This is a genomic window from Acetobacter musti, from assembly GCF_011516835.1.
Taxonomy (GTDB): domain Bacteria; phylum Pseudomonadota; class Alphaproteobacteria; order Acetobacterales; family Acetobacteraceae; genus Acetobacter; species Acetobacter musti.
On sequence record NZ_WOTB01000007.1, the window covers coordinates 56,576 to 165,769 of the forward strand.

Below are 109,194 nucleotides of genomic sequence, written 5' to 3' on the forward strand. Positions count from 1 at the left end.
CGTTTCGTTCCACGAAAAACACGGCATCACCCCCGGCCTCGCCGTCGTGCTGGTCGGTAATGATCCCGCCAGCGAAGTCTACGTCCGCAACAAGGCGCTGGAAACACACAGAGTCGGCATGCGCTCCTTCATGCACATGCTGCCGGAAACGACGAAGGAAGCCGAACTCCTCCAGCTTGTCGCCCGTCTGAACGCCGATCCCGAAATCCACGGCATCCTCGTCCAGCTTCCCCTTCCGAAAGGCATTGATGCCCGCCGGATCACCAATGCCATCGACCCGAAAAAGGATGTCGACGGTCTCGGGGAGGTCAATGCCGGCCGCCTGAGCCTTGGTCTTCCTGGCCTGGTTCCCTGCACGCCGCTCGGTTGCCTGATGCTGCTGAAATCGGAACTCGGAGATCTGCGCAGCCTCAATGCCGTCGTTGTCGGGGCCTCCAACCTTGTCGGGAAACCCATGGCCCTGCTGCTGCTGAACGAGGGCTGCACCGTGTCTGTGGCGCATATTGACACCGTCAACCCACAGGCTCTGACCCGCACCGCCGATATTCTCGTCGTCGCCACCGGCGTCAGTGGCCTGGTTCGCCGGGACTGGGTCAAACCCGGCGCCACCGTCATCGATGTCGGCATCACCCGCGTTCCGACCAGCAACGGCAAAACGAAGCTTGTTGGTGATGTTGCTTTCGACGAAGTGGCTCCCATTGCCGGGCGTATCACGCCTGTCCCTGGTGGCGTTGGTCCCATGACCATTGCCTGTCTGTTGCAGAATACGCTGACGGCGGCGCGTCTCAGCCTGGAGGGCAATGCGGGCTGACGCGGCCGTTGTCTGACGCTCCTGTTTAACTGGCGCGGTTATGTGTTTTGCCGCACGGGCGACGGGCAGGGCTCTGGCCCGTAATTAACAGACCGGGGTCAGAGTGATCGTGTCCCTTTGCAGGTCACGGGGCAGCACCCTGGTACTCTGCCTTCTGGAATCCGCGTCTCCTGTTCCTATATGCAAAAGATCGAAATCAGGATGGGAGGCACGTCATGAAGATCGGAATCGTAGGCGCCGGACAGATCGGCAGCACACTGACGCGGCGTTTCACCGCAACCGGACATCAGGTCAGGGTCGCCAATTCACGCGGTCCGCAGACCCTCACAGAGCTGGCAAAAGAAACCGGTGCTCAGGCCGTTACTGCACAGGATGCGGTCAGGGATGTTGATCTGATCGTGATCACCATTCCGGAAAGCAAAATTCCTGCTCTCGGCAAAACCCTGCTCCAGTCTGTGCCGAAAAACGTCGTGGTCGTCGATACCGGCAATTATTACCCGCGTGAGCGCGATGGCCGGATCGCTGCTATTGAAAGCGGCACGCCGGAGAGCGTCTGGGTTTCCGAACATCTTGGCCGCCCTGTCATCAAGGCGTTCAACAACATCTATGCAAAGCATCTGCTCGAAAACGGCAAGCCGGCCGGCACGCCCGGCCGTATTGCGCTGCCTGTTTCAGGCGATGATGCCGCGGCGAAACAGACGGTCATGACGCTTATTAATGAGATCGGTTTTGACACCGTGGACGACGGGCCACTTGCTGAATCCTGGCGTCAGCAGCCTGGCACCCCGGTCTATTGCGCCGATCTCGATGTGGCCGGTGTTCGCAAGGCGCTGAGCGAGGCCAGCCCGAAACGCACCCCGCAATGGACCGCGACTGATAACAGTCCCGGCGATTTTAACGCACCGCGCTGATTCTGGCGGGAGAGGAAATCCGGGCGCTGCCCGGACCTGGCAGGGGCCGCAGGCCCCTGTATCCTGAGTTTATCAGAGGCTGCTTTAAAAGCCTGCCCACGAAACCTCATGTAAATTATAAAGAAGTTTTTGGTGAAGCTTTTTTCAAAAAGCTTCAGAAGATGCCGCCTTTTTGGAAAAAGATGGCATCCAGAAACTTTTATTGTTTTTTTAAATCTTTTTGCGGGGTGCTTTTTGAGGCTGGCTGAAGCGAACAGATGAACGGGATGAAAAAACATAACATCATCCGGTTGGTATGAAAGTTTTTATCCCTGCGAACTTCTGAAACAGCCTTTTAAATAAAATGGTTTCCAGAGGCCGGTGGCCTTTGGCAGGTGCAGGGGAGAGCCCTGTTATCTTTCACCCGATAAATGCCGCAACGGCCTTGTTCACCTCAGACGACTTCTCAAGCTGAGGCATGTGTCCGGTCGCCGGATAACGCGTGACCGTCACGGAAGCAGGCAGGCCGTCAGCGCCGGAGACGGAGAGAATCTCGTCATCCTCACCCCACAGAACCTGAACCGGTCCCTTATACGCCTCCAGAACCGGCCGCAGCGGGAATACCTGCTTTCCGTCGTGGAAACAGGTTTCCGCTATGGTTTTCAGCCCTTTTACAACGCCGTCCAGACGTTTGAAGCGGATGATGTTCTCCACCATGGCCCGTGTAACCAGCGATTTGTCATGGACGAGATACTGAACCACGGGCTCCAGCGTCTTCCTGCGATCCGCCTCGATATATCCATCAATAAACGCCATATTGATGTCTGTCCCGAGCCCCGCCGGTGCAATAAGCGTCAGAGACGCCACCGCGTCGCCCTTTGCTTTTGCCAGTTCCAGCGCAATTGCTCCGCCGAGCGAATGGCCGATGACATGCGCCCGGTCGACTTCCAGCCCGCTCATCAGTTTCCCGATTGTCTCTGCAAATGTTACAGGACTCCCGTCTCCGACTTCCTTGGTTGACTCGCCGTGTCCAGGCAGATCGAAGGCGATCACCCGATGCTTTTCCGCCAGAGCCGGCTGGTTCAGCATCCAGTTCGTCAGATCGCCACCAAATCCGTGAATCAGCAGCACAGGGATGCCGCCATGATCCGAGCCTGATTCCTGCACGGAAATCTTCAGATTGCCGACTTCGACGACCTTACGCTGCGGCTCGGCCTCTCCGGCCGCGCTGTCCTCGCCGCTGGAAAACTCCTCGTTAAACTTCGCGATAAAAGCGTCGATCTCCGCATCCGGCACCGATTCATCCGCCAGAATACCGATCAGGGCGCCAACCGGCAGCATGTCACCTTCGGCTGCGACCTGTCGCCGCAGAATCCCTTCCGCCGGACTCTCATAGCCGTTCGTGATCTTGCTTGTTTCAATATCGGCAATTTCCTGACCGGCTTTCACCGTTCCGCCAGGTCTGACGCTCCAGCCTGCCAGCTTGCCTTCCGTCATCGCCAGACCAAATTTCGGCATCGTGACCGGTGTAATCGTGCCGCTCATTGTTCAGGCCTCCGCTTTTGCTTTGTAAGATGCGACAGACCGGACTGCCGCCTCGATCTTTTCCGTGCTCGGCACATAAAGACTCTCAAGGGCCGTTGCGAACGGCACCGGCGTGTGCGGCGGACAGACCCGCCGGATCGGCGCTTTCAGTGCGTCGAACGCTTCTTCGGCGACAAGAGCCGCGACATCGGTCGCCAGATTGCAGCGCGGGCTGGATTCATCCACGATCACCAGACGGCCCGTGTCAGTGACGCAATCGAGAATTGTTCCGGTATCCAGAGGCGATGTCGTGCGCGGATCGATCACCGTGCAGGAAATCCCGTCCTTCTCCAGCCGGTCTGCCGCCTCATTCGCGAATTTCACCATCCGGCCGAAGGCGACAATCGTTACATCGTCCCCCTCTCGTGTCAGGTTCGCTTCTCCGAACGGGATGGTGTACGGATCGTCAGGAACCTCTTCCTCGTCGTCATACATGACCTTGTTTTCAAGGAAGATTACCGGATCATCGTCCCGGATCGCCTCGATCAGCAGCCCTTTCGCCTCATAAGGCGAGGATGGCACGACCACTTTCAGACCGGGAATATGCGTGAACAGCGGATAAAGCGCCTGGCTGTGCTGTGCCGCCGCATTGAATCCCGCGCCGTACATCGCCCGGATCACCAGCGGCGTGCGCGCCTTGCCACCGAACATATAACGGAATTTCGCCGCCTGATTCATGATCTGATCGAGACAGCAGCCGACGAAATCGACGAACATCAGCTCGGCCACGGGGCGCAGTCCTGTTGCCGCTGCCCCTGCCGCCGCGCCGATATAGGAGGCCTCGGTGATCGGCGTGTCGAGAACACGGTCCTCGCCAAACTCCGTGAGCAGTCCTTTTGTTACACCGAGAACGCCGCCCCAGGCATCCTTTACTCCGGAGGTGCCGCCCCGGCCGCCGGCCACGTCCTCACCCATAAGGATGACGCGCGGGTCACGCCGCATTTCCTGGCGCAGGGCCTCGTTGATTGCCTGACGGAAGCTTTTCTTACTCATTCTCTTTGTCCCGTTACGGAATGGATGGTGTCAGTAGGAAACGTAAACATCTTTCAGAAGGTCATCTTCCACGGGCAGCGGCGCCACTTTCGCGGCCGCGACCGCCGCATCGACCTCATCCTTCACCGCGGCATCAAGATCATCGAGCGCGGAGGCTTCAAGAAGCCCGGCTTCTGTTACACGTTTCCGAAAATTCACGAGGCAGTCATGATCCGCCCGAAGTTCGGCGATTTCACCGTCGGCGCGATATGTCATCGCATCGCCCTCGAAATGGCCGTACCAGCGCGCCAGATGCACATGCACCATCGCGGGCCCGTTGCCGTTGCGGGCATGGGTGATCGCTTCTCCCGCGGTCTGATACACCGAAAAGAAGTCGTTTCCGTCACATTCGAAGTAAGGCATTCCGAAACCGGCCGCGCGGTCCTTCTGATTTCCTGCGCAGGCGTAGGACGAGGCGGTCGCCTCGCCATATCCGTTATCCTCGACCACGAAGACCGCCGGAAGATTCCAGACTGTCGCCAGATTCAGGCTTTCGAGCGTGCTGCCCTCGTTGGATGCGCCATCCCCGAAAAAAGCAACGGCGACCGCGCCATCTTTCAGAAGTTTGTGGGACAGGGCCGCACCGCAGATCAGCGGCGGACCGCCGCCGACGATGCCGTTCGCCCCGAGCATTCCCAGAGACAGATCGGCGATGTGCATCGAGCCGCCTTTTCCGCGACATACGCCTGTCTGACGGCCGTAGATTTCCGCCATCATGCCGTCCACGCCGACGCCTTTCGCAATACAGTGTCCGTGTCCGCGATGTGTGCTGGCAATCGTGTCAGTGTCGGTGAGGTGCGCGCAGACGCCGACACCGGATGCTTCCTCACCACAATAAAGATGCACGAATCCCGGAATTTCGCCTGTCGCGAATTCGACGTGCAGACGTTCCTCGAATTCCCGGATCGTCCGCATGGAGCGATAGGACCGAAGTAGAATATCTCGGGCAATTTGCATGGCGTTTCCCCTGCCTGATCGGCGGATGTTCTGTTATTGTCAGCGCCAACGGCGTTTCTGAACTGCCCGAACGAAACGGTGTTTGACGGGCGCGGGTAAGAGTGCTGATCATCAGGGTCACGCTGATGTGATACATCAGGGCGGCGAGTGTCGCGGTTCTGCGACACTTCTGATGCGGCGAGCCCGGAAACAGGGATGCCGGACCGGGTCTGAAAGACAAAATAATGAGCGAAGCGATCCTCATTCCGGATGAGCGGCTTGCGGCACTGCCATCTCTCGTCGCCGCGTCCTGGACGCGCTGCGCCACGGTTTACCGGCTTGATCCGGCTGTGCGGGCGTCGCCTGAGCTGCTCTGTCGCGCTGAACTGCGGCAGGCCTGCGGCCGCATGGGGCCTCTGATGAAAATCGCTGAGCCGGAGCTCGACCGGCTGCATGGAATCGTTTCCACGCTCGACTACACCGTGCTGATGTCCGACGCGGAGGGCGTGGTTCTGGTGCATCGGGGCGATCAGCCGCAGGAGAAGGGACACCGCCGCTGGCATCTCTGGCCGGGCGCGCGGTGGGCGGAGAGGGAAGCGGGCACGAATGGTATCGGCACCAGTCTGTTCGAAGGCCGGCCCGTCACGGTCCATATGGAACAGCACTGGCGGCTTGATCTGCGCTATCTCGCCTGCTCCGCCGTACCGTTTTATGGCCCTGACGGGCGGGTGGCCGGTGCGCTTGACGCAAGTTCAACCCATCCGGACCCGGACGGGCGGATCGCCGTCATGATGGAAGCCGTGCTGATCGATGCCGCCCGGCGCATCGAGCGCCGGAGCTTTCTCGAAGCGTTCCGGCGTCAGACCGTTGTTCTGTTAGGGGAAAGCAGCGAAGTGTCGCTGCCAATGGTCGCGCTCGACGAGGCACGTGTTGTTGTCGGCGCGACTTTTGCCGCGCGAACCCTGCTCGGACTGCATGAAAACAGTTCGGCCAGTGTCTGCTTCGATCTCGGAACCCGTGGCCGGGGTATTCCCGATTTTCATGAAGCGGAACGCACCGTTATAGAAGGAGCGCTGGCGATGTCAGGCGGCAAGATTGCTCCCGCCGCCCGTCTGCTGGGGATCAGCCGGTCCACGCTGCACCGGAAAATCCGCGGGATGCAGGAGAAGACCTGAAGCCATCGCCGGCAGACGACTCTCCGGCAGCTTTATCTGGCGGACCGGATCAGCTTCTCTTTCTGGTCCGTGGCTGCAGGATCACCAGGAACCGTAAGGCGAATAAGCCGGGTAGGACGGATACGGTGTCGCAACCGGATAAGGCGCCGGAGCCGCGTAGACTGGCGGGGCATAGGCTACCGGCGGAGTCGCCGTGTTTGCAATCGCCGCGCCGGCGAGGGCGCCCAGCGCGACGCCGCCAAGAACGCCGCCGACAACGGCGCCCGGTCCCCAGCCGGGACCGCGATGCCACCGCGCGCCAGGAGGCGGGCCGCCCCAGTGTGGACCGCCCCAGCGCGGACCATGCCAGCCGGGGCCGCCTCGCCGCATGTCGTAACCATGAGCGCCCGCCGTCGCGGGCAGAACGGCAGTTCCGGCGAGGACGCCGGCAAGGGCCGGAATCATCATGAGTGAACGGAATGATTTGCGCATGTCATCTCTCCCTGACCGGACAGGCTCCTTGGAGCGTCCCGGTCCAGAAGATCATCTGGCACCCGATTCGTGGCGAATTGCGGGCACGAAACGCCACAAACCGTCACAAAGCGGTCCGGAGTCCTGCCTCCGGGCCGGCCGTCAGAGTTCCGCTGCGGCTTTCTCAACCAGGGCCACGTGCTCGGCCGGTTTCACGTTACGCCAGATCGCTTTGATGCGTCCGTCCGCGCCGATCAGGAACGAACTGCGTTCCATGCCGAAATACGTGCGTCCGTACATGGATTTCTCAACCCAGGTGCCATACTGGTCGGCAAGCTCATGCTCCGGATCGCTGGCGAGCGGAAATTCCAGCCCGTATTTGTCGGCGAATTTGTCGATCTTCGGCACCGGATCGGGGCTTACGCCGATCACCGTCAGGTGCAGCTTTCCCAGAGCGGGCAGAGCTTCCTGAATGCCACAGGCCTGCGTCGTGCAGCCAGGCGTATCCGCCTTCGGATAAAAATACAGCAGGTAAGGTTTGCCCGCGAGATCCGCACTCGACACGGTTCTGCCCCGGCTTGCCTGCAGGGTGAAATCAGGGGCCTTATCGCCCACGGTAACAGGTTCGTTGCTCATGGCGTGAAGCCTGCCCGAGAGCGGTGCCACACGCAACGGCAATGCTTCGCCATACCGGAATTATGATGATCGTTCCTCTGCCTCACCCCTCTGTCTCCCCAGGTCCGGTGACCGGTCCGATCAGACGGGTGAAAATATCCCGCACGGTCAGGGCGAGGCTTTCCACCCGCGCCGTCAGTTCAGGAGGGCCGGAAACGGCCATGTTCCGGCACAGCAGTTCAAGCGTGGCGGGTGGAAGGTCGCGCATCGGGTCGGAGGGAAGGGAGGGACCCCAGAGCAGGCGCAGGAGACTCTGGAGACTGCGCCATGTCTCGTCCGCGTCGATCAGTATCCGCGCGTCTTCCCGGGACAGAACGCCGGCGCGGGAGAGGAGACGGAACGCGCGTGGGGTACACGGGGAACGGGCTGCCGCCGATCCGGCGACCAGTTGCAGCGCCTGGGCGATGAATTCCACTTCCATCAGGCCGCCTGCCCGACGTTTTATGTCCCACGGGCCGGACGGTGGCAGATCCCGTGCGAGACGGGACCGCATCGCTGCCGCCGCGGCCCGGATTTCATTCGCTGGCTGTGCAGCGGCTGTCCCGGTCAGGGCCTCATCGAGGTCATTGCGAAGTGTTGTCTTCAGGTTCTGTTTTGTGCCTGGTTCGCCGGCAGTCGCGACGATCCGCGCCCGTGTCAGCGCCATTCGCTCCCATGTCCAGGATGACCCGGCATGATACTGACGGAAAGCGGCGCGGGAGACGGCAACGGGTCCGGCCGCTCCGGACGGACGCAGCCGCATATCGACCTCATAAAGCGGTCCCTCGGCATCCGGGGCCGTCAGCGCCGCGATAAAGCTGTTGGCAAGACGAAGATAATATTGCGAGACCGACAGTTCACGGAAAGCCTGTCTCTCCATGTCCCTGAGTGGCGAACTGTGAGAGATGTCTTCCGGGTGATCGAAGATCAGCATCAGATCAAGATCGGAGCCGGTCATCATCTCGCGTGAGCCCGCCTTGCCGAGGGCCATCACGCTGATTCCTCCGCCCTCGACCCGGCCGTGACGGAGGCGATGGGCGCGAAACACCGCATCCAGAAGCGCGGTCATGACCGTGTCGGCAACCGCCGTTCTGGCGTGGGCCGCATCGTCTTCGCCGAGCCGCCCTTCCAGCCGGGCGACGGAGAGTCTGAACTCCTCGGCGCGGACGACGGGCCGAAGACGTGTGACCAGAATTTCGAGATCCGGTTTTTCGGCTGAAAGCAGCCGGATCTGCCCGGTCGCGGTGGTCAGCGCCGTGTCCTCGCCGTGCTGCGGTTCGAGCAGACCTTCCAGCGCGGACGGGGTATCGGCGAGATGATCCGCCAGAAACGGCGACGCATCGAAAATGGCGACGATCCGTGTGATCAGTATCGGATTGCGTTCCAGCAGGGACAGCAGCTGCACCCCGGCCCGCTGCCGGGACAGCAGTGTATCGAAGTGACGCACACATCCCAGCGGATCACGTCCGGCAATGAAGCTGCTCAGCAATGCTGGCAGCAACCCCCGCAGCAGAGCATGCGCCCGCCCGGACCGGAGCGCCCGCCGGGTGTTGCCCGCCCAGTGCGACATAATGCCTGCCGCCGCGTCGCAGTCCGCTTCCGGAAAGCCTGCCGCACCGAGGCGCGCCGGGAGATCGTCGGCCGTCAGGTCGAAATCCAGCTCTTCTCCCGCGCCCTCGTGAACCGGCGTCGTGAAATGCCGCTCGAAAATCCGTCGCGCCGCCCGCATCTGAGGCAGAAGATCCAGCGCCAGGTCGCCACCGCTCGCATAGCCGAGGAACACGGCCAGCGCCCCGAAAGTGGCCTCGGTTTCCGGCAGCCGATGTGTCTGCTGATCGGCCCGCATCTGCACCCGATGCTCGATCTCACGCAGCAGCCGGTAGGCCCTGGCCAGCGTTTCGGCTTCCTCGCGTGGCATATGCCCGGATCGTGTGAGGGTTCGCAGGGCTCCCAGCGTCGTCCGGTCGCGCAGATTCGGTGTCCGTCCGCCCCAGACCAGCTGCATGGCCTGCGCGACGAATTCGATCTCGCGGATACCGCCTTCGCCGAGTTTGATGTTGTGTCCGAGCAGCCATTTTATACTGGCCCCGGCGTCGGTCAGGCAGGAGTCCGGCAGTGTTGCAAGTCCGGTGCGGCCGGGTTTGCGGTGCAGGTCGATCTTCGCCTTCATGTCATGAATGTCGTCGATCAGGGCGAAGTCGAGATTGCGTCGCCATACGAACGGATGAATGGCGCGGAGAAAGTCACGACCGAGTGTGATGTTGCCCGCGACTGGCCGGGCCTTGGTCATCGCCGCGCGTTCCCATGTCTGGCCCAGGCTTTCATAATAGGAAATGGCGGCTGGCATCGATACGGCCAGCGGCGTGGCGGACGGGTCCGGACGCAGGCGGAGATCGGTGCGGAAGACGTAGCCATTCGCATCCCGCGCTTCCATGAGCCGGACAAGATCGCTAGTCATGCGGATGAAAACCTGCCGCGCGGAATCCGGATCCGTATGCAGACCGGCGTCGAACAGCGCCATGAGATCGATGTCCGAGGAGAAGTTCAGTTCCCGCGCGCCAAGCTTCCCCATTGCCAGTATCACGTAACCACTGCCGGCTGCGGGACGTGCCGGGTCCCTCAGCGAAAGGCGCCCGGCATCATGGGCTGCACGCAGCAGATGCCTGACAGCGATATCGAGCGCCGTATCCGCCAGCCGGCTCAGCGTCTGTGTGACCGATTCGAGTGGCCAGAATTTTCCTGTATCCGCCAGTGCGCTTGCGAGCGCCACGCGGCCTTTCGCCTGCCGCAGAGCGGCCGCGACCGTTTCCCGGTCGCATGTCACCGGCAGGCCGGCAATTCCGGCCAGGGCCATGTCGGTGAAATCGTCCGGCCCTTCCGCAAGCAGCCGGGCGAAATCATGCGGCGCGCGGAGAATGAGATCCGACAGATAAGGGCTGTTTCCGCCCACGCAGCGCAGCAGGGCCGGGACGCCTTCTTCGGTCAGCAGAGTGGAGTCAGGAAATTCCTCCTGCCAGAGCGTCGTCAGATCTTCGTGAAAACGGCGGGCGGCCTCCGGATCGGCCGCTTCCGGCCAGTCCGCCTCGGGCCAGCAGGGGTGGCGCCGCATCCGCCAGCCCGTGCCGGAGCGCGGTGCGGAATGCGGATCATGACTGCCGTCAGTGTCACAGGCGGGTGGGGTGGCGCCATATTTCCGGCGCATTGCGCCGGTTTTTACGGAAGAGCCAGCGGGAACCAGAGAGGTCGGACGAGAGTTTTTGTGCCGGGACATGAGCTTTACGGAATAAGGGGCCGGAAAGGGATGCGGCGATGAGCGATCCCGGTCAAGCCGGTCCTGATGTCCCGCAGATATCCGGCTCTTCCGTTTTGCCGAAAAGGCGAAGGGTGAAACGTCTCGTCGTGGCCGGCATGGCGGCGGTCGGTGTTGTCGCCGGTCTCCCGCTGCTTGCCGGTTTCCTGCTGCTGGTCGCGATGATGTTCGGGCCGGTCGATATGACGTCCGTTCTGCGCCCGTTTCTGCCTCTGGCGGTCATTGCCGGTGCAAAAGGCGATCCGCCGCGTGGCCGGCTGGATGTCGCTCACGCCCGGTTGCGCTGGACGGGTTTGCGCGACGGCTTCGGCTCGCCGGTTCTGCTTGAGGTCGATGACGCCCGTATTCTCGATTCCACCGGGCGGACGGTGGATCAGATCGAATCGGGCGCCATTGCTCTCGATGCGTTTCCGCTGTTTCACGGGGCGCTCGCCGTCAGTGATCTGCGGGTCCGTGGTGCCCGTCTGCGTCTCCGGCGCGACGCGGCGGGGCAGGTGGATCTCGATCTGCCCGGTCGTCCGTCCCCGGCAAAAGGTGGCCTTGCGATCGATCCGTCGAAGCTTCGACGTCTGCTGCTGGGCGGGACCCATATTGTCATGGCTGATGACGCGCTGCACGCGGTCTGGACGATCGATCCGCTGGAAGCTGCCCTTACGCCGGTCTCTGTGAGGCATCGCCGGGGTCTGTCGGGAACACTGGCTGTCGGTGTAACCGCCCTGTCTGAGCAGTCCGGTGGTGCTCAGCCCTTTCACGCGAAACTCTCCGCCAGTGGCGCTCTGTCGCAGGACGGCGCCCTGATCTGGCATCTCGTGCTCGATCCTGTGACGCCTTCTACTCTGTCGCCCGTTCTGTCCGGGCCGGAAGCGGTGCGCGCGGCTGTGGGTGTGGATGCCACGGTAACGTTCCGGGCCGGACATGTCGGCAGGATCATGATGCCCGCGGATGTCGCCGCCAGGGTGACACTGGGGCAGGGGCAGATCGAGGCCGCGGGCTCGTCGCTGTTCACGGATCATGGCGCAGCCACGCTGCATCTGGTTCTCGATGAAAAGCAGGCACGCGCCTGGCCAGGCCATCTTACTGTCGATAACGTCAGTGTCCGTCTCAGCGAGCCTCCCGGAGATACCACTCCGCCGGTTCCGGATGCCGTGCCACCGTCATCTTCCGCAGGGACTATGACACCGGCTGCCTCCTCTCCCGCCCCGTTTCCCACCCCGTTGCCGCCGCCTGAACTGACCGCGCATGGCCGGTTTGACTGGCCGGATCTCGGAGCGCCGCAAAAACTGACCGGCACGGTCAGCGCGGCTCTGTCGGCTGTGCCTTTCACGAAGCTGGGCGATTACTGGCCGGCCCTGGCAGCGAAAGGCGCCCGGCTCTGGACCACACGGAACATCACCGCAGGCACCGTGGAAAATCTGCATGTGGCCCTTGGCCTCGGTCCCGACCGGACGGGAAACGGTACGGATGTCACCAGTGTCTCGGGTGGTCTGGACGGGAGCGGCATGGAGCTGCACTGGCTCCGTCCGATCATTCCGATGGAGGGTGTTGATGCCCATCTCGAATTTGTCGATCCGCGCACGATCAGCATCGCATTCCGCAACGGATATCAGCCGACAGTCCGCACAGGTCATAACGTCGGCGCGGATGGCACCGGAAGGCTGCTCCTGAAGCCGGGCAGCATGATCATCAGCGATCTGGACAAGAAGGATCAGACCGGCACCATCCATGTCGAACTCAGCGGCGATCTCAGGGATCAGCTTGCTCTGCTCGCCGAACCGAGACTGCATATTCTCTCCCGCCATCCGGTTCCGTTCACCCATCCGCGTGGTGACGCCGTGATTGCGTTTACGCTGCAGCTGCCTCTGCGCGCACGCGTCGGTACCGGCGACATGACGCTCGACGGTCATGCGCATCTGACACATGTTCATCTTGGTGACGTTGCCCTTGGCCGCGCCGTCGATGACGGCACGCTGGACACGAATGTGACGATGCATGGCATGGATCTCGCCGGGCACGTCCTGTTCAGCCATATTCCGGCGGACGTTCATGCTGAAACGACTTTCGACAGTGTGCCCGCGGGCGGCACCATCGATCATGTTGTCGCGCATCTGCATCTGACGCCCGATAACGTCGAGGCGGCAGGCATTCCTGTGGCCAGCTATTTCTATAATCGTGCGGAGCTGGCGGTAAATTACACGATGATCAGGGACCGGCCCGATACGGTCGCGCTCGATCTCGACATGGCCAGAGCCGGTATCCATCTGCCTGTCTGGAGCAAGCCGCCATCCGTCGCCGCCACGGCCCACGCGCTCCTGTATATCGACAGTGGCAGGCTGCAGTCCGCCGAGGAAATCAGGGCGTCCGGTCCGGACCTCAGGCTCAACGGCGAGGCCAGATTCCGTCCGGGGGTTCCTCCGGAGCTTCTGCTGCCGGATTTCCGCGTCGGTCGTTCGTCCGGTTCGGCAAGGCTGACGATACCGCTCAGTGCCAGAGGCCCGATCGCCGTCAGTGTGCGGGCGTCGACGCTTGACCTCACTCCGCTGGTTCAGGGTGCGCCGAAAGAAGCCGGACCGGCTCCGACGACGATTCATGTGCCTGAAGCGGCCAGCGGCCGGCTGAAGGGACCGCCCGGACGTCCATGGCTGATCGATATGACGGCTGATACGCTGTGGTACAGTAAAACCGGGGCTCTTGGCGGTGTGAAAGCCTATCTCGATCATAACGGTGTGCGTCTTGAGCGGATGCGTTTCTCGATGACCACGCCGGCGCCGGCCAGCGCCACGATCGAGCCGGTCGGGAGCATCCGGCGTCTGACGGCCGACATACCTGATTTCGGCATGCTGATGAACCGGTTCAATGTGACGGATATGGTGAGCGGAGGGCATGCCCGTGTCGAGGGTCGCTTCGATGACACCCGTGTCAATGCGCCGTTCCGGGGCCGGGTCGATGTTTCCCCCTTTGTTATCACAAAGGCTCCCGAGGCGCTTCAGGTCGCCCGGAACATGTCGATTTATGGCTGGCTGAACACGAAAAACGAAACTCAGTTCGAGGTGCGGCGCTTCGAAATGCCGGTCTGGTTTGCCGATGGTGTGCTGCATATCCGTGATGGCCGGGCAGGCAACGGCGCTCTGGGGGCGACTCTGGAAGGGCCGGTCAATCTTGATGCGGGCACGCTCGATCTGTCCGGCACCATCGTGCCGGCTTTTGCTGTCAACGCCCTGCCCGGAGGACTGCCGGCCATCGGACATCTCTTTGCACCCGAAAAAGGCGGTGGGTTTCTCGCGGTGAAGTTCGGGCTTACCGGCAAGCTGGATGATCCCACGTTTTCCGTCAGTCCCTTCTCGATCTTCCTGCCTGGTGTGCTCCGCAAGGTCTTCTGAACCAGGGTCGCCTGGCTGGTCATCTTTGCCCTGGGGCGAGCGCGTGCCTATATGTGCCGTCGATCGTCAGGAACGCGGCGCGCCCGGCGCACCGGGGACCGCAGGATACCGTCAGATAAGGAGAGAGCCATGTCCGCGACACAGGATGCTTCGAGCGTCGCAAAACCCGGTTCCGATCCCGGCAGGCTGGTGCCGGTCACGGTTCTGACAGGCTTTCTCGGCGCCGGCAAAACGACCCTGCTGAACCATATTCTGACCGCCGCACACGGCAGGAAATATGCCGTCGTGATCAATGAATACGGCGAACTCGGCGTGGATAATGACCTCGTGGTCGATGCCGATGAGGAAGTGTTCGAGATGAACAACGGCTGCATCTGCTGCACCGTGCGCGGCGATCTGATCCGCATTCTCGGCAGCCTGATGAAACGCCGCACGAAATTCGACGGGATCATCGTGGAAACCACGGGCCTCGCGGACCCGGCTCCCGTCGCCCAGACGTTCTTCGTGGATGAGGATGTGCGCGGCAAAACCCGTCTGGATGCCGTTGTCACCGTCGTTGACGCCTTCAATGTCGTGCAGACCCTCGAAGAAAGCCCGGAAGCCGTTCATCAGGTCGCCTTTGCCGATGTCATCATCCTCAACAAGACCGACCTCGTCGATGAGGCGACACTTGCCGACATTGAAACCCGGCTGCGCCAGATCAACGCTTATGTCCGCATCCACCGGGCGCAGCGCGGCGATGTTCCGCTGACCGACGTGCTCGACCAGGGCGGCTTCGATCTTCAGCGCGCCCTGGCCTACGAGCCTGATTTCCTTGAAAACACTGAACACTCGCACGAGGAAGGCGTCTCCAGCGTTTCTTTCTCCGTTTCCGAGCCGCTGGATGAAGGCCGCTTCCACGCCTGGATCAATGCGCTTCTTCAGGAGCAGGGCGCGGATATTCTGCGTTCCAAGGGGATTCTGAATTTCAAAGGCCGTGACGAACGTTTTGCGTTTCAGGCCGTCCATATGATGGCCGATGGCGGTTATATCGGTCCGTGGAAAGACGGCGAAAAGCGGGAATCCCGTCTTGTTTTCATCGGAAAAAATCTCAATCGCCCGCGTCTGCGGCGTGGCTTCGAAAGCTGTCGCGCCTGACAGGTTTTCCATCCCGATCCGTCCGGAGCAACGGAAACATGTCAGCGGCTCTGTTTTCCGCAGCCTGAGCCGGGGGGAAACAGGGCGCGGAAATGCCGATCTGAAATACTGGCCTGCGTTATCGGGTCTGAACCACTGGAAAGAATGGAGCCGGAATGAGCGGTCAGTCGTCAGAACCTGTTTTCGCCGGGATCGTGGAGCATCGCGGCGCTGAACGGACGATCGACGGGCACATTATCGCCTGCTGTGCCTCGCATGATAATACCCGCTTCGCTTTTGCGACCGGAGAAGGCGATCTCGTCATCGCGGAACGCGCCGATGTCAGAACATCCGGTTCATGGAAAACGGTCGAAGCGCATGATGGTCCCGTCCTCGCTCTTTCGCCCGATGTCACCGGCAACACTTTTCTGACAGGCGGGGAAGATTGCCGGCTGGCGCGCGTCTCGCCCGAAAGTTCCGTGACGCTTGCAAAGGGCCGCCGCTGGGTCGAACACGTCGCCTGTTACGCGGAAGGAAAGACAAGGATCATCGCCTGTGTCTCCGGGAAGGAGGTCCAGATCCGGGCCGGGGACGGCACGACCCTGCTGCGTACGCTCGAACATCCCTCAACCGTCTCTGGCATCGTCTTTGATGCGAAGGGCAAGCGGATTGCCGCCTCCCATTATAATGGCGCATCGCTCTGGTATGTACAGTCGAAGGAGAATAGGCCGCGCCTTCTGGAATGGAAGGGGAGCCATACCGGTATCGCCATGCATCCCGGCGGCGAGGCTCTTGTCACCTCCATGCAGGAAAATGATCTGCATGGGTGGCGTCTTTCGGATGGCCACAACATGCGTATGAGCGGCTACCCGACAAAGGTCGCGTCCCTGGCTTTTACCCGCAATGGAAAATGGCTGGCGACGAGTGGCGCGGACTGTGTCGTGCTGTGGCCGTTCTTCGGGGGCGGGCCGATGGGTAAACCTCCCGCCGAAATGCCGGGTATTCCGGGCGTTCTCTGCACGCGTGTCGTTACTCACCCGACGCAGGATCTTCTGATTGCCGGTTTTGCCAATGGCGCGGTTCTGATGATCGATTACAACTCCCAGCGTGTTCTGCCGGTCTGTGCTCCGGATGAAAGCGCTATCACGGCGCTCGCCATCAGCCCGGATGGCTGCATGCTCGGGTATGGCACCGAGGGTGGCCGGATTGGTCTGGTGGATCTCTCCGCGCCGTCCTGACTGACACGTCCGGTCGGATGGCTGCGACAGGATCAGCAGCCATCCGGCGACGTGACAGGTGTGCTATGACTTTCCATGCCTGCCCTTAATATCCGGTATAAACAGCATATTCTGAGTACGGAGAGCCGGGGTGTCGCCGGATTGTGACCCTGCGGGAATGGTGCGCGCGGGTCGGGTGGGCTGTAATTATCGCCGTGTGTCAGGCAGATTCGCATGGTCCGTGTGCCTGTTCCGGCGGACGGATCGAAGCTGGAAGAAGATCGAAGGCGGGTAAGACCGGCCTTCTGAAAGGTAAATTCCGTGAGCAGAAAACCCCGGCTCGTAATCGTTGGTGGCGGCATCGCCGGTCTCGCGCTCGCAACGCGACTCGGTGATTCGCTCGGGCGAAAGGGACGCGCCGAGATCACGCTCGTTGATGAGAGTTTCTCTCATGTCTGGAAACCGATGCTGCACTGCTTTGCGGCCGGCACCGCAGCGAATGAAGCCGACCGGATTCCTTTCGCGTCTCATGCCGCGGGTCATCATTTCGAATTCTGTTACGGTGCGATTTCAGGGCTGGACCGGGCGGCGCAACGTCTGACCCTTGCTCCGCTCATCGAAGACGGTGAGCGGGTTCTGGATGAACGGACCCTGGATTATGATGCGCTTGTGCTGGCGATTGGCAGCCGCGCGAACGATTTCGGCACGCCCGGTGTTGCGGAACACTGCCAGTTCATCGACAATCTCGTCGAAGCCAATGCTTTCAATGACAGGTTTCGCCGCGCCGTTCTGCAGGCTTTCACGCTGGGCAGGCCGCTGGACATTGCCATTGTCGGTGGTGGTGCGACCGGCGTGCAGCTTGCCGCCGAACTGCACAAGGCGCTTGATCTCGCCGCCCTGTACAGCTTCGTGCCTGGCAGGCCGGAACTGAATGTCAGCCTGCTGGAGGCTGGTCCGCGCATCCTCCCGGCTTTTCCGGAAAACGTTTCCCAGGCCGCAATCCGGCAACTTCGTGCGATCGGTATCGATGTGCGAACCGGCGCTATGGTCAGCGCTGCTGACGAAAAGGGATACATTCTGAAGGATGGTTCGCGCGTCGATGCCAGCTTTCGGGTCTGGGCCGCCGGTGTTTGCGCCCCGGAGGTGACATCAGGCCTGGGGGGACTCGCCTGCGGCCGCTCCGGGCAGCTGCTGGTCACGCCGACGCTGCAGACGACGGAAGATTCCCGTATTTTTGCCGTGGGTGACTGCGCGAATATTACCGAAAGCCCCCTGGCGCCCACTGCGCAGGTTGCACGCCAGCAGGCTCACCATCTTGCCGAACATATGGGCGCCTGGCTTCTTGGCGATCCGATGCCGCCTTTTGAATACCATGATAAAGGGGCGATCGTGTCCCTGGGTGACTATAATGGCTGGGGCGTGTTCGCCGACGGCAAAACCTTTGGCGGTGGCCGGCTGCGTGGTCTTTCCGCCCGCCTCGGTCACTCAGCCCTGTACCGTCAGCATCAGTTCGAACTGCACGGGATTGCACGGGGCACTGCCGCCTGTCTGGCTGACTGGTTCGCCGGCTACGTCCAGCCCTCTGTCCGTCTGGACTGACGCGCCACGGGTCTGCCGGCGAAATTCTGTTTGCAGTCCGGATTCTGTTTCGACGGCTGTGACCGCCGGATCGGATTCCGGATTTACATTTTGCCCCTTCCCTCCGGGGAGGGAAGAGTCAGGCTGCCGCGAACCGTCTTGCGGGATGGTGTCGGCCGGGATGCCGTTTTTTTCTTAGCGGCTGTTGCAGGCGCTGTCTTTCGTTTCGTTTTCATTTTCGGCACGTCGGTCTGCGACGGTGACTTTCCAGTGAGCTGTTCAATCAGGTCTTCGTAACGGGCCAGATAATCGTCCAGGCAAAGCGTTGCTTCAGCTTCTGCCCGTGCCGCCTGACCGAGGCGCTTTGCCAAGCGACGGTCATCAAGAAGCTCAAGAACATTACCAGCAATTTTTGCAGGTTCCGTAAACGGTGTCAGCAGACCGGTGCGACGGTCCTCGATAAATTCGGAGACGGGCGCTGTATCGCTGCCGACGATCGGACATCCCATCGCCATGGCTTCGCGCAGCGACCAGGACGCCACAAACGGATAGGTCAGATAAACATGCGCGTCAGACCGTTTCAGGAGAGCGCGGAAATCGTCATAACTGACTTTCCCCACGAAATGAATCTGGTCCAGATCCAGCGTTCCCTGCAGTTCGGAAAGCATACGTTCCCGCCAGGATCCGTTCACGAGGCGTGATCCGTAGCTGACCCCGTCGCCGCCTACCATGACAATGCGCGCCTGCGGACATTCCTTCTGAATGCGGGACAGGGAACGCATGAAGACGTGGAAACCGCGATAAGGCTCCAGATCACGCGAAACATACGTGACCAGCCTGTCTTTTGGTGAAATCGTAACGTCTTTGATTTTCAGAGTCCGTTTCGCGGCCCCGGAATCTGGCGCGCAGAGATTCAGATCGACGCCCTCGCGCAGGACGGTAATCCGTGACTGTGCCCAGTCCGGATAAGTATTGCGCTGGAACAGTGTCGGTGTCTGACCCCAGCCGGGATTGTTCAGGGCCTGAAGATTGATCGCGTTCTTGGCCCGGATTTTCGGGAGCATTTCCGGGACGACCGGGAATTCCGGATCGAAGCCGACATCATATTTATCTGTATGATAGAAAAACTCGAAATACCCGAGCAGAGGAACAGCCGGAAAGACATCCTGAAGATTGAGAAGCTCGCCCCATCCATGATGTCCGATGATAATATCGGGAACAAATCCAAGACTGCGCAGCGTCATCGCGGCTTTCGCCACAGCATCCGCGCGCGTCAGCCCAAGGTCGAACTCACGCGCTCCCGGATGAACTGAGTCCGTCTGTCGTCCCGGCATCCGGTAAATGACACGTCTGACACCAGAGATTGCATTTTCGTTGCCTTCGCTGATGAAGACGACGTCATGATTTCCCTGTTTTGCAAGATGCCGCACAATATGCAGAAACTGGCCTGGAAAATTCTGGTGTACAAAAAGGAATTTCAAAATCGTGATCCGACTTCAGAATGTGCTCCGCCACAGTGCTCCCTGCCTGAGGCGTTCAGAGACCTGCTGTTTCGTCACGAACAGCAGGTCAGGAAACCGAAAAATGCACAGGATGCCATCCTGGCGGAACGCCCGGTGATGTTCCGCCAGGGATGGTGATATCAGCGGCGCGTACCCTTCCGGGTTGTCGCGGTCTTGCCGGTTTTTGCAGCCGGTCTGGTGGTTCTGGCTGAGGATGCCGGCTTGGCGGATGTGCCCTTTTTCATGACTGGCAGTTCGCGGGACAGGGCCGGAGAGACCTTCTTCTCCGCCCGGGGTTTGGCGGCAGGACGGGGTGCTTTTGCCGGTTGCCGGCCTGTGCCGGAGCGCCGGACCGGCGCCGCGACGGCTTCTGTAAGCTCTTCCAGTTCAGCGGCGGCTTCGAGAAGCTCAAGATCATCTTCAATCTCTTCTTCCAGAAGTTCTTCCGGAGCGGGCTGCGATTTCTTCTTCTGCCCGACAGGTGTGATTGTGACCCGGAACGCTTCGAGGGGCGCCAGATTTTCGGACTCCACTGCTTCCGCGTCGTCCACCGGTCCGATTTCCGTGCCGTCCGTGAATGTCGCTTCGACCTCGCAGGTGTATTTTTTCGCAGCATCTCCCTTCAGACGCACTCTCAGACCAAGAATAGGGAGCGCCATGCCGCGGCTGCCACAATACTGACCTCCTTCGGCCCAGGGAGATAGCCAGCCTTTACCCAGCACTGCCTGGTATTCGATATCCTCCGGACCGATCAGCGTGTCCGGGGAAATCCCGAAACCTTCAATCCAGGCCCGGCTGCCCGGTTTGCCCATCCATTCGCCCAGACGCGCGCCAACATCTCCGCGACGCTGAATATGCGCGGCAACTTCGGCGGGTTTCCGGGCTGCGCCCGCAGCAGCGGCAGCGGGTTGCGGAGCGCCGGGCACGGCAGGCTGCGCAGGGGGCCGGGCCGCCGTCTGCTGTGTGGCCGCTGTCGCGTCACTCAGCCGCACGACCTGAAGGCGAGGCGCTTCATGCTGCGTGTCCGGTTCCTGATAGACGGTGACGAGCACCTGGGCCGGGCCGCGTACAACACGGATCAGGGCTGCATTATTCGCACCGCCGAGCCAGCCCGTCTGGTCAAACGTCGAGATTGTCACATTATCATTGGGAACAGGCGGAAGTGTAATGCGGACGCCCGGAAGGCCGGCCGGGCTCGGAGCTTCCTGAGAGGGAGCGTGAAATACGCAGAATAAACCCTGGTCTAATGTCATCAGATGACCGGACACCTTGAGATCGGCGATACGGTTCTGATTGGGAATCTGGCCACTCTGGGACATAAATCTTGTTCCGTAAGTTATATAATAAAGTCAGATTAACCTGACAGAGCCGGCCGGAGCCGGAGAATGCCAGGTGTCAATCTCCTGTTTCGGTCAGCCATACAGGGCCGACGTTCCTGCTGAACGCTGGCACAGGGATATCAATATCACGTTAAGTCGCGCTGCCGATATACCGGGCGGCAGAACAACGCCCCTTTCTGTCGCACGTATCCGATCCGCCACAGCGCCGAGATCGAAGGCCGCCACACGCAGTCCGGCCCGCCATGCAACACCGAGCGCCAGACACCATGTCTCCGGCCAGACTGACGGAATCAGCCCGTAATCGGCCTGCTGCGCCCGCACGAGAGAGACTGCTTCCTCTTCTTTATACGCTCCCGTAACGTACACATGGCCGGTTTCCATCAGCGCCTGATCATCCGGCGTATGACCGACGACAATATAGTCCAGCGGCAATGCCTTTTCACGGGCGTCGCGGGCCGCCTCAAGCAGAACGTCATATCCCTTTTCACGCCCGATCGCTCCGACCACACAGATACGGAACCGGTCTGGCCGCAGCATCGCGACGGGCGCGGGAAGCTCTGCCCTGCCATCGGTCATCAGACTGCTGAATTGCGTAAGATCAAGATCAGGCCTGTCATCTTCCGGCTGCTCCACGCGGCACGGCAGGCCCGGAAAGTGCCGGCGCATGCGTCTGGCGGCATCTTCGGAAGGCGTAATGACGGTGCGGGCCGATTTCAGTTCTTTAGCGGAACGGGCAACATAATCCGCGACCGGAATGTCGTCTCCGACGTTGCGTCCCAGAGTTGTCACGCAGATTTCACATTCTGCCGTATCGGGCTCGCCGCAATAGCGCCCTGCGGGACCCATCAGAGAAATACGCGGGCAGAACCAGATATAATCATGCACATATACGTCATAGGGAGCGCCGATTTCCGCCGCGAGTTCACGCATTGCCATGTGGTGGCCGCTGGCATGGTGCCATTCAATGTGAAGAACAGGATCGGCTGTCAGAAGCCGGAGCAGCATCGGCCATTCCGCCGGAAGCCTGAACCGGAGATTCGGATAAAGTCCCGATGCGGCATCAGCCTGTTTCGCGTCGCCTGAAGGCTCTCGTCTCTGCTCAGGAGAGCGCCAGCCTTCGACCCGGCATCCGCCTTCAACAGGTCTGACAACGATCGGACGGATGCCTTCCTCCCGGAGCCTGCGTGCCCGTTCGGAGACCACACGCTCGACGCCGCCGCCATAATCATGCGTCACCAGAATAACTGAAGATCGCGAAGAGTCCGTTTTCCTGTCACGTGATTTCCGGTTTGTGCCGCGTTTCGCCGGTATTCCGGCATCGCGGTCCAGCCGCCACCGCAGCAGATCGATCCGCCGCCGGGCTTCAAACAACGGGTCCAGAGCCACATGAGCGCTGATGAGCGCGTCATAGCCGGGATGCAGCCGGTTCAGCAGCCCCAGATTTCGTGTCAGAAGCGCATTGCGCGTTCCGCCGAAAGAGACTGACCCGACATGCGCCACATAGGCTCCGGGCGCGGCGACATTACGCCATCCGAAGCAGCGCGCGCGAAGAGAGAAATCGTTTTCCTCGCCATATCCCTGCGCGAAGAGGTCCGCCCGGAACAACCCGGTCTGCGTGAGGCAGTCATGCCGGATATACATGCAGAATCCGTGAGCCGTAGGCACGTCGACCGCCGTTCCGCCATTGACCGCCCGGGCCATTCGCATTGTCCGCAGTGTCTGCGGAGCGGTCGGGACCGCATTTCCCGCAAGATCGGGATAGGACATGATCGTTGCGTCGCCGGACAGAGGCGTGACCGTTCCGATCGCGGCATCTGACCACGCGACCGTCTGCAATTCCTCCAGCCATCCTTCTGCGACAAGTGTATCGCTGTTGAGCAGGACGACGTCGCATCCTCTGTCAGTTCCGGGGCGCCGGTTCCGCGTCTTTGCGGGCAGCGCCATCTGCAGCCCGATATTGACCGAGGCCGAAAATCCCAGATTGCGGGCGTTGCGATGCACGGTGACCCGGTTATCCCGTGCAATCTCCCCGAGCATTTCAGTCATTCCGGGTTCGGGCGATGCATCATCGATAATCAGTACATGCGTCTTTGCCGCTGGCCTGTTCTTTCCCGCCGGAAGCGATGCAAGGAGACTTTCAAGGCAGGATCGCGTCCGGATGAGGTCCCGGTAGACGGGCACAATGACGATGATGTCAGGGCGTGTTCCGGCAGCGAAGCGGCTGGAAACAGGCGGTTTCGCGCAGGGTGTCGTTGCGACCGGAACTGGCAGAAATGGCGGTGGTGGATCGGAAACCCGATCATTCCGGGCAGCCGCCAGGTTCGCCTGTCTGGCCGCCCATATCGCGGCACGACGCTCGAGCCCGGCATCGATCGGACTTCCGGCGAGATCGTTGCCTGCTTCGTTGAAAACGTGAACCGGACCGTCGGGAAGATCACTCTGCGGAATCGAAAACGCGCGGTAACGGGCGACCGGGATGTCGGAACTGACATCGTCAGAAAATGTTTCCACGGTCAGCGAAAACAGCATGTCTCCCGTCGTCGCATCCGCGATCCGGATGATCGGTGGCCGCTCCGGATTGTTCGGGTGCCAGACCCAGCCTGTCAGCCCTTCCGGTCCTGCCTGGACAAACCCTTCGGTCTGCATGGCGACGGAAGGCCTGAGTGGCGATCCGGGTAATGGCCGGCCGCTGACCTTCACGGAAACCGTATCGGTGCGTCCCCATGGGCCGGAGCAGGCCGGATCTTTCTCCGTCACAGCAGGCCACAGCAACCCGTCAGTAAAAATGGCCAGCTTGTCGGTGATGCCGTCGATTTCGATGGACAGACCTGCGGGCAGAGTTTTCTGCACCGGTCTGCTACGGCCCCGCGTTCTGCCTTTTTCCGGTGTGGCGCGGGTGGATTCTGAAGACAACGGGGCCAGACTCGAAAGGATGGCGCCGCCGAGGCGAACGGTGCCGCGATCATCAATCCCGCACCAGCCAGGCAGTTGCGCTTCAGCCGTGATGAGGTCCGCCAGGCGGGCAAGATCATCGTCACAGGCATGACGCGATAAGGCCTCCGAGAGCGCCTCCGCAGCCTCATCGGGACAGCCGGCCCTGAGAAGGGATGCCGCCAGAAGCGACCATCCCTGGCGGAAATCGTAACGGCGCGTCAGCGTTCTGAGCAGATCGATGGCTGCGGAACCAAAGCCGTTCGCCTGACGGACCACTGCCAGAAAAAAGGCCACGTTGGGGCTTTTCGGCGCCATGCGATGCGCCCGTTCCAGCCAGCGCATTGCTGCCGCCTGATCGCCTTTCTCCCAGCTTTGCTGACCCTGCCGAAAGGATTCCTGTGCCTGCTCATCCGCCCAGCGCTGCCAGACAGCCCGGTCTTCCTGGGAAACAAGTCCGGCTGGTGAGAGAGCGGTGCGTCTGCGCGCGGCTGGTTCCGAACCCAGATTTTCCGTTTCCGGCAGCAGCGCCCGGGCAGCCTCTTCTGACGAGTCAGGCTTGTCGTCTCCGGCTGTCCTGCGTCGTCCGGCCCTGCTCCCTCTGTCCGACCGGACCGTCCTAGCCAACAGCATGCTCCGGAGCGGTGTCGGCAACAACGGATGCTGCCTCGTCCGGTCTGCTCTTATCCCGCGTGTCAGATGCCGCCAGGGTCCGGTCAAGCTGCGAAAGTTCGACCGCGGCCTGCGCGACACCCTGGGCTTCCGCTTTCAGATACCACCGGCGTCCCGCTGCAATATCGGTGTGCCCTGCAAGGCCCCGTGTCAGATAGCGACCCATCATGAGCTGTGCCGCGGAATGGCCGCGAGCCGCTGCCCGGCTGAACCATTCGAAAGCCCGTTCCCGATCCGTGGGAATATCGTGACCGCCCCCCAGCATCGCCCCGAGCGAGAACATGGCCACGACATTATCCCGGACTGCCGCCCTCTCGAACAGCCGTGCCGCTTCCTTATGATCGCGTGGTCCGCCGCGTCCGGAAAGAAGGAGCTGGCCATAAAGCACTTCGGCGTCGATCATCCCTGCTTCGGCGGCCTTGCTTACCCAGTCGCGGCCTTCCTCATCCCGGCCCGGTCCAACGCGTCCCTCAAGGAGCATCCGTCCGTACCAGTACTGCGCGTTGACGACGCCTTCGGCGGCCTTGAGCATCCATTCAGCCGCCTGCTGTTCGTCCCGCTCCGCGCCGACTCCTTCGGCCAGACAGACGCCGTAGTTGAAGGCGGCGACCAGATCTCCGCTCCGCGCCGCCTTTTCATATTGCTCGCGTGTCGTGACACGGTCCTGTTCCGACCCGGCGCCCATCAGAATGAGATTGGCCAGATCGGCGGTGCCTGCTGAATCACCGCGCTCGGAGGCAACTCTGAACCAGTGGGCTGCCTGAGCGGCATCGCGGGAAACGCCGGAACCTGTGAGATAAAGCAGGCCGAGCGCGCGGGCCGACGCAGCGTGTCCGCCTTCGGCAGCGAGCCGGTACCAGTTGGCAGCCTCAAGGTAGTTCGGTGCGAAATCGCCGCCACGCGCATGAAGGTCGCCGAGCAGGGCTGCAGCTTCCGGGTCACCGGAAAGAGCGGCCTTACGCAGCCATGTCTCGCCACGGACCAGGTCCCGTTCGATGCCGCGGCCTTCGATCAGCGCCAGACCATAGCGTGCCTGACCGGAACGAATGTTATGTTCGGCGGCCTCGCCGTAATAAGCCGTTGCGCGGGCAATATCCTGCGGCACACCGGCGCCGCGCTCACAGATGACGCCCATGAGGTAAAGGGCGGAGCCGACTTTCCCTTCCGCCGCAATGCGGAGGTGGTGGACGGCTTTGTTCTGTTCTTTTTCGGTGGTCGCCGTATTGAGTCCGGCCAGACCGAGACCGAGATGGCCCTGGGCGCAGCCTGCTTCCGCGGCGCGCTCATACCATGTCAGCGCTTCTTCAGGATTTCTGAGCCCATCGGGGCCGACGGTGAGAACGTAGCCATAAAGCGCCTGCGCATCCGCCGATCCGTCCCGCGCCGCCAGCGATGCCCAGTGAGCTGCCTTGCGGTAGTCCGCCTCGCCGGTGAAATTCTGCGCCACATCGGACAGCACGAACTCATCATTTTCAACGGCGTCCGGGAGTCCGACGAGATAAAGCGTGGCCAGAACGAAGCGGGCCTCGTTCCATCCCGCCTGCGCGGCGCGGCGTGTCCATCGCGCGCCCTCAACGAGATCGCGGGGAATGCCGATGCCGTCGAGATAGAGTCGCCCGAGACGGAACTGCGCTTCGGGCAGATCACTTCGGGCGGCGGCACCGATTTCGGTGAAAGCGCCGGCGAAATCTTCTTCTTCGATCAGGCGCAGGCCGTGTTCCAGCCTCGCCTGGGGCGACCGGCGTGCGATCAGACGTGAAAACAGACCCAAGACTACCCTCCCTGGCCATGGTCATAAATCATATGACATCTCCGGAAGGTAAGCCGGACCATGCACAGCCTGCCTGCCTTACATTCAGTATATATGACCGGCCCGGACGAAAAAGATCAGCCTGTTCAGGCTTCACCGGTTCCCGTCCCGGCCATCATATTGCGCGTCGCGGCCGCTGTCAGCCGCGCCGTCCTTCTGACTGCTTTCCGGTCCGGTCATCAGACCGGCTGCGGAAAGACGATCCGTCTCCTTACGGTTCTCTCATGCCATCGGTAATGAGAGGCATGATGCTGTTCAGCAGGAACTGCATGATTGTCCGCTTGCCGACCTGAATATCCGCTGTCACGGGCATGCCCGGCTGCGGATGGAAAAAGGACGGGACGCCATGCAGCGTATAGCGGTCAACCCGGAGCCTGACGCGATAGAACGTCTCTGTCGAACTGCTCTGATCCGGTGCCTGTCCGGCCGGATTTCCGGCACCTGAGGCCGGTTTGCCCTGAGAACCAAATGAATCCGCGCTGATCTCACGGACAGTCGCCTCGGCGCCGCCATACTGCGAGAACGGGAATGTCGCGAATTTCAGCAGCGCCTTGTCGCCGAGCCGGACGAAGCCGGCATCCGTGCCGCGCAGGCTCGCCTCGACCTCGAGACCGCTGCCGACCGGGACGAGAGTCATCAGTTCGGACCCTGTCGTGATGACGGACCCCATCGACAGCTTGGCGATCGTCAGCACGATCGCGTCCTCGCCCGTTTTCAGCGTCGTCATGCTCTTGCGCAGCTTCGCCTTCTGATAGCTGCTCTGCGCTTCCGACAGTTTGCGCTGGGAATCGCTGAGATCCTTATAGATTTCAGCTTTCCAGGTCTCGATATATCCCTGACGTTCGGCCGTCAGCGCCCGCAGCTTGCTGCGTGTGGACGCCGCCTGCTGCTGGGCCGAAATCTCGGAACGCTCCACTTCCATCAGGTCGTTCTGCGCGCCCAGAGTGGAAAGACGGCTGCCAACCTGATCGGCCTGCAGCCGCAGCCGCATGTTGTGAACGTCCTTCGCGACCTTCGCACGGGCCGCATACATGGCGGCGTTCGCCTCAAAGCCCTGCAGATCACTGCTCTGCGCGGCAATCTGCTCCTGATAATTGCTCATCTTCGCGTCAAATTCGGCCTTGCGCCGAAGGAACGTCGCCGCCTGCTGCACCGAAGCGGGATCGCCCGGGTCCGGTGTGTAATCCCGCCCTTCGGCCTCTGCCGTCAGGCGGTCGACTTCGGCGCCATAGCTCTTTGACAGGACAAGCATATTGTTGAGGTCAGCGTCGTTAACCGTGGGGTCGAGATGCGCAAGAACCTGTCCTTTATGAACAAAGTCGCCCTCATGCACGTCGATGCTGCGGATAATCGAGGTCTCGAGAGGCTGCACCACCAGGGTCTGCTGGGTCGAGACGATCTTGCCCGGTGTGGACACCACACGATCCAGCGGGAAAACGGACATCACGACGACGCTGGCGACGGTCAGTCCTCCGATCAGCCAGGCGATATACTGCGCCGCGGGTGTCGGCGGCATGTTGACGAGCGCCGCGCTCGGAGAATGGAATTCAAGCAGCGCGGGGGGCAGATCGCCCGGTGAGAAAGGGTCATCCGCCTGAGGGAGAAAATCCCTGGGCTTCGTGTTTTCTTTTTCTTCGTCGCCGGTGGCCGGCACAATATCCTGAGCGGTCATTGTTCAGTCTCCATCAGCGATCAGGGACGCGGCATCATCTTTCTGCGCGCCGCGGCTCGACGTGTGCCGGTTCTGCTGCATCCACAGAGTACGATAGATCGCACAGCGTTCGAGCAGAACCTCATGCGGGCCGATATCAGCGACCTGTCCGCGTTCCATCACCAGAATCTGGTCGCAGTTCACCAGCGAGGACAGGCGGTGAGACACGATCACCATCGTCCGGCCCTTGCCGATCCGTTCCAGGTTCGCATTGACCAGCGCCTCACTCTCCGGATCGAGCGCTGACGTCGCTTCGTCAAGAATCATCAGCTTGGGATCGGAGATCACCGCACGGGCAATCGCGAGACGCTGTCTCTGACCACCGGAAATATTGGTCGATCCCTCTTCGATCCATGTTTCATATCCGGCCGGCATACGCTCGATAAATTCTTCCGCGCCCGCCAGTCGTGCGGCCCTCACGACATCGTCGATCGTCAGTCCCGGCCGTCCCGCGGTGATGTTGTCGCGGATCGTGCCACGGAACAGGAAGTTGTCCTGAAGCACCACGCCGAAGGAACGCCGCAGATGATTCAGATTGATCTCACGCAGATCGACGCCGTCGAGCTTCAGATAACCCGTATAGGACCGGCTGACGCCCTGAAGCAGGCGGGTGATCGTCGACTTGCCTGAGCCCGAACGCCCCACGAGACCCAGCATTGTGCCGGCCGGAATCTCGAAGCAGACATCGTTGAGCGCCTTGCCCGTGCTTCCCGGATACGAGAAGTTCACATCAATGAACGACAGAGCGCCCTTGATGCGCGGACGCATACCGGTCGTCAGGGCCTTGGTCTCGGTTGGCTGATTGAGGACGGAACCGGCTTCACCCAGAGACGTCGTGACCTCGTTCATATCGTCGAGCAGTTTCGCGAGGTTTGTCAGCGGCGATGCGACGCGGCCGCCAAGCATCATGAAAGCAACCAGTGCGCCGACGCCAACGCTGGACACATTGGTCAGCACGAGATAGGCCCCGACAAGAATGATGCCGCGGTTGATGAACATTTCGAGCGGCATGCTCAGCGTCATTGGCCAGTTTGCCATGCGGCCTGCGGCCAGCTTCCAGCGGACCACGTCGGCCGTTTTCACGTCCCATTCCTGCTTACGGGCCGGTTCGAGCGCCAGAGTCTTGATAGTCCGGATACCCGCGACCGACTCATACATGACCGAGGACCGCTCCATGTCAGCCTTGACCATCCGGCCGTAAATGCGCCCCATTGGCCCCATGAAGATCACGACGATCAGACCGATCAGACCGGAAGCCGCCACGGTCATCCATGCCAGGGTGGAACTGAGGTAAAAAAGGAATGGCAGAATGACCACGAGTGTGAACATGTCGAGAAATGTCGACATGAGCCGGCCGGTCATGAAGTCGCGCACCTTATAGATCGCCATCACGCGACCGATAATGTTACCGGCCTGCTGCCGCTCGAAATACTCGAGGGGCAGGGCCAGAAGGCGCGTGAAAATGTGCAGCGAAATCCGTGTGTCGATACGCGTGGTCAGAACGAGCGTCAGTTCCCGGCGTCCGTAGGACAGGAGAACTTCGTAGAATGACAGTACGAGAACGATTGCGACAATGGACACGAGTGTCGCCATCGAACGGTTGTTCACAACGCGGTCGATGACCTGCATGACGATCAGAGGCGGAAAAATCTGCAGAACGCTCAGCGTCATCGAGGAGATGGCGATGTCGCGCAGGGATCTCTTCTCGCGCAGAACCATTTTGGCGAGCCAGGCGGCATTGATCGGCGCATCGGCTTCATTCTGGTCCCGCCGGCGCTTGATCAGCAGGATGTCCCCGGTCCAGACCTGCGTCAGCCGCATCTCGTCGACGGGGACCGGTGGCTGACCTTCGTCGGAAAGCGGATCACGCAGCCAGACAACGCCGCGCTCTGCGTCCGCGTTAACCATGAGGGCCGCCGAACCGTCGCGGAACATCAGCACGATCGGCGGGGAATTGCTCATCCGGACGAGATAGCGCCACTTGATGCGCATCGCCTTGGCGACCGCCCCCTGGTCGTTGAGCCAGCGGGTCAGAGTGGCGGGCGAGGGGACGGGTTCACCCGGCTCCGCCATAAAATCGCGGATGTCGAGTTCAAGACCGTGAAAATGAGCCGCCGCAATAACCGCCCGCAACCGGATGATCACCGGAGACGGGCGCTCCGTCCGGTCTGGTAAAGAGCCGGTCCCGGTTCCTTCAGATGCGTCACGGGAGTGCCCGTCCGGGTCGGGAGCGCCATGCGCGTGATCGGCTGAATCCACAGATCGTCCTCTACAAAACATGCCCGCGTCTCACCTGCGGGTAAAACGCTGACCGGCCTCTACCACACAAACCGCGAGGTCGCTGCCTCTGAATTCGTTGCGACATCATGGTCTGTTCTCCGGCAAAGCTGCCGGTTCCGCGTCCCGGATGTCGGCTGCACTGCGCAGTTCATCCGGTGTCTTATAGGAAGAAGAATGATTTTTTGTTACCCTCCCGTCTGAATATCAAACAGGCTGCAAATGGTGGGATCCGCGGCAAGCGCCCTGCTGACAGCCGTTACCCGGTTTGCCGGAACGGCCAGGACAATATGCCGGAAAAACGCGCATTGTCCCCTTGCCCGTGCCTGAAACAATGACAGAAGCCGCAGAGTCAGAGGATTGCGTGCGGCGCAGCATGGGCATGATTGTCCGTGAAATGCTGTGCCTGGAGCAGGCCTCATACCGGTCCCGGCCCGGTCTGATTTGGCATCCTCCGCCGACAGGGCGCGAAATCCGGGTAAACCTGCGCTTTCATGCTGTGTTTCCAGCCAGCCGCCATCTTTCGGGCCGAATTCTGATCGTGCGCTGGTCATATCCAGCAGCAGGGCATCTCTTTTCGCTTCGGTCTGCCAGACCGCGAGCTGTTCCGGTGTGGCGACTGTCAGAGGGATTCCGTGAATTCTGTGTGACTCTGCCGCCATAAGTCTCCCCGCCCGTTTCACTGCTCCCGGGAGGGCCATCAAAGCATTCTGGACAGCCGACCCGCCCTCTGTGATAACCGCCGTCCTCCCATGCACCGCATGCGGAGCCCATCCCGTTTTCCCCGAATCCCGGTGCACAGGCAAATGACCTCGGCCAGATCTCCACGTCCCCCCATCCTGGAAGCCCTCCGCGAACAGGTTCTCCTCTGCGACGGCGGCATGGGATCGCGCATCCAGGTTCTCGACCTCGATACCGAACGGGATTACCGGGGTCAGGAAAACTGCACCGAAATCCTGAACCTGTCCCGGCCGGAACTCATCAGAGAAATCCATCGTGGTTATTTCGAGGCCGGGGCCGACATGGTCGAGACCAACAGCTTCGGCGGCTCACCCATCACCCTGTCCGAATTCGGCCTCCAGGATCAGGCCCGCGAAATCAACCGCATCGCCGCAACCCTGGCGCGGGAAGCCGCCGAAAGTTTCGATGACGACCGCCACCGCTATGTCATCGGCTCCGTCGGCCCCGGCACCAAACTGCCTTCTCTCGGCAATATCGATTACGACACGCTGGAAGCTGGTCTCGCCGAACAGGGCAGGGGACTGATCGAAGGCGGCGTCGACGCCATCCTCATCGAAACCTGTCAGGACACGCTTCAGATCAAAGCCGCCGTCAACGGCATGAAAATCGCCCGCGACGAATTCGGCACGAAAACGCCGATCTTCGTCCAGGTCACCGTCGAGACCACCGGCACCCTCCTCGTCGGCCCGGATATCGCCGCCGCCGCAACTGTCATTCACAGCCTTGGCGTCGATCTGATGGGCCTCAACTGCGCTACCGGCCCGCAGGAAATGGCCGAACATGTCCGCTGGCTCGCCGAAAACTGGCCCGGACTCCTCTCCGTCCAGCCCAATGCCGGCCTGCCCGAACTCGTCAACGGCGAAACCTATTACCCGCTCAGCCCGGAAGAAATGGCCAGCTGGGTCGAGCGTTTCATCGCCGAGGATGGCCTGAACATCGTCGGCGGCTGCTGCGGCACCTCCACACCCCATATCGCCGCGCTGGACGCCATGCTCCGCAGCCGCGCCCCTTCCGGAAAACACCGTCCGGCCCCGGTAAAGCGCAGCCCGAACTGGGTCCCTTCCGTCGCCAGCCTGTACAGCCAGACCCCGCTGCGTCAGGAAAACGCGTACTTTTCTATAGGAGAGCGCTGCAACGCCAACGGCTCGAAAAAATGGCGGGAACTCCAGGAAGCTCATGACTGGGACGGCTGCGTCGCCATCGGTCGCGAACAGGCCGCCGAGGGCTCCAACGCGCTCGATATCTGCACCGCTTTCGTCGGCCGCAACGAAACCGCCGAAATGGACGAGGTCATCCGCCGCTTCACCTCCTCGGTGAACGCGCCGCTGGTCATCGACTCCACCGAAACCCCGGTCATCGAATCCGCCCTGAAACTCCACGGCGGCAAACCCATCATCAACTCGATCAATTTCGAGGACGGCGAACACATCGCGCATGAGCGCATGAAGCTCGCCCGTAAATTCGGCGCCGCCGTCGTCGCCCTGACCATCGACGAAACCGGCATGGCCAAAACCCCGGAAGACAAACTCCGGATCGCCACCCGCCTCGTAGACTTCGCCTGCACGCAGTACGGCCTGCCGCAGTCGGATCTCATGATCGATCCACTGACCTTCACCATCGCCACCGGCGTCGAGGACGACCGCAAGCTCGGCGAATGGACCCTGGAAGGCATTCACCTGATCCGTGAGCGTTTCCCCGACATCCAGATCGTTCTCGGCCTCTCGAACATCTCCTTCGGCCTGAACCCCGCCGCCCGCGCCGTGCTGAACTCGGTCTTCCTCGATCACGCCGTCCGTGCCGGCATGACCGGCGCCATCGTCCACGTCTCGAAGATCCGCCCGCTGCACCTCATCCCCGAGGAAGAAGTCCGCGTTGCCGAAGACCTCATCTTCGACCGCCGCCGCGAGGACTACGATCCCCTCCAGCGTCTGCTCGAACTCTTCGCCGGCCGTAAAGCCGCCGACGTCGCCAAAAAAGCGAAAGCCGAAACCGCCCCCGAGCGCCTGAAAGACCGTATCATTGACGGCGACCGCAAAGGCCTCGAAGCCGATCTCGAAGAGGCGATGCAGACCATGCCGCCGCTCGACATCATCAACACCGTTCTGCTCGACGGCATGAAAGTCGTTGGCGAGCTCTTCGGCTCCGGCAAAATGCAGCTCCCCTTCGTGCTGCAGTCCGCCGAAACCATGAAAGCCGCCGTCGCGTATCTCGAACCGCATATGGAGCGGAAAGAAGGCCAGGCCCGCGGCACCATCGTCCTGGCCACTGTCAAGGGCGACGTGCATGACATCGGCAAGAACCTCGTCGATATCATCCTGACCAATAATGGTTACCGTGTCGTCAATCTCGGCATCAAAATCCCCGTTCAGGACATGATCGACGCCGCCCGTGCCGAAAAAGCCGACGCCATCGGCATGTCCGGCCTGCTGGTGAAGTCCACCGTCATCATGCGCGAGAATCTTCAGGAAATCGCCCGGCAGGATATGGATCTTCCCGTCATCCTCGGCGGCGCCGCCCTGACCCGCAACTATGTCGAGGAAGACTGTGTCGCCGCCTATGGTACAAATGGCCGCGTGGTCTATGCCCGTGACGCCTTCGACGGCCTCTCCCTTATGGACCATGTCGTCCAGGGCAAATTCGACGATTATCGCGCCGCCATCGCCAAACGCCGGGAAGGCAAGGTCAGCCGCAACGCCCCCCGCACGCCGGAAGTCGCCGAGGAACGCGGCTTCGGTCCCGTCGATGTCGCCGCCGTGCAGAAACGCCGTCATCGTCTGACAAAAGACGAACCCGTCATCACGCCGCCCTTCTGGGGGCCGCGCACCCTTGAGGCCGACACGAACGCCGTTCTGCCGTTCCTCAATAAACGCTCGCTCTACCAGTTTCAGTGGGGCTTCAAAAAACAGGGCCGCTCACTTGAGGATTTCCTCGCCTGGGCCGATCAGGAGCTGCGCCCGGTCCTGCGCCGGATGCTCACCCTCGCCGAGGCCGATGGCATCCTCAGACCCCGCGCCTCCTACGGCTACTGGAAAGCCGCCGGCCAGGCCAACGACCTGATCCTCTTCGCCGAAGACGGTACCACCGAAGTCGCCCGCTTCACCATGCCCCGCCAGCCCCGTGAGGACGGCGAGTGCATCGCCGATTTCGTCCGCGACGTGGATGACGAGCAGCGCGACGTCATCGGCCTCCAGGTCGTTACCGTCGGTCAGAAAGCCTCCGACATCGCCCGCGACTGGTTCGAGGAAAACCGTTATCAGGACTACCTCTATCTCCACGGCCTGTCCGTCGAGGTCGCTGAGGCCATGGCCGAATACACCCATAAGCGCATCCGCGCCGAACTAGGCTTCTCCGGCGAGGACGACCGCGACATGGATAAACTCCTTAGCCAGGGGTATCGCGGCTCACGCTACTCCTTCGGCTATCCCGCCTGCCCCCGTCTGGAAGATCAGGAACCCATCCTGAAACTCCTCGACGCCGGACGCATCGGTGTCTCTCTCTCCGACGGTTTCCAGCTTCATCCCGAGCAGTCCACCTCGGCGCTGGTGATCCTGAATCCGAAGGCGAAATACTTCACTGTTTAGGAATGTTTTTCAGAGACTGTTTTAAAAGCCTGCTCGTGAAATCTCTGATTAATTACAGAGAAGTTTTTGGTGAAGCTTTTCTCAAAAAGCTTCAGAAGACGCCGCCTTTTTGAAAAAGGCGGCACCCAAAAACTTTTGTTTTTATCAAAGATTTATCGTTCAGTGCCCTTTGATCCCGACTGAAGTAAACGGGCGGTCGGGAAAAAGAATAACATTATCAGTTTGTTGTGAGAATTTTTGTGCATTTAAGGCTTTTGAAACAGTCTCTTAAACTCTGTGCGGAGTGTTTCTGACGTCCTTTCATTATCGCGGACGAGGCTCCGGAAGCATGCTGACTATATGTAATGACCACCCGCAATCGGGACGGCAGCGTTTCGAACGCAGAGAATGTCATAGCGGGCTGGTGGTCACAGGGCAGAAACAGAGAAGGCCGGCGTTCTGCGCACGTCACTTGACCCTGCTGTATAAACGATCATCCTTACGGTCATGAACAGACAACCTCCGACGATGGCGCCCTTCGATAATGCTGTTGCCGGCGCGCTGGCGCGGGTCCGGTCAGAAATAGAGGCTGCGGCAATCACGGCGGGCCGGGACGCAAAGTCGGTTGACCTGGTCGCTGTCTCAAAGTTCCATCCAGTTGAGGCCGCAGAGGCGGCGCTTGCGGCGGGGCAGCGCATATTCGGAGAGAACCGGGTTCAGGAGGCGGCGGGGAAGTTTCCGGTGCTCAGGACACGGTATCCCGATCTGAGGCTGCATCTGATCGGCGGACTGCAGACGAACAAGGCGCGGGAGGCGGTGCGGCTGGCGGACGTCATTGAAAGTCTGGACCGTCTTTCCCTTGCGGACGCGCTGATGAAGGCGGCGGACCAGGAAGGGAGGCTGCCGGAACTGCTGATTGAGGTGAATACAGGCGACGAGCCGCAGAAATTCGGAGTGCCCCGTGAGGAGGCGGACCGGTTTATCCGGGACTGCCGGGTGCGGTTCGGGGACCGGCTGCGGGGGCTGATGTGTATTCCGCCGGCGAACGAAGATCCGGTGCCGCATTTCCGGTTTCTGCGTTCTCTGGCGGATGAGCACGGATTGCCGGTGCGGTCGATGGGGATGTCAGCGGATTTCCCTCTCGCCATTGCGGAGGGTGCAACGCTGGTGCGCGTGGGGACGGCAATCTTCGGGGCGCGGCCATCAGCCTGACTTTGATGGCTGCTGGCGGGCTGTCGTGGGAGGGTGAGCCGGAAAGGGCTTTCGGGGAGCATGGGTGATGGTCCGGCGAGCCGGGTGGTGCGGGGTTGCCGTCACAGCGGCGTTCGCCGTAAGTCGATCGTGGCGCAATTTACCGCGAGCGCGGGCCGGATGCACCGCATGGCCGCGCGAGGGAGTCTGACTGAACCATGACTGGAACCGCGACATCGTCTGGGGATCACAACGCCACGCCCGCTTCGGGTGCAGGCGCGAGTGACAAGGGTGCCGCTGGCAAGGCAGCAGGAGCGCGCGATAGCGGGCATCCTGATACCGGGCATCCGGACGCAGGGCATACAGGTGCGGCGGCGAAACGTGTTCCGCATATTACCGAGTTCGACGCGGACGCACCGCAACATGCGGCGGCTCCGGTAGGGTTCGCGGCTCTGCTGAGTGTGCTTGGTGTTGTTTATGGCGATATCGGCACGAGCCCGCTTTATGCGCTGCGGTCCACGATCGAGGTCGTGACGGGACATCATCAGATTCAGGATTCGGAAGTGATGGGCATCTGCAGCCTCATCTTCTGGACGCTGATTGTGGTGGTGACGGTCAAATACGTCATGCTGGTGATGCGGGCGGACCACAACGGCGAGGGCGGAATTCTGGCTCTGACCTCGCTGGCGCAGCGCGTGGTTTCCACCCCTAAGGCCCGTCTGGTGCTCGGACTGACGGGCATTGCGGGGGCCTGTCTGTTCTTTGGCGATGGTGTGATCACTCCGGCGATTTCCGTTCTTTCGGCCATTGAGGGGGTCGAGGTCAGCCTGCCGGGCGCGCGGGACTTCGTGATCCCGATGGCGATTGCGGTGATTATCGGTCTGTTCAGCGTGCAGTGGCTCGGGACGGGCAAGGTCGGGACGATTTTCGGTCCGGTCATGCTGCTCTGGTTCGGCTCGCTGGGGCTGATGGGGCTGGTGGAGATTCTGCACCATCCCGGAATTCTGTTTGCGTTGCTGCCCACCTACGCCCTGATGTTCATCATTCATCACGGAGCGCTGTCGTTTATGGCGCTCGGCTCCGTGGTGCTGTGTGTGACCGGTGCGGAGGCGCTTTACGCGGATATGGGGCATTTCGGCGCGCAGCCGATCCGCTATGCGTGGAATTTCTTCGTTCTGCCGATGCTGGTGCTGAACTATTTCGGGCAGGGGGCGCTGATCATTGCCGAGCCGGGTGCGCTGGCCAATCCCTTCTTTATGCTGGCGCCGCACGCGATGCAGGTCCCGCTGGTTATTCTGGCGACGTTTGCGACGGTGATTGCCAGTCAGGCAGGGATTTCCGGCGGCTTTCAGGTATGTCGCCAGCTGATTCAACTCGGCTATCTGCCGCGGATGCGGATCGTGCACACCAATGCCGAGGAGGAAGGGCAGATCTATCTGCCGGACTTCAACCGGTTTCTCGCGGTGGGTGCCATTCTGCTGGTGATTGCGTTCCGCAGTTCGGACGCGCTGGCGGCGGCTTATGGCATCGCGGTGACGGGAACGTTCATCTGCACGACCTGTCTGTGTTTCGTGGTGTTCCGGCGGCATTTCAAATGGTCGGAACGGGCGACACTGGCGACGTTCATCCCCTTTCTGATCATTGACACGACATTCTTTTCAGCCAATGCCCTGAAAATTCCCGATGGTGGCTGGGTGCCGCTGATGCTGGGCTGTGTGCTGACTCTGATGATGACGACGTGGAAACGGGGCCGGAGCCTGATCATTGCGCGGCAGGGGCAGGACAGTCTGCCGATGGGGTCGTTCATCGCCCGTCTGCCGCAGTCCCGGACTATCCGCGTCCCCGGCATGGCCGTGTTTCTGACGGCGACGCCGGAGTTTGTGCCGCCCTGCCTGCTTCACAATCTGAAGCACAACAAGGTTCTGCACGATCATGTGCTGTTTGTGACGATCGAGAACCTGGATCAGCCGGAAGCGGATCGCGGGCATCGCGTCGCGGTGGAAGAACTGGCGCACGATATGTACCGGGTCATCCTGCGTTATGGCTTTATGGAAACACCGAACATTCCGCGTGCGCTGGTGGAACTGAAGGCGAATGGCGTGGACTTCGATCCGCTGCAGGCGTCCTACTTCATTTCGCGTGAGCTGGTGACGCGCTCCTCGATTCCGAAAATGGCGCGGTGGCGGCTGTCGCTGTTCCTGTTCATGGCGCGCAATGCGACGCCGGCGACGGAATTCTTCCGGATTCCGATGGATCGCGTGGTCGAACTGGGCGTAAAAGTAGCGATCTGAGGGGAGCGCCGCATCCGGGGCTCTGTCCGAAACCGGGCGGCGTTCGCAGGCGCGTCCGGATGCCGTTTTGTAACACAGATCAGGATGCGGGAAGCCTTGCTTCCTGCCGGCTCCGGGCAGAGTCTGGAAAAGCAGGATCAAAGCGATGACAGCCACCCCGCCGCCGGAAGTGCAGGCTGATGAGCCGCTGGCACTGTATATTCACTGGCCGTTCTGTCTTTCCAGATGTCCCTATTGCGACTTCAACAGCCATGTCCGGGAGCGGATTCCGGCGGAACGGTTCATCGTCGCGTTGCGGCGCGAACTGGCATATGAGGCGGCGCTGCTCGGGCGAAGGCGGCTGACATCGATCTTCTTCGGGGGTGGTACGCCATCGCTGATGCCGCCGGACGGCGTGGCCGCGCTGATTGAGGATGCGCGAACGCTGTTCGATGCGGCTTCTGATATCGAGATCACCATGGAGGCCAATCCGACGAGTGTGGAGGCGGCGCGGCTGCGGGGGTTCCGGGAGGCTGGAGTCAACCGGGTTTCTCTGGGGATTCAGTCGCTGCGGAGCGATGTGCTGACATTTCTGGGGCGGGAACATTCGGCGGAGCAGGCGGTTGCGGCGCTGGGGATGGCACGGATGCTGTTTCCACGGGTGACGTTCGATCTGATTTACGCGCGGCCGGAGCAGTCGCTGGCTGACTGGCGGGAGGAGCTGGACCAGGCGCTGACGCTGGTGGCGGATCATGTGTCGCTTTATCAGCTGACAATCGAGCAGGGTACACGGTTTGAAGGACTGCATCGACAGGGGGAGATCGTGCTGCCGGACGAAGAACTGGCGGCGGCACTGTATGCGGAGACGGGCGACGTAGCGGCGCGGCATGGACTTGAAGCGTATGAGGTGTCGAATTACGCGGCGCCCGGAGCGGAAAGCCGGCACAATCTGACGTACTGGCATTATGGCGATTATCTGGGGATCGGGCCGGGCGCGCATGGGCGGGTGACGCGTGGTGGCGCTCTGCTGGCGACACGGCGGCATCGGGCACCGGAGTCCTGGGCGGATCTGGTGGAACGAACGGGATCGGGGCAGACCGGAGCCGATCCTCTGGAGGCGCGGGACCGGGCGCGGGAGATGCTGCTCATGGGACTGCGATTGTCGGAGGGTGTGGACGCGGGACGGTTCCGGATGCGGACGGAGATGGCTCTGGAGGATGCGATTGATGCCGCCGTTCTCGAGATGTGTGTGGACGAGGGATATCTGGAGCGGACGAGCGGCGGAATCCGGGCGACACCCGAAGGACGGCTGCGGCTGGAGGCGATTCTGCCCCGGCTGGTATTGTGAGGCCGACGTTCTCTTCCGCCGATAAAGGGCGCGCCGTTGCGGATAGCCGGCCGTGCTGGCCTCATGTGTTAATAATGAGGTAAACCCAACGCGGCACGTTGCCCGTCATTTAAAATCGTCTACGACAGAAGGCGGCCTTTGATGGCGTAAATCCGCAAGGCGCGATACCGCGCTCCGGAAGTCTCTGGAGAAAGTTCGTTCAGCTGACATGACGCGCAAGAGTCAAATGCCCGATGTCCCGGTTGTCTCTGATGCAACCGCGTCTTCCCCGCTTCAGACGATTGCGTGGCTGGTGACGCCGCCGGCAGGGAAGAGCTGGGTGACAAATGACGATCCGGAACGATATCGCACTCTGGGCTATGTGATTGAGCCGCTTGTGCTGGAAACGGCTGCCCGGGAGGCAGTTTCAGGCGCGGTGGAAAAAGAGCGTCGGACCGGAGCAGCGCGGCATGCGGACGATCTTGTGGCTCTCGCCCAGATTGTCAGACGACTAAGGCATATCGTTGAAAACGACTATGACTATGACAACCAGAAGATTCGCGAAGATCTGATGAAATGGGGATTTGTCGAGCAACGTGCCGGACCGCCGTTGCTGCCGACAAAAGAGGGACGGCGTCTGGATAATATTCTGGAGCTGGAATGGCTGCGAACGAAAGCCCGCTGGGGAGTCCGATAGAGCGGCAGTCGCCGGGGCACATGCGACCGGGAACAGTCGAACCGATTTTTCAGACGGCCAGATGCCGGATACTCCGGCGCGGGACTGAGGGCTGTTCCGCAACACATAAATTTTTTCACCCGGAAACCGGCAGATTACGTTGACTGTAAAATACAGCGATGCGTAACGGACAGATCAGCGCCGTGTCATGTCTGGCGAACAATGAAATGGAAGACTATGCGCCTGGGTGACGAGAGAGAAAGCAGCAACATCGAAGACCGTCGTGGTCAGGGTGGCGGTAGCAGAGTGCCGGTCCGGATTGGCGGGATTGGTGGGGTAATCCTTGTTCTGGGCGCGCTTTACTTCGGCGTTGATCCTCAGCTGGTGCTTAATCTGCTCAATGGCGCGCAGTCTTCCGGCGATACGGCGCCGGTCGCATCTCAGGCCCCGGCGGCGGGAGATGATGCCGGTAAGGTTTTTATTGCCAGGGTGCTGGCCTCCACTGAGGATGTCTGGACGTCTTATTTCCAAGCAATGGGGCAAACCTATCATGCTCCGCATCTCGTGCTTTTTACGGACGGCGTACAGTCCGCCTGTGGCTTCGCGCAGACTTCCTCAGGACCGTTTTACTGCCCTGCCGACCAGAAAGTGTATCTGGACCTCGGATTCTTCAGGGAGTTGCGGGACCGGCTGGGAGCGGGAGGAGATTTTGCGCAGGCTTACGTCGTGGCGCACGAGGTTGGGCATCATGTTCAGAATGAACTTGGTATCATGTCCAGGACTGACCGGCAGCGTCGCGCGGGTCTGACAGATGACGGGCCGGCGGGTCTGTCCGTCAGAACAGAACTTCAGGCTGACTGTTTCGCCGGTGTATGGGCGAAACGGGCTGACGATGCGAAGAAGATTTTGCAGTCCGGGGATATAGAGCAGGGGCTCAATGCGGCAGCGGCTGTGGGGGACGACAGGCTGCAGAAAGAAACCCAGGGCTATGTCGTGCCGGACAGTTTCACTCATGGCACGTCCGCACAGCGTGCCGGATGGTTCCGTCGTGGCCTGCAGTCAGGCGACGTAAAGCAATGCGATACGTTCGGAGCGCCTTCCCTCTGAACGGACACGACTGAAGGTTGCTGCCGCTGCTTACTGATCTTCCCGGCCCGACGTGATCACAGCGAGGCTCCTGTGCTCATGCAGGGAAATCCTGTCATCCTCCGCTTTTTCTGACCCAGGCTTTCGCAGTTTATGTCTTCTTTCCGGAACGCTTCGTTCTCTCCCGCCGGCTCCGCATTCCTGCAGATGCGTACCTTTGCGCTTGCATCTCTGGGCGGAGCGCTGGAATTTTACGATTTTGTGATCTTTGCCTTTCTGACAAAGATAATTGCGGCGCATTTTTTCCCGCTCACTCAGGCGGACTGGCTGCGGCAGACCGAGACGTTCGGTCTGTTTGGCGCCGGATATCTGGCCAGGCCACTCGGAGGGCTGGTGATGGCGCATTTTGGCGATGTGTCCGGCCGGAAAAAGGTATTCACATTCAGCGTGTTGCTGATGGCGGTCCCCACACTGATGATGGGGCTTTTACCGGGATATGACGTGCTTGGCGCCGGCGCCCCGCTGATCCTGCTGATTTTGCGGGTGATGCAGGGTGCGGCGATTGGAGGAGAGGCTCCCGGTGGATGGGTGTTTGTCTCGGAGCATGCACCACCCGGACGTGCCGGGCTTGCGGTCGGGTTGCTGACCGGCGGGCTGACTGGCGGCATTCTGCTTGGCTCCACGGTAATTCTCGCCATGCACGGTTTCATGACGGCGGACGAGATCGCTGATCATGGCTGGAGAATTCCGTTTCTTCTGGGTGGCATCTTTGGTCTGGGCGCCATGGTGTTGCGGCGCTGGCTGGACGAGACGCCGGTGTTTCGCGAGATGCATGCGCGGGCGGAAATTTCGGACACGCTTCCGGTCTGGATTTTACTGAAGCGGCATCGGCGGGCCGTATTGTGTTCGATGGCGACGACCTGGACACTGACGGCGGCAATCGTCGTTCTTGTCCTGATGATGCCGCCTCTGATGCAGACGCTGCATCATATTTCTCCCGAAGAAACGATGCGGGCCAGTCTGGCGTCAACATTATGCCTGACATTTTCCGTTATTATATCAGGAGCATTAACGGATTTTCTTCCTTTGCGGAGGCTGGCGCTGCTTTACGCAGGAATACTCGCTCTGGGTGCATCCGCACTGTACGGGCTGGCTCCGCGCTGGCCGGGTACTCTGGTGGAATGGGCTGCTGTAAGCGGGCTTTGCTGTGGCTTTGTGGCGCTGGTTCCGGTGGGAATGCTGCGGGCTTTTCCGCCCGCTGTCCGGTTTTCGGGTGTTTCTCTGTCCTACAATATTTCCTACGCTGTTTTCGGTGGTCTGACGCCGGCCATGATTTCGTCTCTCGTGCCGCAAACGCCGCTTGCGCCGGCGCTTTATGTCTCAGGGACGGCTCTTGTCGGACTGATCGGGCTCTGGTTTTCACCGGAAGAGTAGAGGTTACCCTGAATCATGGAACGGGATTTCTGGCTTTCACGCTGGAAAAATCAGCAGATCGGATTTCATGAGGGTGTGCCGAACATTTTTTTCACGGAACATTTTTCGAAGCTCTCCGTCCCGCCTGGCGGAAGAATTTTTGTGCCGTTCTGTGGGAAAAGTCAGGATATTATCTGGCTGTGTAATCATGGATTTTCTGTTGCCGGCATTGAACTCAGCCGGCTGGCGATTGAACAGTTCTTTTCAGAATCCGGACTTGTGCCAGAAATCACTGCCGCCGGTCCGCTGGAGCGGTTTGAAGCCGGTCGTATTACGCTGTTTGCCGGTGATCTCTTTGATCTGACCGCAGACATTCTGCAACATGTCGATGCCGTCTATGATCGGGCGGCGCTGGTGGCCTTGCCGGGCTCCATGCGGCAGGACTATGCCCGGCATGTGATTACGCTGACTGCCGGGGCGCCGGAATTTCTCATTACCCTCGACTATGACCAGTCGGCTGTAACGGGTCCTCCGTTTGCGGTTCCGGAAGCGGAACTTCGTTCATATTACGGGGCGAGTTTCAATCTGGATTGTATCGGGAGCCGGGATATTCCGGGAGGAATGAAGGGGCGTTGTCCCGCGCGCGAGTATGCCTGGTTGCTGTCACGGCTTCGCTGACGGCGGCCGGAAAACAGTATTCGTGAAGAATTTTACGTAATTATGAAAATTCGCTTATAACATGACACGTAGGGGCAGAGAGTTCCCACATGACACCATCCGGATTATAGGTATAGACGACGGAGCTTCCCCGGACAGCGCGTGGATTACGTTCAATGATTGTCGTGCCGAAACCACGATGAGCAGGAGGTCTGACCTCCGGACCGCCTGCTTCTTTCCATCGCAGAACGAAAAATTCCCCGTCGGTCCGATCTTTTGTGGTCCAGTCTATTGTTATTGTTCCGCAGTCGTTTGAAAGAGCGCCGTATTTAATCGCATTCGTCGTCAGTTCGTGGATGGCAAGGCCGATTTTTTCTGCTGTCTCCGGACGCAGTTTCAGCTCGGGATCACCGGTCAGATGCAGTCGCTTCTCCCGCACGTCTCCGGCGATGGCTGTCTGAGAAATCGCGACCTTATGCATCGTGGCGCCTGTCCATGCGCCATGAATAAGGAGATCCTGGCTTTTTGCGATCGACGCGATGCGCTGGCAGATGATTTTAACGAATGCGGCGTCCGGATCAGGGATGGTGCGTCTGACAAGGGCCTGAACCACGGAAAGCATGTTTTTTGAGCGATGGTTCAGTTCATGCAGAAGCAGGGCGATCCGTCGCTCACTTTCACGCTGCGCCGTGACGTCACGGGAGACGCAGAGTATCGCTTCCACGGACTTGTCCGGATTGATAAGAGGTGTCAGCATGTTATCCCAGTAACGTGCTTCCTCGCCAGGCAGATGGCTGACACCGGTGAACCGTGCGTTATGACCTGCTGCGGCTTCTTTGAGAGCGTCCTGTCCCGGTGTCCGGGCCTCCTGTGGCAGGAGGCCGAGCCATTCCATGCCAAAGCCTGAGTGCTCATCGACATTAAGGGCCGTGCATCCGGCCCTGTTCATATGGGACAGGGTGCCGTCATCATTGATGACTTTGATGCAGTCGACGCTCACATTGAGCATTTCGGTACGGATTTGCGCCTGACGAATGAGATTGTTCTCACGAAGTTTTCTTTCGTGAATATCGGTCAGGACGCAGAACCAGAAACTGACAGCGTTCCGCTCATCCATTTTCGGATGGATACGGAGCATGAACCAGCGACTGTCACCGGTATCGCTGCAAAGCCGGATATCAGTCTCTCCGGCCTGACCGGAACTCAGGGCATCGCTGAGTAAGGCGTCGGCCCTGCTGCGTTCGGGTTCGCAGACCCGTTCAAGCCACTGGTCTGAACCGAACGTATCGGGCAGGCCGTCGTTATAGTTTCGCCAGGCGGTGTTGAAATACGAATATATACCGTCCGTCGTGACGATGCAGATCATATCTGTCAGGAAATCAAGTGTCTCGACTGCAATACCGGGAGTAATATTATTCTGCTTTCCCAGGTGGTATGTCGTCATTCTGTCAGTGAGTCCTGTTGCATGATTTCTCATCGTCCGGGGAGACTTAGTGTGTGATCGGCATTCTGTAAAATGATACGATGCTGTTTATTATGACAGGCGGATGGAATGCCTGCATTGTCGTATGCTGACAGCCGCTGCTTCCATATCGGACACCGGTTCTTTCAGAACAGATATGCCATGCGATCCGGTTCGCGGGGGTGGAGCGGGCTGATACCGGGAAAGCTCAGTTCTGAAATGGATAATAACGGAACGTGACAAAAACGGTATTACCGCTTGCCGTAGGTCGGGAGACCATGCCGGCATCATCTGTTCCGCGGAATGCAAATTTACGCACATATGTGTACTGAACACCGGACATGATGCTGCCGTAACGGCCGTCAAGGAGATGCCACCAGCCGCCGAACGTGTATGAAGCGAGAGTGTGGGTCTCTGCGTTGCACGTCCCCAGCATGATCGCGCATCCGGAGAGATTGGTATCCGGAGAACCGTAACCATAATAATTACCGTCTTCGCCCATATACGTAGAGCGCCGTGCATCTTCGACACCCGCATAAGTATAGAGCAGAAGATTACTGGTCGGATGACCAATCAGGCCGACCGAGCCATTGATCTGTCTGAGGGGAGCAGGCGCTCCGGTGCCGGTAAAGGTCATATCGGGAAGCTGGCCGGGACCGTACCGGCCGATGCCCTGTCCCGCGAGAACATCTCCGACGAACTGAATTTTGTCGGAGAGAAGAGGCACTGCCATGGAACCGCCGACACCGCCGCCAAAGGCGACGTGAGGTCGGACCTGGCCGCTGTATCCGCTGCCTGCGACCGTCACCGTGCGGAACCAGCGGGCGAGACCATACACTTCGTAATGTCCGGCGGATGTGTCTACCGCGCCTTTCAGGACGATGTCGGGGGCGACGTCGAGGCTGTAGTGAGCTTCCGGATCAAGCATTCCGGAACCGGTGCTGTTATAAATGACATGAGGACCTGTGCTTTCCCCGGCTGCGGCCGGAAGGACACCTCCGGACGTGAGACTGGAATCGTCAAAGCCGATTGTTGCCTGAGGCGCTTCGACGGAAAGACCCAGCCACCACTTGCGATTGAAGTCCTTGATGAAGCGGACCTGCGGCACCCGGGTGAACGTGACGCCCGGGATGAGGTTGCTGTCGACCACAGGAGGGAGCTGCTCATGACGCCGCAAAAGGGTTTTGGTGTATCCGGTAGCCAGGCTCCAGGCCTGTCCTGCCAGGAAGTGCAGACCAAGACTGTCGTCGTCAGCGGCGAGATAGGCCTGCCTCATGCGGGGGACGTAACTGTTGGTCTGAACACCGTTCGAATTGCTGCCGGAACCGCCAAAATCGCCTTCGACATAGGCTTCGACGGTAACGTCCCGGGATGGTTTGCCTTCGACCAGCATACTGAAGCGGCTCAGCTGCGCTGAAGGCCGGTATTCCGAGACATGGGCGTTCGGATTGCCGGAATAGGGAAAGGAGCCCCAGGGCGTCGCGGGGCCTGCGGTCAGGTTTTTGTCACGGAAGATATTTGACATATCGACAAAGCCGCCGAGTTTCACGGAGACAGAGCCGATACGAAAGACAGCCGGTGCGGTATCGACGCCTGTCTGTGTCAGGAAGGCTGGACTGGAAGAGGACAGGTTGATTTCCGGCACGGCGACCGGTTCGCCGGCGACGGTCAGGGGCTGGCCTGCCACCGTGACAGGCACAGGGTTCATATCGACCGAATATGGTGGAACGGCACGGCCATCGATCCGCATTGGTCCGGTAAAATCCGGAGCGCCATGTTGCGCGAGGACGGGTGTTTCGGAAATGAAGCGGGGCCGGGCACGGGGAAGATTGTCGGTGCGGGTGGTGGCAGCATGTCGCCCGGCGGGTTTTTGCTGTTGCTGAAGTTGTTTCACCTGGCTCTGAAGTTGCAGGACCATGCGCCGGAGCTCGGCGATTTCAGCGCCGCTGTTATCCGCATAAGAGCGATCAGGAATAAGGATGAATAAGGTAGCCGTACACAGAATGCTGAATGAGAAAAAACCGGAGGTTTTCTTCCGGCGAAAGCGAGACTGGTTCACCTCTCACTGATCCCTGACAGGTGACTGTTCCGAACTATTCCGATGTCAGTCACAGACAGTCAGGTCGCTTAACGGAAAACCCGCTCGCGCAGACGTGTAAATATCGGGCATCAGATGGACGGATTGCGGGATGACCCGGGATTATGAAGGGGAAACAGAGGTAATTTTTCCCGTGTGACGGGTTTTCTGAACGGCTGCTGCCGGTGCTGACCCTTCCCGGTGAGCCGGCAGCGACGACCTCAGCAGGTGGCCTGCCGGGCGGTTTTTCAGCCTGCAGCGTGTTGCTTCTGAGGTTGTGTAAAATGAATGACCAGTTCCGCTGGCTGTCCGGGAGAAACAGGTATCAGGCGGCTCTGTAAACACGCCCGGATTTGCGGGTCTGAGACATGTCAGTCCCATGTGGGCGTAACAACCAGTGGGAAGTCGGGGATGAGTATCGCAGGCAGATTTGTGTCAGTTGATGATCTGCATACGGATTGAGCTGGAACGCTCGACGACATTAATAGCGACTTCTTCTCCGGCACGGACAACCCGGACAGTAAGGGATTCTCCTCCGACCGCGAGATTGAAGAGGGTCAGAGACTCTATGGACTCCGGCAGGCCGGGACGGGTGAATTCGACGGAGACGGTGCCCGGATCATAGCGCAGACCAAGCACTGCCTGAAGCAGGGCTGGCAGAGTTGCCGCGGCCCAGGCCTGCGGGGAACATGCAACGGGATAACGCACGGGGCCTTCGGAACGGGAACGTGTGAAGCCACAGAACAATTCGGGCAGTCTTCTCAGATCTGTATAGAGAGCGGCGTCAAACAGAGCCTGGAAAACACGGGTCGCTTCCTGACGGTATCCATGGCGCGCGAAGCCCATCGCGATCAGGGCATTATCGTGCGGCCAGACAGATCCGTTGTGATACGCCATCGGATTGTAGCGCGCTTCGCCTTCCGGAATGGTCCGGATTCCCCAGCCTGAGAAAGAACTGCGGTGCATCAGGCAATTTACAACCTTTGCGGCCCGCGCGGCGGGAACGATATCAGTAAGCAGGACATGGCCGGCATTGGACGAACGGACGGCGCATTGCCGCTTTTTTCCATCCAGTGCGATGACGTAGGTTCCGATATCATCGTTCCAGAACGAAAGATTAAAGGCGACGCGTAATGCTTCGGCTTTTTCATCCTGGTGAGCGGCGTAAGCTGTCTGGCCCAGGCGGCGTCCTATTGCCGCCGCTGCACGGCGGGCTGCATAAACATATGCCTGAACTTCACAGAGGGCTATTGGTCCCTCGGCCAGCGCTCCGTCCGCATGAAAGATGCTGTCGTAACTGTCCTTCCATCCCTGGTTGACGAGACCGTCCTTATTGCGACGCCCGTATTCTACGAAACCGTCGCCATCCCGGTCGCCGAAACGTTCAATCCAGTCGATCGCGCGGGTGACATGGGGCCAGAGTTCGCTGAGCGTTCCGACGTCGCCGGTGCGCTCCAGGTAGTCTCCGGCGAGCATGACAAAGAGCGGAGTGGCATCGACGGAGCCGTAGTACCGGCGGAATGGGACCTCTCCCAGTTCGGCCATTTCTCCAAGCCGGACTTCATGCAGAATTTTACCAGGTTCCGCATCTGCCTGGGGATCTTCCTTTTCCGCCTGATTGATTGCCAGATATTTCAGAACGCCCTTTGCAATAAGAGGATCTATCCACAGTGTCTGCATCGCCGTAATCAGGCCGTCGCGACCAAAGACCGTGCTGTACCAGGGCACACCGGCGTAAGGGTAGGGGCCGGTTCTCTTTTCGGTCAGCAGCATATAAATGTCACAGATACAGCGACGGATAGCCTCGTTAAAAATTTCATTCGACGTCGCAATCGCTGTGGCACGTGATGAAGCGAGCCTCAGACTGCGGCGGGCCGCGACAGCTCCCTGCAGGAAAGCGCGATTGGGTGGCAGCGTACTGCAGCTGGCCGGATCGCACTGCACCTCGATGTGAATGAGAATCTTTTCTCCGGGGGCAATGGAGAAATCGTAAGTCGCATGATCCGATGAGAGTGTTTTCGGTCTGGGGGAAAACAGAATTCGCGTTGTCCGGACACGATCATCCAGCCCGCGATAAGACAGGCTGACATCGGATTCACCTATAGAGGGTTCCAGGTTTTCTCCACGTTTCTTTCGCTTCATTCCGCGGGCTTCAAACAGATCCGCGAAATCAGCAAAGAAATGCATGTCACAGGAAATATCGTGCCGGAGAACATCGAAATTACGGATTTCGATCCGCTCGAAACATTTGCCTTCCCATAGAAACCTGGAACGCAGCACGTGCAGAAGATCATGAGAAAGGTGGGTACCGTCGCTGAGGGTCAGTGTCTCATTGGTCAGATTGACCGACAGCATCACATTGTTTTCGCGCACGACGGAAGAAAGCAATACAGGGCGCTGTCCTCCGATCCGGAAAGTAAGACCTGAGAGGTACCGCGTATCGTGGTAATATAAACCATCCGCGATATCCTGACCCCATAGGATATCGCCTGTCTGATCAAAGACGCCAAACAGGTCACCCTGCTTGAGGGCATGGATACGACGGCTGGAAAGCAGTGAGCTGCCGGCAGGCGAGAACTCATCAAGTTGTGATGGTTCGGGAAAAGAGGATGTAACGGTGGCAGCCGGCGTGACAGAAGAGGGGCCTTCACCAGCCGGAGGGCTGGTGTCCTGAAATTCCACCATAGGACCATGCCTTCTTCTGGTATTTCGCCTTCGATACTGCGCCGCGCTCAGGCACAGTGCTCAACCGGCGCCGTTGCTGCGCCAGTGCGTAATCTGGTGAGCCTCATCGCCACCATATCATCATTCCCGAAAAACTGAACGTCTGATGCAGATTATCGTCATCACCGATCACGAAAAAATTTCAATGGTTTTCAAAGCTAACAGGCTGTTCATGCGTTCTGAGCGAGACTTTGCCGGAGATATCTGATGACAGGCCTGCATAAACCTCGCAGCGGAACAGAATGGGCCACAGTTTGTGTGGCAGTTCTGCTTGTTCTTCTCGGACTGCCGCTTCTGATCATGGGCGCTCAGCTCGCGATGATCGGTGGCTCTTTTTATTATGTTCTCTTTGGCGCTGCGCTCATAGCGGCGGGCGCCCTGATGCTCTCCGGCTCCGTAAACGGTGCCCTGCTTTACCTGGCCGCCTGGGCACTGACGTGGCCCTGGGCGTTCTGGGAGGTGGGGCTCGATGGCTGGGGACTTCTGCCCCGTCTTTTCGGCCCGACGCTCGTTGCCGTAGCCGTCGCGCTGACCATTCCGGTTCTGCGCCGCATCGGAACCTCTGCGACATCCGCGACCGGGAGCGTTGTGTAATGCAAAGAACGTCACTGATGACGGCTACAGCCGTTTTTGGACTCACTTTCGCCGCTGTCCTGCCGGTTCCGTTTAACGCTTCCTTTGCCCAGACGCCGCCAAAGGAAAGCGCACCGGGGCCGGGCAACGCGACGACCGGACATGACGCAGAGAAAAGTTCCGACAAGTTCGCGGCTCCGTCGCCTTATGCGCCTCAGGCTCCTGGTGTGAATGCCGCAAATATTCCGGACGGACCGCCAGCGGAGGCCAGTGAGGCCACGCCACCTGTGGACCAGATCAGCGCCAGTCCGGCGCATGACGACTGGCCGGCTTATGGCCGGGATACGAATGCGACACGTTATTCACCGCTGGATCAGATAACGCCGGAAAACGTCGGGCATCTGACACGCGCATTTGTCTATCATACAGGCAGCAAACCGGCAGCCGGGCAGATCAATAAGTGGGCAGCGGAGACAACGCCGATCAAAGTAGGGGACGGTCTTTATACCTGTTCAGCAGTGGACGACATCATCAAGCTCGATCCCGGTACGGGTAAGGAAATCTGGCGGCATAATTCAGGTGTGAAATACGAGAGCATTCCTTATACGGCGGCCTGCAAAGGTGTCGTCTATTATACGGCATCGACCGTTCCTGAAGGACAGCCATGTCATAACCGGATTCTTGTCGGGACACTGGACATGCGGCTGATCGAGGTCGACGCGGCGGATGGCAAGCTCTGTGAGGGTTTTGGCTATCACGGGCAGGTCAATCTGATGAAAGGCATGGGAGAATCTGTTCCCGGCTTCGTGTCCATTACAGCGCCCCCTCCGGTTGTGAATGGTGCTGTGGTCGTTAATCATGAGGTTCTGGACGGGCAGCGCCGCTGGGCGCCGTCCGGGGTCATTCGCGGTTATGATGCCGAAACCGGTCGCTTTTTATGGGCTTGGGATGTCAATCGTCCTGATCAGCATGGCGAGCCGCAGCCGGGTCAGCATTACAGCCGTGGCACGCCCAATTCATGGGCAACCATGACGGGCGATAATGAACTCGGCCTTGTCTATGTTCCCACCGGAAACTCGGCGGCGGACTATTACAGTGCGCTTCGTTCTCCTGAAGAGAATAAAGTTTCGTCTGCGGTCGTGGCCATCGACGTAAAGACCGGCTCTCCGCGCTGGGTATTCCAGACCGTCCATAAAGATGTCTGGGATTACGATATTGGCTCGCAGCCGACACTTATGGATTTTCCCGGCAAAGACGGTCCGGTTCCCGCGCTGATCATGCCCACGAAACGTGGCCAGACATTTGTTCTGGATCGCAGGGATGGCAAGCCAGTTTTGCCGGTTGAAGAACGGGCTGCTCCGACCCGGACGGATGTTCCGGATGATCCTCGTGCGCCCACGCAGCCATGGTCCACGGGAATGCCGCGCCTTGGCGTGCCGGATCTGAAGGAGACGGACATGTGGGGCATGTCTCCCATTGATCAGCTTTATTGCCGGCTCAAATATCGCCGGGCAAAATATCTCGGGGAGTTCACGGCTCCGGAGATCAGCAGACCCTGGCTGGAATATCCTGGTTATAACGGCGGAAGCGACTGGGGAAGCATGGCTTACGACGCGAAGGCCGGCGTGCTGATCGCGAACTGGAATATCACGCCGATGTATGACCAGCTCGTCAGCCGGAAGAAAGCGGACGAACTCGGGTTAATGCCTGTGGACGATCCGAATTTCAGTCCGTCCGCGGGAGGAGCCGAGGGGGCCGGCGCAATGGCCGATACGCCGTACGGCATCGTTGTGTCGCCTTTCTGGAATGAATTCACACACATGATGTGTAACAAACCACCTTATGGAATGATCACGGCAATCGACATGCACACGCAGAAGGTGCTGTGGCAGCATCCGCTGGGCAGTGCGCGTGCCAACGGACCGTGGGGGCTGCCAACTCATCTGCCGCTCACCATAGGCACACCGAATAACGGAGGTCCGATCATCACTGCTGGGGGGCTGATCTTTGTTGCGGCAACGACAGATAATCTGATTCACGCTTTTGACGCGAAAACAGGGAAAGAATTATGGAATGATGTACTGCCTGGAGGAGGGCAGGCCACGCCCATGACGTATGAATATAACGGCAGGCAATATGTTGCCATCATGGCGGGCGGCCATCATTTCATGATGACGCCGGTAAGTGACGAACTTGTGGTTTACGCGCTGCCTGAACGGAAATAATTCAGCGCTGTCCATGGAGGCTGACGTATTTCCGGCCCCTTCAGTCTTCCGGGCTGAAGGGGCTGTTATGTCGTGTAAGGTCTGTTCAATGCGTCTTCCGCCCGGATATTTCCTGTTTGAGCCGCGGTGTAAGGAATGGTGTATCAGGCGCTATCAACAGCAATAAAAACGTCGATACCCTCTGCCTTTGTCGCGGATACAACAGATGATACCTGGGCCTGGTCAGTGCCGGCAACGCACTCCACAAACACGGTCCCGGGCGCTGTTCGTGAGCCGTACCGTGTAGCGCTGCCTCCATACGTATCCCGTCCGAAGCACACACTGTCCGGTGCCCGCCATGGCTCGAATATCGACGCTCCTTCAGTGACCAGACTCAGCTGATATTCCAGAGCCGCCCGGGTGTTTCGTTTTACCCGAAATTCGCTCTGAATTCTTGCGATATAGGAGGCATCGGTCTCGCCTGTGAGTCTCGGCACACCTGTGCCGAAATAATCTGCAGCGGCCATATCGACGAAGTTTCCTGTGCTGGTCAGGAGCCTCGATTGCTGCTTTGTATAGAATAACAGCTGATAAAACATAGCCCAGGGCCATGCCAGACCGGCAAGCACTCCGTCGAGCACAGGCGTCGCCTGTTCCGAGACTGCCGGAAACCATCCCGCAGGTAATACCGCTCTGATTCTTGCGGCTATGTCGTCCAGATCGCCTGTAGCCATATTAAAACTCTGCTTCCGAATGACCGGTTTTCATCTTTTACGCCCCGCTGTTCGTAACGGTCACAGACGCTATACGCACGACACTGCCTGTTGTGCCACCGATATCAGCCACGACACCATTCACCGTAACAACGCCCATGCTCGCTACGAGACTTCCAGCGGCCTGCAGGGCAATACTGGAAACGGTCGTGTACTGGCACACATCTCCTACGGGCAGCGCGTTGACGTACGTCGTAATTGCGTTGCTGACCGCTGTCTGCACCGAGGTGAGCTGCACGCCTGCTGCCAGAGTGACCGGGACGATTACAGTGGCCTGAATGACGGATGCCCGTAAGGTGGAGGTTTCTACTCCGCAGGCTCGCGTGGCCTCAATTGCCCTCTCGACGGAACTTAAGGTTGTATCGGGCACATCACCTGAGCCGTCATCAATTGTCGCGAAAAAATAACCGCCACGATAGAGGCCGTCAGGAGTCTGATTTTCAACGATCTGATAAGTTAAATTTGACGCCACACCGGAAATTGCCGCTTCAACCGCGGTCAGTGTCGCCGATGACAATGAAGAAAACCACAATACCATTCGGTTTTTGACGGCAGCATCAGTTTCCTCATCCGATCCGTTACTTACATCAGACAGATTGGTGCATGTATCAATGCCGGATATCTGTGTGCCGAGAAGATTTATGACGCCAGCAGAAACGTTTCCCGCGGACCCATTTATATTACACTGCACAGGACATGTAACAGAAGCCACGCCCTGGGGCCTGACATAACCAGAAGCCGTATCTGACCAGTATTCATTTGTTGAATCCTGAGTGACGGTGAATGAGATGCTTCCATCAGATGTCTTGACCACCGCACCAACAGGCACAACAGCCGATGATGACTCAGGGGAAAGACAAATAAATGTCTCGACTGTTGTCGCAGCTGTCGCACCGAGGCGGCTTACGCCGTATTGTGCAATCCATGTATCTACATCGGAGCCAAAAGAGGTGGACAGGCGGGTTATGGAAAGAACCTGAACGATCTGATATTGAATCCAGAGAGCGACAGTCGCATTGGCTTCCATAAGCGCACGGGCAACCGAGCCGGTCGTAAAATCAAGCAGCGCTGAACATGCGCCCTGCGCGGCTGCCGCGGAGTTTGATACCAGCGTCGAAAAATTCTGCAGTGATAAATTCATTTTATATTTCCAGCGCCACGGTGTCTCCGGTCGACGCACTCATATAAGTTACCGAGATGCTGCGCTTTCCGGTGCCAATATTCTGAACATCGACAACCGGAACGGGGCTCGATGATACTATGGGTTCCAGTGTCATCTGCTGCAGGATAATGGCCTGCAGATCTGCTGGCGTATCTGTTCCACCCACCCGTGAAGGCAGGCCGGCGCCATAATCAGGAGTAAAAATATAATCGCCTGCATTCGTTGTGAGACGCCGCAGAACACGCTGCATTCCGGCATCGTTACCAGTTGCAAGATCCAGTTGTCCGGTGTCGGTAATTACCAGGTCAGACCCACTGATATGAAACAAATCCGCCATAATAAATAATTTTAGTTCCAGTATAAATTATATAAAAATAAGCGCTCTGGTTTATAATTTTTCCGGCGTTTCTGTCATGCTTTCTCCGGCCTGAACGCCGCCATGCACATGCTGAACAAAGGAAATTCCGGCAATATTAACATCACCTGATACCGAAATATCACCATCGACACTGAGTTTACCTTTAAACATGACACCATCGGATGTGATGGCCAGTTCAGTCTCTCCGATTTTTATTCCGAATTCACCTGGACTTAAAACATTGTTTTCCAGGCAGGAAAATTTTACCGGTGGGGTTATTGCATCAAAAACCCGCGCAACCACCACATAATTATCCCCGTCTCCCTGCGCTGTTTCAACAAGAACATGGTTCCTCACTTCAGACGGGACATAACAGGTGGCCGTTCCGACAGAAATCGCTGCATCGCATATCCATCCAGTCTCGGTATTTGCTGGTGGAAGACGTACTTTAACGAGCCCTGATGATGGATCCACTGCGCTTACCACGCCAAACCCCGCTCGTCCGATGCGATTGGTATGAGAGTGCATCATCATATCCAGCGCGCCACGAATGTGCTTCACGAGAGATCCTCCGTCCCGCCTCGTACTCTCAGAGTAATATTTTTTGAAATTCCTCTAGAATCGTATAAGAAAAACACTTCATCTACGGTATATATTACTGAATCAAACGTAGTCCCTGTGCCCTGCAGCCTGATCCGCTGACGTGGCGAAATATCGAGTTCCGGATGAACGGTCATCCTGAGCATTCTTTCGTGAGCCGTCAGATCATTAAACCGTAACTTCGCTAATTTCAGACACTGATCCTGCGTAGTCCCCACAGCGGCTGTAAAGTTATATCCGGCTGAAGTTGTATTTTCATCGGACGGATATGTGGCTGAATGAATACACCTTTGCCGCGCATCCCATGAAGATACCGTCACAGACGCATTGCGCGGATACGTAAAACGCCTTGCCAGTGTCAGGTTGTTTACTGGACCAGCGGGACAGGAAGAGGCAGAGGAGGCGGCAGTCCAGTCGAGCGTTAGCGGAGAAGACGAGATGTCAGGAGCGCGGAAGTGGAGTGTTTTGTCATCGACCCACAGATCATAGCCATATTCTCTTTGCATCCCTACACAGAAATCCCATCCTGTCTGGTATCTGTGCATGCCGGGAACGCCCCGGGCTTTATGCTCATACTGGTAAAACTGTCCGACAAGCCCATCAGTAGAATCGATATCCGTCTCCAGGCCAACTTCCTCCGCCAGAGTCCTGAGTGCATCAGATGCGCTCATATTCAAAAATGACGTTTCAGACAGTTCATATTCGATCAGCCTGCATGCCCAGTCGCGACCACTCGCAACGACGACCTGAGTCTCAGGGTGATATTCGATATAATCGACAAGCCCGGAAAAGATTCTGCTAAATGATTCTGTGCCTTCCGCTGATCCGCTATCCAGAAATCCACAAAATATTTCGATATCAATTTCATTTGTGGACGTGTCTGTGGGATCGAACCACTGGGCCGTCAGGCCTTCTACAGGAATAACGGCAGTAAACATGCTTATTTCTGCCATTCTCGAACGATGAATTTCGAGGCGCTGAGGCGAAGGAAGACTTACTCCACCAGATTTAAGTGTAATTCGCGGTCTGATAACACCGGAAAACATTGAAATCTGATCAGTCATCGATGTCATTAAAATAATCCGGGCAGGCGTTAATTTAAAAAACTGTAAAATTTACAAATATTATTTAATGATCAATTCCGCCAGTCTGTGTTGCATCGACCGGAGGCAGAATAATAGTCTGAACAGACGTAATCCATGTATCTGATAACCCATTAAGGCTCATGATCCGATTTGCCTGTGTAGCGTCACCGAGAAATTTTGCAGCAACATGCCATAAGGATATATTACTCGGACCGATTTGTATGGTTTTGGACAATATTTACTCTCCGGGTTTTTTTGGGATAATTTTAATATGTTCCTTTTTTAATCGGATATTACACTTCCGTTTGAAAGGCCAACATTCACGGTTGCTCTGGAAAGATATGCATTAGCCTGAGCAGTCGATGCAACGACACCTGAATGAGCGACACTTGCAGCCAGTGCGCCTGAATCCGGTACAAGATCCGTTCCTGCATTTGACGCTATCGATGAAAGCTCCGTCCCCGATATTGTCATCACGGATGACACCGCCGATTGACTCGAGGCAAGCTCGGTGCCGACGGTATTAATCGCCGACTGGCTGCTGACAGACGACAAAGCGCCCGCGTCTGTTGCAACGCCAGATAATGTTGCGGATACGCTCGATAATTGTCCGCCGGCACCAAACAGGTTTGCCAGAGGTGTTATCTGGCCGGCATATGTCGAGATCGCTTCTGCTGAAGAAGATACGTAGGAGCCTACGGTATCGACAAGTCCGCTGATTTCACTCACGGCTGAACTGGCATCGTCTCCTATGAGGCCTGCCAGTGCAGACTTCGTGCCATTGGCAGCGCCAGCGACGGCAGGGACAATTTCACAAACAATACTATAGGGAATGACAGTGCCATTATCTGTGTATATTGCTTCAAACGCTGTAATAATAACCTGTCGCGACAGACCCGCTCCGGCAAATGTATAAATGCCGCCACTCCGGACCATCGTCGCGACCAGATTTGCACGCGACCAGGCATTATAGCCGCGAAATACACCTTTCCATGCCAGTGGCTCTTCATAATAGCCTGAAAGGGAGATAGTTTTGCCGCCGCCAGGACGGTGCATAATCGCCGTGTCCTGATATCCTCCCCATTGTAAGGACGAAGGGACTTCCGTATCCAGAAATTCGACTGTTCCCAGTGTAAACGACTGAGTCCCAATAGCGGAACCGACAGCCCCGATGACGCCCAGTAAGCTGGTCACAGATGCACTCCGGGATAACATGGAGTGCTTTGCACCCATGAAAGAGGTGAAGTTGTGGGTGCAGAACAAAGACCGTTGCCGAATTTCTGCGCGACTGCATCCGCGATTTCAGAGATATTGGAAACGTGCACCGTCCCGGATTGAGTGTCGATTCTCCGGCCAGATGCCAGTTCATTTATTTCTCCAGACTTGGAGTTACCGGTCAGTTGACGCGAGGTCTGCGCATCTGATTCGCCGCGTTCAGGAAGATCCTGTCGGCGTTCTGTTTGTGAACTCGTTCTGCTGTTTGTAATTTTTCCATATCGGATGAACGATGCCGACAACGAGTAGTCTCTCCTGCGGGCGAAATAATCAGGCGTCAAGGTATGGGTGCCTGCTGACATATCTCTGATTTTCCGATTCTGGTCTCGCATAGAAGCTGGATTAGCGATGTGCCCTGTATTGCGAGATGATAGCGAAGGTCCCGCGAATCCGTTCATTTGTATAATACGTGTCTTTTGCCCGATGGTATTATTTGACCGGAAGTAATCCGCATTATCCCGTCTGGCGGAGGAAATGGATCGCTCCAATAAGGGCAACGCCCGATATTGGGTTTCACGGTGGCGATCAGTTATCCCCCTCTCCATATTTATTACTTTGGCAGCAGAAACGGGATCATTCTGCCGAAGACTAAGTTTATATTTTCCAGGATCTGCTTCAGTAATTCCTGCAAAATTTTTTGTTTCTCTTGCGGTTTTCTGGTTGGATAATAGCGTAATTATCGGCTGGATTTTTTTTGTGCCGGGAGCCTGGTCTGAGGTTTCGCCGATTCTCTTTCCGGTCTGGTCAGGTTTGTATAATCCCCGGGATACGAGTGAGGAGTTAATTTCTGTTCTGGCGACTTCTGCAGGACGAGAACTCGACGGGAGGACTGTCTCCCGTCGTCTGCGCGATCTATGGTCATCTACATAATCATTCAGACTATTAATGTTTCTGTTTACGGCCAGTCGTGCGGTAATCTGACCGTCTGTAGCGCCGTTCCGTTTGTGCGGCATACGGATAACTTCCCGCTTATCAGAAACCATATGGGATGAGCGCAGGAAACGTAAAAAAAACCGGAAGCATACGACTCCTTATGAAGTCGCATGCCATATTTCGTGGCCATGCCGGCATTCCGCACAATACCAGCAGCTCCGATTTTATTGCGAAATAATCCGTGAACTTGGGAATGTTTACGGTGATTGTGTAGTATATCCAGGTTCACACTGCTCTTCCTGAGCAGCGACGAACTGTCAAATCGGGATAAAGTCACACAGCCTCGCAAAATTAATCATCAGGAAAGTAATATCCTGTTATGGAATCCACTCTTCAACATCGGAAGGTATAAAGTCATTCAGTCCAGATGGCTCGTTCCCAGCAATATTCCCCCCCGTCCAGCCGGCCCGCTACCACGAGGGCCGCAGCACGAATTCGCCAGTCCCATTGTTGTATGACTTCATAAGGGACATTCGCACGCAGGAGCGTCATAATTGTCCAGAGGGACGGGGAGGATGCTAGTTTTTTATTTCTTCCATCTGTTCCTGACGGTCAATTGTCTGTTTTGACGAAATATAATCTTCTACCGCGTTAATTCCATCTGTGCCTAAACGGTTTACAAGATCCCTGATTCCGTCCTTGTTGCGAGGGAACGGCATTGGAACACCATCTATCGTACGCACAGAACACCAGGACTGGGCTGCATTCAGATAGACTTCGTTTGCTGAGCCATCATTCCCGCAGGCAAGAAGAAAATCCAGAATTTCACCGGGATTCATTTCCCGATACTCGATTTTCTTTCCGTTTCCGGACGTGATTTCAACGTTATCAGTGACAGAATTACCAGACATTATATAGCCCTGCGCTGACTGGCGAAAAATTGTACGGTCTGAGTGACGATATCTTCCGCATTAAATTTCCCTGCATTGGAAAATGATAATGTCAGTCCCGAGTATTCATACTTTGATGTTGATCCGTCGGTTTCCTGAATATAGCAATACAGCACTCCGGAGGAAATTGTATTGCTGTTCCAGAACGCGAGTTCATCCGCATTGAACAGATCGTCGAGAGCATAATTTCCCCGGTCGATCGTAAAGCTTCCCCGCCATCCAGCCGGAGTATTAAATTCAATGGGAGGCTTGTTTAAAGGATTCGTTCGCTGAACTTTAATTTCCTGACGAACCTGAAAATCGACGACATCTTCGAGATCGATTCTCGTTCCATTCCATATCAAAATGATAGAGCCCTGACGACCAATGGTGTACAATGAAGACATTAGCTATTCGTCACCGTAACGTCGGCGCCCCCGTTTATATTTACAATAAACATTCTGTTTACGCCCAGGTATGTCACTGAGACATCAGCCTGCAGATAACCCAGCGCAATTCTTGATTGAGGATTATTTGTCGTTGAACACACGACTGAGTAGGCAGTGCTTCCCGACGCTGTCCCAATGATGCCCTGTGATTGCAAATCAGATAGAAATCCTGTTAATGTCGCCTCGACATTAGAAAATAACGTCGGTGAGATGGCGAGACCAATATAGATTCCCATGCCATTTGAAATTGTTTCAGCAATAAAATTCGTTACCCGGGTATACTCGTCACCGTCTATTTCCGGATTGCTGGAGACATTAAATCCGCCTCTCACGCACCAGTAGGCGCCTCCGGGAGCCGGATTGCAGATAACATCGATGCCGTTTTCGAACAAAGATGTCAGTTCAGCGGATGAATAAGTCAGTGTCTGACCGCTGGAGGATAACCCGGCTTTCTGACTGCCAACAATTCCATATAACTGTTTATTGAGGCTTGGTAATTCCGGTGATAAAACTGAAAGTCGTCCGGCGACAAATCCTTGCGGCGATACAAGTCGTGTGACAGAGTTTTCTGAATCGTACCAGTATAGCCAGTCTCCCAACATTACTTTCAAAGCATAGCTATCAACGCCCGCAGCGGCGCGTCGGGAAACTGCGTCCGAAATCAGCTCTCCGGAGGGACCTGCTGCAATCATATAGACTCCTTCACCAAGACCGAAAGAAATCTGAGTCGACCAGGTCGAAGAGTCAGTTACTCCGGCCAGGACGCCTATGCTGCAGCTCTGTCCGCGCAGCGCGTACATGCCGGATCTGGATGTTCCGTCCGAGCCAACGAGCTGCTCAGCCGATACAGAAGTATTACCGTCTGCGCCGTTCATGAGGGTCTGATTTGTAATGGCAGACGGACTTACACTGGAATTTGTTCCGGCGGTCGCTACGACCAGAGCGCTCGGGCCGCGTAATGATGACTGGCCGCTGTTGACTGCGGTCACAAGATCAGACCAGAACGAGGCATTCCCTTCCGATACAGAAAGATTATCAAATGACTCCGGAAGAGCATTTGGCATCTGCAATACCAGTTTCCATGTGCCGGGTGCCGATCCTGTAGTCAGTTCGACGCTTATTGTATTTCCAGCGCTGCCGGTATATTTCGCAGCCAGCAGGACGGGGTAAGTTCCCGCAACTGAGTCATAAAGCATTGCATAGGATGCAGCGACATCTGTCCCATCGGTAACACGCACGCCCGTAAATGAACTTGCGCCCTGCACGATGGCAGTAGAAACAACAGTAGCAAGATCATATGCGGAGGTCTGCATAGGGCCGAATGCAGCGATGCGTTCCTGGGAAGTTCCGAATACAACAGGTGTATTTACCGGTCCCCAGCTTGCGGTGCCCACGACGCCAATCACATTTGTCGACGCTCCGGAAAGCGAGGTACTGCCGGAGGTCTGAATCTGAACATACAGATCCGGGACAGTCAGAGCTGCCGTGTTAATAGATCCGCTTTGAGAAATTATACCCATTTCTATTCGCCCTTCTGCTCCACAGTGCGAGCTTTAGTGGCATTCGGCACGTTCACCGTAATGACAAATTTCGCGTAATATGAGCTTATAATGCTTGCTATAGTAACAGTATTTTCTATCAGATCTCCTTTTTTATAATTCGCAAAATCTGAAATCACCAATAACGCTTTTTGCATCGATCTCTCTATGTAATAAAAGGCAGATCTGGAAACACGCTTTCCCGTGTTGCATCAGTTATAGCTGACCCTACCGCCAGAATACGGTCGGTTACGGGACCGTCTGCCGAGTATGTCGGCGCAAGCCAGCCGCCTTCAGCGAATTCATTCCAGGCGTAAATCAGTCCCACTGACGCCGGAGATGCGGAAGAGCTCTGTAAAAATCGAGCCATGTTCATAATATGATTTGCGATGTCAGGCGCTGATGCATCTTCGTAGTAATTATTGTCGGTCAGGGCTGAGCTCAGCGGATAGAACTCCTGAGGTCGCTCTACAAGGGGTCTTTGATCCCACCCCGTCATAGCAGTCGGAATCATTGGGAAACCCGTTGCGGCCCTGTCGGCCCAGTCACTTTCCGCCGCATGAACCAGAGCAGAATATGGCTGCGGGGCTCCTGACAGGCGTGGCGTGCAGTAAGCGCCTGCAGCATCCGCCCCTGCGGCCTGCGCCGCAGAAGTATTATTATAGTCGGCAAGCGCAGCGCCCGAGAGATAGACAATGTAAGGAGTCACGCCAATGGCGTCCGACACCGAGTCCCGGACAAATGTAATCGCCGTATTCAGGCCTCCGGGAAGCTCTGCCAGTTGTTCCGAGCTTGCATCAAGTACAAAATACAAGGGTCTTTCACCCATGACGGTCATATATTCAGAACGGGCCATGAGAGCTATATCTCTCTTCAGGATATCTGAGTAACCGTCAGAACTGTTTTGATCTGACCAGTTCGATGACTGGCCGATCATGCAAAATTGAAGTCCATTCTTTTCGCTGCTCGACAAATATAGCGAAAGCGCGAGACTCAGAGTATTGTCTTTATCATATGAGTCAAAGGCCCAGAATGATAATCCACATGAAACAGCCAGAGCGATTTCAGCATCAATCGAAGCCTGTGTCGCGGTGGGCCATGATACTGATCCGGTACTGTTTACAGCAGAATTGCCGGGCAGGCGGTAGTACCATTCCGGGTCGCTCAGGGCATCTGCGCATTGCTGGTCGATTGTATTATTCATATCATACCAGGCATCGAATCTGATAGCTCCCAGTGGCGGCAAGGCAGCGGGAGTTTCTGTACCGGCGACGCCAAATGCCCAGGCCGAATTCACGATTCCGACTGGCCAGAGCACGGGAGCAGACTGTGCAGATTCGGTCCAGGCGATCTCTGTTTTCCAGACGAGATCCAGACGATACAGGTTTGCGTTAAGGTTTGTGTCCACCAGCTCTCTGCTGGAAAATCTGAGATAACCTAATTCGTTTTTATCGATATCAGGCAGTTTCTGTTCCAGAAGAGCCGATGTTACAGCCTGTTCTATCGTGTCGCGCATTTCTATTGATGGAGCAAATATCGAAATGCTGAATCCCTGTTCTGTTCGGGATAACTCACGGTATATTTCAACAGTCTCAGCCGCTTTTCCGTATATGGTATCAGACGACGCAACAGTTAATGTCGTGTCTGAACACGACAATGCGGCCTCACCTACGTTATTCACTTTTGCGGCGATTGTCTGAGCGATTAGAGTTGCTGAATCACCAGTTTTGACCGCGGCAGGATAAGCGACGTCATTAATAACAACACCAGCTACCCCATTGCGCGCTGCTGTGCCCTGAAACGTAACGGCGTTACCTGTATTTGCAGTCAGCACTGTTAGGCCAAAAGGAGTATCATTTCCCTTTTCGAACCAGTTGCGCCGGTAACGTGTTTTATTGGTTGCACTGTCGGGCTTTTGATTTACGGTAATCCACCCTGTCCCAGGTGCTGACATAACGTCGTTACCCAGTTCGGTTTCCTGTGGCCAGCCCCGGCAGATTTTTACATCGAATCCTAAAACTGAGACCAGTGTGCCGTTTGTCTGCGGAGGATATATATAATTGGCTATAGCCTTCGCCAGCGCAGCTTCTACCTCACAAACCTGTGCCATTATGTCTGATCCGCCAGTACAGCTATGCGTGTTCCAAACGTCGTCATTTCGACACTATAGATATGGTATGCTACCCCGTGAGATGTTTTGACGCGCAATCCCTGATGCAAAGTGACGTTCGGAATTGCGGGCATAAGGATTTCAAAACTACCGGATGGAATATCTGTTCCCAGCCGGGAGGCGGGACGATTACCGGTGCCGCTTTTCAGCATTGATACCGGCCAGTTTTCAGCGATTATTCTGTCCGACTTCCATGTCGGTCCTTCCGGAGGGCGAAGTCCCACAGATTTATCGTCCGATGAAACATCGCTTTCGAATATTGATATAACTTCGTTGGTTAAAACGACGAGGATCGGCCTGGTCGGTTCAATCCGTGCTATAAAATAGGTATCCTGAGGGTAAGATAATAATTCCGTATCTGACTGGACCACAAGATAATCGCCGCACTTTGATGCTGACGTATTTATTGCGGCGAAAGCGAATTTGTGTCCCCAGATCAATGGCGACGTACCGGAAAGTGATGCTGCAGAGTCAAACAGGCAGAGAGTGTTGAAAAGATATCCGTTCTCATACGGACCAGTAGAATCCGTTGCTCTGTATAATTTCACGTTTACGCCGAGAATTGACGCCACCTTACTGAGACCAGCAGCAATTTTATTCTGCAGACAGGTTAGCCTCATCACACGACAAACCGAATTGTATTCGGACAATATCCTGGCCCTGGCTCGACTCCGAGAAACCGGACCAGTTCAAGTCTTTGCTGATAAAACAGATGAATTCTTTCTTTTACTTCTGTTTTGTTATGTGTCCATACAGATGCTTTGTCAGTATCGATATTTTGTGCCGCCTGTGACGGACCTGCCTCAAGACAGGACAGTGTTCCCAGCATCGATCTGAGAACACCGATTTCAGGCTCAGATAAATTATTCAATTTATATTCGAAGTCACCATATTTATCAAAATAGGGCCATGTATTTCTTATGCTTGTGTCAGATCCCAACGCAGGATACCAGCAATATCGCCGCACGTTTACCTTTTCGGCATCCGACAGACTAATCGACAGCAATCCATTAGTCATGATCAATATCCGTATTATAATAACAGAGAATGTGACCCGTCATTAACGGGTCACTTGTCTTCTTTCAGAGACTTTCTATGACTACACCACGTTTCAGATAACTATTCGTGGAGGTCGGAATAATCGACGGATTGACTGTCGCATCTGTTGGCAGGGCAAATCCACCGATCCAGTACCAGGACTGGGCGATAATCTGTTTCAGACGATCCAGAGGCTCTCGTGTAATCATCATGATTCCGTCGACATTTTCTACGAGAGCTCTGTCGCTGTCCGGAATATCGAGAGTACCGTTGTAGTCTCCTTCAATGAGGGCGCCCTGTCCGCATACAATAGCACGATGAATTACGCCTGCGCCCAGCGAGGCCTGCAACGGGGCCTCTGTGGTTGGTATAAACCGAACACCAAGAAGTTCAACGACAGAGCCAGCCCGGTATGTTTCGCTTCCATACGCACCGCGATAGAGATATTTAAAATCGCCATCACGGAACAGCCCGAGCATCTGCTGATCATCAAGATAACAATGATATGCGCCGTCGATTGTCGGAACGTTATTCATCCGGAGCGCAGCCACAGCGGCGAGTACTGTCTGAATACCGAGGGTATCTCCGGCGACGTACGTGCTGGAGCCATAGTTCCCCACCGGAGCGACAAGCCCTGCTGTCGTAAGCCTGTTGTTGGGGCGCAGAACAAGCGGTGCCGTGGAGGCTACGACCGGATTGCCTGCGGTAGCATCCGCAACGGACACCGATGTCGAAAAAGTTAATTTGCCGGACTGGCCAAGAGGGGCTGTGGATGTATTGACGGCGTCTGCGCTCACACCCACCAGCGTGTAGGCATTGCTGCCGACAGTTACAGTCATCCCGGAAGACTGATCTACCGAGACGACCTGACCTGCCGAACTGAGTACACGTTCGAAACCACGAATGTCGTCTACGGAGACCTGAGTTCCCGAAGTGCTCAGTGTTACTGCGATACGGGTGTTGCCCCCCATATAACCGCCTACGCCTGAGGAACCCCCGCCGAACAGTGTGTTGCGGGCGATACGGTCCAGTGACTGAAGGGCCTGGATGCCGTTCGTATTTGCATTAGCCAGAAACTGATCTGCGATTCCTACGCCTTCGCTGACCACATTGAGATCGATTGTATCCCCATACTGGTTGATGGAGAGGGTATACTGCTCGACGGACCACGTAGACGGGGTCAGACCATTATCAAAGTTCGTATTCTGCGTGGGGTTCATAGGCGTTGTGACAGGCGCCTTAAGACCTTTACGTGTTTTCGTAATGCTTTCGCCAATCCGATTCGGAAAAATCTCACGGTCGGCAATCGCTCTGAATGCGATGCGCGACTGAAGAGCAGCTCCAAACTCACGAGCGAGGTAGCCCTCCTGAATAATTGGCTGTAGCTGTGCAGGAAAATTATCAATAGCCACGTTTAAAATCCTTTAATTATAACGTCGTGAGTAGGAGGGCGCAATTTTCTTAAGAGAAGCTTTGTAGTCCGACTCTGTCATTTCGCGTACTGATGTCGGACCAGCCGCTTTTACCCTCGGTGCGGCGACGAATTTCGCAGTTCCTGTTGATTTTCCTTCTTTGTCGCGAGATGGAAACAGGAATGGTTTACGTGTCTTCAGCTCCGAAAAGGCTTCATCAACACCGATAACATTTCCGTCCGAATCTACTGAAACGCCTGACGTATCGAGCAATGGGAGACAATCCATGTCGACGAGACCGGATGTGACAGCCGCCGCTTTAATGGCCGCGCTTCGTCTTACCTCGGCTATTTCTGCTGCCCGTATCTCGTTTGCGGATGACACTTCAACACGAGCGCGCTCGAGTTCTGCTTCCATTGCCGCATTCCGCGCTCGTGCTTCAGCAAGATCAGCCTGTGTCTGCGCGAGCTGATTCGAAAACGCATCAGCGACACTGTCCGCAGCCGATCGATTCAACGGATTAGCCTCTCCCGAACCTCCTTCTTCTGGGGAACAGGTAATTCTTTCAAATAATTTCATTTATACCTCAGTTGGATCGCGGTCCTGAACCTGCCCGTCCAATGCTCTCAGACGCTCATCATGCTTTTTAATGTCATTAAGTATTTTGTTTTTCTCTTCACCAACATGCTGAACATGCGTTGCAGGGCGCATCATCCTGACTGCCGAGTCCATCGATACCGCATTTGCAGAACGAGCGGCCTGAACCGCATTAGCCATAGTCTGCATGTCTCCAAATGTTGGTTCAAACCACGGAGGCCATACCAGGGAAATATTTCCCGACTTAACAGGTCCATGAACGCGTCCGGCTATGCGGAGATCCGGAACGGCCTGGCTGATTCGACATATAAGATTCAAAATTGAAATGAGGCCGAATTCGCCATAAGATCTGCGTAGTCGTCCTGTCAGCCAGGTCAGTCCCAGACACATCAATTCCATAGCGCGGCCTGACTGGGCAGCCGTAAGCCGGTCTCCCTGAGCTCTGTTTCCGTGCATAGCTTCAAGTGCGAGCGACCGTAATGCTTCCCACATATTGAGAGATGCCGTTGCTCCGGTACCGTTTATTTCCAGAAGCTTTGCATCGCCACCCTGAGGGAGTGAGATGGCATGAGAGGCGTCCTTCGGCATCTGCTGCGTCATGCCGCCGGGCAACTGATATTCGTCGGTCGAAAGTACCATTGTCGGGTCGGCTGAATACCGCAGTCCCCGAACGGTTTGTGACAGCAGATAATCTGCATCGATCATCGCATCGATACCGGCCGAAAATGTACACTTTCCATCAGGGGAGCCCGGATCTGTTCCCGGAAGGTTTTTTATCCAGACAATCGGGACAACACCCAGTCCATGAATGACTGATCTCGTGTTGTCTCTTATAAGACCGTCATCGGTATGTGGAGCACTTCCCAGCTTTATCGGCTGATACCAGACAGTCTCATTTTCTGTAAAATCTCTCGTGAACCAGTAATTTCCGGGTGGAAACTCACCAAGACCGGCCCGCATAAGACCATCGGCGTCCACGACGTACTGCTCCCGTACTTTCACCAGTCTTCTGGCGTCAAACAGTGAGAATACAGGCTCAAGAAAGCAGGTTCTTTTTATTTCGATAATGAGTTCGTCATCAATAGCCTGAACAAGGACTGCGACAGATCCTACGGAACCCATGACGGCTGCCTGTTCCATTACTGACGCCAGATGGAGATCCGCAATGATATTTCTGATCAGATGTTCGCGGTCGTTATCATCTGCGCCGTCATCTGTCTTTACGACCACGGCTGGCCAGTGCGACTGACTGAAAAGAAGCGAAGCTGAATCGTCAACCACTGTACTGCAAAGGTGAGTTCGTATTGACGGTCGTCGTCTGTTTACCGGAATATATGTGCCATCACTGTCGCAACTTTTAAAAAAAGGATGTGGTATATGATTGTACATTGTACCATCAAGAACCTTTTCTAAGGCAAGAAGGTTTTTTGTCCGGCACGAGTAAGTCGATGGAAACATCATCGTCTTTTTGAGCTCTACCCAGTCCATAATTATGGATATCCTCTTCTGGTGATTTGTACTAAATTCTGTGAATTGATTATCGCTCGAGTATTCTGGAAAGAGGCGGTGACGTGTCCGGCTTTAAAAATCTGAAAAAGAAATAGTATCCTGTTGCATCGACAAGATGATCAAACCCACCATTTTTGTCAGGCTCTGAAGTTCCGCTGCGATAAATATATCGTTCATAACTTTCAATGCTTTTTCGGCAAACCGGAGATACGTATGCACGTCTCTCTCCTGCGGAATTTTCAAACATTGCATTTGTAATGTTTAATCGTTCTCTTACTTTCGGGGCCTTTTTCATTACGTTTATATTGAAGCCAAATGATTTCAGAATGGATATATCAGTTCGGCCACATGATGATGTTCTGTTCGCCTGTCCGGATGGATCGGGGTATATTGTTATATGATCGCAATCAGCAGACTCTTCTCCGGAAAATAAAATCTTCTTTTTACCATATCTTCGTAAAATTTCCTGGGCAATTTCATCAGTGTTTGAGGTTGGTAAAACGATTTCATCTATCTGGAATGATGTTATATTCCCATTTTCGTCTGTTTTTTCCTGCCAGACAGTTGCCGATATGGGATTAACGTTAAAGTCCAGACCGATATGGACTGCCTGCTCAGCGTTGTAACTCATATTTCTTATTGATTTTTCACGGGAAAAAGCATAGAGGCAACGTCCGGAAAATGTTTCGAACGATGCTTCATATTCTTGCCGAAACTGACGAATATCAAGACATTGTCTTGCATTCTCAATTTCTGCCGGGGGAACGTTCCCGCCATCCAGTGTTGTGTAAGAGCATGACCACCACCCTGGCTCTTTTCCTGGTCCGTCCTGCCCCTTCAGATATAAGTCGTGGAAATGGTCCCGTCCTTTTGGTGTTCCAATAAAAAGCGCGTGGCCCTGTGCAGTTGAAAGCATAGGCCTCAGAATCTCATTCCATACTTCAGGTTTTACGTCAGCCCATTCATCCCCTAAAAAGAAGAATAATCCTGATCCACGTAATGCATCGTAATTTTCAAGTCCTACTACCCGAACGATATGTCCGTAAGGTCTGATTGTCAGAGCCAGATCAGATTCACGCGGGGCCGATTTCAGCCAGTGCCGTGGTACAGTACTTTTAAGACGAGGCCAGAATATTTTTTTTGCCTGCTTATATGTGGGCGCTCCATACCATATTTCATTTTCAGGACTTATATTTTCTCGAACAGCAAATTTTATTGCCCTCCGCATTTCCTCTGCAGCTTCAAATGTTTTACCAAACCGCCGGCCACATACAGCTACTCTGAAGCGCGAATCCGATTTCCATCCCGCCTGATAAATATCCATTTGAGGATTTGTTAAAGGTGGGCGTTTCGCATCTGACCTTCTACTTCTTTCCAATATCAATGACTTCTGGTGGAGGATCAGATTCTATTTCCAGCTGAATTGTCTGAGTTTCGTCTGGTGTTCTGGAACTCATTGCACGAACAAGATCATTTCTTTCCGATCGCGCAAGCCTGCTTGCTCCTTCCTTTAATACGGCTGCAATAAGCTGAACGTTTGGTACACGATCAACGATCGGTTCTCCATCTGTATCGGTAACGATTCTACCTTTCTCGCCTCTGCGAAATCCTGGAATTCCCTGAAAGGCAAGTTCCCGTACGGAAGATGTGAGCTCATCATGAAAAAGAGATCTGGCCATCGTCAGACGCTCCCTTTCGTCTGGATTTTTTTTTAAAAAATAATAAAGATCATCAAGAGGGCGTCCAACGAGACGCATGCAATGCGAGCTATTACCTGTCTTCACGACACAGTCACACAGCGCTACAAATTCGCTGAGTGTCATGGGGCTTCGAATACGCTTCATTTAAAGGCTGGCGCGACGAGGCGGTGTACGCTTCCCATTCCAAACTGATGCTGAACCGGCGACCATGCCTACTGAAAGAGCAAGCGGACTTTCCGCGCTGCCACCACTGAGATTTTCTTTATTCCTGGTATTGTATTCCATTATTGATATAGCTTCTATCTCATCAATATCACATGGGCGCAAATATCCACATGTATTCATTTTGTCGTTTAGAATTGTTTTTCCTATTACGCATATAGCATAAACGTGATTATGAACTAATTCATCTTTCAGAAATTCTGCTTCAGGAATATAAAAGAGCGCTCTATGTCCGTATTGTACATTTACGTCCACAGGAACAAATATAATCTGATCTGATGTGGTTGTCTCTAAAACGATCGCGTAGCGATTTCTGAATTCTATTATATCGCCTCTGGAAATTTTTTTCATACAGAAAGGCGCCTTCTGACGACAAAGGAGGAAAGTGAATAATCAACAGGCCTTCGAAAAAATGGTCTGATACCGATTGCCTCACACGTTATGTCGCTCCCTGTTTCCAATGGTTCCCAGCCTGCTTTTTTGCGCCGTTGAGTGGCATTATTCATTGCGCCGCTTGATATACCCATCTGAACAGAAAGTCTGTGTATATAGCTTCGGCTTACCCCGAGTTCCCGCGCTATGGCTCTGATTGACATGCGTCTTTCATGGCAGGATGGCAGAGCACGTATACATCGTGCTCTTTCAGCATCTTCAAATTTTTTCGCCATTTTCTTACTCCTGTTTATACGATATATTTATCTGCATAAAAAAATACATATATTAAAGTATAAATAGAATAAATTAAATGAATGTGCGCGTATATGAATTAAATACACAGCATTTTCTTAGCTGTCTCCATAACGAATTCCAACTTATAAAATCGGCGCTGTGTAAAGACACGATAAGCTCCGGATGGGGATGTTTTATCCGCGTTGACCGAGATGGCACATATAAACCTATAATAGCCATATGGCAATTAGTTTTTTATTCGGCTATTCTGGTTTGAGTGCGTTTACTGCCGGTGAGCTTTCTGAGAGGACCTGATGTTCATCATGTTCATATCTGAGTGAAAGGAGCGGCTAAAAACTGGTTAATTAAATGAATTGCGGATCGTATCGGGTAGCGAGCCTCGGAAGCATTTTTACTGATTGAAAAATTTTGTCTGATATGATTGCGCTGTTCGCAAAAAAAATGGCCTTCGGAAGGTGCCTGTCTGCGTTAAACCGATGTGATCGCTACTTCAGTTTTATGTCAGCGATCTGCTCGCGTAATGCGTTGCGTCTGCGCGCCTGGCCAGTAAGTATGATATGATCGGTTTATGCCGTGTGGCTCCCTGGCGCTGCCTGGTTTCCGGAGCGGAGCCAGTTGTGAGGATAGCTCGCGGTAACCAGTTCAGGGGACAGCATTGTGACTTTTCGGGTTCAGACCACTTCCGGAACGTGCTGTCACATGATTTTTAATCTTTCCTGTTCATTCGCTTTTGACAGGAGCGGATGCTAATCAGTTATTAATTGTCCGGACTGGTAATCCGTCTTGCAAAGGTATGCGCACTTGCGCCGGATAGCTCCACGGATTGAAACGTCGGTGTGTTGCTCGTCAGTTTCGCGCACCGACAAATCGCAGTGGCGCCTGAAACAGGGAAGTCAGGAGTAAGAAATCACGAACGGCCGTTTATCTGCTATCTGCGCGACGAGATGGGATTGTTAAAAGTCTGCCCGGGAAAAGGGGCGTGGTTCCTGCTCTCTGATTCTCACTCATTCATTTCGTCTGATCGCCATGACAGGCTATGCTTTTCGAGATGGAGCGATACCAGTCATGCATCTCGCTATTCGGAAATATCGAATGTCGATCTGATCTGATAAAGTAGGCATAGGGTTTCGTTGCTGCCCGCCGGCTCCGGAGTGTGCGTGAGTAAAGCCTCACCAGAGTATGGATTCTCGATCTTCGGTAGCAATCTTTGATATGGGAGACTGTGTTCATGCTGTGTTCGCATGACGGGGTTTTGCGGGAGGGGATATGACGCGCCGGGCGGGAAGTGCGGATCTGCCGTTGCATGGCGGGCGGGTGCCGGCGTGGCTGGGCGAGCGGATGAGTCGTCTGGGGGCGGTGATTACGCAGGCGATCGTGCATCATTACGGGCGCGACGAGTTTCTGCGGCGGCTGGCGCATCCGTTCTGGTTTCAGTCGTTTGGCGCGGTGATGGGGATGGACTGGCATTCGTCGGGGATTACGACGAGTGTGATGGGCGCGCTGAAGCGGGGGCTGGAGCCGCTTTCGGCGGAGCTGGGGCTGCATGTGTGCGGAGGGCGGGGGCGTCATTCGCGGCGGACACCGGATGAACTGGTGGCGGTAGGGAATGTGACCGGGCTGGACGGGGCGGCGCTGGGGCGGGCGAGCCGGCTGGTGGCGAAGGTGGACAGTGCGGCAGTTCAGGACGGGTTCGATCTGTATCTGCACAGTTTTGTGGTGGCGGATGACGGGCGCTGGGTGGTGATTCAGCAGGGCATGAACGATGCGACGGGGTATGCGCGACGGTATCACTGGTTTTCGGAGGGGCTGCGGAGTTTTGTGGAGGACCCGCACAGCGCGATTGACGGGCGGCCTGCGGGAAATATTGTGAATCTGGCGGACCGGCGGGCGGCGGGGTCGCGGGGGGCGCAGCGGGAGCTGCTGCTGGAGGCGGGACCGGACGCGGTGGTGCGGGAGGTGGCGCTGCTGCGGCGGGACGAGGCGGAGGCACCGGCGCAGGGGATGTTGCCGCATCTGGTGATGCCGGAGCATCATGATGTGCGGTCGGGGGACGTGATGATCCGGCGGCTGCACGGGGCGCTGGCGGCGGCGGCGGAGTGCGGGCCGCGGGATTTTCAGGATCTGCTGCTGGTTCCCGGCGTGGGGGCACGGACGGTTCAGGCGCTGGCGCAGGTGGCGGAGGTTGTGCATGGCACGCCGTGCCGGTTTGCTGATCCGGCCCGGTTTTCGATGGCGCATGGAGGGAAGGACCGGCATCCGTTTCCTGTGCCGACGGAGGTGTATGACCGGACGATTGCGATGCTGAAGGAGGCGGTGGCGGCGGCGAAGCTGGGAAATGAGGAGCGTCTGGAGGCGGTGCGGCGGCTGGACGCGCAGGCGCGGCGGCTTGAGGCGCATGTGTCGGGGCCGTCTCTGGAGGCGTATGTTGCGCGGGAGCGGGCGGCGTCGCATGATTATGGCGGGCGGAGCGTTTTCGGATGGGAGCCGGAACCGGAAGACGGCTCGGGCAGGGTGGCGCGGGAGCAGTGAGATGCTGTGTATGTCGCTGACTATACCGTCTTCGCAGAAGAGGCCGGCGCAGGTTTCTGCTCGGTATCGGAAGACTCCGGCTTACGATTAAGTTTTCCGTTACATTCCTGATGTTACACTGGACGCTTCAGGCTGCGCGCTGACGTTGTCGGGTTGTGTAACTGATTTCCGGCCGGGTGTAGTTTTTTTGCTCTTCCTGCTGCTGCGATCCTGTTTCCTGAGGATTAGATGAAACTGATCGCTATTGTGAATGAAAGCGTTTCAAATCAAGCCATTTTTGGTCATCTGGCCCGGCAAGCCACGCCAGAGCTGAAGACGGAGCTGTTTGCCTCGCCTGAGGAAGCGATGGCGCATTTCATCGCCGGGCATCATCCGGATCTGGTCGTCACTGATTTCCAAATGTCCGGAATGGGAGGTGCCGCATTTATCTCGGCATTGCGGGAGCAATCCTGGGGGCATGACATGCCAGTGGTTGTCGTCGCCGCTCATGAGGACCGCGATTGGCGTCTGGCGGCCCTGCGGGCGGGGGCGACGGATTTTCTTGTCAGTCCGGTTGATCATGGTGAGTTTGTCACCCGGATGAGGAATCTTTTGCATCTGGCAGCGAGCCGGCGACAGATGAGCCGGCGGGCGATGACGCTGGAGCGGGAGCTGGCGGAAAGTCACCGCGCCCGTGCGGCCCAGTTGCAACGGAGCCGGCAGCATCTGCTGCAGGTGATTGACACGGTCCCGGCGATGATCAGCGCGACCGACGGGGCGGGGCGGTATGTCTTCGTCAACAGGTGTATGGCTGAATCGATGTACAGCACGCCGGAGGCGCTCATCGGGACACTTGCACCGGGCAGGAGGGGGCCGGTCCGTTGTGAATCCATGGTCTGTAAACCTGAGCAGGAACGGATCGGATGTTGCGGCGAGAAGCGGGATTGTTGTGGTGAGCGTTTCGAGGAGATCGTGCATGACAGCAGGGGACGGGAGCGGGTTCATCTGACTTCCGACACACCGCTGAAGATGGGGGAAAGCGAGACGCCGCTCTGGCTGAAAACATCTCTCGATATTACAGATCTTAAAGTTGCGCAGAGAAAACTTCATGTCCTTGCCTATCAGGATCAGCTGACGGGAGCACCGAACCGGCTGAAAGTCGAAAAGACGATTCAGGCTCTGGTTTCCGGCGCAAAGAACGAAAAAACAGCTTTCGCACTGTTTCTGCTCGATCTGGACCGGTTCAAGGCAATCAACGACACGCTTGGTCACAGTAAGGGCGACCGGGTTCTGAAGAGTGTGGTTTGCCGTCTGGCGAAGATTCTGCCGGACGCCGTGGTTTCCGGACGGTTTGGCGGCGATGAATTCGGCATTGTGCTGCGGCTGAATGAGGCGGATTGCGAACAGGAAGCCTGTGTGAGGGCTGCTGTAATCCTGGATGCATTTGTAACCCCTTTCGCATTTGGTGAAGAAGAAGGCGACCAGATTGGGGTGTCGGCGGATGACAGCGTTGTCATCACGACTGTGAGTATTGGTGTAGCGGTACATCATGGCGGACCGGTGATGTTTGATACACTTCTCCGACGTGCTGACATGGCGATGTACAAGGCGAAAGCGGCCGGTGGAAATACGTACGAACTGTTCCGGCCCGAGATGGAGGCGAGGGAGGAGGCAGCAATGCGGATCGAACTCGATCTGCACAGGGCTGTGCCGAATCGGGAACTGGAACTGCATTATCAGCCGCAGCTTGATCTTCGTTCCGGACGGATTGTCGGGGTGGAGGCCTTGCTGCGCTGGCGCCGGGCTGACGGAAATCTTCTGGCGCCGGGGATTTTTCTTCCGGTTGCAGAGGAAACCGGGCTGATTGTGCCGATTACGGAATGGGTTCTTAAAGAGGCCTGTCGTCAGCTTTCTGTCTGGAGAGCTATGGGCATTTCGGTGCGAATGGCAGTAAACATGTCCGGCGTTCTGTTCCGTCGTTCGGATATTCGTGGCATGGTTCTGGATGTGATAGAACGTTCCGGAATCAATCCGAGTGATCTGGAACTTGAACTGACGGAATCGGTGCTTATCAGGAATACAGATTCCGCGAACCGGCAACTGGCCGATCTCCGTAAGCTCGGCGCGGCTGTGGCAGTGGATGATTTCGGTACGGGCTACGCTTCTCTGACTTATCTGAGCAGGCTGGTGATCGACCGGATCAAGATCGACAAATCTTTTATCGACCGGATTGAGGAATCCGAATCTGATCAGGCTATTGTCCGGTCAATGATTACGCTGTGTCGCAATCTGGGAATTCGGGTGACGGCGGAAGGGATTGAGCGGCCAGAGCAGGCGCAGTGGCTTGCGCGACAACGTTGCGATGAGGGGCAGGGATTTTATTTCGGCCGCCCTCAGCCAGCGGATAAGATTGCTGTGATGATTCATGCGACAATGCATGGAATGCCGCGAGACGATCTGACAGCGTTCGTGGCGTCCGTGTCAGCGGAGGGGTCTGAACTGGCGCCGTGAAAGTTGCGCTACTCAGCACAGGCAGGACGGCCGCCGATCCGGATGAGGGTTGTCATCGGGACCATTAAGAGCGAATTCGTACATTTCCCATGCGGTGTGTTGCAGAACGCCCTCGCCGACAATCTGGCCGGTGAATTCGGTCGTTAGTGCGTCGACATCAGGGCGCGTGAGATAAGGCCGAAGGGATTTTTTCCCCGGGAGTGAACCAGCCAGGTTCCGTCTGTCCGAGATGGATAAAAGTATCATCTTTGCCGGGCATGATGCGGTAATCGTCCGGATTGCCGGGAACACGAGTGGAGCCGGGGGATTCGAAAAAGACCTGTGTGATAGCTGGATTTGTGCAGGGGAAAATAGTGATCAGGTGCTATTGTATGGCTGAGGTTGTATCACCCGGTATTTGCCATCCGGGAAGTAGCGTCGGACACAAGGGCAACTGGCTGCCCGCGCCACATAGGAACTTTTAGGCGACGAGCCAGGCCGGCGGAGAGGGTGGATCGTTACTTACCGGGACTTATCTGGCGGTAATCAGCTGCTCCGACAGACGACCGGCACTGACAAAAGTCATCTTAAATTTATCCGGGGTGACTGTCTCGGTAATGATCAGCGCAGATACCACCAGGTATCCGTTTGGAGGACGCCTGGTGGTGGATGTGAGCAGGAGGTTACGAACAGTGGGTCGGAAGCAGGTTGGTCCACTGGGTGGCTTCGTGAGATCCGGCTGCCGTTACGGTCTGGCAGGAGCCGTGGCTGCTGCTCCAGGGGTCAGGATGTGTGCAGCTTCCTCCAGTGCCGGTTGTGGAAGAATGCGACCAGTTTTTCACGCAGTTTGCGAAATGGTCCTGAGCGTATTCTTTCCAGAACTGGGTGTCGCACCCATGGCCTGACCCGGATGACGTCTGATGAGCCGGGGCGCATCCGCTGCTGCCGCTTTGTTTATGCCACGAAGTGTTGCTGTCACAGCCGTGACCTGATGCGGAACCGTGGTCATCATGACAATGATCGTGCGTGGAAGTGCTGCCGCTGTTGTCATGGTGATGGTGGTGAGGTGTGCAGTGACTGCCGGAGCCGTTGTCATCTCCGCTGTTGCCGCCACTGCCATTATCGCAACTGCTGGTGTGGTCATGTCCCGGAGGCCAGCCGGTTGTGGCGGAAGCGGGCAGGGAGCTGTCGGCGATGACGTAATCGCCGGCGAGGTCTTTTGTGATACTTACGGAGCCGGGCGTATAACCGGCTGCAGCGGTGATATCGCTCAGCGTGATGGTCTGGTTGCTGCTCGTCGTGATGATCAGACTGTAGGTGCCATCGCTGTTTTCGCTGTACTGGGCGGAGACCGGCGTGACGCCGTCGGTACCGTTGAGGGCGAATTCGCTGTTTGCGGAGACGTTTTTGAATGCCGTGGTGACGTTCTGACCCTCGCTTCCGAGCACGATCATATTCAGTGTACTCGGGTCGAAGGTAACCGTGCCGCCTGCCCAGCCAGATGTATAGAGCGTGCTGCCGCCGGACAGACTGACATTCATCGCAAGGTCGACGCTGATGCCGGCACTTTCGGTGCCAAGTGTCGCATTGTTGAGGACGAGGTTACCGTCTCCGGAAAGACGGCTTGTGGTGAGGGTGACGTTCGAGCTGTTATTGATCGTCAGCGTGCCGCTGATTTCGTTAATGCCAAGGCTGACGGGAGACGCGGTATCGACAGTGAGGTTGCCATTCGCGAAAATCTGCATGGCGTCGGCGGTGAAGACTGGTGTCGCGGTGGCGTCAGAGCCGTCGCAGGCTGTGATGTCGAGCGTGCCGTAATCGCCGATGGTGAGACTGGGTACTTCGGTGCTGTAAGTGCTGCCGAGAACGGCAGTGACCGGGGCGGTGGACGTGCCGCTGATGTTGATTTCATGGTAGTCGGTGGGAAGCGTTCCGCTGCTCCAGTTGGTGGCGTCGAGGAAGTCCTGCGATGTTGTCGCAGTGAAATAATCGGTGGCGTTCTGAACCATGGCGACCAGATTCTCCTGTCAGGTCAATGACATCCGGACCGCTCAGCGAAGCGCACGGGATGCCCTGGTTCGCTGCGGCCGAACATTTGTTAACAAAATGTTACCCGGCGAGATAGAGCTCATTTTGAATTAATATTATCAAATATGGAATTTAAGGTGGTTTATGGCTGTTCGGGTGGATTTTTGAAAAAGTTATGGCGTTGTTGCAACGGTGTGTCGTGTGAGGAGGCGCAGTGAGGTTTCTGAATTGTTTCAGGAGCGGATCGGATGACAGGTTTTTCATCATGCGTCCGGTTCGGAGAGCCTGTGAGGAAGGTAATTTCCGAAGGAGAGCGGTATCAGTGTTGTCGCTTACCACTGGCGGGGATGGTCGGGATTTTCCACCGGGAAGAGCAGTTCACCAGGTAGTTCATCATGATCAACTGCCATATAGGGATGCCGGAAGACAGGGGCGATGCAATCGCGCCTGTAGCGCAGGGCATCCTGTTATCTGCGTCATGTTCGACTTATCTGCGTCATGTTCGACCAGGCAGAACCCGGGAGCGATTGTGTCCGGTGATGCCCGGCGTAATCGTGAAAATGCGGCTGTCAGTTCATATTGAAACAATATCCGGAAGTGGTCTGGATAATGGATGGCGGGTTTTCATTCTTTGCGTTCGAGACGCGTGACGAGGAGCTGGTTGATCCGGAAGCCCTCGACATCGACGACCTCGAACCGGAAGCCGGCGGCATCCGTGCGGTCGGCTTTGCGGGCCATGCGGCGGAGGCGGTGCATGACGAAGCCGCCGATGGTGTCGAAGGTTGCGCTGTCGGGAAGGTCGGCGACGCCGAGTTCGCGGATCACGTCGCCGATGGGGGCGGCGCCGTCGATCAGCCAGGAGTTTTCGTCGCGGCGGACGATGGCCTGTTCCTCGAATGGGTTGGCGAGACCGTCCATCAGCGCGCCCATGATGTCCTTGAAGGTGATGAGTCCGACGATCATGCCGTATTCGCTGACGACGAGGGCGAAGCCGGCGCCGTGGGTGTCGAACTGGGCGAGGGTGTCCCAGAGATTCAGGGTTTCGGGGACGGAGAGGACGTCGCGGCGCAGTTTTGAGATGGGGGTGGTGAGAGGCTGTTCCGGGGCGCCGGGGTTTTTCGGGTTGTCGACGGCGACGACGAGGACATCTTCGGCGCGGATGGAGCCGATAACGTGATCGAGGCCGCCATTGCACAGCGGGTAGCGTGAATAGGGGCGGACGCGAACCTTGTCGCGCTGGGTTTCCGGTGATTCCTGGATGTCGAGATAGACGATTTCGTCACGCGGGGTCATGGCGGAGGTGACGGAACGGTCCTGCAGGCCGAGGACGTTCTGGATCATCTGATGTTCCTGCTCCAGCAGCACGCCGGAGGCGGTACCGGCGGCGAGGATGGCGCGCAGGTCTTCCGGGGTGACCGGCTCGACGGCGGAGGCGGCCGGGATTTTCAGGGCGCGGAGCAGAGCGTCGGAGATTTTCGAGAACACCCAGACGAAGGGATAGAGCACGCGGAGTGCGGCGGCGGGGAACCAGCCGACAGCCAGCGCGACCCGGTCCGGGGCATTCATGGCGATGCGTTTGGGAAGCAGGTCTGCGAACAGGACGAAAATGCCGGTGGTGAAAACGAAGCCGGCGGCGGAGGCAATGCTCTGGGCGCTGGTTGGTTCCATACCCCAGCCGGTGAGGATGTCGGCGATGGGCGGGGCGAGCATCTCCGAGCTGATCATGCCGCCGAGAACGCCGACGGCGTTGAGCAGGATCTGCAGGACGGTCATGACCTGGCCGCTGTTGCGGCGCAGGGCGAGGAAGGCGGTGGCGCGTTCGTCTCCCGCTTCGGCGCGGGCGCGGAGGCGGACGTCCCGCGCGGCGGCGAAGGAGATTTCGGAGAGGGAAATCAGAATGCTGATGGCGATGAGGAGGACAAGGGCGACGACGCCCAGGAACAGGAGAAGCACGGGACCGACCGGTGTGTTGTGGGGCGGCGGTGCTCCGGAGGAACGCAGCCGTTAAGAGAGTATAACCTGTCTGCGGGGGGCTGGGCCAGTTCTGTGAGCCGGTCTGACTGGTGGCCGGAGACAGGCGCTGTGTATTGCCGGACAGGTCAGCCGGTGAGATCTTCGTAACTACGGATGGCTGCCGCTGATCTGTCTGGTCTCCGGCGGCTCCGCGGAGTGATGCAGGACATAAAAGTGGCAGTCATGGTCTGGTCATGTTGCGGGCCAGATCAGAAGCCGGGCTGCTGGTCTTCTCTGGTCCGGGGCGTGTCAGTGTATCGTTTTGTATCCGATATGAAAAAGCTGACATGCCTGCAGCGGGATGTTTTAAGAAGGAAGCGGGGATGGTCCGGCTGAGAGGCCGGGAAACAGAAAGGACGGGGCGGGATGCTGCCTTTTCGCGGGTACGGGGTCCGGGATGATGAGGAATCGCTTCATCCGGTGGTGCGGATTCTGATGAAAGGATGTCCGTCCCGCGAGGATATGTTGCGGGCGGTCGGGTTGTCCGGGGACCTGAATCCCGGGTCTGAGGAGGAGATTTCCCTGGCGGGGTATGAACTTTTTCTGACACTGGCGGGGCCGCTTCCGGAGGAGGTGATGGCGCGTGGCAATGCGCTTGAGGAGGCGTTCCGGCCGCTGTTGCAGGATGCGTGGTCTCTGATCGCCGCGTTACCCGGTATCCCGGAGGAGATGACGCGGGATGAGGCGCGGCATGTGGTGCGGGCCTGGACGGCGGTGCACTGGGCGCTGGGGGCGCGCCGGGCGGCGATGGCGCTTGATGAAGGACGGAGCGGCTGAGGGGAAACGCTCCGGCGCGCGGTCGGCTGTGTATCGTGTCACAGTCCTGTCACCTTCTGCCGTCACGCTGCCCGTCGGATGCAAAGGCGGCTAGTATCCGGCAAAACGTCTGACAGGGCTTGCATGATGTATATTGGGATCGATCTCGGGACTTCCGGTGTGAAGGCTGTGCTGGTGGACGGAGCGCAGGAAGTTCTGGCGACGCGGACCGAAAAACTGGAGGTCAGCCGGCCGCATCCGGGGTGGAGCGAGCAGAACCCGGAAGACTGGTGGCAGGCGGTGCTGCGGTGTTTCGCGGCGTTGCGGGAGGCGCAGCCGGCGGCGTTTGCGGCGGTGCGGGGGATCGGGCTGTCGGGACAGCAGCATGGTGCGGTGCTGCTGGGTGAGGGCGGGCGTATGCTGCGGCCGTGCATTCTGTGGAACGATCTGCGGTCGGGCGCGGAATGTGCGGAGATCGAGCGGCGGTTTCCGCGCAGCCGGGAGGTGTGTGCGAATATTGCGATGCCGGGGTTCACGGCGCCGAAGCTGCTCTGGGTGGCGCGGCATGAGCCGGAGGTGTTCGCGGCGGTCAGGCATGTGCTGCTGCCGAAGGCGTGGGTCCGGTTCCGGCTGACGGCCGAGATGATCGAGGACATGTCCGATGCCTCGGGCACGCTGTGGCTGAATGTGGGTGGGCGGCGCTGGTCGGATGAGGCGCTGGCGGCGAGCGATCTGACGGAGGCGGCGATGCCGTCTTTATGTGAGGGAACGGACCCGGCGGGACGGGTGACGCGGGCGCTGGCGACGGAATGGGGCTGGGAAGTGCCGCCGGTTCTGGCGGGGAGCGCGGGTGACAATGCAGCGGGGGCTGTGGGGATCGGGGCGATTGCGCCGGGGTCCGCGTTTCTGTCGCTGGGCACATCCGGAGTGCTGTGGGTGACGACGGACCGGCTGCGGCTGGGGACGCGCTCGGCGATTCATGCGTTCTGTCATGCGATTCCGGCTACATGGCATCAGATGGGGGTGACGCTGTCGGCAGCGGCGTCTCTGGCCTGGTGGGCGCGGGTGACCGGCATGGAGGAGGCGGCGCTGCTGGAGGAACTGCCGGAGCGGATGGAGCGTCCGTCGGAGGCGATTTTTCTGCCGTATCTGTCGGGGGAGCGGACGCCGCATAACGATCCGGAAATCCGGGGCGGGTTTCTGGGACTGTCGCAGGATACCTCACGGGCAGCGCTGACGCAGGCGGTGCTTGAGGGCGTGGCGTTTTCGTTCCGGGATGCGCTCGACGGGCTGCGGGAGTCCGGGTCCGTTCTGACGGAGGCGGATGTGATTGGCGGCGGGTCGCGGAGCGCGCGCTGGGTGCGGATTCTGGCGTCGGTGCTGGATCTGCCGCTGCACCGGCTGAAGCATGGAGAACGGGGCGGGGCGTTCGGGGCGGCGCGTCTGGCACGGATGGCGGTGACGGGAGAGGCACCGGCCGATGTGTGCGGGGCGCCGGAGCGGGCGGAGACGGTTCTGCCGGACCCGGCGCTGCGGGATGCGTATGCGGCGGTGCTGCCCCGGTACCGGGCGCTGTATCCGGCGGTGCGCGGACTGGTGGCGGAGGTGGATACGGGGGCGGAGCCCTGAGTTGGAGGCCGGGTGGTTTTGGCTTTCTGTAAAATGGCGTTGCGAAGCTCAGTAATTTTTGTCGCGATTTCCAAGGAAGAATCTCTGCGAAGATGCTCTTTCCCGGAGGCCCGATATTCTCAGGTAATAAATCCGTATTTTCCTGTTTTGCGAGAGCTGTTCAGGCTGTTTGTCAGACCTGTCACAGACAGCTTTGATGTGATTGCCGGTGGGGGGCGATGAGAAACGCTGCGTAATAGTCGGGATGGTATTCGGGTCTAAGGTCGGTTGCCGGTGCCGCTGTTCAGTAAACCGGCCTGCCAGAAGGTGTCGACAGCCTGCCGGTCAGGTGCTTTGAAAAACACCAGTGACAGCGCCGATCTTCTTCCGGAAGAGGACCGGTGCGAATGGAGAGATAGCTGCGGTCCGGGTGAGTGGCATCGCAGCGGTCGCCGTACCCGATCCGATGATCGGCATGATCGGAGCCGGCTTTTGGGATGCCCGGGGCATGAAAGATGGCGTCGTAAAAGCATTCGGCGGCAAGTCGGGGACAATGATGAAGACGTGCTCGGGCAGAAGCCTCGCGAAGGTCAGTGCGTTGTTTCGGAATGCGCGATGCTGAGGCTGACGTGATTTCCGGTGACGTGGCGGAAGGCGCGGTCGCGACAGGTGAGGAGGATGACCTGCATGCGTTTCGCGGCGTCGCTGATGATGTCGGTGAGGAGTTCGAGGCGGCCGTCATCGGAATAGACGAGGGGATCGTCGAGGATGAGGGAGACGGGGAGGCCCTGTTCGCGGAGCATATCGGCGAAGGCGATGCGGGTGAGGATGGCGAGCTGTTCCTGGGTGCCGCGTGAGAGGGTGGCGCAGTCTTCGGTCATGTCGCCGCGGACGATGGTCTCCAGGGCGAGGTCTTCGCTGAAGCTGAGATCCGAGCCGGGCATGAGGCGGTTGATGGTGCGTTTCATGCGTTCTGCGACGGGACCGGTGAAGCGGGCGGAGGTTTCTCTGCGGGACTCTTCAAGGGTGTTGCGCAGAAGTCTGATGGTTTCGGCGTCCTCGGTGACGCGATGGAGGGTGGCTTCGCTGGCTTCGGCGGCTTCGCGGGCGGCGGCTTCCCGCTCGGCGAGGCCTTTGCCGCCTTCGCTTTCGATGGTGCCTTCGAGTTTCGCGATTTCGGTTTCCAGCCGGCGGCAGGTTTCCTGGGCAGTGCGGGCACGGGCGTCGATGGTGGCGATTTTGCGCAGGATGGTGTCCTGATCGTGGACGGTGGCGTTGCGGGTGGCCTCTTCGAGGGCTGTGGCGGCTTCAGCGGCGCGTTTCCCGGCCTGGGCGAGGGCTTCGGTCAGGGTGGGGAAGTCCGGGTGTTTTTCGAGTTCGCTGATCTGTGCTGTGGCGTTTGACAGGTCGCTTTGGGCGCCGGCCTCGGCAGCGGCGAGCGGGGCGTCTTCGGTTTCCAGACGGCGCAGGGCCTCCATGGCGCTCTGATGAGCGCCGTCGGCCTGGCTGAAGGCGGAGTCCGCCTGTTCGACGGCCTTGCTGAGGGCGGGAAGGTCCGGGGTTTCCGTGGGAGGCACGGTATTTTCGGCCGGGAGACCGGCGATGAAGGCTTTCAGGGCCTGCGGGCCGGATTTCAGGTTGAGGATGTCATCGGCGGGGGTGGCGGCGTCGATACGGGCTGCGAGAGTGCGGCATTCGGCGGCGGCTTCGTGGGCTCTGTCGTTGCGGAGGCGGGCTTCGGTGAGGGTGCTGACGCCGAAATCTTCCAGCGCCTGGTCGCGTTTGCGGCGGGCTTCGGAAAGATCCTGTTCTGCACTGGCGGCGCTGGCGGGGGGGCGCAGACGGAGTTCGGTGTCGCCGACACGAATGGTGATATCGCGGGTGAGGCTGTACTCGCCGGGTGTGGCGGGCTGGCCGTCGAAGGTGACGGCGCTGGTGTCGCCGGACAGGGTGAGGAGGGTGGCGCCGACGGTGACGCGAATCTCGGCCTCTGTGACTTTTTTATCGTGTTTTATGAGTGTGGCGAGGGCATCGGGCGGGATCAGGGTTCTGCTGAGGGCGGTTGCCTGCTGAAGCTGCTGTTCCAGTTTTGCGAGGTCGGTGAAGCGGGTTTTCGCGGCGGCGATGGCTTTATGACGGCGCAGGGCGTCGTGCCGGTTCTTGCCTTCGGTGAGGGCGGCGCGGGCCTGGCGCTGCGCGAGGCGGGCCTGTTCGAGCGTTTCCGCTGTACGGACGGATTTTTCGCGGGCGGCGATGACGTCCGCGGCGACGGTGCGGCGTCTGTCGCGGGCTTTTGTCAGCACGGCTTCGGCGGCTTCACGGGCGGTGAAGGCGGTCTGGTGGCGGGTCCTGAGGTCGGTAAGGGCTTTTTCGGTGCCGGTGGCGGCTTCTTTCTCGGCGCGGCGGGTGGCGAGGATCTGGGCGGCGGCGCGGGCGGTTTCGAGGTCTTTTTCGAGGGTTTTGCGGGCCTGGATGTCGGTTTCGTCGGCGATGTCGCGGCGGGCCAGTTTCAGGCGGGTGCGGGCCTGTTCGAGGTCGAAGAAGCTGTCTTCCAGGGCCTGGAGGCGGGCTTTTGCTTCTGCGGCTGTGGTCTGAGCGTCTTCGGCGGCTTTACGGGCTTCGGTGAGTCTGCCCTTTTCCTTGCCGGTGGCGGTCCAGAACTGGCCGTACTGGTCTTCGATGCGGTCGTGGACCCGTTTCCAGGCCGGGCCGCCGAGGACGGCGCCGACTTCGGCTTCTAGGATGGAACTGACAGTTTCACGTATGACTAGGTCAGGAGCAGAAACAGATAACGCTTCTGTCTGGCCTATCCATAACAGCCCCAGTATGCCGTAAGAATTTGTATCTCCTGATTTTTTTCCGGCATCCTTTGTTGATCCCAGTAATTCATGCAGGCGCTCTTCGGCCCCAGTTCCCTGAGCCCGACTGTGTGGATTTGTGACCTCGATAGACGGGTTTTTCAGAAAACGTTTCGTTATACTCCAGGGGGCATTATCTATGGTAAAATCAACATTGATTTTTGGAGCGACTTTGTCACCGTGAGGCGCGTAGCTCTTCGTAGTCTTGGTATTCGCATTGTAATGAATGAAGAAGGCTGCGCGCAGAGCTTCGAGAAGGGTGGATTTCCCAGCCTCGTTGGGTTCGATGAGGATGTTGAGACCGTCGGTGAGGCCGTCGATGGTGACGGGGTCGCGGAATTTGCGAAAGTTTTCGACGGTGATGCGGCAGATGCGGAGGGTCATGCCTGGTCCTCGCGGTTGTATTCGACGAGCAGACGTTCCAGGGCGCGGCGGGCGATACGGGCTTCGGGTCTGTCGGACTGACTGAGGGCGTTCAGTTTATGTGCGGCGATGCCGAGGGTGCCTTCGACGTCCAGGGAGGCGAGGTCGTTTTCGGTGGGGCGGCCGACAAGATCGTCGGCGCGGAGATCAAGAAAACGCAGGCGATGAACGAGGTCGCTTTCGATCTGGGTGAGGATGGCGACGCGGTCGCTGAGATCGGTGATGCCGGCGAGGGTGAGCTGAAGCAGGGTGTCGGGGGCGTTGATTTCGGCGAGCAGGGCGGCGCAGTCCGCGCTGAAGGCGGCGGCGTCGCTGACGGTCCAGTCGCGGATCAGCCAGTGGAAGCGGCCGGTGCGGAAAGAGGTGATGTCGGGTTCCGCGCCGGGGGTAACGTCGACGAGGAGGGCGTGGCCGGAATCGTTGTTCTGGAAGCGGTCGGTTTCCGGCGTTCCGGCATACCAGGTGCGGGCATCGATTCTGAGGACGCCGTGCCAGTCGCCGAGGGCGAGGTAGTCGAGGTTTGCGCGGCGGGCGCGGTCGGGCGGAATCTGGTTGTTTGTCTCGCCGTGGCTGCTGAAATTGCGGATGGAGCCGTGGGCGAGGCCGATGCGGAGGCGGGCGCCAGGGGTTTCCGTGGTGTCGAAGGCTTCGGTGGGGTCATCGAGATTGTGGCGGTGGGTGAGAGGTGCGGGAAGGAGCCAGACGCCGTCTTCGAGTTCGTGGGGTTCGGCGGTGGCGAGAATAGTGATTTTGCTGTCTGTCCCGGTGGCTGTTCCGGTTTTGGCGCGGACGCGGTCCCACAGGCCGCCGTTGCGGGCGAAGTCGTGGTTTCCGGGCAGGAGCCACCAGCGGCAGGGGTGGCGTTCCATGCGGGTGACGGCCTGGACGATGGTGCGGTCTTCCGGGCCTTCGGTGTCGAAGATGTCGCCGGCGACGAGGACGTGGCGGGCGCCGTGTTCGGTGGCGGCGCGGCCGATGGTGTCGATCGCCTCGAAACGGGCGTCGGTGAGGGCGGCGCGGAGGTCTGGCGTGAAGCGGCCGTAGGGCTTGCCGAGCTGCCAGTCGGCGGTGTGGATGAGCTTCATGACCCCGGAGTCTGTCATGAAGCGGGGTGGCGGGCAATGTCGGGGTCGGATGGTGCCGGTGAGTTGTCCGGCGGGTTATGCTGCGGGTCGTGGTTGCCGGGCGTCCGGGGTGGTTCCGGAGCCGCAGGATGAGGTAGCGCTACAGGGTGAGGATGAGGCTTTCCCATGGGCGGAGATGCAGCGTTGTATCCCTGGGCAGAGCTGTGTCGGAGATATTGCTGATGACCAGGGATGCCGGTGTGCGGGGAAGGAAAAACTGCGCCGGTCTGTCGGAGAAGTTCAGGACGATGAGGTCTGTTCCGGTCCGGTCGGTGCGTTCATAGGCGTAAAGGGTTTCGCTTTCCGGGGAGACGTCCTTGTAGCGTCCGTGGATGACGCGGGGGTGTGTTTTGCGGATGCGGATCATGCGGGCGCAGTAGGAAAGGACTGACTTTTTGTCCTGTTTTTCACTGGCGGCGTTGATGGTTTTGTAATTCGGGTTGACCGCGAGCCATGGGGTGGCGCTGGCGGTGGTGAAGCCGGCATGTGGGGAGGTGTCCCACTGCATGGGGGTTCTGGCGTTGTCGCGGCTGTTCTGCGCGAGGTCGGCGAGATAGGCCCGGGCGGTGATTTTGCCGCTTTCGACCTGTTCGTGCCAGCCGTTCCGGGCGGAGATGTCGTTGTAATCGTCTATGGACCGGAAAGGATAATTCTCCATTCCGATTTCCTGTCCCTGATAGATATAGGGTGTTCCGCGCAGGGAGAGGAGCATGGTGAGGAGAAGTTTCGCGGAGCGCTGGCGGTATTCCGGGCGGCGGGAGCCGTAGCGGGAGACAGCGCGTGGGAAGTCATGATCTTCCAGCCAGACGAGGGGCCAGACATTCGGGGTGTCATCGAAGGCGTTGCTGGCGTTGAAGGCGCGGAGGCGGGCGGCCGCCGGCATGGTTTTATGTTTGTTTCCCAGGACCAGATCGAAACGGAAAGCAGAGGTGAGTTCGTGGCGGCTGGCGGCGGTCATGGCGGTGATCTGCCGCCGGTCGACGCCGTAGGCTTCGCCGACGGAATAGAGGCTGGTTCCGGCGAAAACTTCCCGGTTCATGTCACGCAGCAGGAAATGCATGCGCTCGCCGTGATCGGCGAAGTTATGGTATCCGTTCGCAAGGCGCGCGGGCAGATCGCTGAGGATGGCGGGTTTGGCGATGCTGGTGATGGCGTCGAAACGGAAGCCGCTGACGCCTTTTGCGGCCCAGAATCTGAGGATATCGTAGAGTTCTTTCCTGAGGTCCGGATTTTCCCAGTTTACGTCAGGCTGTTTCACGGCGAAGGTGTGGAGGTAATACTGGCCTGTCGCGGGGTCCAGGGTCCAGGCGGGGCCGCCGAAGACGGCGTTCCAGTTGGTGGGCGGGCCGCCGTTTTTACCGTCATGCCAGTGATAGAAATCACGCCAGGGGTTATCGCGCGAGGCGCGGCTTCTGACGAACCAGGGGTGTTCGTCGCTGGTATGGTTGAAGACCATATCGAGGATGACGCGGATGCCGCGCTGTGTGGCTCGGCTGAGGAAGCGGTCGAAATCGTCCATCGTGCCGAAATCGGGCATGATTTTGCGATAATCGCGGACGTCGTAGCCGTTATCGGCATTGGGGGAGTCGAAGCAGGCCGCGACCCAGACGGCGTCGATCCCGAGATCGGCGAGGTAATCGACGCGGTTCGCCATGCCGATGAAGTCGCCGATGCCGTCGCCGTTTCCGTCCTGAAATGACCGGGGATAGATTTCATAGGCGACGGCGGTTTCCCACCAGGGGGCCGGTTCTGACGCCGGTGTTTTTGCGTGTGTCTGGTCCGGCAGAAGGATGGCGGCGCCTGAGAGAGTCAGAAAGGAGCGGCGGCTTGTTTTCATCAGGTACGTTGTTCCGGTCTGTTACGGGCGTGTTCCGGCCGGGTGATGAGAGCCGGGACAGCGGAGAGGAAAGGGTGTGCGGGCTTTATCTTCCTGAGCGATGACGGTAGCTGAGCGTGCCAGAAGCGTGGGCGGACAGGAACCGTAAACCGGCGTTCCGGGGGTATTTTTTTTCTGATTGCGGAACGTTTTTCAGTCGGATTTTGTGCGGAGGAATGACTATGGCGGTGCGTCCGCTGGTGTATTTTCCGGATCAGCTTCTGCGTCAGGTGGCGGAGCCGGTCGGGGTTTTTGGCGTGGATCTGCGGGCGCTGGCGGATGATCTGATCGATACGATACGGGCGGGCGGCGCCGGGCGTCGGCATTACGGGTCCGCATATTGGCGTGATGCGGCGGGTCGTGGTGCTGGCTCTGCCGGAAGACGTTGCGCCGTGTGTTTATGTGAATCCGGAAATTCTGTGTGTATCAGAAGAAAAGATCCGGCATGAGGAAGGCATTATTTCGATGCCCGGCGTTTCCGAGGTGGTGGAACGGCCGGCGCGGGTCAGGGTGCGTTATCAGGATCTGGAAGGCGTGGTCCGGACGGAGGAGGCGGAGGGTTTCCGCGCGGTCTGTCATCAGCATGAAGTGGATCAGCTGGACGGGGTGTTCTGGACGCAGAGACTGTCGGCGCTGCGGCGGAACCGTGTGGTGGCGCGGTATGGAAAGCTGAGACATCGCGCCGGATGAGCGGTGGTGGTCCGGAAAACTCTGGTATGGGATTGAGATTTCGTTCCAGTGTCAGGCGCGCAGGGCTTTCCATGTTTTTTCGCCGACGATACCATCCACGGTCAGACCGGCACTTTTCTGAAACAGGGTGACGGCCAGCATGTAGCCTTTGGTGCGGAGAATGGACTGGAGTTCGCCGACAGCGCTGTCCCATGAACCGCGCCGGAGGACGGGGATGGTTGTTTTCTGATCAATGCTGACGGCGAGAGCGTCGATCGCGGAGAGGGCTTCCCTGGCCCTGCTGAGGAAGGCGCCGCGGCTTTTCAGACCTTTTGGCGGATTGCCATTCACGCAGATGCTGACATCGATCAGGTTGTCGTTGTCGGCGGGAGCATTGATTTTGCGTTTTTTCCAGTATTCGCAGGCGATTCTGAGTGATGTGACGGGATCGGCGGCCAGTTCCGGCTGATCTTCCAGTGGCAGTTTCAGGGCGTTTCCGATATTCCGGTAATTGCTGCGGCCTGTCAGCTGGATGAGGCCGCGTCCCTTGTAGCGTTTGCCGTCTCCGGGCTGTGTGTTGCCGAGATTGGTACGGCCTTCATAGGCGGCACCTGAGGCGAATTCTTCCGTGGTGGTGAATCCGGCGCATTCGTGCGTGACCTGCCCCATGAAATGGGCGATGCGCAGTTTCGTGCTGATATCGTAAGAATCGAGTGTGGCGGCGAAGACGGGCGAGATGGCGCTGACGATCGCGGTCTGTGCGGCGGCTCTGGTGCCGGAAAATCGCGGGGCTGTTCTGAGAATGAAATCGCCGTCGACGGGATACATGACACCCTCCGGCAGTGCCTTTGATGACACTATTCTTTTCGACGGAAAACGCTGTGTGGAGAGGGAAGTTTCCTGTTCCGGGGAAGGGTGAGACCGGGGCTGGAGGAGCCGAAAGCGGGCGTCATGCGAAGAGGTGCTGCACATGACGTCCGCTTCATGCCGTTTCTGGTCCGGATCGGGTTGTGGCTGTCAGGCGGAGGGCAGATCGGCGTCGGGGTGGACCAGGACGATTTTTCCTGAGTGCGAGCCGGCTTCCATGACGGTGTGGGCCTCGCTGGTCTCGCTGAGCGGGAAGGTGGCGTGGATCAGGGGAGCGATTTCGCCTGTTTCCAGTTTCGGCCATACTTTTTCGCGAAGTTCGCGGGCGATGGCGGTTTTGTATGCGGTGCTGCGGGGACGGAGGGTGGTGCCCTCGATGGTCAGGTTTTTCATCAGAATACGGCCCATGTCGACGTTTTCCGCTTTTGCGCCGGACTGGAGGCTGATGACGATCAGGCGGCCGGCGCGGGCGAGGGAGCGGAGGTTTCTGTCGAGATATCTGCCGCCGAGGATGTCGAGGATGACATCGACGCCTTTGCCGTCAGTCAGTTGGCGGATTTTTTCGGCGAAATCGTCCGTGTTGTAATTGATCGCGACGGCGCCGAGACGCTCGCAGAGCCGGCATTTTTCTGCGTTGCCGGCGGTGGCGTACGGGATGGCGCCGAAGGCCCGGGCGAGCTGGATGGCGGCAGTGCCGATACCGCCGGCGCCGCCGTGAATGAGTACGCGTTCGCCGGGCCGGAGCCGGGCGGTCATGAACAGGTTGGACCAGACGGTAAAAAAGGTTTCCGGCAGGGCGGCCGCCCTGACGGCATCGAAACCTTTCGGCCAGGGCAGACATTGTCCGGCGGGGACGGTGCAGTATTCGGCATATCCACCGCCATTGGTCAGCGCGCAGACAAGAGAACCTTTTGCCGGAAGGGGGGTGTCCCCGGTTACGGGGCCGGTGGCGACGACCTCACCGGCTATTTCCAGGCCGAGCAGGGGACTTGCGCCGGGCGGCGGCGGATAGAGTCCCTTGCGCTGCATGATGTCGGGGCGGTTGACGCCGCTGGCATACACTTTGACGAGGACCTCGCCGGCGGCGGGAACGGGGAGCGGCACCTGCGTGAGGTGTAGCGCGGAAGGGGGGCCGGGCTCATCGAAAACGACGGCCTGCATGTCTGCGGGGAGGGTTATTGTCCCGGTCATTTCGTCTGGCCTTATAACTGTTGGCAGAAAAGTGTAATGTTTGAAAATACATTGTTTTTCCTCTGGATGGTCATCACAGAACTATGACCACGCCGATGGCAGAAGGAATTTTTTGTGCGGCGGTCAGGATATCCGGCAGTTTCTTGCGGAGATCGTGACGCCTGCGACAAGCCGGGTCTGTTCTGTCTGGTTTGCGATGGGGTTTTTGGGGCAGTTCTGAGGTATTGATCAGCGGTTCTGTCGGATGCGGAGTTGACGTGGAAATGAAAGTTGCAGCGGTTCTGGTTGTCGAAAATGAATCCGACGATGTTGCCTGGTGGATTGCGCATCACGCGGCTCTCGGCTTTTCCGCACTGATTGTCTGCGACAATGCGTCCACTGATGGAACATGGACTCTGCTGCAGGCGGCACGTGGGGTTGCGGATGTGCGGCCGCACCGGACTGATCGCGTGATGTCGCGGGATGAACTGCGGCCCTTTGCTCTCGAAATGGCTGTTTCCCGTTACGGATCTGAGTTTGATCTGATGGGTGTTTTTGACATTCAGGATTATCTGACGCCTGAACCAGGAGCTGAACTGACTGATCTGCTGCCATCTCCTGAAGAGCATGCGGTGGACGGGGTTGTGTTCAGCGTGCGTATTCATGGTGGCAACTCTTATGTTGGCGTACCATGGATGTCGCCGCTCCAGGCCTATCCGAGGCATGCGCCAGAAGATTTCGCCTTTCATGAGCAGGGGATTTTGTTTGTTCGTCCGAAAAACGTCCGCGAACGGGGTGCTGGCCGATATGTGGGGCTGCGTCCTGATGGCGAGCGTTTTCTGACGCCGGCTGGACGGGATGCTGAGGCGTGGAACGGGGGATGGTTACCAGAGTGGAGCCGGGCCTGTGTCAGACGGTTTGCGGTCAGGAGTATGACTCATCGTGTCAGACTGCTGGAGCGGACGCCCGGAGCGGACCGGCGTGATCCGGAGTGGTTCGTTCTGGATCGCAACGATATTGATTCCGGCATCGGAGCTTCCGGTGCCGGGTCACAGGCGTCTGTGACGGAGCAGATTGTCGGCGCGATCTACCGTTCCGCCTGGAGCGGGTTTGTTCGCCATCGCGCGTTTGAACGTGTCCTGTCTGCACCGGATACCGGGATGTCCGGTTTCGGTCATACAGAGCGGCCACGCTTTTTCACCGTGCGGGGAAGCGGTGGGCTGGTGCTGGCTTATGACACGGAGAGCAGCAGGCTTTTCGGATGCCCGGATGAGGAACTGGTGCCTGAGGGGCGGTATCGCCGGATTCTGGTCTGTGTATGGGAGTCGATGCCGGAATGGATTGTTCTGGTGCGGGAGGACGCTGTGTCAGACATGACGGTTTGTCTGTGCAGCGATTTCATCGGAGTGCCGCAGGCGTTTTTCCCGTTTGAGGTGCGGAAGACGAATGGAGGAGACGCAGCGTTCTGGTCGCCGGTGCTGAAGCGGTTTCTGACCATGATCGACGGAGACGGTGCGGTCTGGTGTAACCGGCTGGAAGTGCAGGGATGGGAGACATTCCGGCTGGAACCGGTGGACGGCAGGGGGCCAGACTGGATCGTCGACAGCATTGGTCTTTTGCCGTCGGTGGTGCGTGAAGGACTGACGGCAGAAACGTTTGCGCGTTTGTCTGACGTGCTGGAGATCGAGCAGTCCGGGATTATTCCTCTGGTTTTCACCATGCTCCCGGTGGAGCAGCAACGGCACGTGCTTCTGGCGCATCCCGGAATGTTTCCTCCTTCAATGCTGCGGGTGCGTGACTGACGGATGATTACCGACACTGTGTAAATGTGGAGCTTACATGGAGGGCGGTAACCTGACAGGGGAAGACTTTCTCATGACTTTACCCCGAACTCCATAAACGGACTCAGTCCCTTTGATTTCGATCTGTTAGAGTCAAAACCTTTTGAATCCGTTGTCCTGAATGACTCTTGCTGCTTCACAGGTTTTCCGATGGAGGGAAGGTTTCTGAGTAGGCGGTTTTTTCTGTCTGAACGTCAGATGGAGTGAACTGCCCCCTGCCTGTTTGCAAAATATGTAAATGCCGGGAGTTTTCAGGACTTGCCGGTTTCTTTTGGATTCCGGGAACGGTGATCCGAACACTGCCTGTATCGTGTTATTCGGCAGCAATGCGCCAGACAGACGGGCGTTTCTGCTCGATATAGCGGTAAAAATGTTTCAGACGCATGGCCAGGCGCTGGTAAACGATGCGGGTGAAATGCATTGCTGTCGGATGTTCTTCCGGGGTGTGGACGAAGTCTCCGATTGAGATCAGAGACACGTTTGGAAATTCATCCCTGATGTCACGGAGCCATCGATTCAGGAGACGATGGCGTACGAGGAGGTCAGCTGCTATACAGGTTGCGTCCTCACTGCATGCGAGCAGGACGACCTGTGTGGTGATTGGGATAATGGACAGGATTTCCCGGGCATTGACCTTGAACAGACGTTCGTCGGATAAGCCCTCATGGATCATATTGGCTTTGAAATACCGGAAGATTTCGATGCCGTCTTCCGGCACGCCGCGCGACCTCAGTTCCGGCTCATAATAGCGGGTGAGATCGGCGTATCCCATGTTGGACGGAGTATAAGTCATAACGGTCGGACCGCTGTGCTGGCGGTAGATGCGATAGTTCAGGTCGGCCCAGAAGCTGAACACGATCATGCTGTAACGGGTGGAAGCATAATCCAGAGTCAGATCTTCTTCGGTATAGCCACAGCTTTTCAGGCAGTCACGTTCCATGTCGCTGAGTTGGCGTGCGGATTTGGCGACGATTGTTGAGTGATCGCGCCGAAGTTCTCCGCCACAGCGGATTGTATTGGCGAAGAGCCGGAAATCCTTAGTGATTGGCTGAAGATAATGAGCCACGGCTTCAAGGTCGCATCCGCCACAAAGGAGGATACCACCCTGCCCGACGGATTCCGCAGTGGTGCTCCGGAGGTCGGGATCGTAATATGTGATCCAGTCAGCCGGATTTTCCTCATCGAACAGATCGGAGATGACGTCGCCGGTGATGGTGATCTGCGGGCGGTCGAGCTGGCGGTAAAGCCAGAGTTCGACGAACATGCCAAGCGTGCGGCAGGAAAAGCAGTAATGGCGGAGCTCGTTGTACCCCGCTCCGCGTCCCTGCACGAAGAAGCCGACCAGACCGTAATCGCCGAAGCGGTCGCGGACGTGGACGAGGGCGGTGTGGACATCATACCGGCTGACCATCTCCAGCACCTGCTGCCGGGCGATATCCTTATCGTCTGAGACGCGGTGCTTTGTGTAATTGAGCTGGTTGGTGCGGTTCAGCAGTTCGATGACGCGGTCGATATTGCCTTCGATGTCGTAATTCAGTTCGACGGTAATGTTGCTTTCTCTGAGGAAATCGTAAGTATTGCCGCCGATACTGCGCTTTGCTTCCTGCTTGATCTCAAGGAGTTTGTAATCGGCAAGCCGCTTCATCTCCGGGTCGGGCTTACCTTTGAGAAGCGGATTGTCGAGCAGGGTGGGGATGATGGTCTCGTCGGCGACCTGGAGGCCGGGGACGGTGAATTTGGCCTCCTCAAGGTTCATCGGATTATCGTCGATGAAGAGGATGGTGGGGGCGCGGAGCTGAATCTGCTCGACGATGTTTCTGATCCGGGCGCCTTTGGGTTCCCAGCTGATGCTGGGGAAGACGAAGTAGTCCCAGACGCCGAGGCGTTCGAGAACTTCCTTTGCCTTGTCGAAATCGTTTTTGGAGCAGATCGAGCTGACAATGCCGCGTCGGGCGAGTTCTTTGACGACATCGCCGAAATGCTGATCTTCCTGAACGCCGCCTTCGGTGATGGTGCCTTTCCAGAAGGTTTCATCGAGGTCCCAGATCACGAGACGGACGGCTTCTGTCATGGAGTGCGGCCCTTCTGTTTGGTCACCGGAGACGGTATTTCTGTCAGATCACAGAAATTACCGAATGGTTAATGTTACCGGTTCTGGGCAGGGCGCGTCAAATTTGGGACGGTGGGCTGAGCAGTGACGCTTGTCATGATCTGATCAGGAGGAGGTGATGAAGCTGGTTCGCCAGAGGCAGGCAGCGGCTCCGTCTCAATCGTTTCTGCCGTAGGTGTAATGCTGTTTGCGGAAGGTATCCGGTCCGCTCAGGCAGAGCCGGATACCTCTGGTCATCACAGAAGATGTTCTTTCAGAATGTCGCCCGTGACGATCCTGAGGACGTTACGTTCGACGACTGAGAGGCTTGCGATCACATTGAGAAACAGACGATCATGATGATCGTTCTGATAGCTCGCGTGATGGAGGCTTGTCAGACTGTCGGTACGGGCGAGGAAAGCGGCTGCATTCCGGATGTGTTCAGGGCAGGAGGCCGGTGGCAGCGGCTGAATGGTATATTGCTCCCATTCGAGCGGACGCATTTTCCGGCTGGTGCAGCTGCCATCGGGTGCAAAGCTGAGAAAACGGTCTGTTGCTGGATGTGAGAGTGAGATCGTTCCGTTGGTGTTCGACCAGACTGTCCAGGTGATGACGCCGGACAGCCGGGGGTCATCACCGATCATAATGCTCTCACCATCGGGGGTGAAAAGATGGATGACCGGGCTGCCAAAGATATAAAGGCCGGTCAGTGGTGCTGCGTCGGGTTCGGTGACGGTCAGCATACCATGCTTCTTGCCCAGCTTCTGACCGAAGTAATTCGTCAGATGGAAGATGACGAAGGACTGGCTGCCCGGAACGGGAGATGAGGCAGCGATGCCGGGCTGAGTAGGGAATGGCGCGGATGCTGTGCGGCAGACAGGAACGTTGTCCGGTTCCAGAAGCAGTTTCAGGCCTTCCAGCGTCTGACCGGGGCAGGCGCGGAGATCCGCGGCAATCTGACGTGTCTGGGTCGCGATAATCGATGTGAGCCAGCGGAGATAATTCCGGCCGTAATTCTCTGCGATTGTATAGGGAATAGCATTGTAATCGGCGCTTTTTGTCACAACCTGCAAGGGATCATTTTCGCTGCGGCGGCGGTCCTCGAGATGTCTGTCGCGTCATCGGAGAAGTCGTCATAGATAATGAAGCTGTCGAAACCCAGAGCTTTGTACCACGCGATCCAGTAAACAATCTCAGTGTCTTCATTTTTTACGACAAGACAAACCGCTGTCTTCATGGATAGCTCCGGGATGGAAAGCAGACGAATAACATCAGGAGAAGATGACCTGCCTCCTGCTTTTCAGGTCTTCTGAAAGGGCTGTATAATGTTTGATCCCCGTACGCAAATGTCTTGGGTCAGGGTGCGAGTGAGGCAGAGATACAGCGTTCTGATAACAGATGAGCGATAAATATTAAGAACGGATTGTCGGTGTATCGGGCGATGATTTGCCGATCAGAGGCTGCAAATGCCGGAAGATGACATTTCTGCTGAAATCTGTCTTAAGCCCGGAATTTCTGACGCCCGTTTTCGGATGGTTCAAGTTGCATTGTTCTGGCCGGGAGCTTTGCGGATGTCGGGATTTCAGTCTCCTGAACCCAGATGCCGTGTGCCTCTCGCCGCGGCGAGACGGGTCTGCCGTTCGCGATCGGCATAACGGCGACGCTGTTCTTCCGTGCGTTCGTCGTGGCAGGCCGGGCAGCTGATTCCCGCTTCAAACATGGGGGATGTTTTGTCCTCAGAGCTTACCGGGCGCCGGCAGGCATGGCATATGTCGTAACTGCCTGGTTCAAGGCCGTGTTTTACGGACACACGCTGATCGAAGACAAAGCATTCGCCATCCCACAGACTTTCTGCCTGCGGAACCGTTTCCAGATATCTGAGGATGCCGCCTTTCAGATGAAAAACCTCATCGACACCTTCGGCCTTAGCGAAGGCGGTTGATTTCTCGCAGCGAATGCCTCCTGTGCAGAACATGGCGATTTTCGGTCTGCGTCCGGAAGCTGCGAGTTCGTCGCGCTTTGCGCGGAACCAGTCCGGGAACTCCCGGAAGGTGGTGATCTGCGGATCGATTGCGCCACGGAAGGTTCCGATGGCGACCTCATAGTCATTGCGGGTGTCGATGACGATCGTATCGGGATCTGAAATCAGGGTGTTCCAGTCGCCTGGCTCCACATAAGCACCGACTTCCGACAGGGGATCGATGCCCTCGACGCCCATCGTGACGATCTCGCGTTTGAGCCGGACTTTCATCCGGAAAAACGGCATGGTCGCGGCGCGCGATTCTTTGACTTCGAGGTCCGCGCAGCCGGGGAATGTCCGGAGATGGTCCAGCACCTGACTGATTGCGGCATCGCTTCCGGCGATGGTGCCATTAATCCCCTCCGGGGCGAGGAGCAGGATGCCTCTGACGCCGAGCGAGCAGCACAGCCGGGCGAGGGGTTGCCGGAGAGCGGCGCAGTCGGAGAATGGTGTAAACCGGTAGAGCGCCACGACCCGGACCGGCAGAGCGGAGGTGTCAGCACAATTATTCATGATGACTCATTGCCTCTGTGTAGGCTGCCAGAACGGCTGCTGCAGGACCATCCATTTTTACCCGCCCGCTTTCGAGCCAGATGACCCGCGTGCACCATTCTGAAATGATGTCGAGCGAATGCGAGGTAATAACCAGGATGTCGGCGCCGTTCACGACACCGGCCAGACGCTGCAGCGCCTTGTCCTGAAATTTCGCATCACCGGCCATGAACCATTCGTCCATCAGCAGAATCTGGGGCGCGATGGCCGTTGCGAGGCCGAATCCGAGGCGGATGGCCATGCCGCTCGAATAGAGGCGCACCGGCAGATCCATGAATTCCCCCAGCGCGGCGAAGTCCTCGACGTCTTTTTCCAGTGCTCTGAGCTGCGCCGTACGAAGCGCCTTATGCTGTGCCTGGAGAAAGATGTTCTCCCGCCCGGTCAGCTCCGGATTCATTCCTGAATTTGTGTCGATCAGGGTTTCGACCGAGCCGGTGACTCTGAGCATGCCCGGTGCGGGGACGTAAATGCCACCGAGCACCCGCAGCAATGTGCTTTTGCCGGCACCATTATGTCCGATCAGTCCGATCCGCTCTCCGGCGCGGATGGTGAACGACACATCGCTCAGGGCGCGGACGCTGACCACGCCGGAAGAGGAGTCGTCGACCATCACTTCGCCGCCGGTTCGTGCCGCCCGTATTGTTGCCAGCGGTTGTTTTGCCCGACGGAACAGCGTCTTTTTCAGGGATCTCGCCCCGCCGTGAAAGAGCGGAAAATCCAAGGTCAGATGATTCACCCGGATCAGCGCGGGATCTTTGCCAGAGCGCGTGGCCGGCGTGCGGAGAGAGGAAGGCGCTGTCCGGGACATAATGGCGTCAGATCCAGAAAGCGAGGCGGGCGCGTGAACGGGAGAAGACCAGCAGACTTATGAGCCAGAGGCTGACGCTGATCGAAAGAGCCATGACCCAGATCGTCAGGGAAGGAGCATTTCCTGTCAGGGGACCGCGCACGATTTCGAGCAGAGAATAGAATGGATTGAGGATCAGCCACCGCCCGCGCGACCCGAGCTGGTGGACGCTCCACATGATCGGAGTCACGTAAAACGCGACCTGAAGCGCGCTGGCGATGATCGGTGGGATGTCCCGGTAACGCGCGCCGACGGATCCGAACAGCAGGCAGAGCGCGAATGCATTGACGGCCCAGATCAGCAGACCGGGCAGGGCCAGAAGAGCTACCAGGCCCGGAAGGATGCCGAAGATGGCGTAAACGGCGATCGGCACGACGATATTGTAGCTGAACAGCACGGCGTTGCGCACAAGGGTACGGAAGGCCTGCAGTGAAAAGGGCAGGCGCATCGACCGGATCGAGGCGGCGGCGCTGGTAAAGCAGGTGCAGGCGTCCTGAGTGACACCGGCGATTCCCACCTGCCAGAGAATCATTGAGATCGACAGATAGGGCAGATAATCGCGCAGAACGAGGTGAAACAGTCTGCCGTAGATCGTTCCCATCGCGCCGATCATGACCGCGGTGCCCAGGGTCAGCCACAGGGGGCCGACCGTGGACCCCCGGAACTGCAGCCTGATGTCCAGCCAGCCGAGAGAGACGGCAAGGCGCCACAGGCGGGCACCTTCGGCAATATCCTCAAGCCCGAGAAGCACTCTCGACCGGTAAATGACGCTGTTATCTTCCTCGCCGGGATCGTTGTGGTCGTATCCCGGGGCCGGGTCCACATACGTGTCCGATGCGGCTCCCGGCGCTGCGGGCAGTCCGTCGCGCTGGTGAGCGCCCGGAGACGTGACGGCGTGACCGGTGAGTGCGTTCATGATCTGCCCGCGTAACCCAATCCGGGATGCTCCCGCAACCGGGGATGTAACCTTAAGTCGGGAAGGTTTTCCTGTCTGTGGAAACGCAGAAGCGGGCCGCCGGGTATTGCAGCGATGTTCTGCGGGGCGCGGACCGGGTCTGTCCGGGAAGCGGATGACGGCAGGGATGTGCATGATGAGACCGCTCAGGCATCACCTTACGTTTTCGCCACGTTAACGTCATAATTCATCCTCAGAGTGTAAAAACCGGAAAGTGGCGGAGAAAGTGCGCAGACAAAAATGCGTGCAATTGAAGGCGCTGGACGATAATTCTTCCATGCGGATTGAATTGAGCGGGGGCCTCAGCGTTGCTGACGGGACGGACATACCGATGAGTCTATGGTCAGAATTCTGCTGCGGGTCTGTAACGACCCGTTGCGATGCCCCATCAGGAAGCACCAATTGTCATTCATCGCAGAGCAGCACACGCAAAGCAGTGTATTGCGGTGTCGCGTCGGTTCCCGGAACCTTCCGGACAGCTGGTCTGATTGGCTTGCTGGCTCTGCTCTCCGCCTGTGCGGGGCAGGCGCCGGATTCGGATATGCAAATTCCGGTCGCGCAGGAAGAAGCCCAATACCGGGCGCATGCAAAATCCTACTACGCTCCGCCGGGGCCGGCTGATGATCCATGGGGTCCCTACATTCAAGAGGCATCCCAGCGCTTTGATGTGCCGGAACTGTGGATTCGGGGCGTGATTCAGCGCGAATCCGGTGGCCGTCTGTTCCATAATGGTGAACTGGTCACGTCGGCTCCGGGCGCAATGGGGCTGATGCAGCTTATGCCGCCGACGTATGACGAGATCAGAAGCGAGAATAATCTCGGGGATGATCCGTACGATCCGCATGACAATATTCTCGCCGGCACGGCCTACATTCGTCAGCTTTACGACACGTACGGCTCTCCCGGCTTTCTTGCCGCCTACAACGCCGGCCCCGGGCGTCTTGAGGATTTTCTGGGCCGGAACCGCACGCTCCCGCGCGAGACGAGGAATTACGTGGCGGCGATCGGACGGCAGATTGCCGGCACCTGGCCCAATAACCGGTCACAGGCTGATCTGCTTGTGGCGAGCCATGAATCGCCGGCGAACACGGCTTATGCTTCAGCGGCGATGCCGTCCTCAACGGCGAACAGTGTCCGGTCTGCCTGGGCGCATCGCGGCAGTGCCGACACAGGCCAGCCTGTGCAGGTGGCCGAAGCGCCTTCCGACGGAGACGATACAGCAAATCAGACTGCGACCCCGGCTTATACGCATGCCTGGGCACCGGTGGCCCGTAATCCTGAGTCGCCACAGGCTGTCAGCGCGGCCTGGAGCGCGCGTCTGAAATCAGAAGGAGCAGCACAGACAGCAGGCGCTGCTGCGGAATCCTCACAGGGACGCGCTGGCGAGACGAGTGCTGTCTGGCAATCACGACTGAAATCTGAAGACACGACGCCGGTGGGCGTCGGTGCGTCGGTTTCGGATACTGCGGATTCGGAAGAGCAGCCCACGGCACAGCCGGCAGTGCAGCGTGTATCTCGCGCTGCGCCTGCGCGGTTCTCTCTTGTCTCGCGTGCCGCGGCTGCGACGACGCCGGTGCCAGCCGGACCAATGCATACGACGTCCGGACGGAGTAATCAGGCTATTGCACAGGGCGCGCGCGACTGGGCCATTCAGGTGGGCGCCTTCTCGTCTTCCTCTCTGGCACAGCAGGCCGCGTCTCATGCCCGTGCCCGAGCTTCCAGTGACCTCTCGGGCTCCCGTGCGCAGGTTGCCAGCGTCAGGGTCTCGCGTGGTCAGCTTTTCAGGGCCCGACTGACGGGGCTTTCGCGCGCTGAGGCTGTTTCCGCCTGTCGCCGGCTGGACGCCGGAGCGTCGAACTGTGTGGTGGTATCGCCGGACGCGATCCGCTAGCGGCTGTTATAAATGCGATTATTGTTGGTGCAGGCAGCGAAAGTTGTATCTGTTGGATGTCTCTGGCTGTGGAGGATGCTGACTAACGGGCGCTTTAGAGAGCTTTTTCGTCCCGTATGGAACGCACCGGTCATGGAACAGGCAGGGATCGATCGTAAATTGTTCATCTCGTAATCGCGATACAGAGCGAGTAATCGATGACACGATAGAAATCGCCTTTGCGTCAGGGCTGTTGCGAGGGGAAACGGCCGAGGTCATAATGGGACGTCGGGTTCGGTTAGAGACCGTCAAAAACCCCATAAATTAAAGTCTCTTTCCACTTCTATTGGTGGATTATCGAGCAATTTTTCTTACGGACTACGTGTTTCCGAAGGCTTGCTGGCAATTATGCACGGCTCCGAGAGCCTGCTCAGGCGCAGCTTAGAGTCAATGCGGCTTCCCACATCTTTTCAGAGGTGAAGGCAGGGTTCAGCTTGCCTTCTTCTGTCATGCAGGTTTTCCCGACCTGTCCGGATATGCTCAGGAGAAGGAAGAATGGGCTGAAGTGAGTGAAGGCTGCTCGATATGTCGGTGCATGGCAGATCAGAGAATACTCTTCTGATGGTTCAGGACCACATCGGAGAACTCAATCTTTAACTTTAAGAGAGATACCATAACGGATAGAAATCCGTATGCATTCTTAAATTACTGATTTTATATGAAAAATTTAACGCTGGCTCCCGAAGTAGGAATAAAACCCGAGTCTCAGGAAGCGTCAGAACGCATCACGAATCGTTAGAATATATCGAAGGATATCGAATCACTTTTCTCTGTACTTCTCAGCACGACTCTGCTAAGCGCATGTTTTAAGAGGGACAGAATGCGGGGCAGGGAAGGTTATGAGTCGGCTCGCGCCAAATCGTTTAAGCGCTCGTCAGGTGGCAGCTCACAAAGAGGGCGACCTGTGCGACGGAGGTAACCTTTGGCTGGTGGTCAGGGGTAATTCACGGATCTGGACGTTCCGCTACAAATCACCGGTCACGGATAAGCGCCGGGAGATGTCTCTCGGGCCCGGTTATGACATGTCTCTGGCTGAAGCCCGGATGCTGGCGTCCGATGCACGGCGTCATCTTAACCAGCGGGTTGATCCGCTGGAGCATCGCCGGAGTGAGGATGCTCTGAGGAAGCGTGAAGCCGGAGTGCCATTTCGTAACGTGGCTGAGCGTTATATCGCTGACCAGGCGCCAGGCTGGCGTGACCCGCTGCGGCCTCAGAACTGGCGCCGCTCGCTGGAGATTCATGCTTATGAGCTGATCGGTGACAAGCCGGTCGCTAAGGTCGACACAGACGATGTGCTGGCCATCCTCAGGCCTATCTGGGCCACGAAGACCGAAACTGCTGACAAGCTCCGGGGGAGGATCGAGCGTATCCTCGACTACGCCCGTACGCATGGCTGGCGGGTGGGAGAGAACCCGGCGCGGTGGAAAGGCCATATAGCGGCAATTCTGCCAAAGCCTTCGAAGGTCTCGGACGTAAAGCATCATGCTGCCGTCGATCGGAAGGATATTGGTCGTGTAATGGCCGCTCTGACTGAGTCTCAGGGCGTTGCCGCGAAGGCCGTTCGGTTCGTCTGCCTGACCGCCGCAAGGTCAGGTGAGGTCCGTAATGCCGTCTGGTCTGAAATCGACTGGGAAACGAAGATATGGACCGTGCCGGCGCACAAGACGAAGACCGGGAAGGAACACCGCGTCCCGCTCTCTGATGGCGCTGTGGCCGTTCTGCAGGAGGTTCTGCCTTTGCGGGATGAACGAGCGGGTGATCTCGTATTCCCCGGTCAGAAACGCGGCAGCCCGCTCTCAGACGTGGCTCTGTCCAAGGCTCTGCATATCGCGGCCGGCACGAAGGACGTCACCGTACATGGCCTGCGTTCCACGTTCCGCGACTGGGCTGCCGAAGAGACGGATTACCCGCGGGAAGTCGCCGAGATGGCGCTGGCTCACGCCATCAGCAACAAGGTCGAGGCCGCTTACCGGCGCGGGGATCTGTTTGAGAAGCGGCGGGAGATGATGGGGGAGTGGGATACAGCGTGTCGCAAATGACAGAACCCTCACCATTCCTGGCGAGGGTTTCTTGTAAGCTTGGCGCTGCCACAAATAATAATGGGAGCGAAGACAAACGCTTACGCTGGCACCAATTCCAAACGAGCGTTTATAGTCTGTAAGACGACGGCTTCTTGTTGGGCGCTAGGTTCTAAAACCCCCTGTTTTACCATCCAATTCGCAACCGCAGACCATTGCCAAAGTGGCGTAGAAGAAGTCACCCGAACATAGGGCGCAGGAAAGCCTTTCCCTCGTTTCTCAGTTGCATAATTACTTATTGCTTGTCTTGTTAAGCCTGATCGAGCGGCAATATCAGTCAAACTGACCAAGGGATCAGGTTCGACACGTTCTACTCTGGCACCAGCTTTTTGAACATCCGAAATGGCCGATTCTATAGCGTCTGCAAGGCTCTCTCCCTCGCGCGCAAAATCCAGAATAATATTACCTTTCTGGAAGGAGACCGTCGCATCGTCGCATCCATGGTCGTAGAAACGACTCTCAAAATCGTTAGCCGTCTCATCGAGGCCAGACGCAATGATACTGAATTCATACGTCTTCATCGTTGTCTCCCCCTCCCTTATGCGGACACCTATCGACCGCACGCCGGATTTGACGCGCGTGTGACTCCGCATTCCTTGGCGTTCCGTTTACGCCCACCTGGCATCCATCGCGATCAGCATGAGCGCAGAATAACCGACCCCAATGCCCCCGAGGATAGTCACAATACCATCCTTTGCTTTCCGCTTCGTGAATGGCTTGTTCGACCTCTTTAGAGGTATGTCTTGGTCGCCCCGACGGGCTGTTTCTAGCGCCCATCGGGCTTCGCCTCACTATCAGTCCCGTTAACACGTGTCAACGGAAGCGAGCTATTCTCGCGAGGTTGTGTTTGACCCGGAAGAGCCTTCCTCAACCGCACCCCGGCGCCACCGCCGTTCTCGGCAATGAACTCGACGCCGGCGGATTCCAGGGCCGTGCGGATGGCCACAACAGTTGACTCTTTCAGGGGATCTCCACGCTCCAAGCGGGCAATAGTGTTAGGCGAAACATCCGCTGCTGTAGCGAGCTCACGCACCCCCCATCCGACAGCGACGCGAGCCATCTTGCATTGAATCGGCAGCAAATGAGTAACCCCGTTACAATTTCTCTTGCAGAAAAAGAGTAACCGTGTTTCGATTGTAGGGCAATGAAGATTGCAGCCGGACGGGGAGCTACCACCTTCCCACACCCGGCCTAACCACAACCGAAGGATGAATTCGGCAATGGCTATCCGCGCCCTTATCACGCCCGCTGGTGAGCGGGAAACGATGACTCGTGTCTGGTGCCGATCCGGGGAATCGAACAGCAACAGCCCCAAAGGTAAGATCCTGCCTGAGGCGGGTATTGCGGTTATAGCAACGGCTATACTCGCTCTGACACTGTTCGGCTTCGCATCCTGCGATCCCGTCACGTCCGGCCATGCCTATGCTGTGGAGGCTGTGCGATGAGCCGGAACGTTAAACCCGGACAGACCCTTGCCTATAAGCAAGCCGAACGACGCGCGGCGAAGCCGCCGCTCCGCAGGGGGAAGGCTGTATTCGGTCTGGCTCTGCCTGATCCCATCGCTTGTGGCCACTCTGTCGCTGAGCATGTGCGAAGCTCCGGCGGGACGGAAAAATCCCTGACAATCGCCGGGAAAGCGGTCGCTGGAATGGTCAGAAGAGTTATGACCGACAACGGGGCCAGTCAGGCGGATACGGATTCTTATATCGCCGCCCTGTCTCGCTCCATCGCTGATCGCTGGGGTGAATTGCTCGTAGTTTCCATGACGGGCGGAGGCAACGCATGAGCGCCACAGCAATGAGCGTTTCGAAACTGGGAACCGCAAAAGGCGCCTCCGTAAAGAAGGCTCCTGCCCGTAAGGCTCCGCAGAAGAAGCGGACTCCTGAGACCACAAAAGAGAGTCCTCAAATTGAGGACTCTCTTTCCTTCGCCTCCGATACCCCGACTGCGGACGAAATTCGTACGCGCAAAGCAGGCGAGACGGAAAACAGTCTCACCCCGAACGGCGACCGGGAATCTCCGGCCACCTACGAGGAGCAGCTTGCTGCCGGCCGGAAACGTGCTGAGGCGAAACTGGCCGCCCGCACCCGGAAAGGCATAAGCCTTCCGCCCTTACCCGATCTTTCTGCCGGCTTCCCGGTAGTTCCCGATGAGAGGAACAGGGCTGACCATCAGATCATCAGGAAGGCCCGGGAAATCGCAGAGCGGGAATTCTGGGCACAGACAATAACGGACAACGCGCGGGGAGACGTGCCACCAGAGGCTGAGAAGGCTTTCTGTGACAACGCCGAAGTGCTGACGGAACTGTTGAATATGGAGCCGGTGACCTGGGACGGGTGGTGCGCCCGACAGGTCGCGGCATCCCTCTGGTGCTATACCGGCATGCGCCCATCAGGTGAGGCCGTGGATAGCCTGGCAGAATATGCCAGCGGGCGGGATGTGCTCCGGCTCCTTACCACCCGGACCAGTGCTCCGGCGAAAACAGACATCAGAGACCCGGATCGAAAACTCTTTGTTGAAAGCGCCGGGATAACCGCACGACATATCGGAGCCTTAATCGACACTCTGAAAAGGCTGCATGAACATCCGTTGCTATCAGCGGAGCGCGGCAGGCAGGCCGTTTTCTGGCTGCTCGATACTATCGAGACAGAGACGGAAGAAATGGCCGAAGATATCAGAAAGTTTGTTGAAAGCCTGAATGCCGTTCAGGGTGCCCCGTAATGGGGCGCCCTCGCAAACAGTGGTCCCGCGCCACCGTGGAACGCCTGATAACGATGCGTCGGGCTGGAGCATCGTGGCGGGAGATTGGGGCTGCGATCGGCAAGCCGCATGTCACGTGCGCGCGGTACTGGGTCGAGGTGCTGGGGATGGATCGGTTTCGGGTGGGGCGTGAGCAATGAAAAAAAACCATATTCAATTTTATATAGATATTGTCGTTTCGTGGCTTCGCGAAGAATGTATCCCCGTCAATCCAAAATCAGACGAAGTATTTAATCTGGCACATTATGTGATGGCAAAAAAGCATCCGCCAGAAATACCGAATGTTATATTCAAAAAGAAAGAAGCTCCGAAAAATATAGAAGTGAAAAAAACAAAAAAAGCCATTGTGACAATATATAAAATTTTCCCAGAATGGTTGAAAAATGGAGAAAAGGCGCTCGCACGTGCCAGACTCGATCCGTTAACAAAAACAATGGCTGACGAATTAGAAGAGAAGCAGAAGGCTTTAAAGGCGGTTTACGACGCAGCAGAAGGGCTGATTAAAACAAGTAAACTGTTTCAATCGACTGTTCAGGAGCCAGTCAATCCGCGCGGATACTGGCATGCAGAAGCTCTTCTTGTTTCGAATTATGTATTGGAAATACTCAATAAATTTAAGCCAAAAAAGAAAAGTCACGGCACAGGCAAACCAACGTCGTCTGCTATTACAATAACCTGCCGAATTTTAAACGAAATATATGCCGATTCGAATTTTGCGTTCGAACCTGAAGCGGTGGTCAAAGCTATCAGAAGCGAAAAAAGGAAAATCACCAAGCGGAAGTTTGTCTGACTTTTTATGATTCGGTCGCTGCTAAGTTTCGCTACGGACGCCAAGGCGCACACAGCGAAACGGAGAAATCTCACGATGACCACACAGACAAAAGACAGTCAGGGGCGCCGCTTTCTGCGGATTGAAGACGTCATGCACGAGACATGTCTGAGCCGGGCCACAGTTTATCGGAATACGATGCTTGAGCGGGTGAAGGTCGGAAGCCGGACGCTGATCACGGTGGAAAGCTATGAACGCTGGATCGCATCCCTGAGCCCGAAAGTTGCCTGAAAACAGAAACGCCGCCTGCGGTTAGACAGAACGGCGATCCGTAAATCCAGCATCACGAGGCATACAACACCCTCCTGATAGCGGTTCTCGGGTCAGTCTGTCCATAAGAAAATCGTAGCGGCACTAAAGAAAGTGCTGAAAATGAACCCTGAGAAACGGGAACACCCGAGCTATGTACGGGACGATGAATTATCACCTGAGGCCATCGGCGCCATTATCGCAGAAGTCCTGAACAGGAAAGGTGCATCAGCCGAACATGCTGCTGAGACAGTATCGCTGGCTAAGTGTGCAGGTTTTCTTTTCCTCCGGTTGCACGACGTTTCGATCGAGGATGCTGAGAAAGAGACAGAGCAGATGGGACGGGCCGCTGCTGAATATCTGGCAGCGTGGGACTCGCGGGCATGATTCCGTGGAGCAAAGAGCTTATCCCCGGATTACTGGCCGCTGCTGAGATCTGCGATCAGTTCCAGAGCGAGAATACAAGAATCTCATTCGACGAGATCCAGCGGATTTGTGCGACCGATGCCTGGAAAGACATCGGTAACAGCGAAGTAGCCCACATCCACTGTTGTAAGGCACACGCAGCAAGCGAGATCGCAGCATTCCTGCGTCGGATGGCGGTCGGGAAGGGAGGTGCCAATTGAGCACGTCCTCCTCGGTGCCTTTCAAAAACAATGCAGCAGCTATTGCCCGCGCCGTTCTTGGTGAGCCGAACAGGCAGTTTTCCAGCCGGTCACAGATGCGTTTCGGATCTCAGGGCAGCCTGTCAGTGGAGATCGCCGGTGACAGGGCAGGAACGTGGTTTGACTACGAAGCCAATACCGGCGGCGGCATGCTGGATCTCGTGCAGCGGGAAAAGCATCTCGATAAGGGAGCGGCTCTCGAGTTCTGCAAAGGTATCGGCGTTCCACTCGAAGGGAGTCCTCAGCGACACCTGGTCAGCACACAGCGTCGGATTGTCGCGGAATATGACTATCGCGATGAGACGGGCGCTCTCCTTTATCAGGTGCTGCGTTATGAGCCGAAGGATTTCCGCCAGCGCCGTGCAGACGGATCGTGGAAGCTGGGGGATGTAAGGCGGGTTCTTTACCGGCTGCCGGACATCATTGCGAACCCTGATGAGCCGGTGTTCCTTGTCGAAGGTGAGAAAGATGCGGACGCTCTCGCCCGGCTGGGACTGGTCGCCACCTGTAATGCGGGAGGTGCTGCGAAACCGGACCAGAAGAGCAAGTGGGTTGCAAGCTACTCACAGTCACTGAAGGGACGCGACGTAGTCATCCTTCCGGACAATGACGAGGCGGGCGAAGCTCATGCTCTTGCCGTCGCCAGAGCGCTTACCGGTATTGCCGCATCGGTGCGGATCGTTCGTCTGGCAGGTCTGCCGCCAAAGGGAGATGTGTCTGACTGGCTTGCAACCGGCGGGACTGCCGATGAGTTGACCATGCAGGCGGCGGGGGCCGAGGTTTTCAGTGAGCCGATGCCAGCGGCACCGGGCAAGGCATCAACGCGGTATCCGTCGTGGACCGGATCTCTGATTCTCAACAGCGAGGCCGTGCCTTATGGCAACCTCGCCAATGCGATGACCGCGCTGCGCCACGCGCCCGAGATCGGCAGTCTGTTTGCCTATGATGAGATGCTGCAGTCCGTTATCCTTCAGGCGCCCGTACCGGCCGAGATCATCGTGCCCGGCGACGAAGCGTTCTCGCCGCGGCCAGCGACGGATGCTGACGTATCAGCCGTGCAGGAATGGATTCAGCGAAACGGTATCGAGAAGCTTGGCAAGGATACGGCGCATCAGGCTGTCGATCTCCGGGCGAGAGAGCGGGGTTTTCATCCGGTCAGGAACTGGTTCTTCCGCACTTTTCGTGATGGGTATCTTGTACTGAGGTTCCGGAACTGGGAAATCCAGAAAGTCGTTCACTTTCATGGATATTCCCCAGTGTCACGCCTTCGGTCTC

General features: G+C 57.8%; 82 protein-coding genes and 2 pseudogenes (1 of these 84 running past the window's edge). 34 read left to right on the plus strand and 50 right to left on the minus strand.

Going from position 1 to position 109,194, the window contains the following annotated elements; all coding sequences use genetic code 11:
• Window positions 1-811 carry the 3' portion of a bifunctional methylenetetrahydrofolate dehydrogenase/methenyltetrahydrofolate cyclohydrolase FolD gene (folD, locus tag GOB93_RS07220; RefSeq protein WP_173582826.1) on the plus strand. The gene continues 113 nt to the left of window position 1, outside the view, so 811 of the gene's 924 nt are visible here — the last part of the coding sequence; the start codon falls outside the window, past its left edge; its stop codon occupies window positions 809-811.
• Between the two features lie 215 nt (window positions 812-1,026).
• Window positions 1,027-1,722, plus strand: a complete 696-nt coding sequence (locus GOB93_RS07225; protein WP_173582827.1) for an NADPH-dependent F420 reductase — start codon at window positions 1,027-1,029, stop codon at window positions 1,720-1,722.
• A gap of 399 nt (window positions 1,723-2,121) precedes the next feature.
• Here GOB93_RS07225 and GOB93_RS07230 read toward each other — a convergent pair whose 3' ends face one another.
• The 3 genes from GOB93_RS07230 to GOB93_RS07240 are packed head-to-tail and all read right to left on the minus strand — an operon-like array spanning window position 2,122 to window position 5,274.
• Window positions 2,122-3,246 (minus strand): acetoin dehydrogenase dihydrolipoyllysine-residue acetyltransferase subunit, encoded by a 1,125-nt coding sequence (locus GOB93_RS07230; RefSeq protein WP_173582828.1) that lies wholly within the window; start codon window positions 3,244-3,246, stop codon window positions 2,122-2,124.
• A 3-nt stretch (window positions 3,247-3,249) separates the two neighbouring features.
• A complete protein-coding gene (locus GOB93_RS07235) occupies window positions 3,250-4,278 on the minus strand; it encodes an alpha-ketoacid dehydrogenase subunit beta (protein WP_173582829.1) in 1,029 nt (342 codons plus the stop codon).
• A gap of 30 nt (window positions 4,279-4,308) precedes the next feature.
• Window positions 4,309-5,274 (minus strand): thiamine pyrophosphate-dependent dehydrogenase E1 component subunit alpha, encoded by a 966-nt coding sequence (locus GOB93_RS07240; protein ID WP_173582830.1) that lies wholly within the window; start codon window positions 5,272-5,274, stop codon window positions 4,309-4,311.
• Window positions 5,275-5,498: 224 nt separating this feature from the next.
• Between GOB93_RS07240 and GOB93_RS07245 the strand changes: the two genes are divergently transcribed.
• Window positions 5,499-6,428 carry a helix-turn-helix domain-containing protein gene (locus tag GOB93_RS07245; RefSeq protein WP_173582831.1) on the plus strand — a complete coding sequence of 310 codons (930 nt, stop codon included), beginning with the start codon at window positions 5,499-5,501 and terminating at the stop codon, window positions 6,426-6,428.
• A gap of 81 nt (window positions 6,429-6,509) precedes the next feature.
• Here the strand turns inward: GOB93_RS07245 and GOB93_RS07250 are convergent, their stop codons facing one another.
• The 3 genes from GOB93_RS07250 to GOB93_RS07260 all read right to left on the minus strand — a co-directional run bounded on the left by GOB93_RS07250 (window position 6,510) and on the right by GOB93_RS07260 (window position 10,641).
• Window positions 6,510-6,899, minus strand: a complete 390-nt coding sequence (locus tag GOB93_RS07250) for a hypothetical protein (protein WP_173582832.1) — start codon at window positions 6,897-6,899, stop codon at window positions 6,510-6,512.
• A 141-nt stretch (window positions 6,900-7,040) separates the two neighbouring features.
• Window positions 7,041-7,514, minus strand: a complete 474-nt coding sequence (bcp, locus tag GOB93_RS07255; RefSeq protein WP_173582833.1) for a thioredoxin-dependent thiol peroxidase — start codon at window positions 7,512-7,514, stop codon at window positions 7,041-7,043.
• Window positions 7,515-7,596: 82 nt separating this feature from the next.
• Window positions 7,597-10,641, minus strand: coding sequence for a bifunctional [glutamine synthetase] adenylyltransferase/[glutamine synthetase]-adenylyl-L-tyrosine phosphorylase (locus GOB93_RS07260; protein WP_173582914.1), 3,045 nt, complete (start codon window positions 10,639-10,641; stop codon window positions 7,597-7,599).
• Window positions 10,642-10,916: 275 nt separating this feature from the next.
• Between GOB93_RS07260 and GOB93_RS22120 the strand changes: the two genes are divergently transcribed.
• The 4 genes from GOB93_RS22120 (at window position 10,917) to GOB93_RS07280 (ending at window position 18,151) form a co-directional block, all read left to right on the plus strand.
• Window positions 10,917-14,219: an AsmA-like C-terminal region-containing protein gene (locus GOB93_RS22120; protein WP_173582834.1), complete on the plus strand. Its 3,303-nt coding sequence runs from the start codon at window positions 10,917-10,919 to the stop codon at window positions 14,217-14,219.
• Window positions 14,220-14,348: 129 nt separating this feature from the next.
• Complete coding sequence (locus GOB93_RS07270; RefSeq protein WP_173582835.1) at window positions 14,349-15,356, plus strand: CobW family GTP-binding protein; 1,008 nt, start codon at window positions 14,349-14,351, stop codon at window positions 15,354-15,356.
• Window positions 15,357-15,511: 155 nt separating this feature from the next.
• Window positions 15,512-16,573 carry a WD40 repeat domain-containing protein gene (locus GOB93_RS07275; RefSeq protein ID WP_173582836.1) on the plus strand — a complete coding sequence of 354 codons (1,062 nt, stop codon included), beginning with the start codon at window positions 15,512-15,514 and terminating at the stop codon, window positions 16,571-16,573.
• Window positions 16,574-16,873: 300 nt separating this feature from the next.
• Window positions 16,874-18,151, plus strand: a complete 1,278-nt coding sequence (locus tag GOB93_RS07280) for an FAD-dependent oxidoreductase (RefSeq protein ID WP_173582837.1) — start codon at window positions 16,874-16,876, stop codon at window positions 18,149-18,151.
• A gap of 83 nt (window positions 18,152-18,234) precedes the next feature.
• Here the strand turns inward: GOB93_RS07280 and GOB93_RS07285 are convergent, their stop codons facing one another.
• The 7 genes from GOB93_RS07285 to GOB93_RS07315 all read right to left on the minus strand — a co-directional run bounded on the left by GOB93_RS07285 (window position 18,235) and on the right by GOB93_RS07315 (window position 31,035).
• Complete coding sequence (locus tag GOB93_RS07285) at window positions 18,235-19,611, minus strand: glycosyltransferase family 4 protein (RefSeq protein ID WP_173582838.1); 1,377 nt, start codon at window positions 19,609-19,611, stop codon at window positions 18,235-18,237.
• 161 nt (window positions 19,612-19,772) lie between these two features.
• Window positions 19,773-20,951 (minus strand): hypothetical protein, encoded by a 1,179-nt coding sequence (locus tag GOB93_RS07290; RefSeq protein WP_173582839.1) that lies wholly within the window; start codon window positions 20,949-20,951, stop codon window positions 19,773-19,775.
• 93 nt (window positions 20,952-21,044) lie between these two features.
• Window positions 21,045-24,530, minus strand: coding sequence for a glycosyltransferase (locus GOB93_RS07295; RefSeq protein ID WP_242010604.1), 3,486 nt, complete (start codon window positions 24,528-24,530; stop codon window positions 21,045-21,047).
• On the minus strand, window positions 24,523-26,346 hold the full coding sequence (locus GOB93_RS07300; protein WP_173582841.1) for a tetratricopeptide repeat protein: 1,824 nt from the start codon (window positions 26,344-26,346) through the stop codon (window positions 24,523-24,525). The genes GOB93_RS07295 and GOB93_RS07300 overlap by 8 nt, the downstream gene beginning before the upstream one ends.
• Before the next feature lie 250 nt (window positions 26,347-26,596).
• Complete coding sequence (locus GOB93_RS07305; protein WP_173582842.1) at window positions 26,597-28,057, minus strand: HlyD family type I secretion periplasmic adaptor subunit; 1,461 nt, start codon at window positions 28,055-28,057, stop codon at window positions 26,597-26,599.
• A gap of 3 nt (window positions 28,058-28,060) precedes the next feature.
• On the minus strand, window positions 28,061-30,355 hold the full coding sequence (locus GOB93_RS07310) for a peptidase domain-containing ABC transporter (protein ID WP_408742367.1): 2,295 nt from the start codon (window positions 30,353-30,355) through the stop codon (window positions 28,061-28,063).
• Window positions 30,356-30,561: 206 nt separating this feature from the next.
• Complete coding sequence (locus GOB93_RS07315; protein ID WP_173582844.1) at window positions 30,562-31,035, minus strand: hypothetical protein; 474 nt, start codon at window positions 31,033-31,035, stop codon at window positions 30,562-30,564.
• A gap of 144 nt (window positions 31,036-31,179) precedes the next feature.
• Here GOB93_RS07315 and metH point away from each other — a divergent pair, with 144 nt between their 5' ends.
• From metH to tmpT, 8 genes are all read left to right on the plus strand, one after another.
• The gene (gene metH, locus GOB93_RS07320; protein ID WP_242010605.1) at window positions 31,180-34,695 is read left to right on the plus strand and encodes a methionine synthase; all 3,516 of its coding nucleotides are present in this window, start codon (window positions 31,180-31,182) and stop codon (window positions 34,693-34,695) included.
• A gap of 507 nt (window positions 34,696-35,202) precedes the next feature.
• Window positions 35,203-35,886, plus strand: coding sequence for a YggS family pyridoxal phosphate-dependent enzyme (locus GOB93_RS07325; RefSeq protein WP_173582846.1), 684 nt, complete (start codon window positions 35,203-35,205; stop codon window positions 35,884-35,886).
• A gap of 197 nt (window positions 35,887-36,083) precedes the next feature.
• The gene (locus tag GOB93_RS07330) at window positions 36,084-38,156 is read left to right on the plus strand and encodes a potassium transporter Kup (protein WP_173582847.1); all 2,073 of its coding nucleotides are present in this window, start codon (window positions 36,084-36,086) and stop codon (window positions 38,154-38,156) included.
• Window positions 38,157-38,301: 145 nt separating this feature from the next.
• Window positions 38,302-39,483 (plus strand): radical SAM family heme chaperone HemW, encoded by a 1,182-nt coding sequence (gene hemW / locus GOB93_RS07335; RefSeq protein ID WP_173582848.1) that lies wholly within the window; start codon window positions 38,302-38,304, stop codon window positions 39,481-39,483.
• A 226-nt stretch (window positions 39,484-39,709) separates the two neighbouring features.
• Window positions 39,710-40,159, plus strand: a complete 450-nt coding sequence (locus GOB93_RS07340; RefSeq protein ID WP_173582849.1) for a hypothetical protein — start codon at window positions 39,710-39,712, stop codon at window positions 40,157-40,159.
• A gap of 201 nt (window positions 40,160-40,360) precedes the next feature.
• Window positions 40,361-41,245, plus strand: coding sequence for a KPN_02809 family neutral zinc metallopeptidase (gene ypfJ, locus GOB93_RS07345; RefSeq protein ID WP_277877223.1), 885 nt, complete (start codon window positions 40,361-40,363; stop codon window positions 41,243-41,245).
• A 186-nt stretch (window positions 41,246-41,431) separates the two neighbouring features.
• Complete coding sequence (locus GOB93_RS07350; protein ID WP_242010606.1) at window positions 41,432-42,658, plus strand: MFS transporter; 1,227 nt, start codon at window positions 41,432-41,434, stop codon at window positions 42,656-42,658.
• 15 nt (window positions 42,659-42,673) lie between these two features.
• Complete coding sequence (gene tmpT / locus GOB93_RS07355) at window positions 42,674-43,315, plus strand: thiopurine S-methyltransferase (protein ID WP_173582851.1); 642 nt, start codon at window positions 42,674-42,676, stop codon at window positions 43,313-43,315.
• 40 nt (window positions 43,316-43,355) lie between these two features.
• Here tmpT and GOB93_RS07360 read toward each other — a convergent pair whose 3' ends face one another.
• The 3 genes from GOB93_RS07360 to GOB93_RS07370 all read right to left on the minus strand — a co-directional run bounded on the left by GOB93_RS07360 (window position 43,356) and on the right by GOB93_RS07370 (window position 49,518).
• Window positions 43,356-44,738: a sensor histidine kinase gene (locus GOB93_RS07360; protein WP_173582852.1), complete on the minus strand. Its 1,383-nt coding sequence runs from the start codon at window positions 44,736-44,738 to the stop codon at window positions 43,356-43,358.
• 226 nt (window positions 44,739-44,964) lie between these two features.
• Window positions 44,965-46,674 (minus strand): hypothetical protein, encoded by a 1,710-nt coding sequence (locus GOB93_RS07365; protein WP_173582853.1) that lies wholly within the window; start codon window positions 46,672-46,674, stop codon window positions 44,965-44,967.
• A gap of 594 nt (window positions 46,675-47,268) precedes the next feature.
• Complete coding sequence (locus tag GOB93_RS07370; RefSeq protein ID WP_173582854.1) at window positions 47,269-49,518, minus strand: amylo-alpha-1,6-glucosidase; 2,250 nt, start codon at window positions 49,516-49,518, stop codon at window positions 47,269-47,271.
• Window positions 49,519-49,764: 246 nt separating this feature from the next.
• On the opposite strand from GOB93_RS07370, the gene GOB93_RS07375 reads away from it, so the two are divergent.
• A complete protein-coding gene (locus GOB93_RS07375; RefSeq protein WP_173582855.1) occupies window positions 49,765-50,151 on the plus strand; it encodes a glycerol dehydrogenase in 387 nt (128 codons plus the stop codon).
• On the plus strand, window positions 50,151-52,355 hold the full coding sequence (locus GOB93_RS07380) for a pyrroloquinoline quinone-dependent dehydrogenase (protein ID WP_173582856.1): 2,205 nt from the start codon (window positions 50,151-50,153) through the stop codon (window positions 52,353-52,355). The genes GOB93_RS07375 and GOB93_RS07380 overlap by 1 nt, the downstream gene beginning before the upstream one ends.
• Window positions 52,356-52,498: 143 nt before the next feature.
• On the opposite strand, the gene GOB93_RS07385 is transcribed toward GOB93_RS07380, so the two are convergent.
• The 19 genes from GOB93_RS07385 to GOB93_RS07480 form a co-directional block, all read right to left on the minus strand.
• Window positions 52,499-53,068, minus strand: a complete 570-nt coding sequence (locus GOB93_RS07385; RefSeq protein ID WP_173582857.1) for a hypothetical protein — start codon at window positions 53,066-53,068, stop codon at window positions 52,499-52,501.
• Window positions 53,069-53,105: 37 nt separating this feature from the next.
• Entirely contained in the window at window positions 53,106-54,248 is a 1,143-nt protein-coding gene (locus tag GOB93_RS07390) for a baseplate J/gp47 family protein (RefSeq protein WP_173582858.1), read from the minus strand.
• A gap of 1 nt (window position 54,249) precedes the next feature.
• The gene (locus GOB93_RS07395) at window positions 54,250-54,606 is read right to left on the minus strand and encodes a phage tail protein (protein WP_173582859.1); all 357 of its coding nucleotides are present in this window, start codon (window positions 54,604-54,606) and stop codon (window positions 54,250-54,252) included.
• 51 nt (window positions 54,607-54,657) lie between these two features.
• Window positions 54,658-55,188 (minus strand): hypothetical protein, encoded by a 531-nt coding sequence (locus tag GOB93_RS07400; RefSeq protein WP_173582860.1) that lies wholly within the window; start codon window positions 55,186-55,188, stop codon window positions 54,658-54,660.
• Complete coding sequence (locus tag GOB93_RS07405; protein ID WP_173582861.1) at window positions 55,185-56,300, minus strand: hypothetical protein; 1,116 nt, start codon at window positions 56,298-56,300, stop codon at window positions 55,185-55,187. Before GOB93_RS07405 ends, GOB93_RS07400 begins: the two co-directional genes overlap by 4 nt.
• A gap of 294 nt (window positions 56,301-56,594) precedes the next feature.
• Entirely contained in the window at window positions 56,595-57,506 is a 912-nt protein-coding gene (locus GOB93_RS07415) for a hypothetical protein (RefSeq protein ID WP_173582863.1), read from the minus strand.
• Window positions 57,503-58,540, minus strand: a complete 1,038-nt coding sequence (locus tag GOB93_RS07420) for a hypothetical protein (RefSeq protein WP_173582864.1) — start codon at window positions 58,538-58,540, stop codon at window positions 57,503-57,505. Before GOB93_RS07420 ends, GOB93_RS07415 begins: the two co-directional genes overlap by 4 nt.
• Window positions 58,541-59,038: 498 nt before the next feature.
• Window positions 59,039-59,371, minus strand: a complete 333-nt coding sequence (locus GOB93_RS07425) for a hypothetical protein (protein WP_173582865.1) — start codon at window positions 59,369-59,371, stop codon at window positions 59,039-59,041.
• Entirely contained in the window at window positions 59,371-59,796 is a 426-nt protein-coding gene (locus tag GOB93_RS07430; RefSeq protein ID WP_173582866.1) for a hypothetical protein, read from the minus strand. The genes GOB93_RS07425 and GOB93_RS07430 overlap by 1 nt, the downstream gene beginning before the upstream one ends.
• Entirely contained in the window at window positions 59,796-61,244 is a 1,449-nt protein-coding gene (locus tag GOB93_RS07435; protein ID WP_338422317.1) for a phage tail protein, read from the minus strand. The genes GOB93_RS07430 and GOB93_RS07435 overlap by 1 nt, the downstream gene beginning before the upstream one ends.
• A gap of 298 nt (window positions 61,245-61,542) precedes the next feature.
• The gene (locus GOB93_RS07440; protein WP_173582868.1) at window positions 61,543-63,486 is read right to left on the minus strand and encodes a hypothetical protein; all 1,944 of its coding nucleotides are present in this window, start codon (window positions 63,484-63,486) and stop codon (window positions 61,543-61,545) included.
• Entirely contained in the window at window positions 63,486-64,169 is a 684-nt protein-coding gene (locus GOB93_RS07445; protein ID WP_173582869.1) for a hypothetical protein, read from the minus strand. Before GOB93_RS07445 ends, GOB93_RS07440 begins: the two co-directional genes overlap by 1 nt.
• Window positions 64,166-64,564 (minus strand): hypothetical protein, encoded by a 399-nt coding sequence (locus GOB93_RS07450; RefSeq protein WP_173582870.1) that lies wholly within the window; start codon window positions 64,562-64,564, stop codon window positions 64,166-64,168. The genes GOB93_RS07445 and GOB93_RS07450 overlap by 4 nt, the downstream gene beginning before the upstream one ends.
• A gap of 64 nt (window positions 64,565-64,628) precedes the next feature.
• The gene (locus GOB93_RS07455) at window positions 64,629-65,996 is read right to left on the minus strand and encodes a DUF4043 domain-containing protein (RefSeq protein ID WP_173582871.1); all 1,368 of its coding nucleotides are present in this window, start codon (window positions 65,994-65,996) and stop codon (window positions 64,629-64,631) included.
• A gap of 12 nt (window positions 65,997-66,008) precedes the next feature.
• Window positions 66,009-66,575, minus strand: a complete 567-nt coding sequence (locus GOB93_RS07460; RefSeq protein WP_173582872.1) for a phage scaffolding protein — start codon at window positions 66,573-66,575, stop codon at window positions 66,009-66,011.
• Entirely contained in the window at window positions 66,576-68,081 is a 1,506-nt protein-coding gene (locus tag GOB93_RS07465; protein ID WP_173582873.1) for a phage portal protein, read from the minus strand.
• A 49-nt stretch (window positions 68,082-68,130) separates the two neighbouring features.
• Window positions 68,131-69,426 carry a terminase large subunit domain-containing protein gene (locus tag GOB93_RS07470; RefSeq protein WP_173582874.1) on the minus strand — a complete coding sequence of 432 codons (1,296 nt, stop codon included), beginning with the start codon at window positions 69,424-69,426 and terminating at the stop codon, window positions 68,131-68,133.
• Window positions 69,427-69,466: 40 nt separating this feature from the next.
• On the minus strand, window positions 69,467-69,925 hold the full coding sequence (locus tag GOB93_RS07475; protein ID WP_173582875.1) for a hypothetical protein: 459 nt from the start codon (window positions 69,923-69,925) through the stop codon (window positions 69,467-69,469).
• 21 nt (window positions 69,926-69,946) lie between these two features.
• Entirely contained in the window at window positions 69,947-70,375 is a 429-nt protein-coding gene (locus GOB93_RS07480; protein ID WP_173582876.1) for a hypothetical protein, read from the minus strand.
• A gap of 1,605 nt (window positions 70,376-71,980) precedes the next feature.
• Between GOB93_RS07480 and GOB93_RS07490 the strand changes: the two genes are divergently transcribed.
• Both GOB93_RS07490 and GOB93_RS07495 read left to right on the plus strand, forming a co-directional pair.
• On the plus strand, window positions 71,981-73,243 hold the full coding sequence (locus tag GOB93_RS07490; RefSeq protein WP_173582878.1) for a DUF763 domain-containing protein: 1,263 nt from the start codon (window positions 71,981-71,983) through the stop codon (window positions 73,241-73,243).
• A 228-nt stretch (window positions 73,244-73,471) separates the two neighbouring features.
• The gene (locus GOB93_RS07495) at window positions 73,472-75,733 is read left to right on the plus strand and encodes a putative bifunctional diguanylate cyclase/phosphodiesterase (RefSeq protein WP_173582879.1); all 2,262 of its coding nucleotides are present in this window, start codon (window positions 73,472-73,474) and stop codon (window positions 75,731-75,733) included.
• A 662-nt stretch (window positions 75,734-76,395) separates the two neighbouring features.
• Here the strand turns inward: GOB93_RS07495 and GOB93_RS07500 are convergent.
• A complete protein-coding gene (locus GOB93_RS07500; protein ID WP_173582880.1) occupies window positions 76,396-77,721 on the minus strand; it encodes a hypothetical protein in 1,326 nt (441 codons plus the stop codon).
• Between the two features lie 643 nt (window positions 77,722-78,364).
• On the minus strand, window positions 78,365-79,693 hold the full coding sequence (locus GOB93_RS07505; RefSeq protein ID WP_173582881.1) for a CNNM domain-containing protein: 1,329 nt from the start codon (window positions 79,691-79,693) through the stop codon (window positions 78,365-78,367).
• Between the two features lie 426 nt (window positions 79,694-80,119).
• Between GOB93_RS07505 and GOB93_RS07510 the strand changes: the two genes are divergently transcribed.
• Together GOB93_RS07510 and xylB are read left to right on the plus strand one after the other, a co-directional pair.
• Window positions 80,120-80,530 (plus strand): hypothetical protein, encoded by a 411-nt coding sequence (locus GOB93_RS07510; protein ID WP_173582882.1) that lies wholly within the window; start codon window positions 80,120-80,122, stop codon window positions 80,528-80,530.
• A gap of 126 nt (window positions 80,531-80,656) precedes the next feature.
• Complete coding sequence (gene xylB / locus GOB93_RS07515; protein WP_173582916.1) at window positions 80,657-82,138, plus strand: xylulokinase; 1,482 nt, start codon at window positions 80,657-80,659, stop codon at window positions 82,136-82,138.
• Between the two features lie 569 nt (window positions 82,139-82,707).
• Here xylB and GOB93_RS21970 read toward each other — a convergent pair.
• From GOB93_RS21970 to GOB93_RS07530, 3 genes are all read right to left on the minus strand, one after another.
• Window positions 82,708-85,359, minus strand: a complete 2,652-nt coding sequence (locus tag GOB93_RS21970) for an AAA family ATPase (RefSeq protein ID WP_173582883.1) — start codon at window positions 85,357-85,359, stop codon at window positions 82,708-82,710.
• Entirely contained in the window at window positions 85,356-86,483 is a 1,128-nt protein-coding gene (locus GOB93_RS07525; RefSeq protein WP_173582884.1) for a metallophosphoesterase family protein, read from the minus strand. The genes GOB93_RS21970 and GOB93_RS07525 overlap by 4 nt, the downstream gene beginning before the upstream one ends.
• Before the next feature lie 139 nt (window positions 86,484-86,622).
• Window positions 86,623-88,359 (minus strand): glycoside hydrolase family 13 protein, encoded by a 1,737-nt coding sequence (locus GOB93_RS07530; RefSeq protein ID WP_173582885.1) that lies wholly within the window; start codon window positions 88,357-88,359, stop codon window positions 86,623-86,625.
• Window positions 88,360-88,746: 387 nt separating this feature from the next.
• On the opposite strand from GOB93_RS07530, the gene GOB93_RS07535 reads away from it, so the two are divergent.
• Complete coding sequence (locus tag GOB93_RS07535; protein ID WP_242010614.1) at window positions 88,747-89,088, plus strand: peptide deformylase; 342 nt, start codon at window positions 88,747-88,749, stop codon at window positions 89,086-89,088.
• Window positions 89,089-89,139: 51 nt separating this feature from the next.
• Here GOB93_RS07535 and GOB93_RS07540 read toward each other — a convergent pair whose 3' ends face one another.
• Both GOB93_RS07540 and GOB93_RS07545 read right to left on the minus strand, forming a co-directional pair.
• A complete protein-coding gene (locus GOB93_RS07540) occupies window positions 89,140-89,895 on the minus strand; it encodes a glycoside hydrolase family 19 protein (protein WP_173582886.1) in 756 nt (251 codons plus the stop codon).
• A 189-nt stretch (window positions 89,896-90,084) separates the two neighbouring features.
• Entirely contained in the window at window positions 90,085-91,095 is a 1,011-nt protein-coding gene (locus tag GOB93_RS07545) for an NAD(P)H-quinone oxidoreductase (protein ID WP_173582917.1), read from the minus strand.
• A gap of 293 nt (window positions 91,096-91,388) precedes the next feature.
• On the opposite strand from GOB93_RS07545, the gene GOB93_RS07550 reads away from it, so the two are divergent.
• A complete protein-coding gene (locus tag GOB93_RS07550; RefSeq protein ID WP_173582887.1) occupies window positions 91,389-92,906 on the plus strand; it encodes a glycosyltransferase family 2 protein in 1,518 nt (505 codons plus the stop codon).
• A gap of 352 nt (window positions 92,907-93,258) precedes the next feature.
• Here the strand turns inward: GOB93_RS07550 and GOB93_RS07555 are convergent, their stop codons facing one another.
• The 6 genes from GOB93_RS07555 to GOB93_RS07580 all read right to left on the minus strand — a co-directional run bounded on the left by GOB93_RS07555 (window position 93,259) and on the right by GOB93_RS07580 (window position 99,369).
• Window positions 93,259-95,016: an HAD-IIIC family phosphatase gene (locus GOB93_RS07555; RefSeq protein WP_173582888.1), complete on the minus strand. Its 1,758-nt coding sequence runs from the start codon at window positions 95,014-95,016 to the stop codon at window positions 93,259-93,261.
• A 275-nt stretch (window positions 95,017-95,291) separates the two neighbouring features.
• Window positions 95,292-96,098, minus strand: a complete 807-nt coding sequence (locus GOB93_RS07560) for a hypothetical protein (protein WP_173582889.1) — start codon at window positions 96,096-96,098, stop codon at window positions 95,292-95,294.
• Window positions 96,095-96,271, minus strand: a complete 177-nt coding sequence (locus tag GOB93_RS07565; RefSeq protein ID WP_173582890.1) for a glycosyltransferase family 2 protein — start codon at window positions 96,269-96,271, stop codon at window positions 96,095-96,097. Before GOB93_RS07565 ends, GOB93_RS07560 begins: the two co-directional genes overlap by 4 nt.
• A 345-nt stretch (window positions 96,272-96,616) precedes the next feature.
• Window positions 96,617-97,567 (minus strand): oxygen-dependent tRNA uridine(34) hydroxylase TrhO, encoded by a 951-nt coding sequence (trhO, locus tag GOB93_RS07570; RefSeq protein WP_173582891.1) that lies wholly within the window; start codon window positions 97,565-97,567, stop codon window positions 96,617-96,619.
• Window positions 97,560-98,414, minus strand: coding sequence for an ABC transporter ATP-binding protein (locus GOB93_RS07575; RefSeq protein WP_173582892.1), 855 nt, complete (start codon window positions 98,412-98,414; stop codon window positions 97,560-97,562). The genes trhO and GOB93_RS07575 overlap by 8 nt, the downstream gene beginning before the upstream one ends.
• Window positions 98,415-98,421: 7 nt before the next feature.
• On the minus strand, window positions 98,422-99,369 hold the full coding sequence (locus GOB93_RS07580) for an ABC transporter permease (RefSeq protein WP_173582893.1): 948 nt from the start codon (window positions 99,367-99,369) through the stop codon (window positions 98,422-98,424).
• Between the two features lie 475 nt (window positions 99,370-99,844).
• Between GOB93_RS07580 and GOB93_RS07585 the strand changes: the two genes are divergently transcribed.
• Both GOB93_RS07585 and GOB93_RS07590 read left to right on the plus strand, forming a co-directional pair.
• Window positions 99,845-101,299, plus strand: a complete 1,455-nt coding sequence (locus tag GOB93_RS07585; protein WP_338422319.1) for a lytic transglycosylase domain-containing protein — start codon at window positions 99,845-99,847, stop codon at window positions 101,297-101,299.
• Window positions 101,300-102,177: 878 nt separating this feature from the next.
• Entirely contained in the window at window positions 102,178-103,377 is a 1,200-nt protein-coding gene (locus tag GOB93_RS07590) for a tyrosine-type recombinase/integrase (RefSeq protein ID WP_173582895.1), read from the plus strand.
• 80 nt (window positions 103,378-103,457) lie between these two features.
• On the opposite strand, the gene GOB93_RS07595 is transcribed toward GOB93_RS07590, so the two are convergent.
• Window positions 103,458-103,937: a hypothetical protein gene (locus GOB93_RS07595; RefSeq protein ID WP_173582896.1), complete on the minus strand. Its 480-nt coding sequence runs from the start codon at window positions 103,935-103,937 to the stop codon at window positions 103,458-103,460.
• A 341-nt stretch (window positions 103,938-104,278) separates the two neighbouring features.
• Window positions 104,279-104,476: pseudogene (locus tag GOB93_RS21485) on the minus strand (helix-turn-helix domain-containing protein); the annotation flags it as partial.
• 160 nt (window positions 104,477-104,636) lie between these two features.
• Between GOB93_RS21485 and GOB93_RS07600 the strand changes: the two are divergent.
• From GOB93_RS07600 to GOB93_RS21155, 9 genes and pseudogenes are all read left to right on the plus strand, one after another.
• Window positions 104,637-104,861 carry a hypothetical protein gene (locus tag GOB93_RS07600; RefSeq protein WP_173582897.1) on the plus strand — a complete coding sequence of 75 codons (225 nt, stop codon included), beginning with the start codon at window positions 104,637-104,639 and terminating at the stop codon, window positions 104,859-104,861.
• Entirely contained in the window at window positions 104,858-105,202 is a 345-nt protein-coding gene (locus tag GOB93_RS07605) for a hypothetical protein (RefSeq protein WP_173582898.1), read from the plus strand. Before GOB93_RS07600 ends, GOB93_RS07605 begins: the two co-directional genes overlap by 4 nt.
• Window positions 105,199-106,137, plus strand: a complete 939-nt coding sequence (locus GOB93_RS07610) for a hypothetical protein (protein ID WP_173582899.1) — start codon at window positions 105,199-105,201, stop codon at window positions 106,135-106,137. Before GOB93_RS07605 ends, GOB93_RS07610 begins: the two co-directional genes overlap by 4 nt.
• Window positions 106,137-106,316 carry a hypothetical protein gene (locus GOB93_RS07615; protein ID WP_173582900.1) on the plus strand — a complete coding sequence of 60 codons (180 nt, stop codon included), beginning with the start codon at window positions 106,137-106,139 and terminating at the stop codon, window positions 106,314-106,316. The genes GOB93_RS07610 and GOB93_RS07615 overlap by 1 nt, the downstream gene beginning before the upstream one ends.
• On the plus strand, window positions 106,313-106,966 hold the full coding sequence (locus GOB93_RS07620; protein ID WP_173582901.1) for a hypothetical protein: 654 nt from the start codon (window positions 106,313-106,315) through the stop codon (window positions 106,964-106,966). Before GOB93_RS07615 ends, GOB93_RS07620 begins: the two co-directional genes overlap by 4 nt.
• A 75-nt stretch (window positions 106,967-107,041) precedes the next feature.
• Window positions 107,042-107,236, plus strand: coding sequence for a helix-turn-helix transcriptional regulator (locus GOB93_RS07625; protein ID WP_173582902.1), 195 nt, complete (start codon window positions 107,042-107,044; stop codon window positions 107,234-107,236).
• 141 nt (window positions 107,237-107,377) lie between these two features.
• A complete protein-coding gene (locus tag GOB93_RS07630) occupies window positions 107,378-107,641 on the plus strand; it encodes a hypothetical protein (protein WP_173582903.1) in 264 nt (87 codons plus the stop codon).
• The gene (locus tag GOB93_RS07635) at window positions 107,638-107,880 is read left to right on the plus strand and encodes a hypothetical protein (protein WP_173582904.1); all 243 of its coding nucleotides are present in this window, start codon (window positions 107,638-107,640) and stop codon (window positions 107,878-107,880) included. Before GOB93_RS07630 ends, GOB93_RS07635 begins: the two co-directional genes overlap by 4 nt.
• Window positions 107,877-109,194: pseudogene (locus tag GOB93_RS21155) on the plus strand (toprim domain-containing protein); the annotation flags it as partial. The gene GOB93_RS07635 and the pseudogene GOB93_RS21155, both read left to right, overlap by 4 nt.

Bases quoted from the DNA above. Each gene is read 5' to 3' on its own strand.
- GOB93_RS07225 (WP_173582827.1), top strand. From the start codon at position 1,027: ATGAAGATCGGAATCGTAGGCGCCGGACAGATCGGCAGCACACTGACG.
- GOB93_RS07230 (WP_173582828.1), bottom strand. From the start codon at position 3,246: ATGAGCGGCACGATTACACCGGTCACGATGCCGAAATTTGGTCTGGCG.
- GOB93_RS07235 (WP_173582829.1), bottom strand. From the start codon at position 4,278: ATGAGTAAGAAAAGCTTCCGTCAGGCAATCAACGAGGCCCTGCGCCAG.
- GOB93_RS07240 (WP_173582830.1), bottom strand. From the start codon at position 5,274: ATGCAAATTGCCCGAGATATTCTACTTCGGTCCTATCGCTCCATGCGG.
- GOB93_RS07245 (WP_173582831.1), top strand. From the start codon at position 5,499: ATGAGCGAAGCGATCCTCATTCCGGATGAGCGGCTTGCGGCACTGCCA.
- GOB93_RS07250 (WP_173582832.1), bottom strand. From the start codon at position 6,899: ATGCGCAAATCATTCCGTTCACTCATGATGATTCCGGCCCTTGCCGGC.
- bcp (WP_173582833.1), bottom strand. From the start codon at position 7,514: ATGAGCAACGAACCTGTTACCGTGGGCGATAAGGCCCCTGATTTCACC.
- GOB93_RS07260 (WP_173582914.1), bottom strand. From the start codon at position 10,641: ATGCGGCGCCACCCCTGCTGGCCCGAGGCGGACTGGCCGGAAGCGGCC.
- GOB93_RS07270 (WP_173582835.1), top strand. From the start codon at position 14,349: ATGTCCGCGACACAGGATGCTTCGAGCGTCGCAAAACCCGGTTCCGAT.
- GOB93_RS07275 (WP_173582836.1), top strand. From the start codon at position 15,512: ATGAGCGGTCAGTCGTCAGAACCTGTTTTCGCCGGGATCGTGGAGCAT.
- GOB93_RS07290 (WP_173582839.1), bottom strand. From the start codon at position 20,951: ATGTCCCAGAGTGGCCAGATTCCCAATCAGAACCGTATCGCCGATCTC.
- GOB93_RS07305 (WP_173582842.1), bottom strand. From the start codon at position 28,057: ATGACCGCTCAGGATATTGTGCCGGCCACCGGCGACGAAGAAAAAGAA.
- GOB93_RS07315 (WP_173582844.1), bottom strand. From the start codon at position 31,035: ATGGCGGCAGAGTCACACAGAATTCACGGAATCCCTCTGACAGTCGCC.
- metH (WP_242010605.1), top strand. From the start codon at position 31,180: ATGACCTCGGCCAGATCTCCACGTCCCCCCATCCTGGAAGCCCTCCGC.
- GOB93_RS07325 (WP_173582846.1), top strand. From the start codon at position 35,203: ATGGCGCCCTTCGATAATGCTGTTGCCGGCGCGCTGGCGCGGGTCCGG.
- GOB93_RS07330 (WP_173582847.1), top strand. From the start codon at position 36,084: ATGACTGGAACCGCGACATCGTCTGGGGATCACAACGCCACGCCCGCT.
- hemW (WP_173582848.1), top strand. From the start codon at position 38,302: ATGACAGCCACCCCGCCGCCGGAAGTGCAGGCTGATGAGCCGCTGGCA.
- GOB93_RS07340 (WP_173582849.1), top strand. From the start codon at position 39,710: ATGCCCGATGTCCCGGTTGTCTCTGATGCAACCGCGTCTTCCCCGCTT.
- ypfJ (WP_277877223.1), top strand. From the start codon at position 40,361: ATGAAATGGAAGACTATGCGCCTGGGTGACGAGAGAGAAAGCAGCAAC.
- GOB93_RS07350 (WP_242010606.1), top strand. From the start codon at position 41,432: ATGCGTACCTTTGCGCTTGCATCTCTGGGCGGAGCGCTGGAATTTTAC.
- tmpT (WP_173582851.1), top strand. From the start codon at position 42,674: ATGGAACGGGATTTCTGGCTTTCACGCTGGAAAAATCAGCAGATCGGA.
- GOB93_RS07360 (WP_173582852.1), bottom strand. From the start codon at position 44,738: ATGACGACATACCACCTGGGAAAGCAGAATAATATTACTCCCGGTATT.
- GOB93_RS07365 (WP_173582853.1), bottom strand. From the start codon at position 46,674: ATGGTCCTGCAACTTCAGAGCCAGGTGAAACAACTTCAGCAACAGCAA.
- GOB93_RS07370 (WP_173582854.1), bottom strand. From the start codon at position 49,518: ATGGTGGAATTTCAGGACACCAGCCCTCCGGCTGGTGAAGGCCCCTCT.
- GOB93_RS07375 (WP_173582855.1), top strand. From the start codon at position 49,765: ATGACAGGCCTGCATAAACCTCGCAGCGGAACAGAATGGGCCACAGTT.
- GOB93_RS07380 (WP_173582856.1), top strand. From the start codon at position 50,151: ATGCAAAGAACGTCACTGATGACGGCTACAGCCGTTTTTGGACTCACT.
- GOB93_RS07385 (WP_173582857.1), bottom strand. From the start codon at position 53,068: ATGGCTACAGGCGATCTGGACGACATAGCCGCAAGAATCAGAGCGGTA.
- GOB93_RS07390 (WP_173582858.1), bottom strand. From the start codon at position 54,248: ATGAATTTATCACTGCAGAATTTTTCGACGCTGGTATCAAACTCCGCG.
- GOB93_RS07395 (WP_173582859.1), bottom strand. From the start codon at position 54,606: ATGGCGGATTTGTTTCATATCAGTGGGTCTGACCTGGTAATTACCGAC.
- GOB93_RS07405 (WP_173582861.1), bottom strand. From the start codon at position 56,300: ATGACATCGATGACTGATCAGATTTCAATGTTTTCCGGTGTTATCAGA.
- GOB93_RS07420 (WP_173582864.1), bottom strand. From the start codon at position 58,540: ATGCCGCACAAACGGAACGGCGCTACAGACGGTCAGATTACCGCACGA.
- GOB93_RS07425 (WP_173582865.1), bottom strand. From the start codon at position 59,371: ATGTCTGGTAATTCTGTCACTGATAACGTTGAAATCACGTCCGGAAAC.
- GOB93_RS07430 (WP_173582866.1), bottom strand. From the start codon at position 59,796: ATGTCTTCATTGTACACCATTGGTCGTCAGGGCTCTATCATTTTGATA.
- GOB93_RS07440 (WP_173582868.1), bottom strand. From the start codon at position 63,486: ATGGCACAGGTTTGTGAGGTAGAAGCTGCGCTGGCGAAGGCTATAGCC.
- GOB93_RS07450 (WP_173582870.1), bottom strand. From the start codon at position 64,564: ATGACTAATGGATTGCTGTCGATTAGTCTGTCGGATGCCGAAAAGGTA.
- GOB93_RS07460 (WP_173582872.1), bottom strand. From the start codon at position 66,575: ATGAAATTATTTGAAAGAATTACCTGTTCCCCAGAAGAAGGAGGTTCG.
- GOB93_RS07465 (WP_173582873.1), bottom strand. From the start codon at position 68,081: ATGGACTGGGTAGAGCTCAAAAAGACGATGATGTTTCCATCGACTTAC.
- GOB93_RS07470 (WP_173582874.1), bottom strand. From the start codon at position 69,426: ATGGATATTTATCAGGCGGGATGGAAATCGGATTCGCGCTTCAGAGTA.
- GOB93_RS07475 (WP_173582875.1), bottom strand. From the start codon at position 69,925: ATGACACTCAGCGAATTTGTAGCGCTGTGTGACTGTGTCGTGAAGACA.
- GOB93_RS07480 (WP_173582876.1), bottom strand. From the start codon at position 70,375: ATGAAAAAAATTTCCAGAGGCGATATAATAGAATTCAGAAATCGCTAC.
- GOB93_RS07490 (WP_173582878.1), top strand. From the start codon at position 71,981: ATGACGCGCCGGGCGGGAAGTGCGGATCTGCCGTTGCATGGCGGGCGG.
- GOB93_RS07495 (WP_173582879.1), top strand. From the start codon at position 73,472: ATGAAACTGATCGCTATTGTGAATGAAAGCGTTTCAAATCAAGCCATT.
- GOB93_RS07500 (WP_173582880.1), bottom strand. From the start codon at position 77,721: ATGGTTCAGAACGCCACCGATTATTTCACTGCGACAACATCGCAGGAC.
- GOB93_RS07510 (WP_173582882.1), top strand. From the start codon at position 80,120: ATGCTGCCTTTTCGCGGGTACGGGGTCCGGGATGATGAGGAATCGCTT.
- xylB (WP_173582916.1), top strand. From the start codon at position 80,657: ATGTATATTGGGATCGATCTCGGGACTTCCGGTGTGAAGGCTGTGCTG.
- GOB93_RS21970 (WP_173582883.1), bottom strand. From the start codon at position 85,359: ATGACCCTCCGCATCTGCCGCATCACCGTCGAAAACTTTCGCAAATTC.
- GOB93_RS07525 (WP_173582884.1), bottom strand. From the start codon at position 86,483: ATGAAGCTCATCCACACCGCCGACTGGCAGCTCGGCAAGCCCTACGGC.
- GOB93_RS07530 (WP_173582885.1), bottom strand. From the start codon at position 88,359: ATGAAAACAAGCCGCCGCTCCTTTCTGACTCTCTCAGGCGCCGCCATC.
- GOB93_RS07535 (WP_242010614.1), top strand. From the start codon at position 88,747: ATGCGGCGGGTCGTGGTGCTGGCTCTGCCGGAAGACGTTGCGCCGTGT.
- GOB93_RS07540 (WP_173582886.1), bottom strand. From the start codon at position 89,895: ATGTATCCCGTCGACGGCGATTTCATTCTCAGAACAGCCCCGCGATTT.
- GOB93_RS07545 (WP_173582917.1), bottom strand. From the start codon at position 91,095: ATGCAGGCCGTCGTTTTCGATGAGCCCGGCCCCCCTTCCGCGCTACAC.
- GOB93_RS07550 (WP_173582887.1), top strand. From the start codon at position 91,389: ATGAAAGTTGCAGCGGTTCTGGTTGTCGAAAATGAATCCGACGATGTT.
- GOB93_RS07555 (WP_173582888.1), bottom strand. From the start codon at position 95,016: ATGACAGAAGCCGTCCGTCTCGTGATCTGGGACCTCGATGAAACCTTC.
- GOB93_RS07565 (WP_173582890.1), bottom strand. From the start codon at position 96,271: ATGAAGACAGCGGTTTGTCTTGTCGTAAAAAATGAAGACACTGAGATT.
- trhO (WP_173582891.1), bottom strand. From the start codon at position 97,567: ATGAATAATTGTGCTGACACCTCCGCTCTGCCGGTCCGGGTCGTGGCG.
- GOB93_RS07575 (WP_173582892.1), bottom strand. From the start codon at position 98,414: ATGTCCCGGACAGCGCCTTCCTCTCTCCGCACGCCGGCCACGCGCTCT.
- GOB93_RS07580 (WP_173582893.1), bottom strand. From the start codon at position 99,369: ATGAACGCACTCACCGGTCACGCCGTCACGTCTCCGGGCGCTCACCAG.
- GOB93_RS07590 (WP_173582895.1), top strand. From the start codon at position 102,178: ATGAGTCGGCTCGCGCCAAATCGTTTAAGCGCTCGTCAGGTGGCAGCT.
- GOB93_RS07595 (WP_173582896.1), bottom strand. From the start codon at position 103,937: ATGAAGACGTATGAATTCAGTATCATTGCGTCTGGCCTCGATGAGACG.
- GOB93_RS07600 (WP_173582897.1), top strand. From the start codon at position 104,637: ATGGCTATCCGCGCCCTTATCACGCCCGCTGGTGAGCGGGAAACGATG.
- GOB93_RS07605 (WP_173582898.1), top strand. From the start codon at position 104,858: ATGAGCCGGAACGTTAAACCCGGACAGACCCTTGCCTATAAGCAAGCC.
- GOB93_RS07610 (WP_173582899.1), top strand. From the start codon at position 105,199: ATGAGCGCCACAGCAATGAGCGTTTCGAAACTGGGAACCGCAAAAGGC.
- GOB93_RS07615 (WP_173582900.1), top strand. From the start codon at position 106,137: ATGGGGCGCCCTCGCAAACAGTGGTCCCGCGCCACCGTGGAACGCCTG.
- GOB93_RS07620 (WP_173582901.1), top strand. From the start codon at position 106,313: ATGAAAAAAAACCATATTCAATTTTATATAGATATTGTCGTTTCGTGG.
- GOB93_RS07625 (WP_173582902.1), top strand. From the start codon at position 107,042: ATGACCACACAGACAAAAGACAGTCAGGGGCGCCGCTTTCTGCGGATT.
- GOB93_RS07630 (WP_173582903.1), top strand. From the start codon at position 107,378: ATGAACCCTGAGAAACGGGAACACCCGAGCTATGTACGGGACGATGAA.
- GOB93_RS07635 (WP_173582904.1), top strand. From the start codon at position 107,638: ATGATTCCGTGGAGCAAAGAGCTTATCCCCGGATTACTGGCCGCTGCT.